The organism is Gemmatimonadota bacterium, from assembly GCA_016713785.1.
In the GTDB taxonomy this organism is placed as follows: Bacteria; Gemmatimonadota; Gemmatimonadetes; order Gemmatimonadales; family GWC2-71-9; genus JADJOM01.
Genome location: JADJOM010000003.1, coordinates 673572 through 787307, shown reverse-complemented (window position 1 = coordinate 787307; position 113736 = coordinate 673572). Strand labels below are relative to the sequence as shown.

The window sequence follows — 113736 nt, the reverse complement described above, 5'->3', positions numbered from 1 at the left end:
GTCCGCCGCGACCAGCCGCCCGGAGTCGGCGCTGGTGGCCGCCGCGGCGAGGTTGGCATGCCAGAGCGCCACCGGCCGCGGCGGGTCGAGGGGCGCGCTCTCGGTGGCCAGGGTGGTATCGCGCAGCGCCGTCATGCCGTAGGCGAGCTGGTCGAGGTGGCGCCGCACCCCAGGCTCAAGCGCCGCCTCGGGGTCCGGCCCCAGGAACGCCGGGATGATGTGGTGCCCGAGCAGGGAGGCGGCCGCGAGCACCGACCAGACGGCGGCCAGGAGGCGGTGATTGCCGCGGAGCGCCCACCAGAGCGAGAGGAGGGCCGCGCCACCGGCGATCCCGGCGAGCGCCAGCGCCGCCCCGGCGCGGAACTCGAAGAGGCCGCTGTGCACGGTCCCGATGATGCCGCCGATGAGCTCGTAGGGTTCGAGCAGGTACCCCCAGGCCAGCGCCAGGGCGAGCAGGACGGCGAGGCCGCCGAGATGCAGGCGGGCGGGCGGCTTCACGGTGAGGCGACGGTCTGCCCAGGTGATGGCCCGGATCAGGGTGTACAGCGTGGTGACCCCGAACAGGGCCAGCAGGGTCAGCAGCACGATGTAGCCATGCAGCTGGCGCCACAGCGGGAGCCGGGTGAGGTAGAACCCGATGTCCCGGGCCAGCAGCGGGTCGCTCTCGCCGTAGTGAAGTCCGCTCCACCCGACCAGAAGGGTCGGTGCCCAGCCCCCGGCGCCCCGCCCCGCCACGAAGCCCAGGATGAGGCCACAGGCGATCCCGAGGGCGCCGATGGCGCGGAGGTTCACGGCCTCGGAGATCTCGAGGTTGCCCAGGCGGCTGCGGACGCGGACAGCCCCGATGGCCTTGTGGACGAGGAGGAGGTGCAGCACGAACCAGAGGCAGGCGATCGCGACGCCCGCGGCCTCGAGCCCGGAAGCCAGGAGCGTCCAGCGGGTGATGAAGCCGGCCGCGCCAGCGGAGAGTTGTGCCGCCCACCACCGCTCGGTGACGAGGACGGCGGCCCACCGCCCCGCGAAGAGCAGGGCGACCACGGCCAGGAGAATGACCGCCAGCCGCTGGGCGCGGGGGGACATGTGCGTGAAGCTAACCGGCGGCGAGGGGCGGACAAGCGGGCGGCGGCCGCCGCCGCGGCGTCAGCCCCGCCCCGCCGCGGCGAGCCAGCCCTCGACCTCGGCGCGATAGGCATCGAGGGCCGCCTGGTCGGTGGCCTCGAAGCGGAGCACGAGGATCGGCTGGGTATTGGAGGCCCGGACCAGTCCCCATCCCTTGGGAAAGGTCATCCGGACCCCATCGATGGTATTCACCGGATAGCGGGCGGCGAAGTGCTTCGCGGCGCGAGCCACCAGGCCGAACTTGGCCTCCTCCGGGCAGTCCACGCGGATCTCCGGCGTGGCGAAGGTGACCGGGAGGTCAGCCAGGAGCGGCGCCAGGCCGCCCCGTCCCGCCGCGACGATCTCGAGCAGGCGCGCGGCCGCGAAGAGCGCGTCATCGAAACCGAACCAGTCCCCCCCGAAGAACATGTGCCCGCTCATCTCGCCCGCCAGCGGCGCGTGCAGCTCCTTCATCCGCACCTTGATGAGCGAGTGGCCGGTCTTCCACATCTCCGGCCGGGCCCCCGCGGCGGCCAGCGCCTGGGGCAGCACCTCGGAACACTTCACGTCGAAGATCACCGGCGCCCCGGGCCCGAAGCGGCGCACGGCATCGCGGCCATAGAGCACCAGGAGCTGGTCGCCGTAGATCACCCCGCCGGTCTCGTCCACCGCCCCGATCCGGTCGGCATCGCCGTCGAAGGCGATCCCCAGCTCGGCGCCGGTCCGGCGCACGACCGACTGCAGGTCGCGCAGGTTTTCGAGGACGGTCGGATCGGGGTGGTGGTTGGGAAAGCTGCCGTCGGAGTCACAGAAGAGCGGGATGACCTCCGCGCCGAGCGCCTCGAGGGTGCTCACGGCGATGAGGCTGCCGACGCCATTGCCGCAGTCCACCACCACCCGGACCGGCCGGGCCAGGTGGTGGCGCTCGACGATGGCCTGCCGGTAACGGCCGAGGATGGAGCCGTCGGCGCCCTGCGCGCCGACGCCCTCGCGCCAGCCCTCCAGGCTGATGATCTCGTGCAGGCGGAGGATGTCCTCGCCGTGCAGCGGGTCGCCCGCGAGGACCATCTTGAAGCCGTTGAACTCGGGGGGATTGTGCGAGCCGGTGACCTGGAGCCCGCCGTCGGTCCCGAGCGCGTGCACGGCGAAGTAGAGCGCGGGGGTGGGCAGCTGGCCCACGTCGATGGCGGTACCGCCGGTGGCGGCGATGCCCTCGCGCACGGCCGCGGCCAGGGCGTCACCGGAGGGCCGGTTGTCGCGCCCGACGGCCAGCCGCGGCGCGCGACCGAGGCGCTCCCAGCCGAGCGTCGCGTAGGCCTGCCCCAGCGCCCGGGCGAACGCGGGGGTCAGCTCGGCGCCGACCACCCCGCGGACATCGTACTGTCGAAAGACGGACCGCGGGACGTTCAACGGCCGGCCACCAGCTGGCCGGCGGTCACGATGAGCGACTCGGCGGCCGCGTTGGCCAGCTGCAGGACCGGCGTGGGGTAGATCCCGAACGCCAGGACCGCGATCACCCCGATGGCCACGGCCAGCCGTGCCGTCCCGGCCAGGCCGCGGTCGAAGTAGACCAGCGGGGCCCGCGCGGGCCGCATGTACATGGCCATGATCACCGGCATGTAGTAGCCCGCGGACACGATGCTGGTGAGCACCAGGAGGACGGCGAGCACGGCGTGCTTGGTCGCCACGATCGAGGAGAGGATGTACCACTTCCCGATGAAGCCCACGGTGCCGGGGAACCCCAGCAGCGACAGCATGCACACCGCGAGGGCGAAGGCCATCCACGGCCGGGTCTCGGCGAGCCCGCCGACCTCGGCCAGGGTCACGTCGCGTTCGCCGTCCCGGCCCAGGGCCCCGAGGAGCGCGAAGGCGGCGATCGAGGTCAGGCCGTACCCGACGAGGTAGAAGGTGAGGGCCGAGATGCCGAGGGGGCTGCCGGGCCACAGGGCCGCGAGCAGGTACCCGGCATGCGCCACGGAGCTGTAGGCCAGCATCCGCTTGAGCGACTTCTGGGCCAGCGCCACCAGGTTCCCGAGCACCATGGTGGCCACGGCGAGCCCGAAGAGGATGGGCTGCCACACGAGGAGCGAAGCCTGGAACGAGGTATACAGCACCCGTGCCAGCGCGATGAACCCGGCGGTCTTCACGGCGGTGGCCATGAACCCGGCGACCGGCGTCGGGGCGCCATCATAGACGTCGGGCGCCCACATGTGGAACGGGACGGCGGCCACCTTGAACCCGAAGCCGATCACCAGCAGGCCCAGGCCGAGCTTGCCCATGAGGCTCAGGTTGCCCTGCCCGAACTGCGCGCCCACCTGCACGATGTTGGTGGTGCCGGCCGCGCCGTAGACCAGGGCGATCCCGTAGAGCAGGAAGCCGGAGGCGAAGGCCCCGATGAGGAAGTACTTGAGGGCCGCCTCGGCGGAAAAGGCGCTGCCGCGGTTGTAGCCGGCGAGGACATACACGGCCACCGACATCGTCTCCAGGCCGAGGAAGAGCACGATGAGGTCCTGCGCGTTGACCATGAACAGCAGGCCCACCACGGCCAGGAGCAGCAGCACGTAGTACTCCGGCGCCACCAGTCGCTCCCGCTCGAGGTAGCCGAGCGAGGAGAGCACCGACCCGGCCGACACCAGCAGGAGCAGGGCGGAGCCGACGTACCGGAAGCCATCGAGGGCCACCATGCTGCCCAGGCCGGGCTCCTCGGGCGTGTTGGCCGCGAGCCAGGCGAGGGCCGCGGCGGCGAGCAGCAGGCTGCCGAGGGCCAGCCAGCCCGCGCGCCGGCTGTCGGCGGGACCGTCGTGGCGCCAGGCCACGACGAGGAGGACGGCCATGGCGGCCACGCTGAGCACCACTTCGGGCAGGAGGGCCAGCCCCATCCCCGCGGGGGTGGTCGGATCGATCGGCATGTTCACGGGCGCTCCGCGGTGGAGCGGTTGAGGGCAGTCGCGGGGCCGCGCTCGAGGCCCGGCTGGACCAGCTGCACGTAACGGCGGGCGGCGGCATCCATCCGGTCGAGGACCGGCCGCGGGTAGAGCCCCATCCACACCATCCCGATGATGAGCGGGAGGATCACGACCAGTTCCCGCAGGCTCAGGTCCTGAAGGTGGGCGTTCTCCGCCTTGTCGAGCCGGTTGAAGAGGATCCGCTGCAGCGCCCAGAGCAGGTAGGCGGCGGCGAAGATCACGCCGGTGGTGGCGATCCCGGTGGCCCAGGGGAAGCGGCCGAAGCTGCCCAGGAGGACCAGAAATTCCCCCACGAAGCCGTTGAGGCCCGGCAGGCCGATGGAGGCCAGGGAAGTCACCACCAGGAGCAGCGAGAAGACCGGGATGACCCGGGCCAGCCCCCCGAAGGCGGCGATCTCCCGGGTATGGCGGCGCTCGTAGAGCATGCCGATCAGGAGGAACAGCGCCCCGGTGGACAGGCCGTGGCCGATCATGATCATCAGGGCGCCCTGCACCGACTGCAGGGTGGCGGCCCAGATGCCGAGCATCACGAAGCCGAGGTGACTCACCGACGAGTACGCCACCAGCTTCTTCACGTCGGGCTGCACCAGGGCCACCAGCGCGCCGTAGACGATGCCGATCACGGCGCAGGTGACGACGATGGAGGTCACCACCGGGGAGAGGGCCACGTCGGGGAAGAACGGCACCGCGAACCGGAGGAAGCCGTAGGTCCCCATCTTGAGCAGGACGCTGGCCAGGATGACCGAGCCGGCGGTGGGGGCCTCGACGTGCGCATCCGGCAGCCAGGTGTGGAACGGGAACATGGGCACCTTGATGGCGAACGCCACCGCGAACGCGGCGAACAGCCATGGCGCGAGGGTGCCCATCGCCGGCGCCGCCTGCAGGAAGGCGTCGTAGGCGAAGCTCGGCATGCCGGTCTGGTCGTAGACCTGGAACATCATCACGATGATGGCGACCAGCATGAGCAGCGAGCCCGCCATGGTGTACACGAAGAACTTGATGGCGGCGTAGAGCCGGTTCCGGCCGCCCCAGATCCCGATGATGAAGTACATCGGGATGAGCATCACTTCCCAGAAGACGTAGAACAGGAACATGTCGAGCGCCAGGAACACGCCGAGCATGCCGGTCAGCAGCACCAGCAGCAGGCCGTAGTACAGCGGCTCGCGCGTCTGGATGTAGTTGAAGCTGGCCAGCACCGCGAGGGGCATGATGACGGTGGTGAGCAGCACCATGAAGAGGGACAGCCCGTCGAGGCCCACCGCGTAGCGGATGCCCCAGTGGGGCAGCCAGGGGCCGCCGACGGCGAACTGCATCACCGGCGTGGAGGGATCGAAGGCCCACCAGAGCCCGAGCGAGAGCACCAGCTCGACGACGGTGACCCCGAGCGCGATCTGCCGGGCCCGGGCCGCCGGCGCCAGCGCGATCGGCAGCACCCCCGCGAGCGGCAGCAGGATGAGCGCGTTGAGGATCCAGTGCTCGTAGTTGATGAGGGCAAGGAAGTCGGTCATCGCCAGGCCACCATTCCGAGCACGTAGAGCGCGCCCACCAGGAAGAGCACCACGTAGACGCTGACCTGGCCGGACTGGAGGCGTCCGCCCAGCCACCCCAGCGCGCGGGACAGCCCGGCGGCGCCGTTCACCCCCGCCCCGTCGATCAGGCCCTGGTCCACCTTCTTCCAGAGCAGCACGCGGGAGATCACCTCGATCGGGCGCACCACGAAGGCATCGTACAGTTCATCCACGTAGTACTTGTGGTAAAGCACCTTCCACACGCCGGTCTCGGCGGGGGCGTCGTGCGCCGGCACGGTGGCGGCCTTCCGGGTGAGGGTCCAGCCCAGCCCGAGCCCCACCACGGCGATCAGCACCGCCCCGGCCACCAGCATGGTCTCCGCCGAGCCCTCCGGCAGCACCGGGGCCGTGCCGAGTCCCTCGGCCACGCTGTTGCCCACGGACAGCACCGGCTCGAGCCAGTGATGCAGGGCCCCGTGCGAGGCGCCGATGGCCGGGAAGAACTCCGGCAGGTTGAGCCAGCCGCCGAAGACGCTGAGCAGGCCCAGGACCAGCAGCGGCCCCGTCATGATCCACGGCGCCTCGTGCAGGTGGGTCCGCTCGGCCTCGCCGGTCCGGTTGGCGCCGAAGAAGGTCAGGGCCACCAGGCGCGCCATGTAGAACGCGGTGAGCAGCGCCGCCACCGCGCCCATCGCCCAGAAGAGCCGGAAAATCGGCTGGTGCTCGCCGCGCCCGAAGGCGAAGGCCAGGATCTCGTCCTTGGAGAAGAAGCCGGCAAAGGGCGGGATGCCGGCGATGGCCAGGGTCGCCAGGATCATCAGGCCGGCGGTGACGGGCATGTACTTCGCGAGCCCGCCCATGTTGCGCATGTCCTGCGCGTCCTCGTGGCTGTGGGTGGCGTGATACGCGTGGTGCATGGCGTGGATCACGCTGCCCGAGCCGAGGAACAGCAGGGCCTTGAAGAAGGCGTGGGTCACCAGGTGGAAGACCCCGGCGGTGATCGCCCCGGTGCCGACGCCCAGGAACATGTACCCGAGCTGCGAGACCGTGGAGTAGGCCAGGACCTTCTTGATGTCATACTGGCGGAGGCCGATCGTCGCGGCGAAGAGCGCGGTGAGCGCGCCGACGCCCGCGACGACCGTCTGCGCGGCGGGCGCCAGCGCGAACAGCACGTTGGCCCGCGCCACGAGGTAGACGCCGGCGGTCACCATCGTGGCCGCGTGGATGAGGGCCGAGACCGGGGTCGGGCCCGCCATGGCGTCCGGCAGCCACGTGTAGAGCGGGATCTGCGCCGACTTGCCGGTGCAGCCCAGGAAGAGGAACAGGGTGATCGCCGTGATCATCGGGGCGCCGGCCGCCATGACCTGGGGCGCGCGCTCGAAGACCTCGGCATAGCTCAGCGAGCCGGTGGCCTGCCAGATCAGGAACATCGCCACCAGGAAGCCGAAGTCGCCGATGCGGTTGACGATGAAGGCCTTCTTGCCGGCGTCGGCGTTGGCCTTCTCGGTGAACCAGAAGCCGATCAGCAGGTAGGAGCAGAGGCCCACGCCCTCCCAGCCGATGAACATCATCGGGAAGGAGGCCCCGAGCACCAGCACCAGCATGAACATCACGAACAGGTTGAGGTACGCGAAGTAGCGGGCGTAGCCGTCGTCCGCCTTCATGTACCCCACGCTGAAGAGGTGGATCAGGCTTCCCACCCCGGTGATGACCAGCAGCATGACCATGGACAACTGGTCGAGCTGGAAGGCGAAGGCCAGGTGGAGGTCCCCGACGGGGATCCACTGCCACAGCGTGGCGACCTGGGTGGCGTGCGGGTCCGCGTGCCAGACGTGGGAGTACTCGTTGTAGAGGCTGAGGGCGACGCCGAAGGCCCCGAGCAGCACGCCGGGCCCCACCAGCGAGACCGCGGTCTTGGCGGCGGGCCGCCAGAGCGCGAGGGCCCCGTTGAGCAGGAACCCGAGCAGCGGCAGCCCGAGCACCAGCGCGATGGGCAGGACCGGCCCCGAGGCCTCGGGCGCCCCGCCCGCGGCCAGCGCGGGGAGGAACGCAAGCGGGAAGTGCATCAGCCCCTGAGCAGGTTGATGTTCTGGAGGTCCACCGACTTGTGGTGCCGGTAGATCGCGAGGATGATGGCGAGGCCCACGGCCGCCTCGGCCGCCGCCACCGTCATCACGAAGAAGACGAACACCTGCCCCGAGAGCCCGTGGGCGGTGGACAGCGCGACGAACGACAGGTTCACGGCGTTGAGCATCAGCTCCACGCACATGAAGATCACGATCGCGTTGCGGCGGAGCAGCACGCCCGCCACCCCGATGGTGAAGAGCAGGGCCGAGACGGCCAGCGAGGGTCCGAGCAGCATCAGATCCTCCGCTTGGCCAGCACCACCGCCCCGACGATGGCCGTCAGGAGCAGGATGCTGGTGAGCTCGAAGGGTACGAGGTACTGCTCGAACAGCGGCTTGGCGATGTCGCCCGGCACGCCGCGCTCCAGGGTGGCCTGGGCCGCGCCCAGGCTGCTGTCGAAGACCATCCGCGGATCGGCCAGCACGGTGGAGCGAGTGTACTCGAGGGCCAGCCGCTCGGCGCTGTACCCCACCAGCGAGGGCACCAGCTGGCTGGCGAGCACCCCGGCCAGCAGCACCGCCACGAACCAGGTCGGGGTGCGCTGCAGCGCGGCGTCCTGGCGGCCCAGGTTGAGCAGCATGATCACGAACAGGAAGAGGACCATGACGGCGCCGGCGTACACCAGCACCTGGATGACCCCGATGAACTGGGCCTGCAGCAGGAAGAAGATCCCCGCCAGGCAGAGCATGGTGCAGATGAGCCAGAACGCCGAGGCGATCGGGTTCCGCATTACCACCACCAGCAGCGCCGAGATCACCGCCACGGCGGCGAAGAACCAGAAGACCTGCTCGACCATCATTCGCCTTTCGGGTCAGTGGGGTCCCACAGCGTCGAGACCGGGTGGGTCTGCGACGACAGCCGCTCCAGGTCGTAGACGAACCGGTCCCGGCTGTACTCGGCGTTCTCGTAGTGGACGCCGACGTGGATCGCCTCTTCGGGGCACACTTCCTGGCAGTAGCCGCAGAACACGCAGCGGAACTCGTCGATCTCGTAGATCAGCGGGTACCGGTGGCCGTTCTCGTCCTCGCCGGGCACCAGCTTGATGCAGTTGGCCGGGCAGATCTGGGGACAGAGGCCGCAGGCCACGCACTTGGAGCGGCCCTGCTCGTCGGTGAGCATCCGGTGGGTGCCGCGCCACCGGGGCGCAATGGTCCACGCGCCGCGCTCCGCCTCCGGGGCGCTCTTCTCCTCGGGGTACTGCATGGTCACCTTCGGCTCCAGCATCTTCTTGAAGGTGATCGCCATGCCCTTGAGCGTGGCCCGGACGTAGGAGACGTCCTTCTCGGGCCGCTTCATGACCTTCACGCCGATTGCCATAAGCTCCTCAGGCCGCCCGGCGGTCGAGGCCGCCCGAGGCCGCGCCGCGCTTGCGGGAGCCGCTGATCAGCAGGCCCCGGTCGAGCACGATGAACACGATGTACCCCAGCCCCACGTTGATCAGGGTGAGCACCAGCAGCCGGATGCCCGGGCTGGTCACGCCCGCCACGGTCTCGATCAGGTAGATCGCCGTGGCGATCAGCATCACGTAGGCAAGCGCGATCGGCATCAGCACCTTCCACCCGAGCGCCATCAGCTGGTCGTAGCGGAACCGCGGCAGGGTCCACCGGATCCACATGAAGAAGAACAGCCAGAAGAACACCTTGAGGAACATCATCCCGCCGGTGGCGATGGTCTGCAGCACCCCGGGAGTCTCGTCCCAGTGGGTGAACGGGATGTCCCAGCCGCCGAGGAAGAGCGTGGTGACCATCGCCGACACCGTGACCATGTTGGCGTACTCGGCGATGAAGAACATCGAGAACTTCATCGAGGAGTACTCGGTGTGGTACCCGGCGATCAGCTCCGACTCCGCCTCCGGCATGTCGAACGGCAGCCGGTTGGTCTCCGCGAACCCCGCCACCAGGAAGTTGTGGAAGGCCAGGAACAGCGGCAGGATGAACCAGCCGAACAGCCCCGCCTGCTGGGCCTTGATGATCTCGCCGAAGGCCACGTTGCCGGTCAGCAGCAGCACCGGGACCACCGACAGCCCCATGGCCACTTCGTAGGAGATCATCTGCGCGCTGGCCCGGAGCCCGCCGAGCAGGGCGTACTTGCTGTTGGAGGACCAGCCCGCCAGCGCGATGCCGTACACGCCCATGGAGCTCACGGCGAGGACGAACAGGAACCCGACCGGCAGGTCGGCCACCGCCATGGGCATCAGCGCGTCGTAGTGGAACCGGCCCAGCAGGGGCAGCGCGAAGTCGAACTGCACCGGCAGCGGCGCCGCCCAGTGGATCACCGAGGCCAGGGTCATCGCCGGGATGAACGACAGCGCCGGGGCCAGGGTGAAGAGCACCCGGTTGGCCATCCCCGGGAAGGTCTCTTCCTTGATGATGTTCTTGATGCCGTCGGCGGCCGGCTGCCCCAGGCCCCAGAAGCCCACGCGATTGGGGCCCAGCCGGTACTGCATCCAGGCCGAGACCTTCCGCTCCATCAGGGTGAGCAGCGCCACGCCGACCATGGTCACCGTGAAGACCACCAGCAGCTTCACGATGGTGACCAGCAGGAAGCCCTTCATCTCCGGTGTCATGCGGGCACCCCGTCGGCTCGACGGCCCGGCGACTGGACGGCACGCCCGTTCAGTCCCAGATCCGCATAAGTGACGCCCCCGAGCGCGGGCACCGTGGCGGCCGCCGCGGCAAAGGCCTCGGCCGCCGACCCGAGGTCGGCCCCGGCGGCGCCCGCCGCCACCCACCAGGCCGGCCGCGCCATGCCGGGCGCGGTGCGGGCCTGCTGGAAGCGCTGCACCCGCAGGTCGCGGTTCACGAAGGTCCCGCTCTCCTCGGCCACGGTGGTCACGGGGAGCACCAGCTCCGCGACGGGCAGCACCTGCGCCAGCGTGGTCCCGAGCACCACCACCGCGGCCGCACCGCCCACCAGCGCGGCTTCGGCGTCGGTGAGGGTCACGTCCAGCAGCAGCACCAGGTCGGCGCCGGCGGCCGCCCGCACGGCCCCGGCCCAGTCGGTCCCGTAGCCGACCAGCCGGGCGCCATCCGCGTTGGGGGCCCGCTCCTTTCGGAGCGCGAGGCCGGAAACCCCCTGCAGCGGCTCCTCCTGCTCGGCCAGGGGCACCTGCACCGCCGCGGTGACCCGTCCCTGCCCCGCAAGCGCCCGCAGCTGGGTCAGGGCCTCGACCGAGGCGCCCGCCGAGGCGAGGAGCACCACCGACCCGCCCTTGCGGGCCAGTCCGCCGAGACGGGCCAGCGCCGGTTCCCAGTCGGTGGCCACGTGGTGGCCACCCTCGCGCGCCAGCGGCGCCTCGATGCGGTCGCCGCGGTTCATCCAGCGGTAGTTCATCCGGCCGGTGTCGCAGATGAAGTGCCGGTTGACCTCGAGGTTGGCGCGGGGCCGGATGCGGACCACGAGGTTGTCCCGGGTGTCGAGCGTGACGTTGCACCCCTGCGAGCATCCGGTGCAGACGCTGGCGGTCTTGTCGAGGTCCCAGGCCCGGGCCTTGTGCAGGAAGTCGCGGGAGATGAGCGAGCCGACCGGGCAGAGGTCCACGACGTTTCCGGCCCACGGGTGGTCGAGCAGCTGACCCTCGTCGATGCCGATGTGGGCCCGGTCGCCCCGCTCCGAGACGTTGAGCACCGGCGCCCCGGCCACGTCATCCATGAAGCGCACGCACCGGGTGCAGAGGATGCAGCGATTGGCCACGTAGAGGACGTCGGGCCCGAACTCCTCGACCGGGTTGTAGCGCTTGGCGTAGTCGCCGTAGCGGGTCCCGGCCTGGCCCTCCTGGAACACGTAGTCCTGCAGCTCGCACTCGCCGGCCTGGTCACAGATGGGACAGTCGAGCGGGTGGTTGATGAGCAGGAACTCGAGCACCCCGGTGCGCGCCTTGCGGGCCTGCGCGCTGTCGGTGTGCACCACCTGGCCCTCGGCCACGGTGGTGACGCACGCGGGCATGAGCTTGGGGGCCTTCTCGACCTCCACCAGGCACATGCGGCAGACCGCCGGCGAGGGCAGCGAGGGATGGTAGCAGTAGTGGGGCACCAGCACCCCCGCCTGCTTGGCGGCCTCGATGATGCTGGTGCCCTTGGGCACCTGCACCTGCAGGCCGTCGATCGTGACCGTCACCAGATCCTGGGTCATATCAGACCGTCACCATGACCGGCTGCTTCTGCCGGCTGATATAGGCGTCGAATTCCGCGGGAAACTTCCGGATGGCGCTCACCACCGGCGCGGCGCAGGAGTCGCTGAGCACGCAGATGGTCTTGCCGGTCATGTTGTCGGCGAGGTCGAGCAGCAGGTCGAGGTCCTCGCGCCGGCCCTGCCCCGCCAGGATCCGCTCCAGGATCTTGGTGGTCCACGCGGTGCCCTCGCGGCACTGGGTGCACTGGGCACACGACTCGTGGGCGTAGAACCGGGCGAGGCGCATGACCTGGTAGACGATGTCGGTGGAGTCGTCCATGACGATCATCCCGCCCGACCCGAGCATCGAGCCCTTGGCCACGATGCCCTCGTAGTCCATGGCGCAGCCCTCGATCTCCGCCGCGGTCATGATCGGCACGGAGGAGCCGCCCGGGATGACCGCCTTGAGGGTGCGGCCGGGCCGCATCCCGCCGCACATGTCGAAGATGAGGTCGCGCATGGGGGTGCCCATGACGACCTCGTAGTTGCCCGGCTTCTGCACGTGGCCGCAGACGGAGAAGAGCTTGGTGCCGGTGCTCTTCGGGTTGCCCACGCAGAACGCCTTGTACCACTCGGCGCCGTGGGTGATGATGTGGCCGGCGGCGCTCAGGGTCTCGACGTTGTTGATGGTCGTCGGCGACGCCCACAGCCCCGCCACCGCCGGGAAGGGGGGCTTGATGCGGGGGTTCCCGCGCCGACCCTCGATGGAGTTCATCATCGCGGTCTCTTCGCCGCAGATGTATGCCCCGGCCCCGCGGTGCACCACCAGGTCGATCCGTCGGCCGCTGCCGAAGGCGCTCGGGCCGAGGGCCCCGCCCTTGTAGGCCTCCTCGACGGCCGCCACCAGGATCTTGTGCTCCTGGGTGAACTCGCCCCGGATATAGACGTAGATCCGCTCCGCGCCGATGGCGTGGGCCCCGATGGCGCAGCCCTCGATCAGCTGGTGCGGGGTCCAGCGGATGATCTCGCGGTCCTTGAAGGTGCCCGGCTCGGACTCGTCGGCGTTGCAGACCAGGTAGTGCGGCTTGGTGACTTCCTTGGGCATGAACGACCACTTCATGCCGGTGGGAAACCCCGCGCCGCCCCGGCCACGGAGGCCGGAGGCCTTGATCTCGTCGATCACCTGGTCGCGCGTCATGCCGAGGGCCTTCTTGAGGCCCGCGTAGCCGCCGCGCTTCACCCAGCCGTCGAAGGTCCGCGCCCCGGCGTCCCCGAAGTGCTTGCTGAGGACCGGCTGCTCCTTCGGATGGCTCGGATGGGGATAGCCCATTACTTGTACCCCTGCAGGATGCCCGGCACGCGCTCCGGGGTGACGGACTCGATGAAGTCGTCATCGATCAGCACCGGCGTCGCGAAGCCGCAGGCGCCGAGGCACTCCACCTCGATCACCGTGAAGCGGCCGTCGGCGCTGGTGGCGCCGAGTTCGTGGCAGCCGGTGTGCTTGAGGAACGCCCGGGTCACGTCCTCCGCGCCGCAGATGTTGCAGGGCGAGGTGGTGCAGACCTGGATGAAGTGCCGCCCCACCGGGTGGGTGTGGTACATGGTGTAAAACGTCACCACGCCCTTCACGTACGCCGGGGTCACCCCCAACTCGGCGGCGACCTCGTGGATGGCGCCGTCGGAGATCCAGCCGCGGGCCTCCTGCACCAGCCAGAGCGCCGGCAGCAGGCAGGCCTGCCGGGTGGGGTACTTCGGGAACAGCGCCTCGAGTTTCGCCCGGGTGGGGCCGACGAACACCGGCTCGTGGCTCTCGCCGGCGGCGTGCGCCGTGCTCATCGGTCAATCTCTCCCATGACGATGTCGATCGAGGCGTTGATGGCGATGACGTCCGACAGGAGCACGCCTTCGCACAGCTTGGGGAGGCAGGCCAGGTTGATGAAGCTGGGGGGCCGGACCCGCCAGCGCACCGGCTTCGCGGTGCCGTCGGAGACGAAGTAGTAGCCCAGCTCGCCCTTGGGGTTCTCCACCCCGAGGTAGGCCTCCCCCACCGGCGCCTTGACGCCTTCCATCACCTGCTTGAAGTGGAAGATCATCGCTTCCATGTCACTCATCGTCCGGTGCTTGGGCGGGAGGATGAGGCGCGGGTCGTCGATGTTGATCGGGGCACCGCGGAGCCGCTCCAGCCGGTCGAGCGCCTGCTCGAGGATCCGGACGGACTGGTGCATCTCCTCGAGCCGCACCCGGTAGCGATCGTAGATGTCGCCGTGCTCGCCGATCGGGACGTCGAAGTCGTAGGTCTCGTAGCCCAGGTAGGGCCGGTCCTTGCGGACGTCGTAGTCCACCCCGCTGGCGCGCAGCATGGGGCCCGAGAGCGAATAATTGATCGCGTCCGGCCCGTCGATGACCCCCACGCCCTGGGTGCGCCCGCACCAGATGGCGTTGCGGGTGAACATCGCGTCGACCTCCGCCAGGGTCCGCGGGAAGGTGCGGCAGAAGTCACGCAGCCCCGCCTCGAAGCCGTCGGGGATGTCGGCCATGAGGCCGCCCACCCGGGTCATGCTGGTGGTCAGCCGCGCCCCGGTCCACGCCTCCTGCAGGTTGTACAGCCGCTCCCGCTGGTAGAAGCACCAGAGGAAGGGGGTGAACGCCCCGAGGTCGATGCCGGTGGTGCCGAGCCACACCAGGTGGGAGATGATGCGGCTGATCTCGCAGGCCACCACCCGCAGCACCTGGCAGCGCTCGGTGATGGTGATCCCCATCAGCTTCTCGGCCGCGAGCGCGAGGCAGACGTTGTTCGCCATCGGGCTCAGGTAATCGGTGCGGTCGGTCAGCGGGATGATCTGGTTGTAGTGCCGGTACTCGGCCAGCTTCTCGAACCCGGAATGGAGGTAGCCGATGTGCGGCACCACCCGGATCACGGTTTCGCCGTCGAGCTCGATCACCAGCCGCAGCACCCCGTGGGTGGCCGGGTGCTGGGGACCGATGTTGATGAGCATGTGCTCGCTGCCGAGGTCGTCCGTGCCGGCCTCGTACGCCGGGAGCGCCACGCCGAGGGGCGTGGTGGTGGGTGCGCCGCGCGGGTCGAGCGAGGGCGTGGCGAGGGAGACTTCGACGGTGCGGGTGCTCACTTGACCGACCCCCGATCGCCGCGCGCCAGGCGCTCCTGCATGTCCACCGGCAGGTCACCGTAGGCCGCCGCGATCGACAGCTCCTCGAGCGAGTAGTGCGCCTCGGGGTTGGCGGTGAGCGCCTGCCGGGTCTGCTCGGCCCGGCTGAAGTGGCCGCGGAGCGGGAAGTCCTTCCGCAGGGGATAGCCCTCCGCGTAGGTCTCCCACATGAGGATCCGCCGCAGGTCGGGGTGGCCCTCGAAAGTGACGCCGAACATGTCGAATACCTCGCGCTCCAGCCAGTCGGCGCCCTTCCACAGGTCGAGGACCGAGGCCACCGCGAGCGGCTGGCGCTTGTCGAGCTCCGTCTTGACCCGCAGGTCGGCCTTGCGCGCCAGGGAGCGGAGCTGCCACACCACCTCGAGCGGGCGCTCCTGATCGCGGTAGTCGACCGCGGTCACGTCGGTGAGGTAGTCGAACCGCTGGTCCGGGTCGTCCTTGAGCCAGGCCAGCACCTCGTGGACCGCGCCGGGGGCGATGTAGACGATCGTGTCGCCGCACGACACGGCGTGCCGCAGCACCCGGCCGCCGAACCGGGCGCGCAACGCCGCCACGGAGGGGGAGACCGCGCTCACGCGGACCTCGTCTGGTGCACGCTGTTGCCGAAGGGCTCGCTCACCTCGTCGATGCGCTCGGCCGGCAGGAACAGGCCATCGGGCCGCAGCAGCTGCTCGGTGCGCAGGTCAGCGTCGAGGAAACTCTCGCCCTTGATCTTCTTCTGGAGCAGCTGGATGCCGTAGATCAGCCCCTCGGGGCGCGGCGGGCAGCCGGGCACGTAGACATCGACCGGGATGATGGTGTCGATGCCCTGCACCATGGTGTAGGTGTCGAAGATGCCGCCCGAGGAGGCGCAGGCCCCCATCGAGATGGCCCACTTGGGCTGCGGCATCTGGTCCCAGATCTTGCGGATGACCGGCGCCAGCTTGAACGGGAGCCGGCCGGCACAGATGAGGACGTCGGCCTGCCGGGGCGAGAAGCTCATCCGTTCCATGCCGAACCGGGCCAGGTCGAACCGGCTGGCCGCGCTGGCCATGAACTCGATGGCGCAGCAGGCCGTCCCGAACGGCATCGGCCACAGGCTGTTGGCCCGGCCCCAGTTGCTGATGACGTCCAGCCGGGTGGTCACCCAGTTGGGCGAGAGGGTGGAAACCTCCGTCCCGGCCCCGCCCTCGGGCAGCGTCAATCCCATTGGAGGGCCCCGCGCTTCCAGATATAGAGGTAGCCCACCGCGAGGATCGCCACGAAGACGAACATCTCGGCGAGCAGCAGGCCCCGGAGCTCCACGAACTGGTGGAAGGCGGCCGCCCACGGGAGCATGAACACGGTCTCGATGTCGAAGATGATGAAGAGCATCGCCACCAGGTAGAACTTGACGCTGAACCGCTCGCGGGCATCCCCCAGGACCGGCATGCCGGATTCGTAGGGGGAGAGCTTGACCGGTGTAAGGCGATAGGACGAGAGGACGTGGGACAGCCCGAGGATGAGGATGGCGTTGGCGCTCACGAACGCCAAGACCAGCAACACCGGGATGTAGGCCTGCAGCATGGAGGGGGCCTCGCTGGTGAATTCCTTCACTCTGGGGCGCCACGATAGTAATGACTGGCGCGAGGTTATGGTACCCCTCACGCGCCGCGACCGGGACTTCAGACAGCCGGCCTGTCCCGGCCGGTGGACGGTCCCGCCCCTCGCCCACCGGCGCGGCGGGCGTATATTGCTCCCCCGATCACGCGGTCGCCGACCGCGCCCGACCACACGCCACCCCCTTCCGCAAAGCCCATGACCATCAAGTCCGACCGCTGGATCCGCCGCATGGCGAAGGAAACCGGGATGATCGAGCCGTTCACCGAGGCCCAGGTCCGCCAGGCCGACGCGGCGGGCCGGCGGGTCATCTCCTACGGCCTCTCGTCCTACGGCTACGACATGCGGGTGGCCCCCGAGTTCAAGATCTTTACCAACGCCCTCTCGGCGATCGTGGACCCCAAGGAATTCGACAGCAAGAGCTTCGTGGAGTTCGAGGGCGACATCTGCATCGTGCCCCCGAACAGCTTCGCCCTGGCCCGCTCGGTCGAGTACTTCCGGATCCCGCGTAACGTGCTGACCATCTGTGTGGGAAAGTCCACCTACGCCCGCTGCGGGATCATCACCAACGTGACCCCCTTCGAGCCGGAGTGGGAAGGTCATGTGACACTGGAGATCAGCAACACAACTCCCCTGCCGGCCAAGATTTACGCCAACGAGGGGATCTGTCAGGTGCTGTTCTTCGAGGCCGCCCCGGACGATATCTGCGAGACCAGCTACAAGGACAAGGCGGGCAAGTACCAGCGCCAGACCGGCGTGACCCTGCCGCGACTATAATTGTGATGTGGACGACTTCCCCCAGAACGACACCGGGGCCCGGCCAACGCCGTGCCCCGCTGTCTTCCACCCCACCCGCGACTCGCCCTACTCCCCGGGGTCCTCGATGCGGGCCAGGCCGACCGCCGTGGTCCGCCGCCGGTGGTCCTGCCCGTCCCGCGCCCGGGTCCGCGCCAGCCGCCATTCGTAGATGGCGAGCACCGGGCCGTAGAACACCAGGTCGGCCGCCAGCTTGCCCACGAGGCCGCCCAGGTTGCCGCCGATCATCTGGAGCCCGAGGGCCATGCACGCCGGGCGCACCAGGAGCAGGTCCAGGCTCTCCGCCGCCCCGAACTCGAGCAGGAGGCTCCGCGCCACCGGGAGCAGGTCAGCCGACCCGAACGGACGGCCCCGGATCCCCGCCTGGTGCGCCTCGCGGACGCTCTCCCGCAGGAACATGACCCCATAGAACACGACGGTCTCCGTCAGGGCGCCGGCGTAGGCCGCCGCGGCGAGACTGCCGGTGAACTCCTGTACCCCGACCGCCGCCCCGACCGACGCCACGGTGCCGAGCACCTCGGAGGGGCCGTACCGCCGCAGCCACTGGGCCACCCGGCCGGCGCCACCCGGCGGCGCCGCGCCCGCCACCGGGGCGCTGGCGAGGGCCACCTGGTAGCGGATCTCGCCGATCTGGATCTCATCCCCGGGGGTGAGGGGACGGGGGGCCACGATCCGCTCGCCGTTGACCAGGGTGCCGAGCCGGCTCTGGTCCACCACGAAGGCGCCCTCCGCGGCGGGGACGATCCAGGCATGCAGCCGGGAAACCTGCTCTCCCGGGATCACGATATCGGACTCCGGGGCGCGACCGATGGCGAGCGGCCGGCGCACCAGCGGCCAGCGCTTGGGCCCCCGCACCAGCTCGAGCGGCCGTTCGGCCACGCGCGGCCCGAAGGCCCCGGAGAGACGTTCCATGATCCCCATGGCGACAAGGTAGCCCCGGAATGGACAGGGGGACACCACCGAATCCCCCGCACCGCGTGACCCGTAGGCCGGTTAGATTTCGCCATCCGGCGGGAAGGGTTCCCGCCTCCACCGGCTCTCAGGATGACGCATGCGTTCGCTTTTCTTCTCAGTGCTCGTTGCCCTCCCGCTCGCCGCCCAGAACCCGCCGCCCCCCCCGACCCCTGCCGCGCCCGGCGGCCCCCGCCCCGCCGCCCCCGCCCAACGGGAGCTCCGGGCCGCCGTGGCCGACACCGGCATGTTCAGCCCGCTGGTGCTCCCCGAGGCGAACGACCTGCGCCGCGCGAGCGGGGCCCCGGGCCGCGCCTACTGGCAGCAGCGAGCGGACTACGTCATCAAGGCGACCCTGGACACTGCGGCGCGGCGGCTCAGCGGCCACGTCACCATCCGGTACGCCAACAACTCCCCGGACACGCTCACCCGGGTGTGGATGCAGCTGGACCAGAACCTGTTCCGGAAGCAGAGCGTCGGGTCGTACTTGAACGCGCAGGAGGGCCGCTTCGGCGGGGCCAACTTCGATGGCGGTTTCGAGATCACCGGCATGACGGCGGCCCTCGAGTCCGCGCCGCGGCCTGGCCGCGCCCGGTCCGTCGCCCGCCGGCTGCCGGTGAAGACCCGGGTGGACGACACCATGATGGAGGTGCTGCTCCCCGCGCCGCTCGCCCCTGGCGCGGTGACGGTCCTTGACCTGGGCTACGCCTTCAACATCCCCGACCACGGCGCCGACCGCATGGGCCGCGACGGCACCCTGTACGAGCTGGCGCAGTGGTACCCGCGGATGTGCGTCTACGATGACGTGCACGGCTGGAACACGCTCCAGTACCTGGGCCAGGGTGAGTTCTACCTCGAATACGGCACCTTCGAGTACGACGTGACGCTGCCGGCCGGCTACATCGTCGCCGGCACCGGGGTGCTCCAGAACCCCCTCGAGGTCCTGACCGCCGCCCAGCGCGCCCGGCTCGCCGCCGCGGTGAAGAGCGACACGATCACGCGCATCATCACCGAGGCGGAGCTGGCCTCGGGCGCGGCCCGCCCGAAGAAGGACGGGATGCTCACCTGGCGCTTCAAGGCCGAGAACGTGCGCGACGTGGCCTGGGCCGCGAGCCCGGAGTACCTGTGGGACGCCAGCGGCTGGGAGGGGATCCTGGCGCAGGCGTACTACCGCCCGGCCGCGAAGGCCACGTGGCAGGACGCGGCCGACATGAGCCGCTATTCCATCCAGGAGTACAGCACCCGCTGGTTCCGCTATCCCTACCCGCAGATCTCGGCGGTGGAGGGACCGGTGTCCGGCATGGAGTACCCCATGGTGGCCATGGAAGCCAACGACGACAGCAAGGAGGGGCTCTACGCCGTCGTGACCCACGAGATCGGGCACATGTGGTACCCGATGATCGTCGGCTCGGATGAGCGGCGCTACGCGTGGATGGATGAGGGGTTCAATACCTTCATCAACATCTTCTCCGAGGAAGGCTACTTCAAGCGCGACGACACCCGGCGCCGCCAGGGCGAGGGGATGTTCGTCCTGATGAACGACCAGGCCCCCACCGCCCAGCCGGTCATGACCTACGCCAACCGCTACCGCACCGAGGGCAACCTCGGCGCGCTGGCGTACATCAAGCCGGCCATGGGGCTCTACGTGCTGCGCAACAAGGTGCTCGGGGCGGACGTGTTCGACGCCGCGCTCCGGGAGTACACCCGCCGCTGGGCCTTCAAGCACCCGCAGCCGGCCGACTTCTTCCGCACCATCGAGGACGTCACCGGCCGCGACCTCGACTGGTTCTGGCGCGGCTGGTTCTTCACCACCGCCGCGCTCGACCAGTCAGTCGAATCGGTCACGCCCCGGGGCGGCCAGGTACAGGTGGTGCTGCGGAACGTCGGTCAGCAGGTGATGCCGGTAGAGCTCACCCTCACCTTCGGCGACGGGACCACCCAGGTCTTCAAGTACCCGGTGGAGATCTGGTACAAGGGCGACCGGTACACGGCGGTGATCCCGACCGACAAGCCGGTTACCGCGGCCCAGGTGAATGCCGACGGCCAGTTCCCCGACGTGAACCCGCGGAACAACGGCTGGAAGGCGCCGAGCTGATCCTCAGCGCAGCAGGCTGACCGCCGCCAGCATCGCCTGGCGGAACGCCCGCCCCGACTCCCCGGGGCGGGCGTCGTTTGTGGTGTTGACGCAGCCGATCACGCCCAGCCGCGTCACCGGATTGAAGTACAGGAAGGAGCGAAACCCCGCCTGTTCGCCGGTGTGCCCCACCAGCGTGACCGCTCCCTGCCGCCGCAGGAAGAAGCCCAGGCCCATCGATTCCTCGGCCCCGCCCCCGACCGGGACCACCGGCCGCCACATCTCCTCCAGGGTGGTCCGGCCGAGCACCGTGTCGAAGCGGCGCCGGAGCGCGGTGTCGGCCCCCGCCGCGCCGCTCAGGAAGGCCATCCACCGCGCCAGGTCGGTCACCGGCGCGTTCCAGCCCCCATTCGGGATAGTGATCCCGGGGTCGAACTCGGGGCCATTGTCCACCACCCGCTCCACCCCGGCGCTGTCCCGGACCAGGGTGTAGTTGCTGGAGCGGGCCTCGCGCAGGTGCCACGGCGTCGCCCCGAAGGAGCTCTCGGTGAGACCCAGCGGATTCCACAGGTTCTTGTAGATGTACGACTGGTAGGGATCGCCGGTCACCGCCTCGATGACCCGGGCCAGGTAGATGTAGGCGGGGTTGCTGTAGCCGTACTGGGAACCGGGCGGGAACAGGATCTCCTGGTAGGGCATCAGGCTCACGAGCTGCTCCCACCGGGTGGGCTCGAAGGGCTCCCACGCCACGTAGCGGCGGTACGGCCAGGTGGGGTTCTGGAGACCGGAGGAGTGCGAGAGCAGCATCCGCAGGGTGATGGCGTCCATCGCGCCATGGGGATTGTGCACCTGGCGCAACTCGGGGACCCAGCGGGTGATCGGATCGTCGAGGGAGAGCAGGCCGCGGTCGCGGAGGCCGAGGATGGCCACGGCGGTGAGGGTCTTGGTGATCGATCCCCAGTGGAGGATGGCCCCAGGCCCCATGGGTCGCCGCGCCGCCCGGTCCTGCAACCCGGCGTCGTGCCGCCGTATGATGCGGCCGTCCCGCACCAGGGCGAGGCTCCCGCCCACGATGCTGTCGACCTGGAGCAGCCGGTCGAACACCGCCGTGGCGGCCCCCCAGGCGCTGTCCGGGACGGTCTGGGCGGTCAGGGGCTGGACGGGCAAGCACAGCAGGGCGAACGGCAACGCAAGGCAGGCCGGACGGGGCACGACGACTCCCGGAGAGGGGGGCAGAGCGAATCTCCGCCCGCCGGGCCCCCCGGTCAACCGATGAGGCGGGCGTCGATCCAGACCGGTCCGGAGGTCGGCAGGATCACCGAGCCCCGGACCACCTCCCCGGCCACGATGCGCCGGACCACGCGGTCGAAGGGCCCGTCCCGGTTCGGATGCACCTTGTACTGGAAGCTGATGGCGCGGGGGAGCTGGGATTTGAACTCGTAGGACCACGCATACAGCTCGCGCTCCCCTTCCTGGGTGATCCGGGCGCGCCGCACCCGCACCAGGATCCCGGCGGTGCTGGGCACCGGATACCAGGGGCCCCACGGGCCCCCATTGTTCTCCTCTGGGACGTTCTCGCCCCGTCGGGCGAGGATGATATCACTCCAGCGGCTCACCTGCCCTCCTTGGGCGCGGATGGGGGGGGCGTTGACGGTGCCCAAGATGCGCAGCGGGCGTCAGTCCGCCGTCAATTCCAAGCCAGCGCCCCCAGGATCGCGCCACGCTGAGACATTCGGGGCGGCCGGAGGGCTCCCCTGACGCAAAACCGGCAACGCTTTCACGGGAAAAAGGGGACGACCGCGAAGGCCGCCCCCCTGCCGATGCCCCCCCCCGCCCCCCCGGATTCAGGGCAGGCCGAGTTGCCAGAGCCCCGAGATCATGTCGCTGGCATACAGGGACCCGCCGTACAGCATCACGCCCCAGACGTAGGTGTTCCCGCTCCCCCCGGGACGCACCTGGGCCACGATGCGATTGGACAGGTTGCCCGCCAGCACGCCAGAGATGTCGAGGGCGACCACCCCGCCGTTGTAGTAGGCCGCATAGAGCCGCTGATCGGGCTCGTCCACCCAGAAGTTGTGGGTCCCTGCCCCGGCGAGCCGGAACGACGCCACCTCCACCGGGTGGGCGAAGTCCGAGACGTCCACGACGTGGATATCCCCGCTGGAGGAACTCCCGACGGCGCCGGGTCCCTCCTCGCCGATGAAGAGGTACTTCTGCTCGCCGCTGACCGGGTTGTGGAACCACCAGCCGTTGTGGGTCTCCCCGCCGAACTTGAGGTTGGAGGGGCTGCCGGTCTTGCTGATTTCCACCGGGTTGGCCGGGGAGCCGCCGTGGGACCCGTTCCCTACGTCGTAGATGTACAGCCCCTCGTCCCAGGCGAACACGAACGCGTAGCCGTCGCGCACGAAGGTATCGTGGATACAGTAGTTGTCAGGGATGGTGGTGCTGCTCGCCACGGAAATGGTGCCGCTCGCCGCGGCCGAAAGGTCGTAGATCTTGAGGGCGCACCCCGGCGGGTCCTGGGCGGCGAAGGCGTACAGGGTCCCGCCGATCACCGCCAACGTCCCGGTGTGCAGGCCGTTGGTGTTCCCGAGGGCCGCCCGGCTCACCGCCACCCCCGGGCTGGTGAGTTCATAGGCGTGGATGCCGCGATTGGTGCCGCCCTCGCTGGTGAAGACCAGCCACTGCCCGTCGGGCGAGACCTCCAGGTCGCTGACCGTGGAGATGCCCGGGGTAATGATCGAGTCGGTGAGCACGGGGGCCCCGCCCGGATCGAGCTGCCAGATCTTCACCGCGTTGCCGAAGGCGCCGCGGAAGCCCCAGGTGCCGGTGTAGGCATAGCCGTCGGCCACCCAGAGATCGGAGGTGTACCGATCGCTGACGTTGTTGCCGCCGCCGTCGACACTGAACGCCGCCACGCCGAGCGCGGCAAACGTGACCGTGGTGTCCCCGGGGAGCGTGGCGGCCAGCAGGTTGGTGCCCGGGGTGGCGCCGAGGGTCCAGGCGATGGCGGCGGCGCCGCTCGGGCCGCTGACACTGGTCGGCGCGCCCACGCTGCCGCCGCCGGCCTGCACCGCCCAGCCGATGGTCACCCCTCCCACCCCGTTGCCGTACGCGTCGGTCACCAGCACCGTGGGTGGGATCAGCACCGCCTGGGCGCGTGAGGTGGTCTGGTTGTCGCCGTTGAGCTTGGTGAGGCCCGCGGGCGGCCCGGCGGTCCCGGTGCTCGCGAACCCGACCGGCGAACCGCTGTACCCCTGGATCGAGGCCTGGACGGCCTGCGCCCCGGCAAGGGTGCCGAGGGTGCTGGTGATCTCGGCGATGCCGGAGGCGTCGGTCTGGCTGCTCCCGGCCGCCAGGACGCCGCCTCCGCTTTTTAGGCTCCAGCTCACCTTGGCGTCCGCGCGGGGCTGGCCCTGCGGATCGGTCACCAGCACCCGATACGGCTGCAGGGTGGTCCCCACCGTGGCGGTCTGGGCATCGCCGGAGAGGGGGGCGATGGTCCCGGTCTCGCGTGGCCCACCGGTATCGCCCCCGCCGCAGGCCAGGCCCGCGATCGTGGCCAATCCCAGGACCAGCCGCCGCCCTGCGAGACGCACCCGCGGGCGCACCGACGCGTCAATGCCCATGTCCCGCCTCCATTGGGTGACTGGTGGATGGTTCCAGCAGCCCGCCATAGCGCCCCATCCGGTGACCTTCGAGACCCCAGCTCAGCCGGAGCCCCGCGGTCACTGCGCGGACGCGGCTCGTGCCGTACAGGATCTCGGGGGTCAGCACGCCCCCCATGGTCGGCTGCGCCCGGCCGAAGGTCGCTTCCACGAAGGGCTGGAGCGCGAGCTGCCCCAGGCCGGCGCGGCGCTCGAACCCGTAGCCCAGCGTGTGCAGGGTAAACCTGGTGGTGCCGAGGATGGCGTTCTCCAGGTGCGGCCGGACCGACCGGAACAGGTCGAGCTCGCGCAGGTCCTCGGGCCGGTCGCTCCGCTCGAAGCGGTAGTAGGGCCGGTGCGGGCCCCTCCGCCACTCCGCCTCCGCCAGCACCGTGCGGAACACGAAGAACCCGTCCGCCTCCTCGGTGCGGGCCCACTCCGCCAGCGCATACAGACGGCCCCCGCCGGCTTCCCGGCTGACACGGGCGGCGGCATGCCACTTCCATGCGTCGGTACCGGCGCCCGGCCGGTGCTCCGGCGAGTGCACCTTGGCCCGCGAGGCGGACAGCTCCAGCCACGGCGTGGCGAGCAGCGTGAGCCGCGCCGACCAGGAATCCCCGAACCGGTCCCACTTGGGCCACTGTCCCGGGCGTTCCGGTTCGTCGCCGTTGAAGAGTGCGCCCTCCAGGAGGACGGGCCCGGCCCGGACCCCGGCGATGGCCACGGCCCGCTCCAGCACCTGCGCCAGGTGATGATTGACCGGGTACCGCAGGGTGGGGCGGCTCATCGGGTCATCGGAGCCGAAGGGGGCGAACCCCTTCCCCACGCTCACGGAGAGCCGCGCCGCCCCGTCGTGCCGCCCCAGAATGTCGACGGCGGAGACCATCAGCTCGTGGGCGTAGGTGTGCGGATGGCGCCGGTCGTTGAAGCCCTCGCCCCAGCCGCCGGGCGTCAGCTCGCCGCCGGGCATGGTCCAGCCCTCGAGATCGAGGGTGCCAAGGGCCCGCAGCCGGCCACCCAGCAGTGTGGCATGAGCCATGAGCAGCGGCTGCACCAGGCGGCCCTCGGTGAGGCGGCCGCCGCCGGGCACCGGGTCCACCCGGGTCACGCTGGCGATCCCGAGTCCCATCAGGTGCACACCGGTCGCGGACTGGCCCGCGAGGGGCGCCAGGGCACCCGTCCACAGCACTGCGGCAAGCCCGGCCGGCACGGCACGTTGCATCAGGGTGTCGGGGGATGAGGGGGAGAGCGGCGCGGCCCGGCGTCAGGGGTGACGACCGGGCCGCGCGGCATCACACAGCGTGACGGCGTCAGAGGGCGGCGGAGGCGGTGGATTCCTCGCGCTGCAGCACCGTGGCGGTGATATAGTCGCGATAGAGCCGGGTGATCCAGTCCACCGAGATCCCCTTGGGGCAGGCCTCCTGGCACTCGCCGTGCCAGGTGCACCCGCCGAAGCCCTCCGCCTCCATCTGGGCCTCCATGCTGAGCGCGCGCCGGTGGCGCTCCGGCTGGCCCTGGGGGAGCATGCGGAGGTGCCCCACCTTGGCGGCGGTGAAGAGCATCGCGGAGGCGTTGGGGCACGCGGCGACGCAGGCGCCGCACCCGATGCAGGCGGCGGCATCCATCGCCATGTCCGCGTCGGCCTTGGGCACCGGGATGGCATTGCCGTCGGGCGCGGAGCCGGTCGAGACGCCGACGAAGCCGCCCGCCGCGACGATCCGGTCGAAGGCGCTCCGGTCCACCACCAGGTCCTTGAGGACCGGGAACGCCCGCGCCCGCCAGGGCTCGACGTAGATGGTGTCCCCGTCCTTGAAGCTCCGCATGTGGAGCTGGCAGGTGGCGGTGCCCTTCATGGGCCCATGGGCCACGCCGTTGATCATCAGCCCGCAGGATCCGCAGATCCCCTCGCGGCAGTCGTGGTCGAAGGCGATGGGCTGCTCGCCCTTCCCGGTCAGGCGCTCGTTGACCACGTCGAGCATCTCGAGGAACGACATGTCCGGACTTACGTCGGGCGCCTCGTAGCGCACCAGCTGCCCCGCGGCCGTGCCCGACGCCTGCCGCCACACGAAGAGTGTCAGGTTCATGGTCACTTGTAGCTGCGCGTGGAGAGGTGGACGTTCTCGAACTCGAGCATCTCCTTGTGGAGCACCGGGGCCCGGCCCGCCCCCTGGTACTCCCAGGCGCCGACGTAGCAGAAGGCGTCGTCGTCGCGGCGCGCCTCACCGTCGGGGGTCTGGTGCTCGGAGCGGAAGTGGCCCCCGCACGACTCCTCCCGATGGAGGGCGTCGAGACACATGAGCTCGGCGAACTCGAGGAAGTCCGCCACCCGCCCGGCCTTCTCCAGCGACTGGTTGAGCTCCGCGCCGCTGCCCGGGACATTCACGTTCTCCCAGAACTCGGCCCGGAGCGCCGGGATGCGCTCCAGGTTCCGGCGCAGCCCCGCGGCGTCCCGGGCCATGCCGCAGTTCTCCCACATGAGCTTGCCCAGCTCACGATGGAACGAGTCCACGCTGCGCGCGCCACGGATCTCCAGCAGGCGCCGCGTGGTGGCGGTGACCTCCGCCTCGGCCGCGCGGAAGGCCGCGTGGCTGGTGTCCAGTCGGGGCAGCGGCGTGGAGGCCAGGTAGTCCCCGATGGTGTAGGGGATGACGAAGTACCCGTCGGCGAGGCCCTGCATCAGCGCGCTCGCGCCGAGCCGGTTGGCGCCGTGGTCCGAGAAGTTGGCCTCCCCGAGCACGTGCAGCCCCGGGATGGTGCTCATCAGGTTGTAGTCGACCCACAAGCCGCCCATGGTGTAGTGGACGGCGGGGAAGATGCGCATCGGGACCTGGTAGGGGTCCTCGTCGGTGATCCGCTGGTACATCTCGAACAGGTTGCCGTACCGCTCGCGGATCTTCTGCTCCCCCACCCGCCCGATGGCGGCGGCGAAGTCGAGGTAGACGCCGAGCCCGTTGGGGCCCACGCCGCGGCCCTCGTCGCACACTTCCTTGGCCGCCCGGCTGGCGATGTCCCGCGGGCACAGGTTGCCGTAGCTCGGGTACTTCCGCTCCAGGTAGTAATCGCGCTCCGCCTCCGGGATCTGGCCCGGGGCGCGGCTGTCGCCCCGGGCCTTCGGCACCCACACCCGGCCGTCGTTGCGGAGCGACTCGCTCATCAGGGTGAGCTTGGACTGGTAGTCGCCGCTCACCGGGATGCAGGTGGGGTGGATCTGGGTGTAGCAGGGGTTCCCGAAGGCGGCCCCGCGCTTGTAGGCGCGGTAGCTCGCGGTGACGTTGGAGCCCTTGGCGTTGGTGCTCAGGTAGAAGACATTGCCGTAGCCGCCGGTGGCCAGCAGCACCGCGTCGGCCGCGTGCGAGCTGATGGCGCCCGTCACCATGTCGCGGACCACGATGCCCCGCGCCACGCCGTCGACCAGGACCAGGTCGAGCATCTCGGTCCGCGGGAACATGGTGACCGTGCCGGCGGCCACCTGCCGCTCGAGCGCCTGGTAGCAGCCCAGCAGCAGCTGCTGCCCGGTCTGGCCGCGGGCGTAGAAGGTGCGGCTCACCTGCGCGCCGCCGAAGGAGCGGTTGGCGAGGGTGCCGCCGTACTCCCGCGCGAAGGGGACGCCCTGCGCCACGCACTGGTCGATGATGTTCACGCTGATCTGCGCCAGCCGGTACACGTTGGCCTCGCGGGCCCGGAAGTCCCCGCCCTTGACCGTGTCGTAGAACAGGCGCCAGATGGAGTCGCCGTCGTTCTGGTAGTTCTTGGCCGCGTTGATGCCGCCCTGGGCCGCGATCGAGTGGGCGCGCCGGGGCGAGTCCTGGAAGCAGAAGCACTGGACGTTGTACCCGAGCTCGCCAAGTGTCGCCGCCGCCGCCCCGCCCGCCAGGCCGGACCCCACCACGATCACGGAGTATTTCCGCTTGTTGGCGGGGTTCACCAGCTTCATCTCGAACTTGTGCCGGTCCCACTTCTCCTGCAGCGGCCCGCCGGGGATCTTCGAACGGAGTTCCACGGTCACCCCCTACTGGTGCAGGTAGCCGAGGAGCACGGCCACCGGGATGGAGGTGAACCCGAGCCACACCAGCAGCGCGACGATCTGCGGCAGCGGCTGGTGCTTGGGGGCGTAGGGCGGTTCGAGGCCGAGGGTGCGCGGGCTGGCCCACAACCCGTGGTACAGGTGGAGCGCCAGGCAGATCATGGCCACGAGGTAGATGGCGCTCACCCACCAGACCCGGAAGCCGCGCACCACGTTGCCGAACACGTCCATCGGCAGGTGGGTCTCGGGCAGGATCGTGCCGGTGGTCAGGTGCAGGATGTGGAACACGATGAAGAAGAGCAGGAAGGCGCCGCTGAACCGGATGGTCCGCCCCGCGAGGGTCGAGGCCTGCGGCACCTGCCGCGCGTAGGGAACGGGGCGTGCGGCGCGGCTGCGCAGGATGAGCTGCAGCGCGGTGACGATGTGCAGCAGCACCGAGACGAGGAGCACGATGCGCGCCGGCCACAGGATGCCCGGCTTGTCCTTGAGGAACAGCGCATACCGGTTGAGGTTGATCGAGCTCTGGTAGATGAGCAGGTTGCCCAGGACATGCTGGACGGCGAAGAGCGCCAGGATCGTGCCGGTGATCCCCATGATGGCCTTCCGGCCCACCGTGGAGCGGAAGTAGACCCTGAAGCGATCCATCAGCTCGCCCCGCCCACGGTCTTCATCGTGTCCGCCACCGCGGCGGCGCTCTGGTGGAGCGCGCTCCGCTCCTCCGCCGTGAGGGTCACCTCGATGATGGCCTCCAGCCCGTTCCGCCCGAGCTTGCAGGGCACCCCGCAGAAGACGTCGCGCAGGCCGTACTCCCCGGTGAGCCACGCCGCGCAGGGCAGGATGCGCTTCTTGTCCAGCACGATCGCTTCCGCCATCTGCACCGCCGCGGCGCTCGGCGCGTAGTAGGCGGAGCCGGTCTTGAGGAAGTTCACGATCTCGGCGCCGCCATTCCGGGTGCGCTGCACGATCGCCTCGAGCTTGTCCTTGGCCAGCAGCTGCGTCACGGGGATGCCCGAGACCGTGGTGTAGGAGACCAGGGGGACCATGGTGTCGCCGTGGCCGCCGAGGACCATGGCCTGGATGTCCTCCACCGACACGTCCATCGCCTCCGCCAGGAAGGCGCGGTACCGCGCGGTGTCCAGCACGCCCGCCATGCCGATCACCCGCTCGCGCGGGAAGCCGCTGGCCTGCATGGCGACGTAGCACATGACGTCGAGCGGGTTGGACACCACGATGATGATGCTCCGGGGCGCCACCCGCGCGATCTCCCGGGCCACCGACGACACGATGCCGGCGTTGGTCTTGACCAGGTCGTCCCGGCTCATGCCCGGCTTCCGGGCGATGCCCGCGGTGACGATGAACAGCTCCGAGCCGGCCGCGGCGTCGTAGCCGCTGCTGCCGATGACCCGGCTGTCAAAGCCCTCGATCGGCGCCGACTGCCACTGGTCGAGGCCCTTCCCCTGCGGCACTCCCTCGACCACGTCGACCATCACGACGGTGCGCGCCAGGTGCTTCTCCGCCACGCGCTGCGCGGCGGTCGCGCCCACGTTGCCGGCGCCCACGACGGTAATCTTGCTGAACATAGGTTCGGTTTCGGGAGGAAGTGAGGCCCCGGGGTGGGCCCGGCGGGACGCCGGCCCGGCGAGGCGCGTAAAGTTACTGCAACCGCCATGGCCGGGCAAAGGCCGGCGGGCTCATCGCCCGCCGCCCTTCGGCGGTCTGCCGCGCCCGCCGCGCCCCCGCCGCCGGCCCTTGCCGGCCCCGGCCCCCGCCCCGGCCCGACCACCCGCGGGCGGCCCGCCCGCCGGGCGGGGCGGCCGCGGGCCCCGCCCCGGGGCGTGCCCGGTGGCGCGCCCGGGGCGCAACATCGCGTTCTCGTTGCTCGCCGGCTGCGGCAGGTCATCGTCCTCGAACTCGTCGTCGCCCGACGGCGCGGGTGGTGGCGGGGGCGGACCCTCGCCCAGCCCGAGCTGACGCATCGCCTCGTACAGCACCACGCTCACCGCGTTCGACAGGTTGAGGTTCCGCCCCCCGCCCGGCATCGGGATCCGGAAGCAGCGCTCCGGGTGCTTCTCGATGATCTTGTCGGGCATGCCCTCCGCCTCGTTCCCGAAGACCAGCACGCTGTTGGCCTGGAACGGCGCCTCGGTGTAGTCGCGGTCCGCCTTGGCCGAGAAGTACAGGCAGCGGTCACGACTGATCGCGTCCCGGAAGCGGAACCAGTTGGGGTGCAGCCACAGGTCCACCCGGTCCCAGTAGTCGAGGCCGGCCCGCTGCACCTCGCGCGCGTCGAGGCTGAAGCCCAGCGGCTCGATGAGGTGGAGGGGCGTGTCGGTCGCGGCGCACAGCCGCGCGATGTTGCCGGTGTTGGGCGGAATGCGCGGTTCGATCAGGGCGATGTGCAGGGCCATGGGTCCCGGTCGGTGAGGGCGGCGGGCGTTCAGCCGCCGCGGGTGTGCATTTCCTTGCGCGGATCGGCGCGGAGCGTCTGCAGCTGGTAGAGCGCGCCACGGTCGGGGAGGGCGGCGCGGCGCTCCGCGCCCCGGTCCTCCCGCGCCGTCCAGGCCTGGCGCAGCAGGGTGCGGAGTTCCTCGTCCGTGGCGCCCTCCCGGAGCGGCGCCAGGAGGTTCACGCCGTGCTCGGCGTAGAGACACAGGAGAAAGTGGCCGTCGGCGGTCAGCCGCCCCCGGTCGCAGGTGCGGCAGAACGGCTCGGTGGTCGAGGCGATGATGCCGAACACCGTCCCGTCGGGCAGCTGGAACCGGTCGGCCGGCGCCCAGCCCGCCTCCGACCCGGGCCGCGGCACGATCGGGCCGTAGCGGCGCCCCAGCCGATCGAGCATCTCCCGGCGGGAGACGACACTGTCCTGCCGCCACCCGTTGGCCCCACCGACGTCCATGTACTCGATGAAGCGCACCTCGCACCGCTCCGCCCGGCCGAACTCGATCAGGTCGGCGAGTTCGTCATCGTTGAAGCCCCGGATGACCACCGTATTCAGCTTGGTGCCGGTGAAGCCGGCGGCCCCGGCGGCGCGGATCCCGGCCAGGATCTCGCCGTGCTGCCGCGACCGCGCCAGCGCCTCGAGCCGCGCCGGCACCAGGGTATCGAGGCTCACCGTCACCCGGCCCAGCCCTGCGGCCCGGAGCCCAGCCGCCGACTCCGCCAGCAGGGTCCCGTTGGTGGTGAGCGAGAGGTCGGTCACCCCGGGGGTCCGCGACAGCAGGGCGACCAGTGTCGGGAGGTCCTGGCGGAGCAACGGCTCCCCACCCGTCAGCCGCAGGCGGGTCACCCCCTGCTCCACGAACAACGCCGCCAGCCGGTTCACCTCCTCGAAGGTGAGGATCGAACCACGCGGCAGCCAGACGTATTCCGGCTCGGGCATGCAGTAGTTGCACCGCATGTTGCACCGGTCGGTCACCGAGATCCGCAGGCTGCGGAGCGGCCGACCGAAGCGATCGGTGGGCAGGGAGGCCATCACGCGTCCGCCCCCTGCGGGGCCGGCGCCGCCGTCGGATCCACCCACACCACGCTGCCGTCGGCGTAGAACTCCTGCTTCCACACCGGGACGCGGCGCTTGAGCTCCTCGATCACGTAGCGGCAGGCCTCGAAGGCCGGCGCCCGGTGCGCGCTGGCGGCCACCACCGCCACCGCCACCTCGCCGATCGCCAGGGCCCCCACCCGGTGCTGCACCGCGACCCGTGCCGGCCAGTGCGCCTCTGCCTCGGCGACGATGCGCGCGGTCTCGGCCTCCACCATCGGCCCGTAGGCGGAGTACTCCAGCCGAAGCACCGGCCGCCCATCCTGATGATTGCGCACCAGGCCGAGGAAGCTGGCGATCCCGCCCCGGTCATCTGCCGCGACGGCACGGATCAGGGGCTCGAGCGTGATCGCGGCCTCGGTCAGGACGGTACTCACGGGCTAGCCACCGGCCAGGGGCGGCAGCACCGCCACTTCGTCCCCGGCGCGCACCGGCGTGTGGAGCCGGGCGTGCACCTGGTTGACGGCCACCAGGGGGCGCGGAGGAAGTGCCCGGGCCTGCGGAAGGGCGCTGCGCAGCTGTTCGAGGACGGCGCCGACCGTGCTCGGCGCCTCGAGCGGCAGCTCGACGACATCGGTCCCGGCAAGGTCGCGGTAGGCCGCAAACAGGAGCACCCGGATGGTCATGCCCACAAAGATAGTGCTGCGAGGGGGTTAGACGCGTTGGGGCGGGTCAACGACCCGCCCCATGGAACGACCGGCCCGTCGCCCGACCATGGCTCAATCGAGATCGTCGCTGTCATCCCCGGCGTCGGCGGGCAGCGGTTCGTCCGCCACCAGCGCGCGCAACTCCTTGCTGGGCTTGAAGACAGGGACCGGCCGGGCCGCCACTTCCACCGGATCGCCGGTGCGGGGATTCCGGGCCATGCGGGTCTTGCGGCGCCGAATCTTGAAGGTGCCGAAGCCGCGTACCTCGATGTTGTGCTGGTTCTTAAGCGCTTCCTTGACCGCGTCAAGGAACGCATCCACCACCCGCGCACAGTCCTTCTTCGAGATCATCGGACCAGCAGTGCGGGCAATCGACTCAGTCACCCGTTCGACAAGATCAGCCTTGGTCATCTTTCCCCCGGGGGTCTTCGCGCCCGGCGCCCCCGAAGGACGCGCCGGAATGCTTGAGACTCTAGGGCCTTACCCGTTGACTGTCAAGGGCTTGGCCCACGTCGAGGGGTTCAGCGGCCCACCAGGCGGAGGAATTCCTGGAAGTGGGGGTAGGCGTCGTGGGGTCCCGGAGAGGCTTCCGGGTGGTATTGCACCGCAAAGACCGGAAGTTCTTTGTGGCGAATGCCTTCCACCGTCTGGTCGTTCAGATTGATGTGGGTCACCTCGAGTCCGGGGGCCCCCGGAACGCCGCGGTCCTCCCCCTCGACCGCGAATCCGTGGTTCTGCGAGGTGATAAGTACTTGCCCGGTCTTGAGATCGCGGACCGGGTGATTGCCGCCGCGGTGGCCATAGGGGAGTTTGACCGTGCGGCCACCGAAGGCGAGCCCCAGCAGCTGGTGCCCCAGACAGATCCCGAACGTCGGGATCCCGGCCTGGGTCAGCTCCTGGATGTTCTTGATGGCGTACCCGACCGCGGCCGGGTCGCCCGGGCCATTGGAGAGGAAGAGCCCGTCCGGCTGCAGCTCGCGGACCGCCGCCGCAGGGGTGGTCGCGGGGACCACGGTCACCCGGCACCCCTGCGCCACCAGCATGCGGACGATGTTCCGCTTCATACCGTAGTCATAGGCCACGATGTGGGGTCCGGACTTCCCGTCGGACCAGCGCCCCTCGGTGGTGGCGCGCGTGGCGAGGTCGAGCCCCTCCATCGAGGGCGACTCCATCAGGCTCAACGTGAGCTGGGGCGAGGGCTCCCGCCCCTCCGCGATCACGCCCCGCATCGCGCCGCGCTCGCGGATGTGCCGGGTGAGCCGCCGGGTATCGATGTTCTCGAGCACCGGAATCCGGGCGGTGGCCAGCCAGTCGTCGAGGGAGGAGGTGGCCCGCCAGTTGGACATGCGGCGCGCCATCTCGCGGACCACCACGCCGGCCACCTTGGGGCCGGCCGATTCCATGTCCTCGAGGTTCACCCCGTAGTTCCCGATCATCGGGGCCGTCATCACCACGATCTGCCCGAGGTAGCTGGGGTCGGTGAAGACCTCCTGGTACCCGCTCAGGTTGGTGGTGAAGACCACCTCGCCGTAGGCCGCCTCGAGCGGGCGGCTCGAGGTCCCGGGGTACCAGGTGCCATCCTCGAGCAACACAAACGCGGGGCGATCGGTCATACCGATCCCCCGCGTTGGGCCTGCCGCGTCCGCATCGTCACTGGGCGGGCGCCGGCGCCTTCGCCGCACCCGAGTCGGCCGCGGGGGCCGGGGCGGTCTCGATGGGAAGCGGGGCCGGCGCGGCCGCGGGCTGCTCCTGCCGCAGGCGCTCCAGCACCTCGCTGCTCGAACCCTGGCTCGGGGCCACGAGGGAGATGATCAGGGCCAGCGTCAGGAAGATCCCGCCGCAGATCCAGCTCAGCTTGGTCAGGAGGGTGGCCGCCTGGCGGCCCCCCACCACGAGATCCGTCGTTCCGCCGCCCATCGAGGCCAAGCCACCGCCCTGCCCCGCCTGGAGCAGCACGACCGCGGCGAGCAGGAGGCCATCGAGAATGAGCAGCGTCAGCAGGAAGTAGTACATGTCCGGTCCGGTGAAAGCCGGACAAGTTTAACTGGCGGCGGCGTCATTTGGAAGCGGAGGAGTCAGCGGCGGCCCACGATCGTGGCCCACCCCTCGGGATCGAGGCTTGCCCCGCCGACCAGGACCCCATCGACCTCCTCCTGACCCAGCAGCGCGGCGGCATTGCCCTGGTTCACGCTCCCGCCGTACAGCACAGGCACCCGGCCCGGGGCGCCGAGGCGCGCGAGCTCGACCCGCAGCGCCCGGTGCACCTGGGCGGCATCCTCCGGGGTGGCGTTCCGGCCGGTGCCGATGGCCCAGACCGGTTCATACGCGATGACGACGCGACCCCACTCGGCGGCCCCGACCCCGACGAGCCCGGCCCGGAGCTGTCGCAGACAGACGGCCTCGGTCTCGCCGGCCTCGCGCTCCGCCAGCTTCTCCCCCACGCAGAGCATGACCCGGAGACCCGCTCCAAGCACCGCCTGCACCTTCCGGCCGGTCTCGGCGTCGGTCTCCCCGAAGACGTGCCGGCGCTCCGAGTGCCCCACCAGCGCCCCGGCGGCCCCGGCTCCGCGGGCCAGCGGCACCGAGATGGCCCCGGTGAACGCCCCCTTGGGCTCCCAGTGCACGTCCTGCGCGCCCACGGCGATGTCCGGCCGCCCCGCGAACCCCTGCGCGGCGGCTTCCAGCGAGACCGCGGCGGGGAAGAACCAGAGCGAGCGGCCCTCGGCCGGCGCGGTCAGGGTGCAGAACCGCTCGGCGAAGGCGCGGGCCTCCGCCGGGGCCAGGTGCATCTTCCAGTTGGCTGCGAACAGCAGGGGGCGCGGCGCCATTCAGACCTCATCCAGGGCGGCCACGCCGGGGAGGACCTTCCCCTCGAGGAACTCGAGCGAGGCCCCGCCACCGGTGCTGACGTGGCTCATGGCGGTGTCGAGCCCCGCCTGTGCCACTGCGGCCGCCGAATCGCCCCCGCCGACGACGGAGATGGTGCCCCCCTTGGTGGCCTCCGCGAGGGCGTGAGCCACGGCCAGGGTCCCGTGGTCGAACGGGGGCGTCTCGAACACGCCCATGGGCCCGTTCCACACCACCGTCCCGGCACCCCGGATGCGCGCCGCGAAGTCGCGCTCGCTGTCGGCACAGATGTCGAACATCGCCCAGCCGGCGGGAATCGCGGTCCGCGCCACCGAGCGGGTCGGGACCCCTGCCTCGAGCCTCTGGGCGATCACGGCGCCCTGCGGCAGCACGAGCTTCCCGCCCGCCTTGGCCATCAGCGCCCTGGCCATTTCCACCCGGTCCGCCTCCACGAGGGAAGTGCCGGTCTCGAGCCCCATGGCGCGGAAGAAGGTGCAGGCCATCGCGCCGCCTACCAGGATCTGGTCCACGCGGGGCAGCAGGTGCTCGATGAGGTCGATCTTGCCCGAGACCTTGGCGCCACCGAGCACCGCCACGAACGGCCGCCTGGGCTGGTCGAGCGCGCCGCCGAGGTACTCGAGCTCCTTTTCCATCAGGAACCCCGAGACCGCCGGCTTGAGCAGCGTGGCCACCGCCTCGGTGCTGGCATGTGCGCGGTGCGCGGAACCGAACGCGTCGTTGACGTAGAGGTCGCCCAGGGCGGCGAAGGCGGCGGCCAGCGCGGGGTCGTTCTTCTCCTCCCCCGGATGGAAGCGGGTGTTCTCCACCACGGCCACCCCGCCCCGCGGGATCCGCTTGCTCTCCGCGGCCGCGCCGGGCGCCAGCGGGTCAGCGAGAAAGGCCACGGGGGCCCCGAGCAGCCGCTCCAGCTCCGCCGCGCAGGGCTTGAGGCTCTGCGAGGCATCCGGCCCCTTGGGCCGGCCCAGGTGCGAGAGGAGGACCACCCGGGCCCCCTTCTCACGCAGGTAGGCGATGGTCGGGAGCGAGGCCCGGATGCGGGTGGCGTCGGTGACGACGCCGTTCTTCACGGGACAGTTGAAGTCCACGCGGACCAGGGCGCGCCGGCCGTCGAGGGCCGCGGCGTCCAGCGAACGAAGCGAGCGTTTCATGGGGAGTCCTTGGGGCCGGATCCCCGCCCCCGGCGCGCGGCCGGGGCGGGGCCGGGTGTACGATCAGGCCTTCGAGCCGATGTAGCGGATGAGGTCCACGCAGCGGGCGGAGTAGCCCATCTCGTTGTCGTACCACGAGGAGACGTGGATGAGCTTGCCGTCGATGACGTTGGTGAGCGCCAGGTCGACGGTGCTGGAGTTGAGGTTGCCGATGTAGTCCACCGAGACCAGCGGCTCGTCCGAGACGCCGAGCACGCCCTTGAGGGCCCCGCCGGCCGCGGCGCGGAAGGCGGCGTTGATCGCCTCGATGGAGGTGCTCTTCTCGACCGTGCAGGTGAGGTCCACCACCGAGACGTCGGCCGTGGGCACCCGGAGCGCCACGCCGTCGATCTTCCCCTTCACCTCCGGGATCACCAGGCTGGTGGCCTTGGCGGCGCCAGTGGTGGTCGGGATGATGGAGAGCGCGGCCGCCCGGGCCCGCCGCAGGTCCTTGTGCGGCAGGTCGAGGATCTGCTGGTCATTGGTGTAGGAGTGCACGGTGGTCATGAAGCCGTTGACGAAGCCGAAGTTCTCCAGGATCACCTTGACCACCGGCACCAGGCAGTTGGTGGTGCAGCTGGCGTTGGAGATGACGTGGTGCGCCGCGGGATCGTACTTGGCGTGGTTGACGCCATAGACGATCGTGATGTCTTCCTTCTTGGCCGGGGCGGAGATGACCACCTTCCGGGCCCCCGCCTCCAGGTGCTTGGCGGCCTTGTCCCGGTCGGTGAAGATGCCGGTCGACTCGAGCACGATGTCCACCCCGAGGTCCTTCCAGGGGAGCAGCGCCGGGTCCTTCTGCGCGAACACCTTGATGCTGTCGCCGTCGACCACGATCGCGTCGTCCTTGGCCTCCACGGTCCCGCCGAAGCGGCCGTGCACCGAGTCGTACTTGAGCAGGTGTGCGAGGGTCCTGGTGTCCGTCAGGTCGTTGACGGCGACGAAGTCGAGTTCCGTGGCGCCCAGCGTCTTGGCGGCGCGGAGGACGTTGCGACCGATGCGACCGAACCCGTTGATGGCGACTTTGATCGGCATGACATCTCCAATGAGAAGCGAAACACTCGTCTATCCCAGCGGTGGTTTGGCTCGCGCAAAGGTAACCGCTTCCACGGTGCCGGCTCCAGCCTCCAGCAGGGTGACGGCGAGTTCGGCGAGGGTGGCGCCGGTGGTAAACACGTCATCGACCAGCACGACTCGTGCCCCCGCCGCCACCGCCCCGGCGTCGAACGCCCCCGCGATGTTGGCGCGTCGCGCCTCGGGGGTCAGGGCGGTCTGGCTCCCGGTCTCCCGCACCCGCCGGACCCAGTCGGTCCGGACCGGGCGGCCGGTGCGCGCCCCGAGGGCCCGGGCCAGGGCCTCCGCCTGGTTGTAGCCCCGCTGGCGCGCCCGGGCGGCCCCGAGCGGCACGGGGATGAGGACACCTTCCCCCGACCCGAGGGGCGCCACCATCCGCTGGGCCATGGGCTCCGCCACGCGGGCCCAGCCGTCGTACTTGAGCGCATGCACCGCCTTCCGCGACGGCTCGTCAAGCCAGACCGCGCTGCGGGCCCGGGAGAGGCCATCCGGCCACGAGGGACAGATGCGACACCCGGGGGCGAGCACCGCGGCGGGCTGGCCACAGCGGCGGCACTGCGGCTGGGGGAGGGAGTGCCAGCGGGACTGGCAGAGCCCGCAGATCAGCGGGTCGTCGGGGCCGGCCGGGCCGTCGCAGAGCAGGCAGGCGCCGGGCAGCAACCAGCGTTCGGCCAGCCGGCAGGCCTCACCGAGACTCGCGGAGCGCGTCATTGACCGCGGCCCGCATCACCTCGATCGGCGGGTCCTCGTCGGGGAACCAGCGGCGGAACGCGGCCGCGCCCTGCGCCACCAGCATCACGCGGCCATCGGCGGCCCGCAGGCCCTCCTGGCGCATGAGGCGGACCCAGGGGGTCTCACCCCGACCGTAGACCATGTCGAAGGCCACCTGGGCGCGGGGAGCATCATCGTGCGCCAGCGGGAGGTGATCCCCGGGCTTGAGCCCGAGCGGCGTCGCGTTGACCAGGACCTCGCACGCCTCGGCCGGGACGAGCGGGGCGCCCTGCCCCTGGCACCACGCCTCGAACGCCTGGCGCCGGCCGGCGTCGCGCGACCGGATGGCCACGCCCGCCCCGCGGGCCACGGCGGCGGCCACCGCGGCGCGCGCGCCTCCCCCCGTACCGGCGATCAGCCACCCGGTGGCGGGGGCCTCCAGGTCGGCCAGCGCCTCGAGCACCCCGTCCACGTCTGTATTGTCACCGTGAATGGCCGCGCCCTCGCCCCAGAAGGTGTTGCAGGCCCCGAGGCGCTGGACCCGCACCGTCGCCTGCTCCACCGCCGCCGCGGCGGCTTCCTTGTGCGGCACGGTCACGTTGCCGCCCCCGCCGGCCCGGGCGAGCGCGTGCAGCAGCACCGGCACCTCCGCCGCGGCGGCGCGGAGCGGCACGTACACCGCCTCCAGGCCGAGGGCGTGGAAGGCCGCGTTGTGCATGGCGGGGGAAAGGGAGTGCGCCACCGGGTCGCCGAGGATGGCGAAGACCCGGCTCCGGCCGCTGATCACCGGGGAGATTCCTTGGCCAGGCGGTTCACCGCCTCGGTGACGAGCGCCTCCAGCTCCTGGTACGTCTGCCGGTACCCGTCGAGGTCCCCGCCGAAGGGGTCGCGGACCTCCGCGTCCTCCCCCTGGCGCCCGGCAAACTCCCCCAGCAGGTGCGCCCGGGTCCCGCCCCCGAGCTGTTCCACCCGGGCGCGGTGGTGCCGCGCCATGGTGAGGATCACGTCGGCGAGGCCGACGGTCTCCTTGGTGAGCAGCCGCGCCCGGTGGGCCGAGAGGTCGAGGCCGTGCTCCAGGGCCACCAGGTAGGCGCCCTCGCTGGCCGGGGCACCGTCCCAGGCCCCGGTCCCGGCCGAGCTGACCATCAGCCCGGCGAGCCCCTTCTCCTCGAGTTTCTGGCGCAGCAGTGCCTCGGCGAGGGGGCTGCGGCAGGTGTTCCCGGTGCAGACGAACAGGATGTGCTTCACAGCAGGCGCTCCGCGATCCGCAGATCGTCCTCGGTCGTGATCTTGAAGTTGCGGGCCGATCCCGGCACCACCCGCACCGGCACCCCGGCCTGCTCCACCAGCAGCGCGTCGTCGGTGGCGCCCCCGCCCTCGCGTGGGGCGCGGGCGTGGGCCTCCTGCAGCACCCGGCGCGGGAAGCCCTGCGGCGTCTGGGCCCGGAACAGCCCGTCGCGCGGGACGGTGCGCAGGATGCGACCGCCCTCGCCCGCGGCGACCTGCTTGAGCGTGTCGCCCACGGGAATGGCGGGAACGGCGCCCTCCCCGGTCCGCGCCACCGCCGCGACGGCCGAGATGATGGCCTGGTCCACGAACGGTCGCGCCGCATCGTGCACCAGGACCACCGCACAGGCGGCCGGCAGGGCGGCGAGCCCGCAGGCCACCGAGTCGCGCCGCTCCGCACCGCCCGCGGTGACCGAGAGAGTATCACCGAGCACCTCCGCGAGCCATGCCGGAGGGTGGGCGGCGTCGGCGGCCGGCAGCACCACCACGGTGTGGGCCACCTCGGGATGGCTGGTGAAGGGCCGCAGCGCCCGCAGCAGCATCGGCACCCCGCCGAGGGGGAGATACTGCTTGGGCACCCCGGCGCCGAGCCGGGTGCCCTGGCCGGCAGCCACGATCACCACGCCCACGTCACGCGGCAAGCGCCGCCACCAGCTGGTCGATGTGGTCGAGCCCCACGAGCGTCAGGCCCTGGATCTTGCCGGCAGTCCGTCCGGAGGCGAACACCCGGCGGAAGCCCAGGCGGGTGGCCTCGACCAGGCGCCGCTCCAGCCCGCCGATGGGCCGCACCTCCCCGCCCAGGCCCAGCTCCCCGAGGAAGATGGCGTCGGCCGGGGCGGCCCGGTTGAGCACGCTCGAGACCAGCGCGGCGGCCACCGCCAGGTCGGAGGCGGGCTCGGTCAGGCGGACCCCGGCCGTGACCTGCACGAAGACGTCGAGATCGGCGAAGGAGGTCCCGCCGCGACGCTCCAGCACCGCCAGCAGCACCGCGAGCCGCTTCTGGTCCAGGCCGGTGGCCACCCGCTGCGGCGTGCCGAACCCGCTCCGGGCGGCCAGCGCCTGCACCTCGACCAGCACGGGGCGGGTGCCCTCCATCAGGGCCGTCACCGCGCTGCCGGTGCTGCCGGTGTCGCGGGCCGCCAGGAACAGCGCCGAGGGATTGGGGACCGGCACCAGCCCATGGCCGGTCATGGTGAAGACGCCGATCTCGTCGACGGACCCGAAGCGGTTCTTGGTGGCGCGCAGCAGCCGGTGATCCAGCGTGGCCTCGCCCTCGAAATAGAGCACCGTGTCGACGATGTGCTCCAGCGTCTTGGGCCCGGCGATGCCGCCGCCCTTGGTCACGTGCCCCACGACGATCACCGCCGACCCGCTCTCCTTGGCATAGCGCATGAGCCGCGCGGCGCACTCCCGCACCTGGCCCACGTTGCCGGGGGCGCCCTCCAGCAGTTCGGTGTAGACGGTCTGGATCGAGTCCAGGATCAGCAGGTCGGCCTTGATGGCGGTGGCCGCGTCGAGGATGGCCTCGAGCCGGGTCTCTCCCAGCACGTGCACCGGCCCGGCGTCTTCCTCGAGCCGGCCGGCCCGCAGGCGCACCTGCTCGGGCGATTCCTCGCCGCTGGCGTACAGCACCGTGCGGCCCGCGCCCTCGAGGCGCGCCGCGGCCTGCAGTAGCAGCGTGGACTTGCCGATGCCCGGCTCCCCCCCGACCAGGGTCATGGAGCCCGGCACCAGCCCGGAGCCGAGCACGAAGTCGAGCTCGGGCAGCCCGGTGCTCCACCGCACCAGCCGGGACTCCTCGATGTCGCGCAGCCGCGCCGGGATCGCCCCGCCCCCCGATCCGGCGCGGCCCCGGGCGCCCCCGGTGGCGCGGTGCGGCGCCGCGAGGGTGACCGGCTCCTCCGCCACGCTGTTCCAGGCGGCGCAGGCCTCGCACCGCCCCACCCACTTGGGATGGTCGTGGCCGCACTCGGTGCAGCGATAGACCGACCGGGCCTTAGCCACGCGCCCCCGCCTCCACCGCCACGCTAGACATACTCCGGCTCCTCCCGGTCGCTCATGCTGGCGAACCGGGTGAACTGCTTGTGGAAGTAGAGGTCCACCGTGCCGGTGGGCCCGTTGCGGTGCTTGGCCACGATCAGCTCCGCCTTGCCCTCGTTGCTGTTGCCGTCGCGGTCCATCTGGTCGTACATCTCGGGCCGGTGGATGAACAGCACGATGTCGGCATCCTGCTCGATGGCGCCGGAGTCGCGCAGGTCCGAGAGGATGGGCTTCCGCTCCCCGCCCCGCTGCTCCGAGGCGCGTGAGAGCTGGGACAGCGCGATCACCGGCACCTCGAGTTCGCGGGCCAGCGCCTTGAGCGAGCGGGAGATGTCGGAGATCTCCTGCACCCGGTTCTCGGCGTACATCGGGCTCCGCATCAGCTGCAGGTAGTCCACCACGATCAGGCCGACGTCGTTCTCCATCCGCAGGCGCCGCGCCTTGGAGCGCATCTCGAGCAGGGTCAGCGCCGGGGTGTCATCGATCCAGATGGGGCAGCTGGCCAGCACGCCCGCCGCGCGCGCGAGCATGGTGAAGTCGGCATCGGACAGGGTGCCGCGCCGCACCCGCTGGCTGTCCACCCGGGCCTCGGCGCACAGCATCCGCTGCACCAGCGACTCCTTGGACATCTCGAGCGAGAACAGCGCCACGCCCTTGCCGCTCTCCGCCGCGTGCGCGGCGATGTTGAGGCAGAAGGCGGTCTTGCCCATGGACGGCCGGGCCGCCACGATGACCAGGTCCGAAGGCTGGAAGCCGGTGGTCATCTCGTCCAAATCTTTGAAGCCGCTGGGGACGCCGCTAATCTCTTTGCCCTGCGCATGGAGCTTTTCGATGCGCTCCATCGTGGGCCAGAGCATCTCCTTGATCCGGGTGAAGCTGAGCCCTGCGGTCTTCACGTGCTGGCTGATCTGGAAGATCCGCGCCTCGGCGTCATCCAGCAGGTCGGCCGCGGGCACCTCCGCCTGGTGCGCCCGGGACACCACCGCGGTGGCCGCCTCGATCAGCTGGCGCAGGATGGCCTTGTCGCGGATGATCGCGGCGTGGGCCTCGAAGTTCGCCGCCGTGACCGCCGCGTCGAGCAGCTCCGCGAGGTAGACCTCCCCGCCGGCCGGCTCCAGCTCCCCCTTCCGCTCCAGTTCGTCCCGCAGGGTGATGTGATCGATCACCACCCGCCGTTCGATCAGCCGCCGCATGGCGCGGTACAGCCGCCGGTGGCCCTCGCGGTAGAACAGCGAGTCGTCGAGCAGCTCCACGGCGCGCAGCGCGGCGTCCTGGTCGAGCAGCATGGCGCCGAGCACCGCCTGCTCGGCCTCGTTGCTCCACGGGGCGGCGCGCAGCGGCGCGGCCGTGTCGGTGCCGCCCGCGCTGGCGGGGCTCGAATCGTAGGGAGGATTGGTCATCGGAAGACGGACCACCGGAACGGGGACGGGGGCGCTGACGGTCCAATCCTATGCGGGCCACCCGTCACGTGCAACGCGCCGCTCGGGCGTCCACATCATCCACATCGCGTCCACGCGACATCCACAGGCTTTTCCACGCGGCGGCGGCCCCCGGCCTAGCGATCGAGCAGCTGGCGCGCCACCCGCACGTCGTCCCAGGTGGGCTTCTTCCAGTTGGGATTCCGCAGCAGCGCTGCGGGATGGTAGGTCACCACCAGCGGGATGCCGGCGTACCGGTGCACCTGGTTGCGGAGGTCGCCCAGGCTGCGCTTGACCCCGAGCAGCCACTCCGCCGCCGTGCCACCCATGGCGAGCAGCACCGTGGGCCGCACCAGCGCGATCTGCCGGTGCAGGTACGGCAGGCACATCGTGGCCTCGTCGGGCAGCGGCTTGCGGTTCTGCGGCGGGCGGCACTTCACGATATTGGCGATGAACACCGATTCCCGCGGGCAGTCGATCGCACCGAGGATCTGGTCCAGCAGCTGGCCCGCCGCCCCCACGAACGGGCGGCCCGTCTCGTCCTCGGTGGCGCCTGGTCCTTCCCCGATGCACATGAGGCGGGCCGTCGGGTTCCCCTCCCCCGGCACCGTCTGCTTCCGCCCCTGGCACAGTCGGCACTTCTCGCAGCCGCGGATGAGGCTGGCCACGGCCTCCAGCGACTCCGCACGCGTGATCTCGTCGCCGAGCAGCGTGACCGTCGGTGGCTCCACCACCAGCCCGGGCCCCGGGATCGGGGGCGCGTCCTTCCTCCACTTCTGCATCGACGGGTCGGCCATGCGGGGGCTCGGCGCGGGGGGCGGTGGGACGACGGGAGCGGCACTCGGGGGCGGCGTGGACGGCCCGGCGGGCGCGACCGCCGGCGCGGCGCCCGGACTCGGCGCCGCGGCGGAGGCACGTGGTGCAGGCACGGGGCGGCGCCCCGCGGTGGCGCGGAGTTCCCGCGCCGCCTCCGCGGAGGAGAGGACGATCTCCGGGTCGCCCAGCTCCGCCTGCTGTCGCAGGTAGCGGGCGGCCCTATCGTCCAAGCTGCCGCTCCACGCGGTCGAGGATGGCGTCGGCCACGACGCGCTTGGATCCGAGGGGGACCCCGAGTTCGCCGCCGTCACGGTCGAGGATGGTCACCCGGTTGGTGTCCACCTCGAACGCGGCCCCGGCCTCCAGGGCGTCGTTCACCACGATGAGGTCCAGCTGCTTGCGCGCCAGCTTGGCGCGGCCACTGGCCACCGCGTCGCCCGTCTCGAGTGCAAAGCCGACGATGAGGCTCCCCGGCTTCCGCGCCTCGGTGGTGGCCTGCAGGATGTCCGGCGTCGGTTCCATCTCGATCACCACCGCCCCGCCCTGACGCGGGCGCTTGGTGGCGGCCGGGGCCGCGGGCCGGTAGTCGGCCGGCGCGGCCGCCATGATCAGCACGTCGGTGGTGGGCAGCAACCGCCGCACGGCCTGCTCCATCTGGACGGTGGTGTCCACCCGGACCAGGTCCACGCCCACCGGGGCCGCCAGCCCCACCGGTCCGCTCACCAGGGTGACCGTGGCCCCACGCTCCCAGGCGGCCTCCGCCAGGCGGTAACCCATCTTGCCGCTGGAGCGGTTGGTCACCACCCGGACCGGGTCGATGGCCTCGCGGGTGGGGCCGGCGGTGACGAGTACGCGGCGGCCCGCCAGCCGGGAGCGCTCGTGCAGCAGCCGCGCCGCGTGGGCCAGGATCACCTCGGGCTCGCTCATCCGCCCCGGCCGGTCGGAGGGCCCCTCCGCGAGCGACCCGACCTCCGGACCCACGCACGCGAAACCCCGCGTGGCCAGGGTGGCGAGGTTGGCCTGGGTCGCGGGGTTGGCGTACATCTCATCATTCATCGCCGGGGCCAGCAGCACCGGCGCGGTGCGGGCCAGCAGCAGCGTGGTGAGCAGGTCGTCGCCCAGCCCCTGGGCCACCCGGGCAATCAGGTGTGCGGTGGCCGGGGCCACGATCAGGAGGTCGGCGGCCTGGGCCAGGCGCACATGCTGCAGCGCGGCGTCGCGGGTCCACAGCGAAGTCAGGACCGGCCGGCCGGAGAGCGCCTCAAAGGTGAGGGGCCGCACGAACTCCGCGGCCCCCTCGGTCAGGATGACGTCCACCCGCGCGCCCGCCTCGGCGAGGCGCCGGACGAGGATGCAGCTCTTGTAGCTGGCGATCCCCCCCGACACCCCTACGACGACATGCCGGCCCTCCCACACGGTCACGCCTCGGAACGGCGCCGGCGGGAGATCTTGTACTCGAGGTCGCCGGTGCAGAGCTTTTCGAGCGCCTGGGTGGTCATCTTGGTCTGCTTCTCGATCAGGCGCTCCTTCGGCAGCTCGTTGATGTGGCGGGCGAACTTGGCCGCCACGAGCACGCCGAGGTACTTGTTGCCCGCCTGCCGGGCCGCTTCGGTCGGGGTGTAGATCTTCATCGTGCCTGCTCCTGTGGGTTACAGCTGCGTCGCGGCTTCCGCGATCTCGCGCCGGAGCCGCTCGGTCCGGATATCCAGGTCGTCCTGCCGTGCCACGCGGCGCCCCTCGGCGTCGAGGATGCCGAGCACGTCGTGCACCGCCTGCTCCAGGTCGGCGTTGACCACCACGTAGTCGTACTCGCCCACCGCGGCCAGCTCCCCCGCCGCGATCGCGAGCCGCCCGTCGAGCGCCGCCCGGTCCTCGGTGCGCCGCGCGGCCAGCCGCTCCACCAGCGCCCGGCCCGTCGGCGGCACCACGAACACCAGCACCGCGCCGGCCAGCTGGCGCCGCACCTGCCGCGCGCCGTTCACTTCGATGTCGAGCACCACGTGGCGGCCGGCGGCGAAGTGCCGCTCCACCTCGCTGCGCAGGGTGCCGTAGCGCCGCCCGTTGTAGCTGGCGTGCTCCAGGAACTCCCCGCCCATCACCCGGGCCTCGAACTCCTCGGGGGTCAGGAACCAGTAATCCTTGCCGTGCACCTCGCCGGGCCGCATGGCGCGGGTGGTGGCGGAGATGGAGTACCCCACCGCGGGCCGGGCGGCCAGGACCCGCCGCGCGATGGTGGTCTTGCCCCCGCCCGAGGGGGAGGAGAGCACCAGGAGGAACGGCGTCACTCCAGGTTCTCCAGCTGCTCGCGGAACTTCTCGAGCTCGCCCTTCATGGCCACCACCTGCTGCACGATCTCGGCATCGTTGGCCTTGGCGCCCATCGTGTTCACCTCGCGCCCCAGCTCCTGCGCCAGGAAGCCCAGCTGCTTGCCCACCGGCTGGTCCTTGCCCAGTGCCTCGCGGCACGCGGCCACGTGGGCGGCGAACCGCACCAGCTCCTCGGTGATGTCCAGCTTGTCGGCCAGGAACGCGAGCTCCTGCGCCAGCCGCTGCTCGTCCACCGTCCGGCCATCGAGCAGCTGGGTCACGGCGGCGCGCAGCCGGTCCCGCTCCCGCGCCACCCGCTCCGGGGCCCGCCGTGCCACCACGGCTGCGGCGGCCTCCATCAGCTCGAGCCGGTGCCGCAGCTCCGCGGCCAGCACCCCGCCCTCGCGACGCCGCATCGCCTTGCAGTTGCCGATGGCTTCCGCCACGAGCGGCTCCAGATCGACCCACTCGACCGCCGGGGTCTCTTCCCGCCCGGTGGTGATGACCTCGGGCTGCCGGACGATCATCGACAGGTCCACCTGGCCCGGCACCCCGAGGGCGCGCTGCAGGTCGCCGAGCGCCAGCGCCACGGCGCGGGCGCGCTCCAGGTTCACCGTGAAGCCGGCGGTGTGGCGCTCCGGCGCTTCGGCCCAGTGCACGCCCACGCTCACGTGCCCGCGATCGAAGTCCTTCCGCAGCCGCTCCCGCAGGTCTGCTTCCAGCGCCGAGAGTTCGTGGCTCAGCTTGAGCGACGGGTTGAAGTGACGGTGGTTGACCGTCCGGATCTCCACTCGGATGCGACCGCCGGCCACCGGGCCCTCGGCTGCTCCGAACCCCGTCATGCTGTAAGGCACAAGCGTCTCCGCGCGCAGTCCTGGAAAGCGGGGAAGTATAACTGGGATCGTGGGTTACGGCTAGGGACCGGGGCGGCGCGACTTGCCTCCAGCCCCGGATGGCGGATCTTCCCCAGCACTCATGCCGCAAACATCTCACGGCGCGAACCGTGCCCGCAGCATTGCCCGCTGGGGCGGGCCCCTGGCGGGCCTCGCGGCCTTCCTGCTCGCGCCGGCGTCCCTCCCCCCGGAGGCGCAGCGGACCCTGGGCGCGGCCGCCTGGATGGTCGTCTGGTGGATCACCGAGTGCGTGCCGATCCTGGCCACCTCCCTCCTGCCGCTGGCGCTGTTCCCGGTGCTCGGGATCGCCACCAGCGCCCAGGCCGCCGCGCCGTATGCCAACGAACTGGTGTTCCTCTTCCTTGCCGGATTCCTGCTCGCCGCCGGGCTGGAGCAGTGGTCCTGCCACGTCCGGATCGCCTACCGGCTGCTGGCGCTGGTCGGGCTCACCAGCCGCCGGGCGGTGCTCGCCGTGATGCTGGCCACGGGCTGCATCTCGATGTGGATCTCCAATACCGCCACCGCCGCCATGATGTACCCGATCGCGCTGGCCATCGCGGCGCTCTTCCCCCCGGACGAGGCCGGGGGCGAGGTGCGGGCCGCGCTGATGCTCGGGGTGGCGTACGCCGCCTCCATCGGCGGCATGGGCACGATGATCGGGACCCCGCCCAACCTCGTGGTGGCGGGCGCGCTCCGCGAGCTCGCCGGGCGCCCGGTCAGCTTCGTCGAGTTCATGGCGCTCGGCATGCCGATGGTGCTGCTGCTGCTGCCGCTGTGCTGGGTGATCCTGGTCTTCGTGTGCTTCCGGCGCTCCAGCCACCTGGGCGCCGGCGGCCAGGCCCTGGTCCGGGAGCGGCTGCAGGCGCTGGGCCCGGTGCGGGGCGGCGAGGCGAAGATGTTCCTCGTCTTCGGCGCCACCGCCCTCGCCTGGATCCTCCGCGAACCCAAGGATCTCGGCGGGGTGTTCGTGCCGGGCCTCACCCAGCTGCTCCCGGCCCTCTCGGACGCCGCCATCGGCGTGCTCGCCGCGGTGCTGCTGTTCCTGGTCCCCGGCCGCACCGCGGAGGGCGAGCATCGGCCGCTGCTCACCTGGGCCGAGGCACGGCAGATCCCGTGGGACGTGCTGTTCTTCTTCGGGGGCGGCCTCTCGCTCGCGGCGGTGCTGGAGCGCCACGGGCTGACCACCTGGCTGGGCCAGGGGCTCGCGGCCCTCGAGGGGCTCCCGCCATGGGTCATCTACCTGGGGTTGGCGGGCGCGGTGGTCGTGCTCTCCGAGCTGGCCTCCAACCTGGCGGTGGCCACCATGATGATGCCGATCGCCGCGGCGCTGGGCCGTTCGCTGGGCCAGCCCCCCGCCCTGCTCATGCTGGTGGCGGGCTTCGCGGCGTCGGCCGGCTTTGCGCTGCCGATCGCCACCCCGCCGAACGCGATCGTCTTCGGGTCGGGGGCGGTCACGGTGCGGCAGATGGGGCGGGCGGGGGTGCTGCTCGACGTGGTGGCGATCGTGGTGATCGGGGTGGTCATCGCGCTGCTGGGGCCGCTGGTGCTCGGGTCGGGCTAGGCCGGACGCCCTAGTTGGCGAACTCCCACTTCACCCCGAAGGTCGAGACGAAGTTCCCGATGGGGAACCGCGGCACGTAGGTCTTCTGGCTCGCCTGCATGTTGTAGCGCTCCCAGTAGAGCAGGAAGCTGTCCAGGCGCAGCTCGATCTCGGTGCGCCAGAACGAGGCGCCGTCGAGGGCGATGGGCGCCCCGAGCGCATCCCGGCCGATGACCCCGTCGCCCCACGACTCGAACGCCAGCTGCGCCTTGAGGTCGAAGATGCCGCTCTTGAAGCGGCGCAGGAACTTCGACCGGATCGTGGCGGTGGTGAGCGAATGGGTGGGCGGCACCCCGTCGGGTCCGGCGCTGGAAACCGGGTCGGAGTACCACCCTTCGAGCGTCAGCCACTTCCGCGGGGCCAGGCGCCACCCGACGGTGAGCCACTCGGTCCGCGGGGCGGCGGCCACGCCGGGAATCCCCGGCGTGAAGGGCCGGAAGGCCAGCGGGCGGAAGGCATCGGTCTGCCCATAGCCCACCTCCAGGCCGGCCCAGGGCCGTTGCCACCGCAGGGTGCCCTGCCAGTCGGTGAGGGACTGGGCCTGGTCGGTGAGGACCGTGGGCGTGGCCACGATCGATCCGGTCCGGACAGTGGCCTGCGCCTCGAAGCCGAGCGGCAGGGCCAGCGCGCCGCGCACGGACACCCACCGGCTGGTGCGGTCGAGGTCGTGGGTCTGGTACCCCACCTCGGCCGCGGCGCTGGCATGGGCCAGGGGCGTCCATCCCGCCTCGCCGCGCACCTCCCACGGGGTCCAGCGCGAGCGGTTGAAGAGCCGCCCCGCGACCCCGAAGGTCGGGGTCCGCCACGCCACCACCGCCCCGCCCTGCCGGACCGCGTCCGTGACGCCGCCCCCCCGCCAGCCGGTACGCGTCACGAACCCGTCCACCCGCAGGCCCAGGTCGTCGTCGCGCGAGCGCCAGAAGGCGCGGAGCTGGGCGTCGTTCCGCTCCCCCGTCAGGCGGAGCTCGAGGGTATCCGGGCTCTCGACGAACGGCTTGCGGTCGGGGCTGGAGCGGATGAGCTGGGCCTGGAACCCAAGCCGCGCACTCGGCAGGTAGTTGGCCTGCAGCCACATGTTGGTGATATCGAAGTTGCTGCTGGTACCCGTCGCGGTGGGCGCCACCATCCGCTCCCCCGCGGCGGCCACGCCCAGCCCGTTGCCGAAGCGGTACTCGAGCGCGCCGGCGTAGCGGGCGATCGACCGGTCCCCCGAGCTGATCCCCACCCGCGAGTAGGGCGCCTTGGAGCCGTGGCGGTCGGTGAAGAGGTGCACCCGGAGCCCGGCCGGCCACCGCTCGATCTCCACCCGGTCGTACATGCTGAGGGAGAAGAACGACGGGTCCACGCCCAGTGAGTCCGGGCCGATCGGCAGGTAGGCCACACCGTCCACGAAGTACTCGACACTGGCCGGCCCCCGGCCCCGATAGTCGGGATACTCGGTACGGCCCACCCACCCGCCACGCCACAGGTAGACGCCGGGCACCCGCTGCAGCAGGTCGCCCAGGGTCTCCGCCATGGCCCAGTCGATCGAGTCGCGGGAAAGCACGATCCGGCTCATCGGCGTGGACGGCGTGCCCACCCCCACGAGCGGCAGCACGGGCAGCCGCACCTGCAGCGCCTTCTGCGCCTCGAGGTACCGTTCGGTGGTGTTGACGGTGTCGCGCCGGAGCAGCGAATCCGGGGGGATGGAGTCGAACGGGATCTGGCCGGCCACCGGGTGGGCGGCGACCGCGCCCAGGAGCAGCAGCGCCAGCGCCCAACGGGCGAACGGGAAACGGTGCCCGCGGCCCCGCTTCCCGTTCCCTGGCTGCTGCTCCCCGGCCGCCCGGAGGCTGCTCACCCCGCCCGCCCGAGCACGAACTCCGCAAACAGCCGCATGCACACGCCTGTCGGCCCCTTCACCCGGGTGCCATCCTCACGGTCGCTGTAGGCGGTGCCGGCGATGTCGATGTGGGCCCACGGGAAGCCGCTGACGAACTCCCGCAGGAACCACCCGGCGGTGATGCTCCCCGCGGGACGGCCCCCGGTGTTCTTCATGTCGGCGATGTCGGACTTGATCTGCTCGCGGTACTCGTCCCACAGCGGCAGCGGCCACACCCGCTCCCCGGCCCGCTCGCCGGCCCCGCGCAGCTCCTCGACCAGGGCGTCGTCGGTGCCCATGAGCCCCGAGGCGGCGTGCCCCAGCGCGATGACCACGGCGCCGGTGAGGGTGGCGGCATCGACCACGCAGGCCGGCTCGTAGCGCCGCGCGAACGACAGCGCGTCGCACAGGATGAGCCGCCCCTCCGCGTCGGTGTTGATCACCTCGATCGTCTTGCCCAGGTGGCTCGTGATCACGTCGCCCGGCCTGACCGCCGTCCCGCTCGGCATGTTGTCGCAGGTGGGGATGAGCCCGACCACCCGGACCCTGGGCTTGAGCCGCCCCAGCATCTCGAACACCCCGAAGACGGCCGCCGCGCCGGACATGTCGTACTTCATGTCTTCCATCTTGTCGGCCGGCTTGATGGAGATGCCCCCGGTGTCGAAGGTGATCCCCTTCCCCACCAGCACGACGGGCGGGCCCGCGGCCCCCTCGTACTCGAGCACGATGAACTTGGGCTCCTCGGCGCTCCCCTGCGCCACGGCGAGCAAGCCGCCCATCTTCTCGCGCGTGATGGCGGGGAGATCGAGCACGTTCCCCTTGAGGCCATGGCGCCGCACCAGGTCGCCGGCCTGCCGGGCCAGGTAGCCCGGCGTACACACGTTGCCGGGAAGCACCTGCAGGTTCCGGGTGAACGCCTGGCCGGCCGCGATGGCCGAGCCCACCAGGTGGCCGGCGGTGTATTCGGCGGTGTCGGTGGGGGCCAGCAGTTCGCCGCGCGCCAGCAGCGGCTTCGGCTCCTCCGGCGGCTGCTTCATGTCGAGGAAGTGCCACTGCCCGTAGGGCAGGCCTTCCGCGATGACCTGCCCCGCCTCGCGTGGCGTCAGCGCACCGAGCGACTCGGGCGCCACGAAGAAGGCCAGGCTTGGCAGCCCGATCGTCCGCGCCCGCTTGGCCGCCTGGGCCGCCGCGCGCCGCAACGCCCCCCGGCTCACCTCGGCCGCCTTGCCGAGGCCCACGAGGAAGATCCGCTGCGCCGCGCCGGCAGGATGCAGGAGGGCCGTCTCGTCCTTCTTGCCGGCAAAGTCTCCGGAGGCCAGCAGCCGCCCGATCGCCCCGCCGGTCTGGGCATCGAGCGCGGCGAGCGATGCGGGCAGCGGCCCCGCGGACACCGCCACGCCGAGGAAGGGGGTGGCATACCCGGCGGGCGCGGCAGGCTGGACGGTGGTGGCGAAGGACATGGGGCTCGGGAGGAGGATGAAGGTGGCCGCGGGCGGCGGCGCTTACCGCCGCTTCCGCAACGGCTTGTAGGCCAGGTCGACCGGCCCAATATACTCCGCCCGGGGGCGGAGCAGCTTGTCATCGCCGTACTGCTCGAGCACGTGCGCCACCCAGCCGGGCATGCGGCTGATGGCAAAGACGGCGGTGAAGAGATCCACCGGGATCCCCAGCGCCCGGTAGAGCGGCGCCAGGTAGAAGTCCACGATGGGGAATTGCCCCGTCTCGCGCAGCATCACCACCTCGAGCTCCCGGGCGGTCCGGTACAGCGGCCACGCGCCGGCCCGCTGGCATTCGGCCTCAGCCAGGCTCCGCAGCAGCCCGGTGCGGGGATCCTCGCCCCGGTAGACCACGTGCCCGAACCCGGGCACCTTCCGCTGCCGCGCCAGCCGCTCGCGCACCCACCCGTCCACCGCCTCGGGGGCGCCGATCTCCTCCAGCGCCAGCATCACGTGGCGGGTGTGCCAGCCGTGGCGCGGCCCCGCCAGCGCCGACATCCCGGCCAGGACCGCCCCGAAGACGTCCGCGCCGGTGGCGGCGGTGACCCGGGCCGCGAAGGTGGAGGGGTTGAGTTCGTTGTCGGCCCGCAGCACCAGGGCCGTGTCGAACGCCCGGGCGCTCTCCGCGCCCGGCGGCGTGCCGGTGAGCATGGCGAGGAAGTTGGCGGCGTGGCTCAGGCTCTTCCGGGGCAGCACCGGCTTCTGGCCCAGCCGCAGCCGGTGGTACGCGGCGACGACCGTGGGTGTCAGGCCGATCAGCCGGAGCCCCTGGGCCAGCGCGTCCTCGTGCCCCGGCGGCACCGCCACCGGGTGCTCCAGCGCGGCCACCGCCAGGACCACCCGGAGCGCGCTCATGGCGTCGGCGCCCTCGGGCAGCGCCTTGAGCGCGCGGAGGCAGGCCGGCGAGAGCTTCTGCCGGTCCCGGATCTCCCCGCCCCATCGGCGCAGCTCGGGGGCGGTGGGCAGGGCGCCCGCGATCAGGAGGTAGGCGGTCTCCTCGGCGGTGGACAGCTCACCGAGCTCGCGCACGTCATAGCCCCGATAGGCCAGCCGGCCGTCGGCGGCGGAGAGCCGGCAGACGGCGGAGGAGAGGGCGATGACGTTGTCGAGACCGCGGACAGGTTCTGGTGTGGTTCCGGCGCTCATGCGGGTGCGGTGGAGGTTGGCGGAAGGTTATCGCCGTCCCCCATGGTGGGCAACGCCCCGACCGCGGCACCGGGTCCCGCCGGCGGTCGGACCGATCCCGAGCCCAGACCCGCATACGCGGGGACACGCCGGGTCATCGCGCCACCTTGCGTGCGCTCCCCTGACGGCTCGCCGCCACCTGCTTCCGGTGTACGGTGGCGAGGCTGGTCTGGTCCAGGATCCGGGCCGTGGCGTCCCGCACTTCCTTCATGGCCAGCCGTACCCCGCAGGTGGCCTCGTCGGCGCAGTCCGCACAGGGCACGTACGCCGTCTGGCTGGCGCACGGGACCGGCGCCAGCGGCCCGTCGAACAGCCGCACCACCTGTCCGAGCATCACCTGCTCCGGAGCCTTCGCCAGCAGGTACCCGCCACCCTTTCCCTTCCGGCTCTGCACGATCCCCACGTTGCGGAGATCCAGCAGGATCAGCTCCAGGAACTTCTGCGGCAGCGACTCCTGCCGGGCCAGGTCCGCGATCCGCATCGGCTCGGCGTTGCCATGCTCAGCCAGCGCCAGGAGGGCCTTGATCGCGTACTTGGATTTCTTGGAAAGCATGCAGGACTCGTTCCAAACAGCAGACTAAACGGCAGGAGGCGCCGCCGGGGGATACTCCTCCCGGTACATCCGGCTCAGCTCGAAGAAGTACGACAGGGCCAGCGGGCCGATCAGGATCCCGAGCAGGCCGAAATAGCTCACCCCCCCGATAGCGCCGACCAGCGTCACCAGGGGGTGAATCTGGGCAAAGCGCCGGAACACCGCCGGCCGGATCACCACGTCGACATTTCCGACCAGGAGCACGCCGATCAGGATGAGGGTCACCCCGGCCCCGATCCGGTCCTCCAGCAGGAGCGTGAGCGCCCCCGGACCCCAGACCAGCCCCGAGCCCACCACCGGCAGCACCGCGAACACGACGGTCACCACCCCCCAGAAGAAGGCGTTCGAGAGGCCGGTCAGCCAGAAGGCGAGGGCCACGATCGTCCCCTGGATCACCGCGACGAGCCCCGTCCCCACCACCGTGGAGATCGTGACGTCGCGAAAGCGGTCGCGCAGCAGGTCGGCGTTGGCGGGGGAGAACGGCAGGTACGGCCGCACGGTCTGCCAGGTCTCCCCCGCCCCGAGCAGCAGGTAGTAGAGCAGGAAGAGCGAAATCGTCAGGTTGAGTCCGATCCGCGTGGCGGTGCCCAGCAGGCCGAAGGCGCTCGTGCCGAGCCAGGCCACCAGCGTCTCGCCGAGCCCGGCCAGCCGGGGGCCGATGGGCATGCCCGCCACCTCGAGCCCGGCCAGGCGGTCCAGCAGCGGCCCCCGGATCACCCCGCTCGCCACCTCCTGCGCCTGGTCCAGCACCAGGCCCGTGAAGGTGACCGTGGGCACCACCAGCATCACCAGCGCCACCAGCACCAGGAGCCCCGCGGACACCCCGGGCCGGACCCGCCGCGCCAGCCGCGTGTGCACCGGCGCGAAGATGACGTACAGCACCAGCCCGCCGATCAGGCCGCTCAGGTACGGGGCGAGCGCGACCAGGAGCCCCAGCCCGAGGAGCAGGATGACGAGGGACGCCCGTTGCTGATTGGTGGCGAAGAGGGGCATGGCTGCCGAAGTATGCCGGAGCCATGCCCCCCGCGAAAGAGCGAGGCCACCGCCCGCAAGCGGTGGCCCCGTTTCCGGCGGCGGCTGGCCCCGTGTTACAGCCGGAACTGCAGCCCGGCCATGAAGACCGGGGTGAACTTGGGTTGGGCCACGGCCGCATCGGCGTCGGAGTAGGAGAATCCGGCCCGGGGATTCTCCTGCCCGCTGCCGCTCGGCGTGTAGGCCGTGTCGTGGCCGTACATCCGGCTGCCGAAGAAGTAGTCCGCGCCCGCGGTGAGGCTGATGCTCACCGAACGGCTCACCGGATACGAGGTCTCCAGCCCGGCCCCGAAGCCCCAAGGGGAGCTCTTCACGTCGAAGTCCTCATTGGCCCCGACCAGTCGGTAATTGCCGGTGAACCAGGCCCTCCGCAGGCCAAGGTAAGCCTGGGTGTTGTGGCCGGCCAGAAGGCCCACCGGATAGAGCAGGTCGAGCTTGAGGCCCCAGGTGTGGCTCTTGTCCTGCGGGGTGCCATTGGTGTTGTCGTTGATGAAGGCGTGGCGGGCCCCCTGGGCGTTTCCGCCGTTCCCGGCGTTGTACCGCAGCGAGAGCCGGGGCCGCAGCGGGAAGCTCTTGAAGAGATTGACCGCCGTCACGGAGAGGTCCGCCCCGCGCCCGGCGTTGTAGCCGAGGGCCATCCCGCCGAGCAAGTGGGTGGAGCCAGCCGGACGCTGGGCCGCCGCGGGCGCAGCCGCCGGCGCGGGGGTGGAGGCGGGTCGCCGGGTCTGGGCGACGAGCGGGCCGGCGCCGCAGGCGGCGGCAAGCACGATGAGGGATACGCGGGTCATGAAAGTCTCCGAGGTTTCGCGTAGTCTACGCGGCACCGGAGCACATGGCCGTGAGGCGAATCACGACGCGCCAGCCTTCGCGTGCCGTTCATCGGAGGTTCATGAATGACGCAATGCCGAGTCAGGCGTTCGCGCTTTGGTGCGAGGCCCGGCCGCGGCAGGCCGCCCGACGGTGCCTAACGCACACTGGCTGCGGGTGTACAAGCTGCGCCACAACAGCGCCACGCTGGGCATTGAGGCCGGGGAGGGCCTCAAGACGGTGAGCGAGCGGCTGGGTCACTCCACCATCACCCTCACCGCTAATGTCTACAGCCACGTGGGCGACGGCACCAAGCGCAAGGCGGCCGTGGCGCGCGAAGCGCTGCTGTTCGGCCCCGCCGCTGCGGTCCGGTAACACACCCGCCCCGGGCCAGGCTGCCCCGGGGCGGTGTCACATCCACTCCGGACGCTTACGAGCGTCCGACATCACGGTGCGCTAGCAGGGCGGCTTGTTACCGTTGGCGACGGTCGCGATGAGCTGCCCGTTGTAATAGAGCCGGAGCGTGCGCTTCTCAATAGTGGTGATGAATACGCTTCCCGGCTCCCCACCTTGCGATTTCGCTGGCACCGTCACGGAGCCGGTTTCGGAGCCGTTGACCACATTCCACGTCAGCGGCACCGCCACCGTGTTGAGATTCCGCACCTTGAACTTGTTGCCGCAGACGTAGCTCAGGTTGATCAGTGCCGTATTCACCGGCGGCGGGCTGATACTGATGATGTAGTCGGCATTCGCCTTGAGGAGCCAGTAGGCGTTGTCGTTGACCGACCCGCCGGTGGTGTGGTTGGTGGCGAGGTCGGCGTTGAACTGGGTGAGGTTGGCCGGCTGGGCCATAAGGTAGCTGTGGAGCGTGTTGCAAAGGGAAGCGCTGGTAACCCAGGTCAGCGAGCAAGCGTCACTGCGAAGGCTATCCAAGCGGGTGGTGAGTGAGGCAGCCGTGTATCCCGGCGGCAGTGGGTCGACTCCCACCGCCTTGATCTGCACGGAGTTGAACACCAGTGGGTCACCAGACGGCAACGTGTCCTCCTCAACAACAGGTAGCGCGAATCCTGAGACGTGCGCATCCGCAATCCCGAGCACGCCCGAGGCCTTGAAGGAAACCGTCTGTGCCGGAAAGCCAGGTCTCAGAATGCTATCTCCCAGAACCCCCCACCGGACAACAGGCCTCCCCCCGTACTGGCTCGCCAGGTGCCAGCTACTGCCGGGCAAGGGGGCAATGATCTGGATCGGAGGCGAGGGCGCTTCGAGAGTCAGAGCTAGCAGCCGCTCCGCACTTGCTCCTTGATTGAACACGCTGTAGGACACCACGACCGTGTCTTGGCTTCGAGCGACCCCGCTCACCGAGACGTCCACAGTGAGGTTGGTCCCCGGCGCACCTTGGGCGGAGAGACCGCTGACTCCATAGAAAAGCGAAACGGTCAGGCCGATCTTCGACACGCGCGCTCCCTGACCAACTAGTGGTAGTAAAGGTGAAAGTGATCTCCCTCCACCCCGACACGATGCTGAGTCAGTTCCTGCCAGACAGTGACGACAAGCGTGCTCTCAGCCGAGGTGAAGTCGCGGACGAAGGTCGTGCCATTGAAGACCTTCGTTCTCAGATCAATGTCTTTGCCGGCTCGGTGGACCTGGTGACACCCTGGCGGAATTGGCACGACAGTGCCATTCCCTCGCGTGAACACGCACCCCGGGTCGTCATTCCACCACTGTCGCCGGAGGTCGAACTTCCCACCCAGCGGGAGGGACGCATCGTTGTACTCCAACTTGCGACCGAACCGTGCCTGAAAGGAATCGGCGAGGGCCCCAAGCGCTGGAATCATCTCAGGAACAACCGCGATATTGAGCGGGTGGATCGTAAGGGACCCGATTGTATCGAAGTTGGTGCCAGGCGCAAGAATCGTGAGTCCGGGCACCCCCACAGCGAACGTGACCGCATTGGGAATGACTGGCGAGCTACTCTGTGCCCTGATGGTGATCGGGCCGCTCAAGCCGCTTGCCCGGTACGAAATGACAGCGATTCCGCCCGGTCCGGTATTGACGGTTGCCTGGGACAATGTGCCGGTGGACTTGGCGAAGCCGCTGGCCCCGGTATGCATGTGCCCGTAGGGCGCGTCCGTACCCGTCCCTGAGCTGTCCGCTACTTCGAGCGTCAGAGTCACCGTGCGGTTGGGCAAGTGCCCACCCTCGCCCCCGGAGTCCACGGCAACCCAGACCACAACCGTATCGGGCCACGGGCCGCCGTTCGGGTGATTTGGGGCCCCGCCGGAGCGCCCGAGGTCTGTCGGGCAAATCAGCGCCTGCTCCACATAGATGGCCACTCCTGCTGTGTCGCCGCCTCCGTTCGAGCTGCCGAAGATGGTGGACGGGCACCCGCACCCCGAGCCGGCACCCAGAGGGCAGCACCGGGGGTCTATCACCTGCCCAGTGGGCCCGTCAAACCGGCGCACACCGGGCGCCAGCACCTCGCTGCAGCCCCAAACGACGGCCACGCCAACAGCCACCCCGAGGAGCCTTGCCAGCGGAAATCGCATCATGCCCCAACCCTGAGCAACTAAAGTTGCGCCGGAGGTACCGCGTGACCGTCAACGGAACGTCAACCGAGGGTCAAACTCTGGTCCCACGGCGCCAAGGTAGCCGATTCCGCGCCACGGCCCGGTGACTCGGGTCACGCGCTCCCCCGCCCCGACCGCGTCAGCACGCCGCCGCGGTGGCCGTCCCCCAACTCGGGCCCACCCCGGGTCCACCGACGCCCCGAAACGCCAACGGCCGCCCCGAGTGGAGCGGCCGTCAGTCGTAGAATCCCCTACCCTGCAACAGCTTATCAACAGTGCCCGAGGTGGGAGTCGAACCCACATGAGATCGCTCTCGGCGGATTTTGAGTCCGCTGCGTCTGCCATTTCGCCACTCGGGCCCGGCGGGAGTATCACGCCCGCCCCGCCGATATGCAAGGAACCCCGGGAGGGTGCTACTTTTCTCCCATGCCACCAAAATCCTCCGGCCGCGGCCTCCACCCGTGGCACGACATCGCGACCGGGCCCGAACCGCCCGCCGTCGTGAACGCCATCATCGAGATCCCCACCAACACCCGCAACAAGTACGAGCTGGACAAGGACTACGGGATCTTCCGCCTGGACCGGGTGCTCGCCTCGGCGGTGCACTACCCCGGCGACTACGGCTTCTTCCCCCGCACCCTCGGTGACGACGGCGACCCGCTCGACGTCCTGGTCATCACCACGATCCCGGTCTTCACCGGGTGCCTGGTGGAGTGCCGCCCGATCGGGCTCTTTCACCTGATCGACCGCGGCAAGGCCGACGAGAAGGTGCTGGCCGTGCCGGTCAGCGACCCGTATTCGGAGGGGATCAACGAGCTGGCCGACATCCCCCAGCACATGCTCAAGGAGATCGAGCACTTCTTCCAGGTCTACAAGGACCTGGAAGGGGTCACCACGCGGACGCGGGGATTCGAGGGCGCGCAGGAGGCCCGCGAGGCGATCACCTACGCCATGGGGCTATACAAGAAGAAGTTCGGGCGCCGCCGCTAGACCGCGTCCGCGGTACTACTCCAGGGCCTTGGGCGGGCCCAGGATCTCGCGCCAGATGAAGGCCTGGCGCAGGTTGGCCGGCGCAAACCGCGGCCCGGCGAGGGCACGATCCGCCGGGGCGCGGACCTCCGCATCGAACTTGGCGTGATCGCGGGCGCTGTGCGGCTGGTTGCGCGCCTCCGCCTCCCGGATCCGGCGCTGGACGATCGCCTCCGCCTCGTCGTCCTGGTCGACCTCCACACGCGACCGCTTCCGCTCCAGCGCCGCGATGGCCTCGCTCTCCGACCGCACCACCTCCGGCACCATCCCATCATCAAAGCTGGCCCGCTCCTCCACCTCTTCATGGCTGCGGAGGCCGGGGCCGGCGTGTCGGCCCAGCGGTCCCCGCTCGGGGTCGGTGGCCGGGTGGGAGCGCCGCGGCGCCTGACCGGTCCCGGCGGACGACCGTCGGGGCGGCGCCTGGCGTTTCGGCGCGGTCGGCGCCGGCCGCGATGCCGGTGTCTCCGGCCGGCGCTGGGTCTTCACCTTCTCGATTTCCCGCAGGATGCTCTCGAGGCTCAAGGCCTCCTGCTGGGTCCCGCTGGGCTCCGCCTCCACCGGAGAGGGCGGCGCGCTCGGCCGCGAACGCGCCGCCTTCTGCCCCGCCTTCTGCAGCAGGTTCAGGACAAAGTAGATGACGCCGAGGACAATCAGCCCCTCGATGCCGGCGGCTTCCCGCAGGGGCAGCGGCACTAGGTGCCCGACCCCTGCCCGCCGGTCTCGGTCTGGCCCGCGATCGAGGCGCGCATGCTGGTGTCGGCCTGCATGTTCCGGTAGCGCTGGAAGTCCATGACTCCGAGGTTGCCGCTGCGGAACGCGTCGGCAATGGCCAGCGGCACCTGGGCCTCCGCCGCGATCACCTGCGCCCGCTGCTTCTGGCTCTCCGCCTTGAACTCCTGCTCCATCGCCACCGCGAGCGCCCGCCGCTCCTCGGCCTTGGCCTGGGCGATGCGCTTGTCGGCCTCGGCCTGGTCGGTCTGCAGCTCGGCACCGATGTTCTTGCCCACGTCCACGTCGGCGATGTCGATCGAGAGGATCTCGAACGCCGTCCCGGCGTCGAGGCCCTTGGCGAGCACCGTCTTGGAGATCATGTCCGGGTTCTCGAGCACCGCCTTGTGGGTCTCGGCGGAGCCGATGGCCGACACGATGCCCTCACCGACCCGGGCCAGGATGGTCTCCTCACCGGCGCCGCCCACCAGGCGGTTGATGTTGGCCCGGACGGTCACCCGCGCGATCGCCAGCAGCTGGATGCCGTTCTTGGCCATCGCCGCCACCTTGGGGGTGGTGATGACCTTCGGGTTGACGCTGACCTGCACCGCCTCGAAGACGTCGCGGCCGGCCAGGTCGATCGCCGCCGCCTGCTTGAAGGGCAGCGGGATGCCCGCCTTGTCGGCCGAGATGAGCGCGTTGACCACCCGGCTCACGTTGCCGCCGGAGAGGAAGTGCGACTCGAGCTCGTTCAGCGTCACCTGCTCGAGCCCCGCCTTGTGGGCGTTGATCAGCGGCAGGACGATGTCGGAGGGGTTCACCTTCCGGAACCGCATCCCGAACAGGGTCAGGAACGACACCCGGACCCCCGAGGTGATGGCCTGCACCCACAGGCCCACCGGGATGAACCGGAAAATGATGACCAGGCCGATGAAGCCGATGAAGAACAGGGCGATCAGGAGCCCTGGGGCGAGCGAGCCGATCTCTTCCACGTGTCTGTCTCCGGGTTAGTCCTGCACCTGCCGCACGACATGCCGGTATCCCTCGGCGCGCATCACCTCGATGCGCGCCCCGGCCTTGATGTACTCACCTTCGGTAACCACGTCCACCTTCTCACCCGCCACGGTGGCCACGCCGGCGGGCCGCAGGTCCGTCACCGCCACCCCGGGCCTGCCCACCAGCTCCGGGCGCGGCAGCGCGGAGATGTACCCTTCGGCGGCTTGTGCGCGGCCCTGGTGGATCAGCCCGGTGAACCGCCCGCTGTTGGGCAGGTGCCGCAGCCAGGCGTAAGCGACCGCCAGGGTGATGAACACGCTCGCGGAAAGCACGGCGAGCGCCTGCATCACGTCACCTCCGGAGGGGAAGTTGCCAAGCATGGCCAGGACCACCGCCGCGCCGATCAGCAGCGCGCCGAGCACCCCCGCGACACCGAACCCGGGGAGCAGGAAGACCTCCACCGCCACCGCGATGACGCCCAGGCCGAGCAGGATGACCTCCTCGAGCCCCGCCAGGCCGAGCACCAGGCTCGAGCCGAAGAACAGGCCGAGGGAGACGAACCCGACCAGCAGGCCGATGCCGTGGGCCCCCGCCTTGATCTCCGCCAGCAAGGCCAGCACGCCCAGGGACAGCAGCAGCGGCGATACCACCGGGTTGGTCAGGAAGCGCACCACCAACTCGGCCCAGTTGAGCTCCACCAGCTGCACGGTCGCCCCGGCCAGGCCGGCGGCGGCCAGGGCTTCGGCCTCGGTGTTCACCTCGGCCTTGGCGTACCCGACCCGGAGCGCCTCACTGGTGCTCAGGGTGACCAGCTGCCCCGGCTCGGCGAGGCCGGGAGCGCCCAAGCTCTCGTCTACCATCGCCTCGGCGATGCGCGGGTCGAGCCCCTGCTCCTCGGCCAGGGCGCGGAACTCGGCCCGCATGGCGCTGACGTACTTCTCCGGCGCCTTGGTGCCCTGACCGTCGACCGGCGTGGCGGCGCCGAGGACGGCCCCGGCGCGCATGTAGATGCCGTCGGTGCTGAGCGCGATCAGGGCCCCGGCGCTGTAGGCGCGGGGATTGACGAAGGCATAGACCGGAATACGGGAGGCACGGACCGCGTCGGCGATCCGTTCGGCGGCGTCGACCCGGCCGCCCGGCGTATCGAGGTCAAGGAGGATGGCGGCGGCGCCGGCCGCGTTGGCCTCGCGGACCCCCCTGGCCAGATAGGGGGCCAGGCCGTTCTCGATGGTCCCGTGGACGTCGAGCCGGTAGACCACGGCGGGCCGCTCCTGGGCCGCCAGGGGCGTCACGAGGGTCAGGCCGAGTGACAGTCTGAACAGTGTGGCAGCGATCCGCATCTCCCACTCCTCACCCGAAACTGGGCCTGAAGGTAGTGGATGAGCGGATACGGGGGAATGGCACCCGGAGTTCCACCCTCCGGGGCCGGAGTCTAAGGTTGGCGCAACCGCCGCCGGAACGGGGGCCCTGCCGTGTCGGCCCGCGCCTCCTGCGCCTGCTGGATGCGGTCGAGCAGCCGTTCCCGCATGATCAGGAACTGGGCCCGCTGCACCGGATCCAGGAAGGCGGAGAGCTCGCGCACCTCGTCCTTGTAGCTCTGGACGTAGCGGATCTTGAGGTCGAGCAGCTGGTCGGTGAGCCGGCCGACGTTGTCCCGGTCGGCGGCCACCCCGGGGCGCAGCTCTCCCGCGAGCCCCTGCCGCAGGCGGCGTTCCTCCTGTTCCATGACCCGCCGCTTCACGAAGTAGGCGCCCACGACCTCCGTCATCCGGGAGGCCTGCTGGTCGGTGAGCCCCAGTTCCTCGCGCACCCGGGCGGTGAAGCGCTCCTCGATCAGGCGGCGCAGTTCCCCGGCCCGGGTGCCGGGATCGATGGCGCCCGGGTCCTGCGCCGCGAGCGGCGCCACCACCAGCCCCAGCAGGACGATCAGGCATCGAACGGTTCGCATTACCCCTCCAGGGAGCGCAGCACGCGCTCCAGTTGAGCGTCATCCAGGTCCCCGAGGGCCGGCGGGGCCACGGCTCCCCCCTCCGTGAGCGGCGCCTCGAGGCCATCCAGCACCGCCTCGAGCTGGCCCTCGTCGAGTGATTCCAGTTCGGCGAGCGGCACGTAGAGCCCCGCCGTCGCGATCCCGGGCCGTTCCCCGCCCGGGTCCGGCGCGGGCCCCGACGTCCGCACCATCAGCACCAGGGCCGCGGCGGCGGCCAACCCGGTGAGCGCCCCGCCGCGGATCCACCGGGTCCGCTGGCGCCCGGCCCGGAGTTCCCTGAGCACCGCGCCACTGACCCGCGCCGGATCGACCCGGCGGGCCGACCCGTCGCCCAGACGCCCGGCGGCCTGCACCAGGCGCCATTCGAGGGCGCAGTCAGGGCAACCGGTCAGGTGGGCCTGCGCCTCGGCCGTGAAGGCACCGGCGCCGTGCGCCACGGCGACCATCCGTTCAGTGACCTGCTCGCAGGGCGTCATGCGATGAGCTCCTTCAGCCGCTTGACCGCGTGGTGGTAGTGCACCCGGGCCGACCCCGGGGTGGTCTCCAGCGCCTGCGCGATCGCCTCGTATTCCATCCCCTGCTGCGCCCGCAGCAGGAACACCTCGCGCTGCAGCCGGGGCAGCGTCCTGAGCCCGTCGGCGAGCTGCCGTTCCGCCTCGCGGGCGTCGAGGGTGGCCGCGGGATCATCGGCGGCGGCGAGGTCGCTGTCGTCGAGCGAGAGGACCGTGCGACCCTTCCGGCGCCGGAACTGGTCCTTGAGCAGGTTGCTCGCGATGCTCAGCAGCCAGCTGCGGAAGGCCGACTCGCCCCGCCAGCTGTCCAGGGCCCGGAACGCCTTGATGAACGTCTCCTGCACCAGGTCGTCCACCTCGCCGTGGTCGGCGCCGGCGGCGGCGAGGAAGCGCGCCAAGCCCCGGGCGTGCCGCGCGACCAGCTCGGTCGCGGCGGCCTCGCGCCCGTCCCGGAAGGCCCGGACGAGGTCGGCGTCCGGGGTACTCGCTGATTGCAGGGCGGCCGGCACTGGCATCGTCAACGGGGAGACGCCCTTCCACGGCGGGTGTTAAGTTCTCCGCAGGCTGGAGGATGGGACGGTGCCCGTCCCCGCCGCAAGCGCGGCCCCGTAAATTGCGGTCACCCCGTTCCTGGATCCACCGTGTCCGACGCCTTCATTTCCCACGCCCTCCGCACCCCGATCGGCCGAGCCGGTGGCTCCCTGGCCGATGTCCGTCCCGACGACCTCGCGGCCGTGGCCATCCGCGCCCTCGTGGAACGGAGCGCCATCCCCGCCGACCTGATCGAGGACGTGATCTTCGGCTGCAGCAACCAGGCGGGGGAGGACAACCGGAACGTGGCCCGCATGGCCGCCCTGCTCGCGGGGCTGCCGGTGTCGGTGCCAGGCCAGACGGTCAACCGGCTCTGCGGCTCGGGGCTGCAGGCGGCCGCCAGCGCGGCCCAGGCGGTCCGGGCCGGCGAGGGCGACGTGTTCATCGCCGGGGGCGTCGAGAGCATGACCCGGGCGCCGTACGTGATGCTGAAGAGCGGGTCGGCCTGGAATCGGACGCCGCCCCCCATGGCCGACACGACCGTCGGGTGGCGCTTCACCAACCCGCGGATGGCCAGGGACTGGACCATCGCGCTCGGCGAAACGGCGGAGCGGGTGGCGGCGCAGTACGGCATCAGCCGCGCCGAGCAGGATGCCTTCGCCGTCGAGAGCCAGGCCCGCGCCCAGGCCGCGATCGCGGCCGGGATCTTTGCGGATGAACTCGTCCCTGTTCCCCTCGCCGACGGCAAGGGCGGCACCGCGAACGTCACGGCCGATGAGCATCCGCGCCCCGGCGTAACCCTCGAGGCGCTGGCCAAGATGAAGCCGGCGTTCCTCAAGGACGGTACGGTGACCGCCGGCAGCGCGAGCGGCATCAATGACGGCGCCGCCGCGCTGACGGTGCTGAGCACGGCCGGCCTGGCACGCACGGGCGCCCGCCCGCTCGCCCGGATCGTGGCGAGCGCGGTGGCCGGGGTAGACCCGAGCGTGATGGGGATCGGGCCCGTGCCCGCGGTCCGGAAGGTCCTCGCCCGCGCCGGCCTCCGGACGGCGCAGCTCGACCTGATCGAACTGAATGAGGCCTTCTCCGCCCAGTCCATCGCCTGCATCCGCGACCTGGCCCTCGATCCCGCCCGGGTGAACGTCTACGGCGGGGCGATCGCCCTGGGGCACCCGCTGGGCGCCAGCGGCGCCCGGATCCTGGCCACGCTGGTCCACGGGCTCCGCCGCACCGGCGGCCGGTACGGGCTGGCGGCGATGTGCATCGGCGTGGGCCAGGGCATCGCCCTCGTGGTGGAACGGGTGGACTGACCCCATGCCCGCCCTCGCAATCGCCCATCGCGGCGCCTCGGGCCACGCCCACGAAAACTCCCCCACCGCCTTCCGCCGGGCCGTGGCGCTGGGCGCCGACGGCGTCGAACTCGACATCCACGCCACCAGCGATGGCGAGCTGCTGGTGCACCACGACCCCCACGTGGCGGGGGTCGGCGCCATCGGCGCGCTGCCGGCCTCGGCCTTCGGCGCGTACCGCCTGCCCAACGGCGAGCCGATCCCGACGCTGGCGGAGGCCCTCGGCCTGCTGGCGGGACTCGACGTGTGGGTCGAGGTGAAGACGCTGCCGCCGGTGTTCGATAAGTCGCTGTTCGAGGTGCTCGACGCGGGCCCGACGCCGGAGCGGTACGCCGTGCACGCCTTCGACCACCGCATCATCGCCCGGCTGGGGGAGCGGCGGCCGGAGTTGCCGCGCGGCATCCTGCTCGCCTCGTATCTCCTGGACACGTTGGCGGTGCTGCGCGGATCCGGAGCCGACACGCTGTGGATGGAGACGCACCTGATCGATGCGCCGCTGGTCGACGACCTCCACGCCGCGGGCTTCCAGCTGGTGGCCTGGACCGCCAACGACCCCGCGGAGATCGCGCGCCTCGCCGCGCTCGGCGTCGACGGGATCTGCGGCAACTACCCGGAACGGATCGTGGCCTCCCGGGGCTGACCCGGCAGTCGCGGCACGGCACCCGGGCGGCTACCTTCTTCCCTCCCCTCCGGCCGCGCCGGAGCCGCCGTACACCCCCGACCGGTCGTCAACTCCGCGTGCCAGCCTCTGCCCCGACTCCCCGACGTTTCGTCCTGCGCCTGGCCGCCTGGTGCGGTGGCGCGCTGCTGATCACGGCCCCGCCGCTCCACGGACAGGCCGTCGGCCCCCTCACCTACGAGCAGTTTGCGCTGCCCAACGGGCTCGAGGTGGTCCTCGCGCCTGACCACAGCTCCCAGGTGGTGGGCATCAGCGTCTGGTACGACGCCGGCTCCCGCAACGAACCGGCTGCCAAGGCGGGGCTGGCGCGGCTGTTCGAGCGCCTGCTCTTCGCCGGCACGGCGCACGTGCCGCCGGGAGGCCACGCCACCGTCGCCACCGACCTGGGCGGACGGGTGAGCGCCTCGGTCGATGAAGAGGTGGGCCGGTTCACCACGGTGCTTCCCTCGAGCCGACTGGCGCTCGGACTGTGGCTGGAAGCGGAGCGGATGGGGTCGCTGGCGGTGAACGACACGACCGTGGCCGAGGCCAGGCTGGGGCTGCTGGATGAGCTGCGCGGGCAGCTGCAGAACGAGCCCTATGCCGAGGCCATCTCCCGCGGCATCGGCTCCCTGTACGATTCCACCAGCTGCGCCGGCTACACCCATTCGCCGGCGGGCACCCTGCTGACCATCTCGGCCCTGGCCACCGCGGACGCGGCGCAGTACCGGAGCGAGCGATACGCCCCCAACCGCGCCCGCCTGGTGGTGGCCGGCGACCTCGATCCGGTGGCGACCCGGCGCCTGGTGACGGAGTACTTCAGCGGCATCCCGCGCGGCCCGGACGCCCCGGCCGCGACCTGCACGCCCAGCTACCGTCCCGGGCCGCGGGAGCTGCGTGCCACGGACCCGAACGCCACCAGCATCGGCGCCGGGCTGGTCTACCGGATCCCGTCCCACGAACACCCAGACACCCCGGCGCTCGAACTGCTGGAGATCATCCTGAGCCAGGGGAGCGCCGGCCGGCTCACCTCGGAGCTGATGCGCTCCGCGCGCGCGGCCTACGGGACCCAGGGCGGCATCCTCGGCGAGCGACGGGGGCCCGGGGCGTTCGCGCTCTTCGCCATCGCGTCGCCCGGGGTGAGCGCCGATTCGCTGCTCGGGCTCCTGGCCCGGCAGAGCGCCTGGGCGGCGGGCCCCGAGATCACGGAGACGGACCTGGCACGGGCGAGGACGATCTACCTCGCCGGCGCGGTGAGCGGCCGGGAGCGTCCCGGTGATATCGCCGGGGTCCTGCAGCACGCCGCCACGTTCCATGGCTCGGCCGCGGCGGCCAACACCGAGGTGGCCCAGGCGCAGGCCGTCACCCTGGCCGACCTGCGCCGGGTGGCGGCCGCCTGGCTGGTGCCCGCGAACGCGCTCACCCTCGTCGTGACCCCGGAGGCCGCGCGATGACCGCCGCCCGCCTGTTCCCCCTCGCGCTGCTCACGCTCCCGTTCGGGCTGCGCGCCCAGCAGCCCGCTGCGGAGCCCCCCGCCGCCGCCCCGGTCACGGCGGCCGCCCTGCCCCGCGCCCAGGAGGCGCTGCTGCCGAACGGGCTGCGGCTGGTGCTGCTGGAGCAGCACCGGCAGCCGGTGGTCTCGGTGGCCCTCACCGTGGCGGCGGGCAGCGCATTCGATGCCGAGGGCCGCGAGGGCACCGCAGACCTGCTGGCCGCGCTGCTGACCCGTGGTGGTGGCGCGCGCGGCGCGGCCGAGGTGGCCCGCGCCGTGGAGGAGGTCGGTGGCTCGCTCTCCGCGATCGCGGACCCCGACCAGCTCACCCTGCAGGCCGATGTGATCTCACCGCAGGCGGCGCTCGCCTTCGAGCTCATGGCCGACGCCCTGCTCCGCCCCACGCTCGACTCGGCCGAATTTGCCGGCCAGCGCGACCGGACCGCCGCCTCGCTTTCCCAGGGCCTGGGGGATCCCGGCACGCTGGGTGCCCGCGTCTTCCTGATCGGGACCTATCGGGAGAGCCCGTACGCCCGCCGGCCGACGCCCCAGAGCGTGGCGGCCATCACCCGCCAGGACCTGCTGGCCTTTCACCGCGCCCGGGTTCGGCCCGCCGGCGCGCTGCTGGTGGTGGCCGGCGACATCACGCTGGTGGAGGCACGCCGCCTGGCGCTGCGCTGGTTCGGCGGGTGGAAGGGGCTCCGGCCCGCCGCCCTCCCGGCACCGCGCCTGAGCCCCGTACCCAAGGGCATCCTCCTGGTGCACGCCGGCGGCGCGCGCGAGGCGAACATCGTGCTCGGCAGCACCACCTTTGCCGGCACCGACACGGCCTATTACGCCGCCGCCGTGCTCAACCGGATCCTGGGTGACCCGCGCGCCGGACGCCTGGCGCGCGTCCTGGTGAGCCAGGCCGGCTGGACGCAGGCCGCCGGCTCGTCGTTCCTGCGCACCGCCAGGCTGGGCCTGGTCCAGGCCACGACCACCGTGCCCGCGGAGGTGGCGGATTCAGCCGTGCGGGTGATGTACGCCGAGGCCACCCGGCTGCGCGCCGACCTGGTCCCGGCGCGGGAACTGGAGCGGGCCCGCGAAGCCGTGGCGGGAGCCTTCGCGCTCCAGCTGCAGACCGCCAGCCAGCTCGCCGCCACGGTCAGCGAGGCGCGGGCCCTGGGCCTGCCAACCACCTACCTCGCGGGGTACCGGCCGCGGGTCCTCGCGGTCACCGCGGCCCAGGTGCGCGCCGTGGCGCGACGGATGCTGCCCGAGGCGGGCGTGGTGACCGTGGTGGTGGGCGACGCCTCCAAGCTGTATGACCGGCTCTCCGCGATCGCGCCGGTCCGGATCTTCGCCGCGGATGGTCGCCCGCTCTCCCCGGAGCAGGTCCAGCCCACGGCGGCGGCCTGGCAGCTCGACACCGCGCCGGTGGCGCCGCGGATCGACTCCCTGGTGATCGTGGCGCAGGGTCAGACGGTGGGGCTGCAGGTGGCGCGCATTGCCCGGGCGGGCGATTCGCTCGTCTACGTGGAGCAGACGGCGCTCGGCACCGTGCTCTCGCAGACCACCACGCTGGTGTTCGAGCCGGCGGGGCGGATGCGGTCGCTCGACCAGCACGGCACCGTGCGGGGGCAGGACACCCGGATCCAGCTCCGGTACGCCACCGACCGGGTGCGGGGCACCGCCGACCTGGCCACCGCCGCCGGGCCGCGCCACGTGGACGTGGACACCCCGGTCCCCCCCGGCGTCGTGGACGACAACGCAGTCCAGGCCGTCCTCCCGCTCCTGCCGTGGGCGCTCAACCGGCGCTGGAGCTTCCCGGTCTTCGCCTCGGGTGAGAACCTGATCCGGACGCTCACCCTCACCGCCGCGGACATCACGCAGGTGAGCGTGCCCGCCGGCACCTTCGAATGCTACCGGGCCGACCTCGAGGGGGGCCCCCAGCGGGTCTCGTTCTTCGTCACCACCGCCGCACCGCACCGGGTGGTGCGGGTGGAGCTCGCCAACTCGCCGATCGTGTTCCTGGCCGTCAACAAGTAGCCTCACCCCGAAAGGGCCGACGCATGCGCACCCTGTACGCCGGGCCGCTGCTGCTGCTCCCCCTGCTCGGCTGCGCCGCCGCGGCGCAGTCTCCCGCCGCCGGCGCGCCGCCCGCCTCAGCCACGGCGGCCGACGCCAGCTGGAGCCGGCCGCAGTACCCCTCGACCTACCAGCGACATCCCGAGGCGCCGGTCGTCATCCGGAACGCCACCATCCTGACCGCGGCCGGCCCGGAGCTGACCGGCGCGTCGATCGTGCTGGCCGACGGGAAGATCGTGGCGATCGGTACCGACGTACCGGTGCCCGCCGGCGCCCGGGTGGTGGATGGCACGGGCAAGGTCGTGACCCCGGGGTTGATCGACACCCACAGCCACCTCGGGGTGTACGCCGCGCCGGGTACCTTCGGCGAGAGTGACGGCAACGAGGCGACCAGCCCGGTGACCTCACAGGTCTGGGCCGAGCACAGCTTCTGGCCCCAGGACCCGCAGATCCCGCTCGCCATCGCCGGGGGGGTCACGATCATCCAGGCACTGCCCGGGTCGGCGAACCTGATCGGGGGACGCTCGGCCACGCTCCGGCTGGTGCCCGCGCGCACCGTGCAGGAGATGAAGCTGCCGGGCGCGCCGTACGGCCTCAAGATGGCCTGCGGCGAGAACCCGAAGCGGGTCTACCAGAACCGCGGGCCCTCCACCCGCATGGGCAACATGGCCGGGTACCGGGAGGCGTTCATCCGGGCGGAGCGCTACCGGCACCAGTGGGATGCCTGGCGCAAGACCCCGAACGGCACGCCGCCTGACCGCGACCTCCAGCTCGAGACGCTCGCCGAGGTGCTGCGCGGGAACATCCTGGTCCATAACCACTGCTACCGTGGCGACGAAATGGCGCAGATGCTCGACCTGGCCCACGAGTTCGGGTTCCGCATCCGCTCGTTCCACCACGTGGTGGAGGGCTACAAGGTGGCCGACCTGCTGGCCCGCGAGGGCACGGCGGCCTCCGTGTGGGCCGACTGGTGGGGGTTCAAGATGGAAGCCTTCGACGGCATCCCCGAGAACGCCGCGCTGCTCCAGGCGGGCGGGGCCCGGACCATCATCCATTCCGACAGCCCCGAGGGCATCCAGCGCCTCAACCAGGAAGCGGCCAAGGCCCTGTACGCCGGCGTCCGGGCAGGCATCCCCGTGACCCGGGAGCAGGCCATCCGCTGGATCACGGCGAACCCGGCCTGGGCGCTCGGCATCGAGGAACGCACCGGCACCCTCGAGCCCGGCAAGGCGGCCGACGTGGTGCTGTGGTCCGGCGACCCGTTCTCGGTCTACAGCAAGGCGGAGCAGGTCTACAACGAGGGGTGGCTGGTGTACGACCGGAACGATCCGCGTCGGCAGCCGCGCACCGACTTTCACCTGGGCCAGACCGCCCCGGGGGTGGGACGATGAGCCGGCGGCGCGGTACCCATGCGGCGCTGGCCGCCCTGTTCGCCGCCACGGCACCGGCCGCCGGTCAGGCGGTGGCCATCACCGACGCGACGGTCTACCCGGTGACCGGGCCCAGGATCGAGCATGGCACCCTGGTGATCCGCGACGGGCGCATCGTCGCCGTCGGCGCCGGGGTTCCGGTGCCCGCCGACGCCCGGCGCATCGACGGCCGCGGCAAGGTGGTGACCCCGGGCTTCTTCCATGCGCAGGGGGCGATCGGCCTCGGCGTGGGCCGGGCGCTGGCGGAGGAGAAGGACGAGGAGTATGCCGCCATCGGGGGGACCACCGACGCCGAGCACACCGGTGACGTCAGCGCGAGCTTCAACGTCCTCGCGGCTGTCGACGCCGACGCGGTGGCCATCCCCGTGGCCCGCATGGGCGGGGTCACGGGCGTGGTGGTGATGCCCACGGATGGGCTCGTCGCGGGCCAGGCGGTGATCCTCCGCCTCCGCGGCGCCGCTGCCGGCGAGATGCTGATCCGCTCCCCCGCCGCGATGGTGGCCGACCTGAGCGACCAGAGCCGCGGGGCGGGTGGTGGCAGCCGCGCCGGAGCGCTGGCCCGGCTCCGCAGCCTCCTGACCGATGCCGCGGAGCTGCGGCGCCGGCCGGCCGACTGGAGCCAGAACAGGATCCGGCCGCTCGCCGCCCCGGCCGCGGACCTCGAGGCGCTCTACCCCGTGCTCGACGGCACGCTCCCCCTGTACGTGCGGGCGCGGCGCCAGGGCGACATCGAGAACGCGGTGCGGCTGGCGCAGGAATTCCGCCTCCGGCTGGTCATCCGGGAAGGGACGGAGGCCTGGCGGGTGGCTCCGCTGCTGGCCGCCGCCCGGGTGCCGGTGGTCCTCGACTCCCGCGACAACATCCCCTCCTTCGACGGCCTGCGGGCCCGCTCGGACAACGCGGCGCTGCTCCGCGCCGCCGGGGTCAGCGTGATCCTCTCGGGCCAGGATGCCGGTGGCCAGATGAACCTGCGGTTCGAGGCGGGGCATGCGGTACGGAACGGCATGGCGTGGGACGACGCACTGGCGGCGGTAACCCTGGCGCCGGCGCAGGCGTTCGGGCTGGAGGACCACTACGGGTCGCTGGCCGCGGGGAAGGTGGCCGACGTGGTGGTGTGGAGCGGGGATCCCTTCGAGTTCAGCACGGGGGTCGAGCTGGTCCTGATCCAGGGCGCCGAGATGCCGCTCACCAGCCGCATGACCGAGCTGCGGGACCGCTACCGGACCCTGCCGCCGAGCTACTGACGGGACCCGCGGGGCAACGCACGACGGGCGGGCCTTGCGGGCCCGCCCGTTGTCATTTGAGGATCTCGGCCTCGCCGGTCTGGGCCGTGGACGGCGGGGGGGTCTCGCTCACCGAGACGGACTCGCCCCGGGTGGCGGCCATTTCGCGCTCGACCCGCGCGATCGCCACATCGTGGCCGTCGATCCGCTGCAGCCAGGCATCCAGCTCCAGCTGGTCGACGCTCATGCCGCGCTCGCGGCGGTGGATCAGGTAGCCGAGCCGCCGGGCGGCCTCATCGCGCTCGCGCAGGAGCCGGAAGCGCTCCAGCTGCAGCTTGCCGCCATCCAGCGCCTGCTGGGCCTTCTTCCCGAAGCTCTCAAGTTCCTGGTTCAGCCGATCGAAGATCCCTGCCATGCGGTCCCCCGGCGTGTGGTTCGGCCCACCTGACGCGGTGGGGCGAGGCTCGGTTTCAGGATGCACAAAGGGGTCAGGTCCGGGAGGACCCGACCCCTGGGGCAACCGCGGCAGGGACTCAGCTGGCGGCGGACGCGGCGGCCGGATAGACCGAGATCTTCATCCGCTTCTTGTCCTTGTGCTCGAACTTGACGATGCCATCGACCAGGGCAAAGAGCGTGTGGTCGTTGCCGAGCCCCACGTTCTTGCCGGGATGGAACCGGGTCCCGCGCTGGGTCACGATGATGTTGCCCGCGACCACCCGCTCGCCGCCGTAGTGCTTGACGCCGAGGTACTGCGGATTGGAATCGCGGCCGTTGCGGCTGGAGCCGACACCCTTCTTGTGAGCCATGGGATCCTCACCCGACCTTGACGTCGGTGATGCGGACGGCCGTGTACTTCTGCCGGTGGCCGGTCTTGCGGCGGTAGTTCTTCCGGCGCTTGAACTTGAAGACGTAGATCTTGGGACCCTTGGCGAGCCCGATGATCTCGGCGGTGACCTTGGCGCCCTTGACGAGCGGGGCCCCTGCCTTGACCGTCGTGCCGTCGGAGGCGAGGAGCACCTCGTCGAAGGTCACGGTGGCCCCGGGCTCCGCGTCGTCCATCAGCGGGAGCTCGAGGGTCATTCCTTTTTCGGCCCGGAATTGCTTCCCGGCGGCGCGGAAAATCGCGTACATGGCGGACTCGTGCTGAAGACCGGTTACAAGAGCCCGGAAGTATAGGCGTGGGTTGGGGTTTGGGCAAGGGGCGCTCCCCGGGAGCGTGCCCTAGGCCACCGCGTAGATGTCGGTGACGTCCCGGCCGGCCGGGCGGCTCATCAGGCGGAACTCGTCCACCCGCATCATGGGGTCATCCCGGAGCTCCAGCTCGAGCCCGGTCAGCTTGCCCAGGGTGTGGATGAGCCGCGGCTCCTCCTCGAGGAGGTAGAGCGCTACCTCCGGGTGCAGCCGGATGGCCATCTGGCGCTCGCGGCGCTCCCGGCCGGCCCGCTTGAGCGACCGTTCCAGGCGCCGGGCCACCACCTCGGGGGTGAAGACGCGCCCGGTGCCGCCGCAGTCCGGGCACTCGGAGGTCATCGAGTGCCACAGCGAGGGCCGGACCCGCTGGCGGGTCATCTCGATCAGGCCGAGTTCGGAGACCGCGAAGGCCTTGGTGCGGGCGCGATCGCGGCCCAGGTGCGCCCGCAGCTCCTGCAGCACCCGTTCCCGGTTGGCCCGGGTCTCCATGTCGATGAAGTCGCAGACGATGATGCCGCCGATGTCGCGCAGGCGGATCTGCCGGGCGATCTCGCGGGACGCCTCGAGATTGGTCTTGAGGATGGTCTTTTCCGGGTCCCGCTTGCCGGTGTAGCGCCCGGTATTGACGTCGATCGAGACCAGCGCCTCGGTGGGCTGGATGATGATGTACCCGCCGGTCGGGAGGTCGCAGCGCGCCTTGAAGAGGTCCCGGATCTCGTTCTCGATGTCGAACTTGTCGAACAGCGGCACGGTCTCGGCGTAGAGGTTCACCCGGCTCATGAGCTCGGGGTCCACCCCCTTCAGGTAGTTCTCGATCTCGTTGAAGAGCTCCTTGGAGTCGACGTGCAGGGCGTCGACCTTGGCGCTGAAGAGGTCGCGGATGATGCCCCGGGTCAGCGAGGTCTCCCGCTGCACCAGGGCCGGGGCGCGCACGAAGGTCTTCTTCTTGTTGATCTTGCGCCAGATGTTGAGGAGGCTCTCGACCTCGCGGCGGAAGGAGTCCTCGGTGACATCCTCCGCCACGGTCCGCACGATCATGCCGCCGGCGTCCTCGGAGAGCATGCTGGAGACCATCTCGCGCAACCGGGCGCGGAGCTCCTTGCTCTCGATCTTGCGGCTCACGCCCACCTTGGAGGCATAGGGCATGTAGACGAGGAAGCGCCCGGCCAGGGAGATCTGCGCGGTGACCCGGCAGCCCTTGGTGCTGATGGGCTCCTTGGTGACCTGGACGAGGAGGGTCTGGCCCTTCTTCAGCAGGTCGGAGATGTCGGGGAGCTGGCGCCGGGAGCGGACCTCCCGCTGCCGCGGCTCATTGCCCCCCCCGTCGCCGTTGCGGCGGCCACGGCGCCCGCGGCGGCCGTCCTCTTCCCCGCCCTCGGCCGCCTCGCCGTTCGCGGCGGCCTCGGCCTCCTCGAACGCATCATCCCCCTCCTCCGAACCGGGCTCCTCGTCCTCCTCGGGTTCGAGGAGGTCGGAGGCGTGGAGGAAGGCGGATTTTTCCAGCCCGATGTCAACGAAGGCGGCCTGGATCCCAGGCAGGACGGCTTCCACCCGGCCAAGATAGATGTCGCCGACGATGCGGCGATGATCCGGGCGGTCCACCAGCAGTTCGACCAGTCGGTCGTCCTCGAGGATTGCCACGCGGGTTTCCCGCTGGCTTCCATTGATCAGGATTTCGCGCTTCACGCGTTCGAGCCTCGACCGGGCGGGACGGGAGCAGCGGCGGCAGCTGCGCGCGCCCCGGCCCCCCGGCTGTCGTTGATGTGCGGCGGCCCCGGCGGCCGGCGAACCGGTCCGTCGGGAGGCACCGCCCCGTGGCCGGCACTCCGACCAGGCGGGAGGTAGATGGAGATGAGGGGGAACTGGCGGGACGGACCGAGACGGGCCGCCGGCGCGTCGCAGGCGCCTCCGGCTCGAAGGACCGTACCGCGGTATGGACCTGCTGCGGGACATCCCCTGCCGGGGCCTGCCCCGCAAGTTGCCGCCGGGCCGTGCGCCACCCCCTGCCCGAGGAGAGCAGGAGGGTGGTCGCGAAGCACACCAAGCCCAGCCATGTCGATGGCATGGGCTAAAGATAAGAATGGCCTTGGGTTAGAGCAACTGGGTCCGGAAAACCGACCGCCCGGCGCGGGAGTCCCGGCCGGGCGGAGGGAGCGCTCCCGAACCCCGTCCCTACCGGACGATATCTCCCAGGATGTGCCGGGCAATGACGATCCGCTGGATCTCGCTGGTCCCCTCCCCGATCTCGCAGACCTTTGCGTCCCGCATCATCCGCTCCACTGGATACTCGGTGGTGTAGCCGTACCCGCCGAAGACCTGGACGGCCTTGGTGGTGACCCGCATGGCCAGCTCCGAGCAGAAGAGCTTGGCCATGGCAGCCTCCTTCTTGAACGGCTTGCCGTTCTGCTTGAGCCACGCGGCGTGGTACAGCAGGTGGGTGCCGGCCTCGATCTCCAGGGCCATGTCCGCCAGCTGAAAATGCACCCCCTGGAAGCTCCCGATGGCCTGCCCGAACTGTTTCCGCACGCCGGCGTAGCGCAGCGCCTCCTCGTAGGCCCCCTCGGCGATGCCGAGGGACAGCGCGGCGATGCCGATGCGGCCGGCATCGAGGGTCTTGAGGAAGTTGATGAAGCCCTGTCCCGGGGTCCCGAGGATGTTCTCCTTGGGGACGATGGCGTCCTCGAACACCAGCTCGCGGGTGTCGCTGGCGCGCCAGCCCATCTTGTCTTCCTTCTTGCCGGCGCGGAAGCCGCGGACGCGCGGCAGGTCCGGCGCATGCCCGACGCCGAGGGCCCGGCACTGCTCCAGGTCGCAGGTTTCCTTGGTCAGGATGAAGCTGGTGATGCCCTTGTTCCCCTTGCCCGGCTCGGTGCGCGCGGTGGCGACGAAGATCTCGCCCACGCCGGCGTGGGTGATGAACACCTTGGCGCCGTTGAGGAGGTAGTGGTCGCCCTTGTCCACCGCGGTGGTGGCGGTGCCTCCGGCATCGCTGCCGGCGCCCGGCTCGGTCAGCCCGAAGCCGCCCAGGACGGTGCCGGAGGCGAGCAACGGCACGTACCGCCGCTTCTGCTCCGCCGTGCCGAAGTCGACGATCGGGGAGGTCCCCAGGTTGGTATGCGCGGAAATCGTCAGGGCGTGGCTGGCATCGACCTTGGCCAGTTCATGGATCGTGATATAGTAGGAGAGCTGGTCCATGCCCGCCCCGCCCAGCTCCTCCGACCAGGGCACCCCGAGGAGGCCGAGCTCCCCCATCCGCTTGATGTTCTCCCACGGAAAGGTGGAGGTCCGGTCGAGCTCACGCGCGACGGGCGCGACGTGGGTCCGGCCGAAATCGCGGACCATGTCGCGCACCTGGTGGTGCTGCTCGGAGAAGTACAGGGAGAGATCCATGACCTGGCTCGGCTGGGGGGGCAAGGGAAACCGGCGACAATATAATCCGGCCCACCCGGATGGCTCACCTCTTATCTTTATGCACCTCCTGCCCCCGGGTCCATCATGCGACACCTCCTCCGGATCGGCGCCGTGGGCGCTGCGCTGGCCCTGGCCGCCTGCGGTGATTCCACCAGCCCCGCCGGGGGCCCCGCCGGCCTCACCCTGGTACCGGTGGACAGCGGCTTCGACTTCTCACTCTTCCTGACCGCCCCCCCGGGCGACCCGTCCCGGATGATGATCGTGGAGCGGGGGGGCCGGGTGCTGCTCCGGAAGGACGGGGTGCGACAGGACTCGGCCTTCCTCAACCTGACCAGCCTGGTCGCTCCCGCCAGCGGCGAGTACGGGCTCTACAGCATCGCCTTCCACCCGGACTACCCGCAGAACCGCCGCTTCTACGTCTACCACACCGACCTCAACGGTGACAGCCAGCTGGCTGAGTACCTCGCCGACGCCAGCTTTGACCATGCGGACCCCGCCAGCCGCCGCGTGATCCTTTCGCAGGCGCAGGACACCGCCACCGTGTATTACGGCGGCACGATCGCCTTTGGTCCCGATGGGATGCTGTATGTCGGGCTCGGTGACGGGGCGCCACTGGAAACGATCCCGGTGACGCCGCAGGACAGCGGCTCGCTGCTGGGCAAGATGCTGCGGCTCGACGTTGATGGCGGGGACCCGTACGCCGTCCCGGCGGACAATCCCTACGTGGGCCGGGCGGGGTGGCGGGAGGAGATCTGGCAGCTCGGGCTGCGGAATCCCTGGCGCTGGAGCTTTGACCGACGGACCGGCGACCTGTGGATCGGCGACGTGGGCGAGGACTACTGGGAGGAGATCGACTACCTGCCCGGGCCGGTTGTCGGAGGCAACAACTTCGGGTGGGAGTTCCTGGAGGGGACGCATTGCTTCCAGCCGGCGGTCGGGTGCCCAACGGCGGGCCTGGTGCCGCCGATCCTCGACTACGCCCACGGACCCGCCTGCTCGGTGACCGGTGGCTATGTCTACCGCGGCAGGAAGTACCCGGCCCTTCGCGGCACCTACTTCTACGGCGACTACTGCACCGGCGTCATCCGGCCGCTCCGGCTGCTCAACGGCGTCGTCACCACCGAGTACGCCCCGCTCAGCCCGCCCGTGATCAACGACAACGTGGTGTCGTTCGGCGAGGATGCCGACGGCGAGGTGTACGTGGTGATGGCCAGCGGCCGGGTGTACCGGATCGCCCTGGCGGGCTGAGGCCTCACCGCCCGATGCCGTACTTCTGCAGCACGGCGCGGAGGCGGTCCAGGGGGAGCGGGTCCACGGCGCCGCCCCGACTCTCCACCCGGGTGGCCATGGTCAGGGAGTTGTAGATCGCCTCCTCGGTGGCCTCGACCACCGCCTGGAAGAGGGGGGAGAGTTCATCGTTCTGCAGCTCCGCCGTCGCGGGCCGGCGGTCGCGGAAGGGCCGGCGCATCCCGGGGTGGGTGGAGAAGGCGATGACGTAGTCGCCCGAGCCGTTGGCCGCGCTCGAGCCGGTCCGAGCCAGCCCCATGATGGCGCGGGCGGCGAGACGCTCCAGGCTCTGGGCCAGCACCGGCGCATCGGTGGCCACGACGATCATGATCGAGCCATCCCCCGCCGAGTCCTCCACCTGCCCCCGGAAGGCGTACCGGCCAAGCTCCTTCCCGACCGGGGCACCCAGCACCTGCAGCACCCCGCCGAAGTTGGTCTGCACCAGCACCCCGACCTTCCATCCGCCGAGCGAAGCCGGCAGGGCCCGGGACGCGGTGCCGATCCCACCCTTCCAGCCGAACGCGACCGTGCCCCGTCCCGCCCCGACGCTCCCCTCGAGGACGGGCCCGGTGCCGGCGGCCTCCAGGGCGGCACGCACCTGCGCCGAGGTGACGGGCCGGCTCCGGATGGCGTTGAGGCCGCCGTCGTTGGTCTCGCCGACGACCGCGTTGAGCGACTGCACCGACGCCATCCCGGGCTGTTCCAGCATCCACCCCACCATGGCATCCGCAGCGCGCCAGACGCAGAGGGTGCAGGTGAGCAGGATGGGCGACTCGAGTTCGCCGAGTTCGCGCACCTGCGTCATGCCCAGCAGCTTGCCGAAGCCGTTGCCGACGTGGATGGCCGCCGGCACCCGCGCGAGGTAGGGATTTCCCTCGTGCGGGAAGATGGCCGTGAGGCCGGTGCGGACCGAGTCGCCGTCATCGATCGTGACCTGGCCCACGCGCACGCCGGGCACGTCGGTGATGGCGTTCAGGGGCCCCGGCGCGAAGATCCCGGGCGCGATGCCGAGAGCCCGGGCACGCACCTGGGCGGCCGACGGGAGTACGCCTGCGAGGGACAGCAGGAGCAGGAGGGCCGTGGGGCCCAGGCGCGCGATGGGAGGCATGCGTCAGAATACACGCAGCAACCGCCGGATGCCACGCGGCGAGGCGCGGGTGCAGACGTCACAGGTGCCGCAGCCCGTGCACACCTCACCGAAGTACCCCAGGAGCAGCACCCGTCGGCACAGCGGCCGCGTGGCGTAGGCTTCCATCACCCGCAGCCGCTCAGCCGCGGCGGCCCTGCGGCGCGCCACCCTGACCCAGCCGGCATCCCCGGCGGCGCCGCCCAGCTCTGCCCGCAGGCGATCCGCCGCGGCCACCACGGCCTTCGGGTGACGGGGTCGGCTGGCGGGATCCGCCCAGAGCTGTTCCAGCACCTTGCGTGGAGGGAAGGTGACATCGAGCTGGCGCCTGTGGATCTCGGGGTCTGCCGAATGATGCAGCAGGATGCAGCGGGCCTCCTGGCCATCCCGGCCGGCGCGGCCGGCCTCCTGGTAGTACGACTCCGGAGTCGGCGGCATCCCCCAGTGCACCACCAGCCGCACCCGTGGGGCATCGATGCCCATCCCGAAGGCCGAGGTGGCCACGACCACGTCGAGCTGTTCGGCGACGAACCGCTCCAGGACCTCCGCGCGACGCTCCCGGGTGAGCCCGGCGTGGTAGGGCGCGGCCCGATGCCCGGCGAACCAGAGCGCCTGGGCCACGGCGTCGGCGCTGTTGCGCGTGGGCACGTAGACAATGCTCAGTCCGGGGCGATCGGCCAGCAGGGCGCGGGTGCGTGGCAGGCGTTCGGAGGGACTGCGCAGCAGCTCCACCCGAAAGCGGAGGTTGGGCCGGTCGAAGGAGCCGAGGTGGATGTCGGGGCGTGTGAGCGCCAGCGAGGTGACGATGTCGTCGCGCACGGGGGCGGTGGCGCTGCCGGTGAGGGCCACGACGGCGGGCCGTCCCAGCTCCTCCCGGACCTGCGCCAGGCACCTGAAGGCGGGCCGGAAGTCGTGCCCCCACTCCGTGATGCAGTGGGCCTCGTCGATGGCGAGCAGCCGCGCCCGCAGCCCGCGCCGGAGCAGGTCGAGCGCCAGGGTGGGAGCGCGCTCGGGAGAGACATACAGCAACCGCAGGTCACCGCCGGCCAGCCGGGCCAGGATGGCGGCCTGCTCCTCGGCGGGGAGGAGGGAGTTGAGGGTGGCGGCGCCGATGCCTCGGCGCACCAGGGCACCGACCTGGTCCTGCATCAGCGCCACCAGCGGCGAGATCACCACGGTGAGCCCGCCGAGCACCAGCGCCGGCACCTGGAAGCAGATGGACTTGCCGCCGCCCGTGGGCAGCACCGCGAGGGTATCGCGACCGGCGAGCACCGACTGGACCACCCGTCGCTGCAGCGGCCGGAAGTCCTGGAAGCCGTAGTGTCCGTGCAGGAGGCGGCGCGCCTCCGCGATGCGTTCGGCGAGCGGGGTCATGCCGCCACGATAGCGGCGGGTGCCTGCCGGCCAGGGCACCGGCGAACGCGGAGGGGCGCGGGGAAACCCCGCCGCGCTCAGCCTCCGCGGCGGCGGAGGTAGAGCCGGAGGGCCAGTGCCCCGGCCAGGACCGCCATGGCTGCCCAGACCAGGTAGCGGTTGTCGAGCGCCACGCCGGCCCCGGCCAGGAGGAAGCCGAGCACCGCGAAGAACAGCCGCACGGCGGCGGGGGTCAGCCGGAGGTTCACTTCTGGAGGAACCGCTCGATCGCGGCGGCGAAATCGGGGTGCATGCGCGCCAGGGCGTTGATGCGCGCGCCGAGGGCAATGCCATCACGGAAGGAGGGGCCGTCGAGCTGGTAGAGCAGTCGCTTGGTGAGGGCCAGCGCCGAGGCGCTGGCCGAGGCGAGCTGCTGCAACAGGGCGCCCGCCTCCGCGTCGAGCCGGTCCGCCGGGACCACCCGGGAGACCAGCCCCGCCAGCCGGGCCTCCTCGGCGCCGAGCAGGCGGCCGGTGCTCACGAGGTCGAACGCCACCTTTTCTCCCACCTGGCGCCGCAGCATCGTCATGACCATCGCCGGCACGAAGCCGCGCTGGATCTCGGGGTAGCCCAGCTGCGCGGTGTCGGCGGCCAGCACCAGGTCGCAGGCGGTCGCCAGCCCCGCGCCGCCGGCCAGGGCCCGGCCGTGCACCACCGCCACGACCGGCTTCTCGAGCTCCCGGATGGCCAGGAACACCTCGCCCAGGCGGCGGGCGTTGCGCTCGTTCTCGTCCGGTGGCAGGTGCGCGGAAGCCAGCAGCTCCTCGAGGTCGGCGCCGGCGCAGAAGTCCTTCCCCGCCCCGCGCAGCACCACCACCCGCGCCGTGGGGTCGAGGCTGGCGTGGGCCAGCGCGGCGCGCAGCGCGTCGACCGTGGACAGGTCGACCGCGTTGCGCTTCTCCGGACGATTGAGCGTCAGGGTCAGGACGCCTGCCTCGACCGTGGTCAGGAGCGACGACACGGGGGCCCCCGGCTCAGCCGGCACGGGTGCGCTTGAGCTGGCGGGCCACCGCAGGCGGCACGTCGATCTCCAGGCGCAGGAGCGCGGTGGAGTAGACCTTGCCCTGGGCATCGGTCTTGAGCGAGATGGTGCCGCCGCCGTCGAGCGCGCCGTGGAGCAGGAAGTTGAGCGCCGAGAGGTTGGGCAGCTCGAAGCGATCCACGCCCTTGACCATGCCCTTGAAGTGCCGGGCCACGCGCGCGCGGGTGACTTCCTTGACCAGCAGCGGGTACCACGCCGGGTCGAGCGCGATCAGGCCGACGTTGGCGGTGTCGCCCTTGTCGCCCGAGCGGGCGTGGGCGAGCCAGCGGAGCTGGACCTTAGGCATCGAGCACCTCCACCCGCACGTGCGGTTCGATCTCGGTCCGGTCGATGAGCGCGGGCCAGTACGCCACCACCTCCTGCACCTCCGGCCGGCCGCCCGCGAACCCGGTGACGCTCGGCGGGCCGGTGAGCACCAGCGGCGCGATCTCGCGGGTGAACCGCTCCACCGCCGCCTTGTCGGGCCCGCGGACCCCGACGCGCAGCTGCACCTCCGGGGCCTCGGGATCGGGCGGCCCCGAGAGCGGGCCGTGGGTGGCGTCGACGCCGACATACTCGGTGAGCACCTGCTCGAAGCGGAGGCCCAGGTCGTCCAGGCGCCGGCGCAGGATGCGATCGGCGGCCCGGGCCTTGTCGTAGGCCTCGGGCCAGCTGTACACCAGGGTCCCGACCGCCTTGTACCCGTAGAAGTAGGCGATGGACACCTTGAGCATGTCGGTGCGCGGCCGGCCGCGGATCCCGCTCACCCGCACCCGGTCGCGGCCCGCGGCCTTGAGCTGGATGGAGGTGAAGTCGGCGATCCCGTCGGGGGTGATGTAGGTGTGCGGATCGCCCATCTCGTAGACCAGCTGCTCGGTGACGCTCGCCAGGTTGACCACGCCGCCGGTGCCCGGGTGCTTGGTGACCGTGAAGCTGCCGTCGGCGCGGGCCTCGACGATCGGGAAGCCCGGGTTGGCGAGGCCCTTCACCTTGCGCCAGTCGCGCAGCAGGTTGCCGCCGCTCGACTGGGCGCCGCACTCGATGATGTGCCCCGCCACGGTGCCGGCGGCCACCTTGTCCCAGTCCTGGGGGTCCCAGCCGAACTCGTGGAACAGCGGCCCCAGCGTCAGGCCGGTGTCGGTGACCCGGCCGGTGATCACCACCTGCGCGCCCCGCCGGAGCGCCTCGACCATCGGCGCCATGCCGAGGTAGGCGTTGGCGGAGAGGACCTTGTCGCGGATGTCGGTGAGCGGGCGGCCGGTGTCGAGGTCGCGCAGGGCGTGGCCCTTGGCCAGCAGCTCGTCGAGCCGCGGCAGGATGTCATCGCCGCTCACCAGCGCGATCCTCACCCGCTCCGAGAGCCCGAGCGTCCGGGCGGCCTCGCGCACCGCCTCGGCGCAGGCCCGCGGGTTCACGCCCCCCGCGTTGCTGGTGACCTTGATCCCCTTCGCGGCGATGTCGGGGAGGATCCGCTCCATCAGGGGGACGAAGTCACGGGCGTAGCCGTAGCGCGGGTCGCGCGACTTCTGCTTCTGCATGATGGACATGGTCACCTCGGCGAGGTAGTCCATCATCAGGTAGTCGATCGGGCCGCCCTGGACCTGGCGGACGGGGGCCTCCAGCCAGTCCCCCCAGAAGCCCTGTCCCGCGGCGACGCGGACGATGCGGTCGGTCATGGGTGAAGCGGCGCCTCCGGCGCCGGGAGCGGGACCTCGAGGGTCCAGGTGCGTTCGTCCTCGGGGACAACGACGATGCCGAGGGGGACGAATCCGGGGCCGGGGACGAATCCCGGCTCCTTCATGGGAATGGTCAGGGTGGCGCCGCCGTGCGCCGGCACGGTGAGCGGCTCACCGGACAGGCGGCTCACGTGCGCCGAATCGGCGTACAGCCGGATGGAGACCCGCGCCGACCAGGGCCGGCTGCCGGCCGGGTCGGCCAGCCCGGGGAAGAGGGCGACCTCCGCCGCGCCATCCGCCGCCCCGACGCGGGCGGCGGGAAGATCGACGTGCAGCCGCCCGAAGGCGTAGTTGAGCGGCGCCTTGCCCAGCTGCCGCCCGTCCTCCCCGAGCAGGGTCACGCCGAAGTCGGTGAACTGGGGCCACGCCGCGCGATCCATCTCGACGTCCACCGCCGCGTGCACCGCCCAGCCCGGGATCGGGAAGCGCACCCGCTCCACCGCCGCGCCCCGGGATTCCACCCGGGCGTGACGCTCGGCGCCCACCAGCACCACGAAGGGGTCCGTGGTCACGGCATCGGGGGTGAGGTTCCCGAGCGCGATGCCGATGCCCCGGGCGTCGCGCGCGGCGGCGATCGTGACCGGGCTCTGCTGCACGATCAGGTCGGCCGCAGCGCCGTCGAGGGGCGGCGCCACCACGGCGGCCTCGTAGAACCCCGGCACGACATCGCGGGCATCGACCACGTACACCCCCGCCGCCTCGCCGGATCCCGCGCCGATGCCGCTCTCCTCGCGGTAGGGCTGCCCGCCGGGCTCGTGCAGGTAGGCCAGCACCTGCTCCCCGGGATCGCGGGTGGAGACCGCGACGGCGAAGGGCCGCTGCGGCATCGCCTCGAAGAAGGCACGCGCCGTGGCCCCCGCCGCGAGCCGACCGAGGTCGGCCACGATGGTGGCGCCGGTGTCGGCAACGACGACGGTGGTCACCAGCCGGAACAGCGGGCCCGCCGCGGTGTCGGTGGTCCAGCCGGTCACCACGCCGGTGCGGACCCCGGGCTCCGCGAAGGCCGATGGCCCCGCGCGGAGCGTGATGCTGGTGCTCCCGGGCGCGAGGGTGACGCGCGCCGGCGCGGCGAGCCAGTCGGCCCCCGAGCGCAGCGTGACTTCCACCGGGGCGGCGCCCGCAGCCAGGGCCACCACGAACCCGAACGCGGTGTCGGGCGCCGCGCCCAGCCGGGTGATGCGATACGCGGCGCTGCCGCGCCCGTCGGTGGTGCGCACCGCCACCTCCGGCAGGGCGCGCCCCTGGGCCAGCCAGCGCCACGCGCGCCCCACATCGGGTTGACCGGTGCCATCGTCGAGATAGCTCCCCGCGGCCAGCGGCCGGGCGGTGACCATGAGGGCCTGACGCACCTGCCGCGCATCCGGCGGCCGGCCGGCCTGCGCCTGGGCGGAGTAGAGCAGCGCCACGAGCCCCGCGACGTGCGGAGCCGCCATGCTGGTGCCCGCCTTCCGCTCGTCCCCGGTGTCCCACCGGGGCACGCTGGAATAGGCCAGGCCGGGCGCCACGATGTCCGGCTTGGCGAGTTCCCCGCCGCGGGAGCTGAAGTAGGCGATCGGATCGCCCGAGCGTCCGCTGGCGCCGAGGAACACCACCGGGAAGGTGGCGCCGACGGTGATCGAGCGGCTGGCGGAGCCGGGGTAGCCGAGGGTGGAGAGCCCCGGCCCATCGTTGCCGGCGCTCAGCGTGAAGGCCACCTCGGGGTGCAGCGCCAGCACGGAGTCCAGCATCTGGTCGATGCGGGCCGCGCCCTCCGCCTCGTTCCCGACCCCGAAGCTCATGTTGATGACCAGCGGGAGCCGGCGGCCCTGCGCAAACCGGATGGCGTACTCCACCGCCCGGATCATGCTGCCGGTGGTCGAGATGCCACCCTGCGCGTTGTTGGCGATCTTGAGTCCGAGCAGGTAGGCGCCCGGGGCCACGCCCTCGAAGCCGGTGACGCCGTAGAGCCGGTGGGCGGCGGCGATGCCGCCCACGTGCGAGCCGTGGGCGCTGGTGTCGAAGTAGAGGTCGAGCTGCGGGCCTCCATCGGCGCCGGTGGCGAAGTTGGCCGCGATGGTCACCTGGGCCGCCCGGGACCCGGTGCGCCAGGCAAAGGTCTCACGGCCGGCAAGGAAGTCCCGGACCGGGCGCTCATCCTCGAGCGTGCCGTCGCCGTCGGTATCGGCCAGGAGCACCCAGCCGTCGCTGGCGCGGCCCACCACCACGGCGAGCGTGTCGGCGTCATCGCGGTCGCCGTTCAGGTCCGCGGCGGGCAGCTTGCCCAGCGCCAGTTCGGCGATGGTGCCGGCGTAGTAGCGATCGGCCATGGCCACCGCGCGGAGCCGCCCGGCGCCGCGGAGGCGGCGGCTCCCCACCACGAACTCGTCGCCCACCGGCGCCACCGGCGCCAGGGCGATCCGTCCCTCGCCCGAGAAGTCGCGGAGGTCGAGGATCTTCCGTTCCCCGGTGGTGGTGCTGTCGAGCCCGGGGATGGCGGGGTCGAGCCCGCTGTCGAGGATGGCGATCAGGACACCGCGGCCATCGTAGGTCGGGTGGGCCTTGAGGAACTCGGGGATGCCGGTCGGGGCCAGGGGCATCCAGCCGCGGAGGTAGGCCTCGAGCGGCGGCAGGATGGGCTGCGGTTCGGGCTCCGCGGGCCGGCTCGGGGCGGGCGGCGCCACGGGAGCGGTCCGCGCCGGATCCACGCTGGGGCGCACCGCCGGCCCGCCGCCGCAGCCCAGCAACGTGAGGAGCCCGGCGGCTCCCAGGACGGTCCGCTGCCCGCTCATGCGAGGGGCGGCAGGACGAAGGGCCCGATGTGCGGGCCGGGGTTGGCGCGCGTGACCCGCAGCAGGAACGCCAGCATGTCCCGGGTCTCCTCCGCGCCGATGATCGCGTCGACGTAGCCCCGCGCGGCGGCGTACTTGGCGTCGAGCTGGTGCTCGTAGTCGGCGCGCATGGCGGCGGCGGCGGCGGCCACCTCCGGCGCCGGCGTGCGCTTCTCGGCACGCGCCTTGGCCAGCTCCACGCCGTGCACCGCCTCGACGGCGGCCTCGCCCTCCATCACCGCCATCCGCCCGGTGGGCCAGCTCACGATGAAATCGGGGTCGAACCCCTGCCCCGCCATGGCGTAGTAGCCCGCCCCCGAGGCGTGGTTGAGGGTGAGCACGATCTTCGGCACCACGGCGGTGGACATCGCCTCGACGAAGCGGGCCCCGGCGCGGATGATCCCCGACTGTTCGGCGTCGGGGCCCACCATGAACCCGCTCACGTCCTGCACGAACAGGAGCGGGATCCTCTGCCGGCTGGCGGTCTCGATGAAGAACGCTGCCTTCTCCGCGCTCTCGGTGTAGATGATGCCGCCGATCCGTGGCATCTGGCCCGGCTTGCCCTTGATCACGGTGCGCGCGTTGGCCAGCACCGCCACCGGATGGCCCTCGATGGTGCCGTGGCCGCAGAGCAGTTCCTTGCCGAGGTCGGGCTGGAACTCCTCCAGCCGGCCGCCGTCGAGCAGGCAGCCGAGCACCGCGTGCATGTCGTACGACATGCGGTGGTCTGCGGGGAGGATGTCGTAGAGGTCGGTGATGGGGCGGCTGGGCGGCGCGTACTCGGCCGGAGCCGGCAGCGCGGCGCGGGGCAGCCGGGCCACGTACCCGCGCACCATCCGGAGGCACTCCGCATCGGTGGCGGCGCGGTAGTGGGCCACCGCCGACACCGAGGTGTGCATCGCGGCGCCGCCCAGGGTCTCGGCGTCCACCACCTGGCCGGTGGCACCCTTGACCAGGTTGGGGCCGCCGAGGCCCATGAAGCTGGTGCCCTCGACCATGAAGATGACGTCGGAGAGCGCGGGCAGGTACGCCCCGCCGGCGATACAGCTCCCCATCACGGCGCTGATCTGCGGCACGTTGAGGTAGCGCCGCATGAGCGAGTTGTAGTAGAAGATCCGCGCGGCGCCGTACTGTCCCGGGAAGACCCCGCCCTGGTACGGCAGGTTCACGCCGGCGGAGTCGACCAGGTAGATGATCGGGATGCGTTGCCGCATGGCCACTTCCTGGGCCCGCAGCATCTTGCGGATGGTTTCGGGCCACCACGAGCCGGCCTTCACGGTGGCGTCGTTGGCCACCACCACCACCTCGCGGCCTTCGACGACGCCCACGCCGGTGATTACCCCGGCGCCGGGCGCCTGGCCATCGTACTGGTCGTAGGCCATCAGCAGGCCGAGCTCGAACCACGGGGCGCCGGGGTCGAGCAGCGCCTCCACCCGCTCCCGGGGCGCGAGCTGCCCCTTCTCGTGCATCTTCGCCACGCGCTTGGACCCGCCGCCCTGGCGCAGCCGGGCGGCGAGTGCCTCGTACTCCTCGGCGAGCACCCGCAGCCGGGGGGGCCGCGTGGTGCCGGGGGTCTTGGCCACGACACTAGTCCTTGAGGTGATCGACGGCCCAGCCCTGGATGTAGGCGATGAGGTCGCCCGTGGGGGTGCCCGGCCCGAAGAGCCGCCCCACCCCCGCGCGTTCCAGCGCCTGCGCGTCGTCGTCGGGGATGATGCCGCCACCGGTGAGGAGGATGTCGGCGCGGCCGGCCTCGTTGAGCAGGACCCGGACCCGCGGGAAGAGGGTCATGTGGGCCCCGGAGAGAATCGAGAGCCCCACCACGTCCACGTCCTCCTGCACCGCGGCGGTGGCGATCATCTCGGGGGTCTGGTGCAGGCCGGTGTAGACGACCTCCATCCCGGCGTCGCGCAGGGCGGCCGCGACCACCTTGGCGCCGCGATCATGCCCGTCGAGTCCCGGCTTGGCCACCAGGACCCGGATCGGGCGGGAGAGCGGTTTCTTCTCGAGCTGAGCCACCATGTCAGTCCCCGGGTTGAACCTGTCCGTCAGCGTCCAGCAGCAGGTCGGCCACCGCGGCCACGCTGGGCGCGGTGCGCACGTCGCGCCCGGCATGCAGGCCGAGCGGGTCGAGCAGGATCACGTCGAGGCCGGCGCGCCGGGCCCCGACCACGTCCACTTCGTAGATGTCACCCACGTAGAGCGCGGCGGCCGGCGGCAGGCCCAGGCGCTCCAGCGCGATCGCGAAGATGCGCGGGTCCGGCTTCTCCACCCCGACCAGCTGCGAGTCGATCACCAGCTCGAAGGCGTCACGGATGCCGGCCACCGCGAGCGCCTCTTCCGCCCGGCCGTCGCTGTTGGAGACGACGGCCAGCCGGAGCCCCGCCCGACGGAGCCGCGCCAGCGCCGGGGCGGTGGCGGGGTCGATCGCTCCCCAGAGGTGCCGCTCCCGGTGCAGCCCGAGCAGGGTCTCGCGCACCACCTCGTTCCGTTCGAGCGGCACCCCGGCGAGCCGGAACAGCAGCTCGAGGTAGCGCGAGGCGCGCTCGCGGTCGGTGGTCTCCCCCTGCTCGAGCGCCAGCGCCGCCGGTCCCGCCTGCGCGGCCAGCCCGGCGGCGGTGAGGGGGACGCCCGTCGCCTGACCCACCGCGGCGGCGAGCCGCGGGTAGTCGAGCGAGACGAGCGTATTGCCGGCGTCGAACAGGACCGCGCGCAGGCTCACCGGAACCGGAGCAGCCCGGCGAGGCTCGCCACGGCCTGGCGGGCCTCGTCGTCGTACACCACCTCGACCTCGACCCGCTGGCGGAGCGCCTCCTCGATGGCCTCGTCCACGATGTCGAGGACCGGCACCACGTCGCCGTCGGCCCGCAGCTCCCGCTCCTGGAGCGCCAGGCGCCCGGTGCGGCTGGAGCGGAACCCGGGACCCTGCGCGTCGGCATCGACCAGCAGGGTGCGCACCTGCCCGCGGCCCAGGGCCCGGAGGGTCCCCTCGAAGCCATCCACCGCCCAGCCCTGGCCCAGCGCGTCCTCGAGGCCGTGCGCGATGTGGCGCTCGGCCTCGCGCTCGAACTCGGCCCGGGCGGCCAGGGTGGCCTCGTAGACCACCGCGGTCTTGGCGTCCTTGGGGTTGAGACTGACCACCCCCATGAGGCGTTCGGCCAGGTAGGGGTGCAGGAAGGCCGCCACGGCGCCGGCTTCCTTGCCGGGCCCGGCCAGCACGATGCCGTGTACCGGCCGCTTCCGGTGGTGGGCAAAGAGCCGCTCGGCGATCGCGGCGTAGTGCCGCTGCTTCTCCTCGCGGATGCGGTTGTTGAACTGTGCCTCACCCTGCCCCGGCGAGCCCTGCCGGTCGCTGTGGAAGCGGCCGCCCCGGGTGCTGTCGGCCTTGATGCCCTCGAGCTCCTCGGCGCCGAAGGCCGTGACCTCGAACAGGCGGGCGCTGGTCCGGTCGAGGACCACCGTGAGCAGGCTGCCGATCTCGTCCTCGACCGAGGCGAGCTCGCGCACCAGCGGCGTGCGGTCCACCGCGAGCCGGGAGCGGTGCACGCTGGGGAGGCCCACCAGCTCGAACAGCTTGAGCGGCCCGCAGGCGAAGACCGCGACGCCCTGCGAGGCGGGGAGGCGCGCCGGCTCCCGCAACTGGTCGAGGATCCGCTTGAGGTCGGCCTGCACCTCCTCGCGCACGCCGCGTGGGAGGTCGAGGCCGGCCAGCGCCTGCTCCACCTCGCGGATGCGGTTCTTGAGCTTGATGACGTACTTGCCGCGCGCCCGGTCCCGGGGCTCGACCTTGAGGTAACAGGTGACGATCCGGTGCTCGTCGGTCCGCAGGCGGGTCAGCCGGGTCAGGAGCTTCTTGATGTCTGGGTTCGTCATGGGTCCACGTCAGGGCGATGGCGGCGCCAGCCGGCCCCGGACGCGTGGTCCGGGCCCGCCCTCGGGGCGCCGCCGGTTCAGAAGAACACGGGTTCCCGATAGGTCCCGTAGACCCCCTCGAGCACGTGCCGGATCTCGAAGAGGGTCGCGTATGCCCGGGCGCAATCGAGCATGAGGGGGATGACGTTCCGCCCGTCCACCGCCGCGGAACGGAGCGCCTCGAGGGCGGCGTCCACCCGGGCCTGGTCCCGGCTTTCGCGGAGCGCCGCCATGCGCGCGCGCTGCTGCCGCTCCGCGTCCCCGCCGATCTTGAGGATCGCCACCGGCGGCTCTTCCTCCTCGGCGAACTGGTTGAGCCCCACCACCACCCGCCGGCCCTGCTCCACCTCCTGCTGGAACCGCGAGGCCGACTGCGCGATCTGGCGCTGGAACCAGCCGCCCTCGATGGCCCGCACCACGCCGCCCTGCGCCTCGATCTCGGCAAACAGCCCCGCCGCCTCCCGCTCCAGCCCGTCGGTCAGGGCTTCCACGTAGTAGGAGCCCCCCAGCGGATCGGCCACGTTGGGGACGCCGGTCTCGTAGGCCAGGATCTGCTGGGTGCGCAGCGCGATCCGCACCGACTCCTCGGTGGGCAGGGCCAGGGTCTCGTCCAGCGCGTTGGTGTGGAGCGACTGGGTGCCCCCCAGCACCGCGGCGAGGCCCTGGTACGCCACTCGCACGATGTTGTTGTGCGGCTGCTGCGCGGTGAGCGACACCCCGGCCGTCTGGCAGTGGAACCGCATCTGCCAGGAGCGCGGGTTCCGGGCCCCGTACTTCTGGCGCATGGTCCGGGCCCAGATGCGGCGGGCGGCGCGCAGCTTGGCGATTTCCTCGAAGAAGTCGTTGTGGACATCCCAGAAGAACGACAGCCGGGGCGCGAAGGCGTCGACGTCGAGCCCGCGCTCGAGGCCGTGCTCCACGTAGCAGAAGCCGTTGGCGAGCGTGAACGCCAGCTCCTGCGCGGCCGTGGCGCCCGCCTCGCGGATGTGGTAGCCCGAGATGGAGATGGTGTTCCACTTCGGGGTGTGGGCCGAGGCCCACTCGAACATGTCGACGATGACCTTGAGCGCCGGCTCCACCGGGAAGATCCAGGCATGCTGGGCCATGTACTCCTTCAGCATGTCGTTCTGGATCGTGCCCTGCAGGCGGGCGATGTCCACCCCCTGGCGCTCGGCCGCGGCCACGTAGAAGCAGAACAGCATGGCCGCGGGGCCGTTGATGGTCATCGACGTCGACACCTGGTCGAGCGGGATCCCGTCGAAGAGGTCCTCCATGTCGCGGGCGCTGGAGATGGCCACGCCGCACTTGCCGACTTCGCCCTCCGACCGGGGATGGTCGGAGTCGTAGCCCATCAGGGTGGGAAAGTCGAAGGCCACCGAGAGCCCGGTCTGGCCCCGCGCCAGCAGGAACTTGTAGCGCTCATTGGTGTCCTGGGCCGTGCCGAAGCCGGCGAACTGGCGCATCGTCCACAGCTTGCCGCGATACCCGGTGGGATGGATGCCCCGCAGGTAGGGGAACTCGCCGGGCAGCCCCCCCTTCTGGGTGCGCAGGAGGTCGAGCACGGTGTATACCGGCTCCACGCTCCGGCCCGACCAGCTGCTGAAGTCGGTGTCGGCGCGCACGGCCTGGCTCGCCATGGCGGCGCGCCACGCGGCCACCTCCAGGCGCAGTGCCTCGAGCTCGCGTTCCTGCGCCTCGATGCGCTGGGCGAGGTCCTGCGTTTCGTCCGGCCGCGAAATGGTCATAGGCGGGATCCCTGCTTGAGTCCGTCCAGCACCAGGGCGGCCACCTCGTACGGACTGGTGCGCCCCTCGACCACCGCGTCCAGCTGCTCCTGGATCAGCTGCTCCGCCCCGCTCTCCTGCCAGATCCACTGCCGGGCGGCCCGTTCGACCACTTCGCGGGTCCGGTCGTGCAACCGGCGCCGACGCCGGGCCTCCAGGGCCCCCGTGCTCCCGAGATGCCCGCGGTGCCGCTCCAGGGCATCCACCAGGGCCTCGGTCCCCTCGCCCTTGGCGGCGATGGTGCCGAGCACCGGCGGCATCCACTCCGGCGGGGCGGGCTCGGCCGCCGCCTCGCTCACCGGCCGGGTCACCGCGGCCCCATGATGCGCCTTCACGTGACGGAAGGCGTTGCCGTGGCGGATGCCGAGGGTCACCTCGATCTCCTGCCGCAGCCGGTCGGCGCCGGGGCGGTCGGCCTTGTTGACCACGAACAGGTCGCCGATCTCCATGATGCCCGACTTGAGGGTCTGGATGCCGTCGCCGGATTCAGGGACCAGCACCAGCACCGTGGAGTCCGCGGTGCGCGCCACGTCGAGCTCCGACTGGCCCACCCCCACCGTCTCGACCAGGATCCGATCAAAGCCCCCCGCGTCCAGCACGTCGCACACCTCGCGGGTGGTGGTGGCCAGCCCGCCGAGGGAGCCGCGGGTGGCCATGGAGCGGATGAACACCCCCGGGTCGAGGGCGATCGACTCCATGCGGATGCGGTCGCCGAGGAGGGCGCCCCCCGTGAACGGACTGGTGGGGTCCACCGCCACGACGGCAACGGTGAGGCCCTGGGCCCGGTACGCCTGCACCAGGCGCTCGGTCAGGGTGGACTTCCCGGCGCCCGGCGGGCCGGTGATGCCGATGCGCCAGGCGCGACCCAGCGCGGGATGGATGGACGACAGCAACTCCTCGAAGCCCGGCCGCGCATTCTCCACCATCGAGATGGCACGGGCGATCGCCGGGGTCTTGCGGGCCCGGAGGTCGGCCACGAGGGGAGCCGGAGGCATGGATGTAACTTCGCTAGACTGAATCACCTACGCAACTTTCGGGGATCCCCCCAAGAGGGCGGCGGTCCGGGGCGTTCCCGCCGGGTCGGGCGCGCCCGCCTCGCCCGTCGCTCCGGATCGGGGCCTCCCCCGGCGATGGCGCGGGCACGGCCGCGCGGGTCGCTTGACGCGCCCATGATTCGGGCGTACTCTCGCCGGTGAGAGGCCTTTCCCCACCGACAAGCCGCTTCACCCCTTCGGAGGTCCGGATGCAACGATCCGTGGTCCGCCTGCTCGGCCTGTGCGCCGGGTTCTTGCTGCTGCTCCTCGCCGCGCCAGCCCCCCTCGCGGCCCAGTCGGGCAGCGTGCAGGGCAAGGTCATGGACAGTACCGGTGCCGCGATCGCCGGCGCCACCGTGTCGGTGGACGGGACCACCCTGCGCGCCACCACCGCCGCCACCGGCCGCTACACCCTGCGCGGCCTGCCCACCGGGACCCGGACGCTGCGGGTGCGGGCCATCGGCTACACGCCGCTGCAGACCAACCTCGAGATCGCCGCCGGCGACATGGCCCAGCGCGACTTCACGCTGGCCCGCTCGGCGGTCGAACTGGCGCCGATCGACGTGGTCATCGGCTCCCGCGGGCGCCACACGGCGGCGGAGGAGCTGGCGGTGCCGGTGGACGTCTTCACCGCCGAGGAGATCGCCCAGCAGGGTACCACGGAGACCAGCCAGATCCTGCAGGCGCTGGCGCCCTCGGTGAACTTCCCGCGGCAGAGCGTCACCGACGCCAATGACATCATGCGGCCCTTCACCCTGCGGGGGCTCTCGCCGGACCACACGCTGGTCCTGGTGAACGGATGGCGGCGGCACCAGATGGCGGTGGTGAACACCTTTGCCTACGGCATGGGCGCCGGCAGTTCCGGGGTGGACATGAACGCCATCCCCGGCGGCGCCGTGGAGCGGATCGAGGTGCTGCGCGACGGCGCGGCGGCGCAGTACGGGTCCGACGCCATCGCCGGCGTGGTCAACGTGGTGCTCAAGGAGGGGCGCTTCTCGCCGTTCCTGACGGCCAACGCCGGGCAGTACGTCACCGGCAAGGGCTACAAGAACGACGGCTCCACCGTGGACCTCAACGGCGGCCTGGGGATCGGGCTGGGCCGGGGCTCACTGGCGATCTTCGGCGAGTTCCAGCGGCGCGAACCCACCAACCGCGCCTGGGCCGACCCGTACCTCGTGGACGCCGCCGGCAATGCCGACTCGATCAACAAGAACGGCGAGGTCGTGGTCAAGCGGAACAGCCTCCCCCAGCCCAACCTCCACTGGGGCGACGGGTTCGAGAAGGACGCGATGACCTTCGCCAACTTCCGCATGCCCCTGGGCGCGGCCGGCAGCACCGAGCTGTACGCCTTCGGCGGCTACAGCCACCGCATCGGCACGGGCAACGGCTACTGGCGCTACTTCGACGGCAACCGCAACTGGCAGGAGATCTACCCGCAGGGGTTCCTGCCGGAGTTCCATCCCACGGTGGAGGACTTCTCCGCCGCCGCGGGGCTGCGCACCAGCGCCGCCGGCTGGGCCATCGACTTCGGCGGCACCTACGGCGTCAACCGGTTCGACTACAACCTCCGCAACACGCTGAACGCGTCGCTGGGCCCCTGCCTGGTCACCGCCTGCGCCCCGGGGGCCGACAGCACCCTGGGGACCAGCGATGACCCGGGGATCCCCAACCAGACCTCGTTCTTTGCCGGGCGCCTGCTGCGCCGCGAGACGATCGGGGCGGTGAACTTCGCCAAGGCGCTCTCGCTCGGGCTGCCGGCCGCGGTCAATGTGGCCATCGGCGGCGCGGTGCGGCGGGAACAGTTCAAGATCGAGCAGGGCGAGTTCGCCTCGTGGGTGAACGGCAATCACCTCGACCAGGACTCGGCCGGCCCGGCGCCGGGCGGCTCGTCGGTCTTCGGCGGCTTCTCGCCCAGCGACGCCAGCGACCACTCCCGCACCAACGCCGGCGCATACCTCGACCTCGAGACCAACCTGACGCCGAAGGTGCTGGCCAACGTCGCCAGCCGGTTCGAGAACTACTCCGACTTCGGGTCCAACCTCTCCGGCAAGCTGGCGCTGCGCTTCCAGCCCACCCCGCGCCTGGTGTTCCGCGGCGCGGCGAGCACCGGGTTCCGCGCCCCGGGGCTCAGCCAGAACTACTTCAGCCACCTGACCACGAGCTACATCGCGGGCCAGCTGGTGGAGGTGGGCAACTACCCGACCGACAACCCGGTCTCGCAGCTGCTGGGCGCCAAGGCGCTCAAGGAAGAGAAGTCCCTCAACCTGAGCGCCGGCCTGGCGGTGACCCCGCGCGACAACCTGACGATCACGCTCGACGTCTACCACATCAAGATCACCGACCGCATCCTGCTCGGGGCCACCTTCGATGACGACACCACGCTCGCCATCCTGGCCCGCAACGGGTACACCGGCGTGGGCGGCGTGCAGTACTTCACCAACGGGCTCGACACCAAGACCCAGGGCATCGACCTCTTGGCCAGCCTGCGGGTGCCCGCCGGGCTCACCGGCACGCTGACCTTCGACGCCGGGATCAACTACACCAAGAACAGCATCACCCACATCGACCCGCTCCCCGCGGCCCTCGCCAACTCCACCGAGCCCGGGCTGATCGACACGGTGACCTACATCGGCATCACCGAGGAGCGGCCCGACTGGCGCGGCACCCTGACCACCACCTACGACCGGGGCCGCTTCCACGCCCTGACCCGCGCGTCGTACTACGGGAAGTTCTCCTCGGCCCAGCCGGGCTACTGCGACCTGTGCCGCGAGAACTACGGCGCCAAGACGCTGTTCGACGCCGAGATCAGCTACACCTTCAACCAGGTCAAGCTCGCCATCGGCGCGCGCAACCTCTTCAACACCTACCCCGACCAGCCGTCGTCCAACACCCCGACCGACCCGGGCGACCCGAATTCGGACCCGGCCAAGCTGTTCAACAACAACTACGGCACCTTCCCCTGGGCCGCCGCGAGCCCCTTCGGCTACAACGGGCGGTTCCTCTACAGCCGGGTGGAGGTGCAGCTGGGATGGTAGGGCGGTAAGGCGGCAAGGCGGTACGGCGGTAGGGCGGTAGGGCGGCAGGGGCGCGTGAGCGCTCCTGCCGCCATTCCGTTACACCTGGAGCAGCCAGCCCGCGAGGCCGAACAGGAGGGAGTAGCCGCAGACGTCGGTGAAGGTAGTCACGAAGATCGAGCTCGCGACGGCCGGGTCGATGCCCATCCGGTTGAGCACCAGCGGGATGAAGGCCCCCGCAAAGCCGGCCACGAGCAGGTTGCAGGTCATGGCCAGGAAGACCACCAGGCCCAGGGCGGCACCGTGCCCCAGCGTCACCGCCACCAGGGCCGCCGCCGCCCCGTTGACCGCGCCGTTCACCATGCCCGCCAGCACTTCCTTGCCCACGATGCTGGTGGCCCGCCCCACCGGGATGAGCCCGAGCGCCACGCGGCGCACGGTCACGGCCAGGGCCTGGGTGCCGCCGTTGCCGCCCATGCCGGCGATGACCGGCATCCAGAAGATGAGCGCGCGCACCGCCGAGACCCGGTCGGCGAAGAACGAGGCGACCGCGCCGGCCGCAAAGGCGGTCACCAGGTTCACCAGCAGCCAGGGGAGCCGGCTGCGCACGGCGCCGGTCCACGGCGCGGCGAGCTCTTCGTCGGCGGAGGTGCCGCCGAACTTGAGGAGGTCCTCGGTCTGTTCCGCCTCGACGACGTCGATCACGTCATCGAAGGTCACCTGCCCGAGCAGTCTGCCGCCCCCATCCACCACCGGGACGGCGGGGACGTTGTAGCGGCTCATGATCCGGGCCACGTCCTCCTGGTCCATCTCGGGGGCCACCCGGATCTCCGTGTCCTCCATGATCTCCCGCACCGGCCGACCGGCCGGGCTGGTCACCAGGCCCTTGATCGGCAGCACCCCGAGCAGGTGCCCGGTCTCGTCCACGACGTAGACCTGGGTGAAGTCCTCGATCTCCTCGGCCTGCCGTCGCAGCGACTCGATCGCCTCCCCCGCGGTGGTGTCGTCCCGGACCGCCACCACCTGGGCGGTCATGAGGCCGCCCGCGGTCTCCGGGTCGTAGCGGAGCAGGTCCTCGATGTCCGCCCGGTCCTCCACCTCCGCCAGGATCCGCTCCTGGTCCTCGGGGTCGAGGTTGCCGACGAGGTCGGCCGCCTCGTCGTCCGGCAGCTCCTCCACGATCTCGCCGGCGGTGGCGGGCGCCTCCTCGGCCAGGCTTTCCATCGTCTCTTCGGCCTGGGTCTCGTCGGTCATCTCGACGAGTGCCGCGCCGGAGAGCCGCGCGGGCAGCGCCTTCACCACCTCGAGGCGTTCCTCATCGTTCAGGGAGGAGAGCACGTCGCCGAGGTCGGCGGGCTCCGCCTTCTCCGCCAGCGCCAGGAAGCCGCGCAGGTTGCCCCGGCGGATGAGCTCCAGCATCGAGCGGACGATGGTCGCGGTGCGGCTCACGCGAGGCCTCCTCCGGCCACGGGCGGGGACAGCACGATGGGCGGCGCGGCCCCGCGACGGATCAGCACCCGGTCCACCCGGGTAGGCGAGGCCTGCATCACCTCGAACTCGAGCCCGCGCACCATGAACCGTTCACCGGCCTGCGGGATCCGGCCGGCCAGCTCGGCCAGCAGGCCACCGGCGGTGCTCACCCGCACCTCGGGCAGCCGGAGCTCGAAGCGCTCCTCGATGGCGCTCACCGGCGTGCCGCCGTCCGTCTCGAACAGCAGCGGGCCGGCGGCCTCGGCCTCCGGCGCGGGGTCGTGCTCGTCGAAGATCTCGCCCACCAGCTCCTCCAGCAGGTCCTCGAGGGTCACGATCCCCTGGGTGCCGCCGAACTCGTCGAGCACCACGGCGAGGTGGCGGCGCTCCCGCTGCATGTCGAGCAGCAGGTCGCCGCAAGTCCGGGTGGCCGGCGCGTTGGCCACCGGGCGGATGGGAAGCTGGTCGCCGGGGCGCAGGCGGAAGAGGTCGAAGGCGTGCAGCATCCCCACGATCTCGTCGAGGGTCCCCCGGTACACGGGGAGGCGGCTGTAGCCGCTCTGCGCGAAGACCGCGGCGATGTCCTCGAGGGCGTCGTGCTCCGCCACCGCCACCAGCTCGGTGCGGGGGGTCATGACCTCGCGGGCCGGGCGTTCGGTGAACGTCATCACCCCGCCGACCATCAGCAGCTCGTCGTCCTTGGCGAGCCCGATGGCCGCCCCCTCCCGCCACACCGCCCGCAGCTCGCTCGCGCCGGGCCGGGCCCGGGCCGGCAGCACCAGCCGCACCAGGGAGGCGAGCAGCCGGAGCAGCGGCACCACCAGGCTGCGCAGCCGCTCGGCCCGGGGCCGCACCAGCCAGCGGGGGATGAAGTAGCCCGCCAGCAGCACCCCGGGGACCACCACCAGCACCAGCACCAGCGCGAGGGCCGCGAGGGTGTAGCCGGTGAAGAAGGCGGGCAGCGCGGCGCCGACGATGATCATGCCCAGCGCGGTGAGGATCCCGGTAACGCCGAGGTACTCCTCCATCTGCGCCAGCCAGTCGAGCGAGCCGGCGTTGCCCTTGAGCTGGCCGGCCACCGCGCGGGTGAGCTCCAGCCGGCTCAGGGAGACGAGCGCGGTGCCGGCCATGGCGCCGAAGATGGCGAGCCCGAGGCCCACGGCGAGGACGGCCCAGATCATCCGGCGCCCTCCCCCGGCTCCGCCTCGAGGGGCGCAGGCCGGGTGATCAGCACCCGCCGCACCCGCCGGCGCGCCACCTGCTCCGCCACCAGTTCGTAGCCGTCCACCTCGGTGCGCTCGCCGCTGCGGGGCACCCGCCCGAACAGGTCGAGCGCGAGACCGCCCACGGTGGCCAGGTCCTCCCGCTGGAAGTGGTGCCCGAGCAGCGCCTCCAGCTCGGCCAGCGGCACGCCGCCCTCGATGGACAGGCGCCCCTCGGCGTCTTCCACGATCGGCGGCGCCTCGTCGGTGTCGTGCTCGTCCTGGATCTCGCCCACCACCTCCTCCAGGATGTCCTCGAGCGTGATCAGGCCCGCGGTGCCGCCGAACTCGTCGACCACCACCGCGAGGTGGCTCGGCCCGCGCTGGAAGTCGCGCAGCTGGCGGTCGAGGGTCTTCCCTTCCGGCACGAAGGCCGCGGGCCGGATGAAGGCCTGCCACTCCCCCGCCTCGGCACCGGTGGCGAGGCTGGCGACCATGTCCTTGGCGTAGAGCACGCCGACCACGGCGTCGGGGTGCCCGTCCAGGACCAGGATGCGCGCGTGCTCGGACCGGCGGAGGGTGGCGACCACCTCCTCGCCGGTCGCGGCGGTGTCCACCGCGATGATGTCGATCCGCGGCGTCATCACCTCCGCCACCGTCATGTCGGCCAGGGAAAAGAGCCCGAGCAGCATGTCGCGCCGGGCCGGTCCGCTTTCGCGATTGAGGGCGGGGCTTGGCGCCCGGATGCGGTTGTCGGCCCGGGCCACAAGGGCCAGGAGCGGCGCGAACACCCGCAGGCTCCGGAGTGCGGCGGGGCGCACCAGCGGCGGCAGGTCGGGCGCCACCGCGGCGAGCAGGCGCGGCAGGAGGCTCGCCACCACCCACACCAGCACCACGGCCAGCAGCAGGCGCAGCGTGGCGCCGAGCGGCGCCCACTCCCACCAGGTCTCCGCGATTCCGCCCGCGGCGCCCGCGAGCACCAGCAGGAAGAGGTGGCCGGCGTAGAGCGCGCGCGCGGGGGGCAGCCGTCCCCCCACGCCGACCTGCTGATCGGCGAGGATCCGCGGGACCTCGGTGTCCGCCTCGGCGGCAAACGAAAGCCACGCGGCCCAGAGCGCAAAGCAGAAGGTCGCGAACGGCGTCAGCAGGTGGTGCAGGGTTTCGATCATGCGAGCCTGGAGACGAGGCGTTCCTGCGCCCGCCACATCGCGGACCGGGTGCGGGCCTCCCCCTCGGGGTGGTCGAGGCCGAGCACGTGCAGCGCCCCGTGCACCACGAGGCGGATGGCCTCCTCGCGGGGTGGGACCCCGAACTCCCGGGCCTGCTGCCGGGCCACGGCGGGGCAGATGTACACGTCGCCCGTGATCGTACCGTCGGGGGCCACCAGCGCAAAGGAGAGCACGTCGGTGGGCCGGTCCTGGCCCTTCCACGTCCGGTGCAGCCGCTGCATGGCCGGCCGCGTCAGCCAGGTGACCTGCAGCGTCACCACGGGCCGCCGCGCGGTGGCCAGCGTGGCGCGCGCCACCCGCGCGACGGTGGCCGCCGGGAGCGGCGAGCGTCCCGCCACCACGACCGTGACCCGCTTACGCCGGTCGGTGGCCGGACGCACGGCGGGTCCCTCCGGCCCGGCGGGCCCTGCGGGCGGCGCAGCTCACCCGTGCTGGTCCGCGGCGTAGGCGCGGATGATCTCCCGGACCAGGCGGTGGCGGACGACGTCATTCTCGTCGAGGTAGCAGAAGGCGATGCCGTCCACGCCGGGGAGGATCCGCTCGATCTGCACCAGGCCGGAGTCCTCGCGCCGCGGGAGGTCGATCTGGGTCTTGTCGCCGGTCACCACGACCTTGCTGTTCACGCCGAGGCGGGTGAGGAACATCTTCATCTGCGCGCCGGTCGCGTTCTGGGCCTCGTCGAGGATGATGAAGGCGTCCTGCAGGGTCCGGCCGCGCATGTAGGCCAGCGGGGCGATCTCGATGACCCGCTGCTCGAGCGCCTTCTGCACCCGGTCATGCGGCATCATGTCCTCAAGCGCATCGTAGAGCGGGCGCAGGTAGGGATCGACCTTGGCCTGCAGGTCGCCGGGCAGGAAGCCGAGCGACTCGCCCGCCTCCACCGCCGGCCGCGCCAGCACGATGCGCCGCACCCGCTTGCGGGCGAGCGCCTCCACCGCCTTGGCCACCGCCAGGTAGGTCTTGCCCGTGCCGGCGGGGCCGATACCCACCACGATGTCGTGGGTGGCCACGGCCTGCAGGTAGTCGCGCTGGCCCTGGGTCTTGGCGGCGATCACCCGGCGCAGCCCGGGCAGGATGATCTTGTGGTCGAGCGTCCCCGGCCCCTCGGTGAGCGGGCCCGCGGCCACCAGCCGGGCCACGTCCTCGGGGGTGACGGTCTCGCCCATGCGCGCAAGCTCCAGCATCCCCTGCACCACCGGCGTGGCCCGTTCCACCTGCTCGAGCGTCCCGCCGAGGGTGAGCGTGTCGCCGCGGAGGGCGGCGCGGACGCCGGTGGCGCGCGCGAGCTCGAGGAGGTTGGCCTCGTTGACGCCCGCCAGGAGGAGCGGGTCGGCGCCTTCGGTGGAGAGCCGGTGCTGGACGTCGTCGGCCAAGGGTGATCCTCCCGTCAGTCGTGGGTCCGCGGTGCCCGAACGGCCGGGCCTACTCGATCGCCCGCACGTGCAGGGCCCGGAGGTCGTCGTTGCTCACCGGCGTGGGCGCCCCCTCGAAGAGGGCCCGCGCCGCCGTGGTCTTGGGGAACGCGATCACATCCCGCAGGCTGGTAGCGCCGGAGAGCAGCATGGCCACCCGGTCGAACCCGATCGCGAAGCCCCCGTGCGGCGGCGCCCCGGTGGCCAGGGCATCGAGGAGGAACCCGAACCGGCGGCGCTGGTCCTCGGGCCCGATCCCCAGCTTCTGGAAGACCGCCGACTGCATCGCGGGATCCGTGATCCGGATGGATCCCGAGCCCAGCTCGTTGCCGTTGTACACCGCGTCGTAGTGCAGCGCCCGGCAGCGGCCCGGGTCGCTCGCGAAGTAGGCGGCATCGTCCGGGTGCGGCGCGGTGAAGGGGTGGTGGGTGAAGATCCACTCGCCGCTGGCCTCGTCCTGCTCGAACAGGGGGAAGTCCACCACCCAGCAGAAGGCATGGGCCGTGCGGGGCGCCGGGTTGAGCTTCCGGATGACCTCGGTGCGCACCGCGTGGAGCGCCGGGCTGGTGATGGCGTCGGGGCCCACCACCGCGAGCAGCAGGTCGCCGGCGCTGCCGCCGAGGGCGGCGAGCGTCGCGGCGCCGATGGCCTTGACCCCCTGCCCTTCCCAGCCCTGCGCGCCCAGGCGCGCCCAGATGAGCCCGCCCGCCCGGGCCGCCTTGGCCACCTGGGTGAGCCCGTCGAGGTCCTTGCGGCTCAGCCCGGCGCCCGGCACCACCAGCCCGCGCACCCGGCCACCGGCGGCGATCGCGCTGGCCACGAACTCCGCCGCGTCGGACGCCACCTGGCCGGTGAGGTCGGTGAGCTCGAACCCGTACCGGAGGTCCGGCTTGTCGATCCCCCAGCGCTCCATCGCCTCGCGGTAGGGGAGCCGGCGGAAGGGCTGGGCGATCGGATGCCCCGCCTCGTCCCACAACGCCACCAGCACCGCCTCGATGAACGCCATGATGTCGTCCTGCCGGACGAACGAGGCCTCGAGGTCGATCTGGGTGAACTCCGGCTGCCGGTCGGCGCGCAGGTCCTCGTCGCGGAAGCAGCGCGCGATCTGGAAGTAGCGGTCGTAGCCGGCCACCATCAGCAGCTGCTTGTAGATCTGGGGCGACTGGGGCAGCGCGTAGAACTCCCCCGGGTGCACCCGGCTCGGCACCAGGTAGTCGCGCGCCCCCTCGGGCGTCGGCTTGGTGAGGATCGGGGTCTCGATCTCGAGGAAGCCCTCCGCCGCCAGCGTGGCGCGGGCCCGCTGCAGCAGCCGGTGCCGCAGCTGGAGGCTCCGCTGCAGCTCCGGGCGGCGCAGGTCGAGCACGCGGTGCTTGAGCCGGAGTTCCTCCGCCGGCAGCTCCTCGCCTTCCTTGCGGGCCACCGGGATGGCCGGCACCAGCGCCGGGCCCACCACCTGGAAGACGCGCACCTGCACCTCGACCTCGCGTGAGGCGATCGACGCGTCCCGCGCCGACTCGGGCCGCAGCGCGACCTCGCCCTCGACCAGCACCACCGACTCGGTGCCCACCGCCCCGGCCCGCCGCAGCACCTCGGGGGGCGTGAACCGGGGGTCGAAGGAGAGCTGCACCAGGCCGTCGCGGTCGCGCAAATCCATGAACACCACGCCGCCGAGGTCGCGGGTGCGGTGGACCCAGCCGCCCAGCCGGACGGTCTGGCCGACATGCTCGCGGCGCAGGCTGCCGGCGCGGTGGGTCCGCAGGGACGTGGCGGCGCTCATCGTTCTTCGGCCTCGATCAGGATCTGGTGGAAGGCGGCCGCGTCCGGCGCGGCCAGCAGGGCCTCGCGCACGCTCTCCCGCCGCACCAGCCGGGCGATCCGGGACAGCGCCTTGACGTGCAGCCCGGCCGCGCTGTCGGGGCCGATGAGCAGGAAGAAGAGCCGCACCGGTTCCCCGTCGAGGGCCTCGAAGGGCACCCCGGCCGGGGAACTCCCCGAGACCAGCATCAGCTCCTGCACCAGCGGCGACTTGGCGTGGGGAATGGCGATACCGTGCCCGATGCCGGTGGAGAGGACGGCCTCGCGCTCCAGCACGGCCGCGAGCAGCGGGTCCAGGGGGGCGCCGGCGCGGTCGGCCAGCAGCAGGGTCAGTTCCCGCAGCACGCCCGCCTTGTCGGCGGCCGCGAGGGGCACCTTGATACGCTCGGGCGTCAGCAGGTCGGTCAGCAGCAATCCGGGATTCTGGCTAGGGACCCGGGGAAGCTAACGGCCCCGCTGGGGCCCGGCAACCGATTCAGGGATGGTGAGTTAGCGCGTCGACGGGGCGGAAAAAACCAGCCGCCGGACCCCAAGGGGGTCCGGCGGCCGGGAGCGTGCGCCAGGCGACCTTACGGAACGGTGATCGTCTGGGTGCTGCTGTTGGTCGCCCCGCCGTTGTCCGTGACCGTGAGGGTCAGGGCAAAGGTGCGCGCCGACGGGAAGGTCCGGGAGAAGCTCGCGGCGGTCGAGACCGTGTTGCCGGCGGCCAGCTTCCACGCGTAGCTGGCGATGGTGCCGTCCGGATCGGTCGAGGTCGAGGTGAAGGTGCAGGCATGCGCGGCGGTGCAGCTGTAGGTGAAGCTGGACACCGGCGGCACGTTGCTGCCGCCACCCGTGACCGTGATGGTCTGGGTGGTGCTGTTGGTGGCGCCCTGGTTGTCGGTGACGGTCAGCGTGAGCGTGAACGTCCGGGCCGACGGGAAGGTGCGCGAGAACGACGACGCGGTGGAGACCGAGGTGCCCGCGGCGATGGTCCAGTTGTACGAGGCGATGGTGCCATCCGGGTCGCTGGAGCCGGCGCCGTTGAAGGTGCACGACAGGCCGGTGCACGACCAGGTGAAGCTGGCGACCGGGGGCTGGTTGACCGGCCCGCCGCCACCGATGAACTGGATGTTCAGGTTCTTGTTCGGCGAGTTGGCCGGGAACGCGCCGCCGCCGACGCCGCCGATGATGCCGTTGGTGGCGTTGTTGATGATCGCGGCGTTGACCTGCGCCACCGTGGAGCCCGGGTTAGCGGCCAGGTAGAGCAGCGCGGCGCCGGCCACGTGCGGGGCCGACATCGAGGTGCCGCTGATGGTGCTGGTCGCGGTCGGGCTGCCGATCCAGCCGGCGGTGATGTTGACGCCCGGCGCGCCCAGGTCGGTGCAGGTGCCGATGTTGGAGAAGTTGGCCAGCCGGTCGGTGATGTCGAACGCCATCACGGTCAGGCCCGCGGTGACGCGCGCCGGGGACTGGGTGCAGGCGTCGGCGCCGAAGCTGTTGCCGGCCGACAGGGAGTACACCACGCCCGCCGCGATCGAGGCGTTCACGGCCGCGTCGGTGGCCGGATCCGCGCCGCCGCCGAGGCTCATGTTGGCCACCGAGTTCTGGCCGGGGTGGGCCTGGTGGTCGCCGGTGACCCAGTTGATGCCCGCCACGACCTGGGCGAAGGTGCCCGAGCCGCTGCAGTTGAGCACCCGGACCGGGTGCACGGTGGCCGTCTTGGCGACGCCGTACGTGGTGCCCGCCGCGGTGGTCGCGGTGTGAGTGCCGTGCCCGTTGCAGTCATTGGCGGTGCCGCCGACGGTGATCGCGTCAAAGCCGGTGCTCAGGCGCCCGGCGATGTCCACGTGCGGCGTGGTGCCAGTGCCGTTGATGCCACCGAGAATGCCGGTGTCGATGCCGTAGAAGTGCGTGCCGGCGCCGGTGTTCGGGTAGGTGTAGCTGTTGTTGAGCGGCAGGTTCGCCTGGTCGATGCGGTCCAGGCCCCACGACGGGGTCGGCGCCTGGGTGGCGTCGAGGGTGACGATGCCGTCCTGCTCGATCAGCGCGACGTTCGGGTTCCGCCGCAGCCGCTCGATCGCCGCGTCCGACAGGTCGGCCGCGAAGCCGTGGGCCGCCTTGTCATACACGAAGAGCATCCGCCCGCTTTCGCCGGACACGATCCGGCGCGCCTCCGCCCCCACATCCGCGAACTTGCCCTGCTTGAACAGCACGATGTACCGGCCCGGGACCAGCTGGGCGCCCGGCGTGCGGTACACGTTGAGCAGCGGTTCCTGCGTGGTGCCCGTCGGACCGTCCGAACAGGCCGCGACCAGCAGGGCGGAACACGCCAACGCGAGCAGCTTCTTCTGCATGAACCCTCCAACAGGGTTGAATGAACCGGCCGGGGGCGATCCCAGGGGGGAGGGAGGCCGTACCAGCCAGGCGGAACTGCCAGATGTCGTCGAGTGCGATCGGGGTGGCGCGCACCACCCCTGAGGAAGGACGCCCCAAAATGACAGGGTCGGTCCCGATGGTCAATCGGTCACGTACGCCACACACCCTGTCGGATCGCCGCCACGGTCCTGTGGCGTCGTGACCGCGTCCGACCGTCGGCGATTATCTTCCCGGCATGCCCGAGAGACGCAGCGATCCCGCCGGAATTCTCGATCGCCCGCCCGCCGCCGCCGCCGAGGTCCTGGCCGCGTGGTGCGCGGCGCAGGGCCTGCCCGCCTTCCGGGCCCGCCAGCTGCAGCCCTACCTCTGGCAGCGGCCCCTTCCCGGCTGGCAGGAGGCCACCGACCTCCCCCGCCCCCTCCGGGAGGCCCTCGACCGCGACTGGCCGCTGGGCCGCCTCGAGCTCGCCACGGAGCAGCGCTCGGTGGACGGCACCCGCAAGTTCCTGTGGCGCCTCCCCGACGGGGAGGCGATCGAGTCCGTGCTGATCCCCACCGGGGAACGCCGGACCCTCTGTATCTCCTCGCAGGCCGGGTGTGCCCTCGGGTGCATCTTCTGCGCCACCGGCCGGATGGGGTTCCGCCGCAACCTGACCCCCTTCGAGATCGCCGGCCAGGCCCGCGAAGTCGCGCTCCGGTACCCGGCCGAGACACCCACCAACATCGTGTTCATGGGCATGGGGGAGCCGCTGCTCAACTGGCCGGCGGTGGACGTGGCGCTCACCATCCTCAACCATCCGGACGGCCTGGGCATCGGCGCCCGTCACATCACCGTCTCCACGGTGGGCATCGTACCGGGGATGGCCGCGCTCGCCGCCCGGCCCGAGCAGTTCCGGCTGGCCATCTCCCTGCACGCCGCCGATCCGGAGCGGCGCCGGCCCTTGATGCCCATCGAAAAGAAGTACCCGCTCGCCGCCGTGCTCGAGGCCGCCCGCGCCTTCACCAAGCGGATCACCTTCGAGTACGTCATGATCGCGGAACAGAACGACACCGACCGTGACGCCGATCACCTGGGCCGCCTGGCGCGGAAGATGGGCGCACTGGTCAACCTGCTGCCGCTGCACCCGGGCGGCGCGCCGGGCCTCACGCCGGCCCCGCCCGCGCGGATCCGCGCGTTCGCCGACCGCCTCAAGCACCAGGGGGTGGAGGTGGTGGTGCGCCGGAGCCGTGGGCTCGACATCAGCGCCGCCTGCGGCCAGCTCCGGGTGGAGACCGAATCCCGGCGGCCGCGCGCGCGTGCCCCCGGCACGGTGGCCGGCTAGCTCACGACGCGACGGCCCCGGCGCGCGCGCGCCGGGGCCGTCCCCTGTCCCACCCGAGCCCGCCGTCCCGGGGCTCAGCCCGTGGCGCCGAAGCCGCTCGAGATGCAGTTGATCGACAGCAGCAGCGCCGACAGGTAGGCCTCCCGCTCCGCCTCGCCGGCCGCGCGGTACCGGCGCAGCAGCTCCACCTGCTGCACGCTCGCCTGGTTGATCGTGGGCAGCCGGCGCACCAGGCGCCGCCGGAAGCGGGGAAACCGCTCCGCCAGCTCGGCCCCGCCCGTCACCTGCAGCACCGCCCGCACCGTCCGGCGGTACTCCGCCTCCACCATCGCGAAGATCTCGTCCCGGGTGGTGACCTCGGGGACCAGGCCGGCATACATCCGGGCGATGTCGAGGTCCACGTAGCTCAGGGTCTTCTCCACCTCGTCGAGCACCAGGCGGAAGAGCCGCGAGTCCTCGTACATGCGGGCCAGCAGGCGGTGGCCCCGGTCGCCGCGGATCTGCAGGAAGTTGTCGAGCCCGCTCCCCAGGCCGTACCAGCCGGTGATGAAGTGCCGGTTCTGCGACCACGCGAACACCCAGGGGATGGCCCGGAGGTCGGCCAGCGAGCGGGCGCCGGTGCGCCGGGCGGGGCGGGAGCCGATGTTGAGCCGGGTGAGCTCCTCGAGCGGGCTCGCCGCGCTGAAGTAGGCCAGCATGTCGGGCCGCTCCACGAACCGCCGGTACGCCGCCTGCGCCCCGCCGGCCAGCGCCTCGAACGCCTCATCGTACTCGGTGGTGGGCTTGAGCGCTGCCTCATGTTCGGACCGGAGCGAATGCTCGATCACGCTCGCGGCCAGCAGCTCCACCTGGTACTGCGCGGTGCCGCGGTTGGCATACTTGAGCGAGACCACCTCGCCCTGCTCGGTGATCCGCATCCGGCCGCGCACCGAGCCGGCCGGCTGCGCGGCGATGGCGCGGCCGAGCGGGGCCCCGCCCCGGCTCACCGAGCCGCCGCGGCCGTGGAAGAAGCTGATCGGGACGCCCGCCTCCTCCCCCACCCGGGTGAGCCGCGCCTGCGCCTTGCACAGCTCCCAGTTGGAGGTGAGGTAGCCGCCGTCCTTGTTGCTGTCGGAGTAGCCGATCATCACCTCCTGCGTGCCCCCGAGCGCGCGCACCGAGCGCCGCACCACCGGGATGCCGAGCAGCTCGCGCATCATCGCGGGGGCGCGGTGCAGGTCCTCGATGGTCTCGAACAGGGGGACGATCGGCAGGGTGCAGCTCTCGATGCCCGCCTCGTCGGCGAACAGCCCCCCCTCCTTGGCCAGCAGGTAGGCGCCGAGCACGTCGGCCACCTCGCGGGTCATGCTGAGCACGAAGCTGCCGAACGCCTCACGATCCAGCTCGGCCCGCATCTCGCGCACCACCCGGAACATCCCGAGCGTCTCGCGCACCTCCTCGGGCACCGTCTCGAGCGGGCGGTCGCCGCGGCGGGGCCGCGCGAGCTCCGCCAGCAGCCAGGCCTTCCACTCCTCCGAACTCACCGCCGGCGGCTCGTCGGCGCGCCCGGTGCTCACCCGCCACAGCGCCACCAGCGCCTGGGTGAGCCGGGTGGTGTTCTCCCGGAGGTCGAGCCGCACGGTGCTGAAGCGGAAGGTCTCGATCTCGCGCCGCACCGGCCGCACCAGCTGGTCGGCGAGCCCCCCGCTGCCGCCCTCCCGCAGCGCGGTCTCCAGCAGGCGGATGTCGGCCAGCAGCTCGTCGGCCGAGGCGTACCCCTCCGCGGTGGGCGCGGTGCGGCCGTCCTCGGCGTGCCGGATGGCGCCCTCCAGCCGTCGCACCATGCAGGCCAGGAACTGGCGGAACACCTCGCCTGGGTTGCGGCTCACGATGCCGGCGCCGTCGCTCACCTGCGCCAGGGCGCGGTCGAGGGCGGCGCGGAACCCCGGCCCCACCTCCAGCGCCCGCTCGGTGATGCTCAGGGTCTTGAGCAGCTCCGCCAGCCGCTGGCGGTAGCGCAGCAGGCTCGCCACCCGGTTCTCCGCGAGGGTGCGCCGGGTGACCGCATTGGTGACGAAGGGATTGCCGTCGCGGTCACCGCCGATCCAGCTGCCGAACTGGAAGAAGGGCGGGATGTCGAACCGCTCGCCGGGCCAGGTCTGGGCCAGGACCCGGTCGAGCTTCTCCAGCATCTCGCTGGTGGCCTCGAACAGGGTCTCGCTGAAGAAGTGGAGCCCCCAGTAGACCTCCTGCGGCACGGTGGGCTTCTCCAGCCGGAGCTCCCCCGTCATCCACAGCAGCTCGATGTCGGTCCGGAGCCCCTCGACCAGCTGGCTCCGCTCCCGGGGGGTCCACCGGGGCGACTCGAGGTCCACCAGCTTGCGGTAGATCCGGCGGTGCCGCTCCAGCACCGTCACCCGCTTGGCCTCGGTGGGGTGGGCCGTGATGGTGGGCCGCACCCGCAGCTCGCGCAGCAGGCGCCGCGCATCGTCGGGCTGCGCGATCCCCTGCGCCGCCAGCTCATGGAAGACCTGCGGCAGGGTACCGCGCACCTGCTCGGCGCCGCGCTCGGTCTCGGTCTGCCGCCGCCGCCGCATGCCCGCGTTCTGCTCCGCGATCGACAGCAGCTGGAACCAGATCCCCTGGGCCCGCAGGCACGCCTCGAGCTGCTCCGGCGTCCACGCCGGGTCGATCGGCCCGCCCTCGAGCACCCGCTCCAGGTAGGGATGCCGCACCCGCACCACCTCCACCAGCTGCCCGAACAGCAGCTCAGCCACCTCCGACGCGTACTGCGCGGCGCTGGCGGCGAGCGGGTCGGCGGAGGGCGGCAGCGCCACCGCCTCGTAGGGCGTCGGGTGGTCCAGGGTCACACCACGCGGTCGCGGACCGGCTGGCCTGCGAAGAAGAGCGAGAGGTTCTCGAGCGCGCGCATGCCCATGGCGGTGCGGGTCTCGAGGGTGGCGCTGCCGAGGTGCGGCAGCAGCACCACGTTCTCCATCGTCAGCAGCTCGGGCGTGACGCTCGGCTCGCCCTCGAACACGTCGAGCCCGGCGCCGGCGATCACGCCCTCGCGGAGGGCGGTCACCAGGGCGGCCTCGTCCACCACGTCGCCGCGGGCGCTGTTGATGAGGAAGGCGTGCCGCTGCATCTGGCCCAGCCGGGTGGCGTTCATGAGGTGCCGGGTCTCGGGGGTGGCCGGACAGTGCAGCGAGACGAAGTCCGCCTCGGCGAGCACCGCCTCGATGGAGTTCCGCGGCTCCGCGCCCAGCGCGGCGGCCTCCTCCGGCTTCGGGGGGAACGGATCCGCGAAGAGGATGCGCATCCCGAACCCATGGTGCGCCCGCCGGGCCATCGCCTTGGCAATGCGCCCGAAGCCGATCATGCCGAGGGTCTTCCCCGACACCCGGGCGCCGAGCATGTGGGTGGGCCGCCAGCCGGTCCATTCGAGGTGCCGGACGTGGCGCTCCCCCTCCCCCGCGCGCCGCGCCACCATGAGCATGAGCGTCATGGCGATGTCGGCGGTCTCGTCGGTGAGCACGTCGGGGGTATTGGTCACCGTCAGGCCGAGCGCCTTGGCCGCGGCGATGTCGATGTTGTTGAAGCCGACGCCGAAGTTGGACACGATCCGGGCCCGGCGCCCCGCCACCCCGAGCACCTCGGCGGTGACCTTGTCGGTCACGGTCGGGAGCAGGCCGTCGGCGGTGCGCAGCGCGTCCCTGAGCTGCTCCGCCGTGAGCGGCGTGTCCCCGGGATTGAGGACGGCATCGAACCGCCGGGCCGCCTCCGCCTCGCAGGCCTCGGGGATCTTCCGGGTGATGACGACCCGCGGGCGGGCGCTCATCGGGTCACCGTCTTCTTCTTCGCGGGGCGATTGGCCAGCGCCTCGGCCACCGCCTCGCCCAGGTGCGCCGGGCTCTTCGCCACCGTCAGCCCCAGGGAGCGCATGATCTCGGCCTTCTCGGCCGCGGTGTCCCCGAAGGCGGAGATGATGGCGCCGGCGTGGCCCATGCGGCGTCCCTTGGGGGCGGTGAGGCCGGCCACGTAGCCGATCACCGGCTTGGTCATGTGCTGCTTGACCCACATCGCCGCCTCGGCCTCCTGCGGGCCGCCGATCTCGCCGATCATCATGACGGCCTCGGTCTCCGGGTCGTGCTCGAAGAGCGCGAGGATGTCGAGGAAGCTCGACCCGTTGATCGGGTCGCCGCCGATGCCGATGCTGCTCGAGACGCCGATGCCCAGGTCCTTCATCTGGCTCGCCGCCTCGTACCCCAGGGTGCCGGAACGGGTGACCAGGCCCACCTTCCCCGCCATGTAGATGTGGCCGGGCATGATGCCCAGCATCGACTTGCCGGGCGAGATCAGGCCGGCGCAGTTGGGGCCCACCAGGGTGGTGCGCTTCTCCTTCGGGTACCGCCGCAGGTAGCGCTTGACCATCATCATGTCCTGCGCCGGGATCCCGTCGGTGATGCAGCAGACCAGCTTGATGCCGGCGTCGGCCGCCTCCATGATGGCGTCGGCGCAGAACGCCGCCGGCACGAAGATGAGGCTGGCGTCGGGGTAGACCGCGTCCACCGCCTCCTTCACCGTGTTGAAGACCGGCAGGCCGATGTGGCTCTGCCCGCCCTTCCCGGGGGTCACGCCGCCCACCACCTTCGACCCGTACTCGATCATCTTCTGGGCGTGGAAGGTGGCCTTGTCGCCGGTGAAGCCCTGGATGATGATGCGGGTGAGCTCGTTGATCAGGATGGCCATGGTCAGTTCCCCTTCGCGTGCTTCCAGGCCGCCACGACCTTCTCGGCCGCGTCGGCGAGCGAGTCGGCGGTGATGATCGGCAGGCCCGACTCCGTGATGATCGCGCGGCCCTCCTCCACGTTGGTGCCCGCCAGCCGCACCACCAGCGGCACGTTCACCCCCACGTCCTTCACCGCCTGCACCACGCCCCGGGCCACCCAGTCACAGCGGTTGATGCCGGCGAAGATGTTCACCAGCATGGCGCCCACCTTGCGGTCCTGCAGCACCAGCTTGAAGGCCATCGCCACCCGCTCCGGGGAGGCGCCGCCGCCCACGTCCAGGAAGTTGGCCGGGTTGCCGCCGGCGTGCTTGATCATGTCCATCGTGGCCATGGCCAGGCCGGCGCCGTTGATGATGCAGCCGATCTCGCCGTCGAGCGCCACGTAGTTGAGGCCGTGCTCCGAGGCCTGCGCCTCGCGCGGGTCCTCCTCGGCGTGGTCGCGCAGCTCGCTCACGTTGGGGCGGCGGAAGAGCGCGTTGTCGTCGAAGCCCATCTTGGCGTCGAGCGCCAGCAGCTGGCCGTCCCGGGTGAGCACCAGCGGGTTGATCTCCACCATGGTGGCGTCGAGGTCGCGGAAGGCGCGGTAGCAGCCGAGCAGCACCGTCACCGCGCGGTTGATGCTCTGGGCGGGGAGCCCGAGCCCGAAGGCCACCTCCCGGGCCTGGAACGCCCGCATGCCCACCGCCGGCTCCATGGTCTGCCGCAGGATGGTCTCCGGCTCGCTCTTGACGATCTCCTCGATCTCCATGCCGCCGTGCGGGTGCGCCACCAGCATGATCCGCTCGCTCTTGCGGTCGAGCACGAAGCCGAGGTAGAGCTCGCGCTCGATCGGCACCGCGGCCTCGACGTACAGGCGGTGCACCACCTTGCCGTCCGGCCCGGTCTGGTGCGTCACCAACCGCTTCCCCAGCAGCTCGGTGGCCGCCTTCCGGACCTCGTCCTCGGTGGTGCAGAGCTTGATGCCGCCGGCCTTGCCGCGGGCGCCGGAGTGGATCTGCGCCTTCACCGCCCAGCGCGCGCCCCCGATCTCGGCGGCGCGGTAGACGGCCTGCTCGGCGCTGTAGGCGACCCCGCCCCGGGGGACGGCGACGCCGAAGTTGGCCAGCAGCTCCTTGGCCTGGTATTCGTGAATATCCAAGACTGCCTCCTCTGGCCGCGCCTCACCGGGCGGGCGGTCGAGTGGGGGCGCACCGGGCGTGCGCACCCGCGGGACGGGTCGGGGCTAGCGCTTGCCGGCGATCGCCTGGGCCATCTCCACCACCACGTTGGCCATCCGGGCGCTGGCGGCGTCGATCATCCGGCCGTCGAGCTGCGCCGCCCCCTTCCCCTCCCGGGCAGCCTGTTCCAGCGCCTCCAGGATCCGGCGGGCGCGCTGCACCTCCGCCTCGGGCGGCGAGAAGACCTCGTTGGCCAGCGCGATCTGCGAGGGATGGATCGCCCACTTCCCCTCGATCCCCAGCGCGGCGCCCCGGCGGGCGGCCAGCAGGTACCCCTCGGGGTCCTTGAAGTCGCCGAAGGGTCCGTCGACCGGGCGCAGGCCGTAGGCGCGGCAGGCCACGATCATGCGGGTGAGCGAGGCGTGCCACTGGTCGCCGGGGTAGTCGGGGTTGAGCCCGCCGATGTTCACGGTGCGGGCCCGCATGCTGGCGGCGTAGTCGGCCACCCCGAAGTGCATCGTCTCCAGCCGCTTCGAACTCTGCGCGATGGCCTCGACGTTGGCCATCCCGAGCGCGGTCTCGATCAGCACGTCGATCCCGATCCGGTGCGGGATGCCCTTCGCGACCTCGATCTGGGTGAGCAGCGCGTCGGTGAGGTACACGTCCGCGGGCACCCCCACCTTCGGGACCAGCACCACGTCGAGCCGGTGGCCGGCCTGCTCGATGACATCCACCATGTCACGATAGTAATAGTGGGTGTCGATGCCGTTGACCCGGACGCAGATGGTCTTGCCGTGCCCCCGCCAGTCGTACGTGAGCAGCGCCTCGATGACGTTGCGCCGGGCCTGCTCCTTGTCCGCCGGCGCCACCGCGTCCTCGAGGTCGAGGAAGACGTAGTCGGCGGCGCAGGTCAGCGCCTTCTCGAACATTGCCGGGTTGGACCCCGGCACGGCCAGCTCGCTCCGCTGCAGGCGAGGGTGCGCCGGCTCGTAGCGGGTGTGACTCACGCGACCCCCGCCGGCTTCTTGGCCGCGGCGGCCTCGGCCGGCGCCGCCCCCTTCCGGGCGGGCAGCGGCGCCTGGGTCTGCTGCCAGTACTCCTGCGCGGCCGCCACGCCGGTGCCGTAGGCCACCTTGATGCCGACGTCGCGCATGGCCATCTCGGCCCCGGCGATCCCGGCGAGCAGGGTGATCTCGTTGAGGTCCCCGAGGTGCCCGATGCGGAACAGCTTCCCCGCCACCTTGTTGAGCCCGGCGCCGAGGGCAAAGTTGTAGCGCCGGTACGCCACGT

Annotated in this window: 105 protein-coding genes, 1 tRNA gene and 1 pseudogene (2 of these 107 running past the window's edge); 14 read left to right on the top strand and 93 right to left on the bottom strand. The window is 71.5% G+C overall.

All coding sequences use genetic code 11. From position 1 onward, the window contains the following. The 16 genes from IPJ95_11445 to IPJ95_11370 form a co-directional block, all read right to left on the bottom strand. Nucleotides 1–1080: the start of a UPF0182 family protein gene (locus IPJ95_11445; protein MBK7924228.1), read on the bottom strand. Its footprint begins 1356 nt before the window's first position; the window shows 1080 of its 2436 coding nt (coding positions 1–1080); it begins with the start codon at nucleotides 1078–1080; its stop codon lies beyond the left edge, outside the window. A gap of 60 nt (nucleotides 1081–1140) precedes the next feature. Then, a complete protein-coding gene (locus tag IPJ95_11440) occupies nucleotides 1141–2508 on the bottom strand; it encodes a phosphomannomutase/phosphoglucomutase (protein MBK7924227.1) in 1368 nt (455 codons plus the stop codon). Further along, nucleotides 2505–4007 (bottom strand): NADH-quinone oxidoreductase subunit N, encoded by a 1503-nt coding sequence (locus IPJ95_11435; GenBank protein MBK7924226.1) that lies wholly within the window; start codon nucleotides 4005–4007, stop codon nucleotides 2505–2507. Before IPJ95_11435 ends, IPJ95_11440 begins: the two co-directional genes overlap by 4 nt. Nucleotides 4008–4009: 2 nt before the next feature. Next, on the bottom strand, nucleotides 4010–5572 hold the full coding sequence (locus tag IPJ95_11430; GenBank protein ID MBK7924225.1) for an NADH-quinone oxidoreductase subunit M: 1563 nt from the start codon (nucleotides 5570–5572) through the stop codon (nucleotides 4010–4012). Beyond that, nucleotides 5569–7638, bottom strand: a complete 2070-nt coding sequence (gene nuoL / locus IPJ95_11425; GenBank protein ID MBK7924224.1) for an NADH-quinone oxidoreductase subunit L — start codon at nucleotides 7636–7638, stop codon at nucleotides 5569–5571. The genes IPJ95_11430 and nuoL overlap by 4 nt, the downstream gene beginning before the upstream one ends. After that, nucleotides 7638–7934, bottom strand: coding sequence for an NADH-quinone oxidoreductase subunit NuoK (nuoK, locus tag IPJ95_11420; protein ID MBK7924223.1), 297 nt, complete (start codon nucleotides 7932–7934; stop codon nucleotides 7638–7640). Before nuoK ends, nuoL begins: the two co-directional genes overlap by 1 nt. Further along, nucleotides 7934–8497, bottom strand: coding sequence for an NADH-quinone oxidoreductase subunit J (locus IPJ95_11415; protein ID MBK7924222.1), 564 nt, complete (start codon nucleotides 8495–8497; stop codon nucleotides 7934–7936). Before IPJ95_11415 ends, nuoK begins: the two co-directional genes overlap by 1 nt. Continuing rightward, nucleotides 8494–8994: an NADH-quinone oxidoreductase subunit I gene (locus tag IPJ95_11410; GenBank protein ID MBK7924221.1), complete on the bottom strand. Its 501-nt coding sequence runs from the start codon at nucleotides 8992–8994 to the stop codon at nucleotides 8494–8496. Before IPJ95_11410 ends, IPJ95_11415 begins: the two co-directional genes overlap by 4 nt. A gap of 28 nt (nucleotides 8995–9022) precedes the next feature. After that, entirely contained in the window at nucleotides 9023–10252 is a 1230-nt protein-coding gene (gene nuoH / locus IPJ95_11405; GenBank protein ID MBK7924220.1) for an NADH-quinone oxidoreductase subunit NuoH, read from the bottom strand. 8 nt (nucleotides 10253–10260) lie between these two features. Beyond that, nucleotides 10261–11829 carry a (2Fe-2S)-binding protein gene (locus tag IPJ95_11400; protein ID MBK7924219.1) on the bottom strand — a complete coding sequence of 523 codons (1569 nt, stop codon included), beginning with the start codon at nucleotides 11827–11829 and terminating at the stop codon, nucleotides 10261–10263. A gap of 1 nt (nucleotide 11830) precedes the next feature. Then, nucleotides 11831–13138, bottom strand: a complete 1308-nt coding sequence (gene nuoF, locus IPJ95_11395; protein ID MBK7924218.1) for an NADH-quinone oxidoreductase subunit NuoF — start codon at nucleotides 13136–13138, stop codon at nucleotides 11831–11833. After that, on the bottom strand, nucleotides 13138–13644 hold the full coding sequence (locus IPJ95_11390) for an NAD(P)H-dependent oxidoreductase subunit E (protein ID MBK7924217.1): 507 nt from the start codon (nucleotides 13642–13644) through the stop codon (nucleotides 13138–13140). Before IPJ95_11390 ends, nuoF begins: the two co-directional genes overlap by 1 nt. After that, entirely contained in the window at nucleotides 13641–14804 is a 1164-nt protein-coding gene (gene nuoD / locus IPJ95_11385; GenBank protein MBK7924216.1) for an NADH dehydrogenase (quinone) subunit D, read from the bottom strand. Before nuoD ends, IPJ95_11390 begins: the two co-directional genes overlap by 4 nt. A gap of 128 nt (nucleotides 14805–14932) precedes the next feature. Further along, complete coding sequence (locus IPJ95_11380) at nucleotides 14933–15550, bottom strand: NADH-quinone oxidoreductase subunit C (GenBank protein ID MBK7924215.1); 618 nt, start codon at nucleotides 15548–15550, stop codon at nucleotides 14933–14935. After that, complete coding sequence (gene nuoB / locus IPJ95_11375; protein ID MBK7924214.1) at nucleotides 15547–16164, bottom strand: NADH-quinone oxidoreductase subunit NuoB; 618 nt, start codon at nucleotides 16162–16164, stop codon at nucleotides 15547–15549. Before nuoB ends, IPJ95_11380 begins: the two co-directional genes overlap by 4 nt. Further along, nucleotides 16155–16520 (bottom strand): NADH-quinone oxidoreductase subunit A, encoded by a 366-nt coding sequence (locus IPJ95_11370; GenBank protein MBK7924213.1) that lies wholly within the window; start codon nucleotides 16518–16520, stop codon nucleotides 16155–16157. Before IPJ95_11370 ends, nuoB begins: the two co-directional genes overlap by 10 nt. Nucleotides 16521–16751: 231 nt before the next feature. On the opposite strand from IPJ95_11370, the gene IPJ95_11365 reads away from it, so the two are divergent. Next, complete coding sequence (locus tag IPJ95_11365) at nucleotides 16752–17330, top strand: dCTP deaminase (protein MBK7924212.1); 579 nt, start codon at nucleotides 16752–16754, stop codon at nucleotides 17328–17330. Nucleotides 17331–17417: 87 nt separating this feature from the next. Here the strand turns inward: IPJ95_11365 and IPJ95_11360 are convergent, their stop codons facing one another. After that, entirely contained in the window at nucleotides 17418–18326 is a 909-nt protein-coding gene (locus IPJ95_11360) for an FHA domain-containing protein (protein ID MBK7924211.1), read from the bottom strand. 94 nt (nucleotides 18327–18420) lie between these two features. Here IPJ95_11360 and IPJ95_11355 point away from each other — a divergent pair, with 94 nt between their 5' ends. Next, nucleotides 18421–20415 (top strand): M1 family metallopeptidase, encoded by a 1995-nt coding sequence (locus IPJ95_11355; GenBank protein MBK7924210.1) that lies wholly within the window; start codon nucleotides 18421–18423, stop codon nucleotides 20413–20415. A gap of 3 nt (nucleotides 20416–20418) precedes the next feature. Here the strand turns inward: IPJ95_11355 and IPJ95_11350 are convergent, their stop codons facing one another. The 29 genes and pseudogenes from IPJ95_11350 to IPJ95_11210 all read right to left on the bottom strand — a co-directional run bounded on the left by IPJ95_11350 (nucleotide 20419) and on the right by IPJ95_11210 (nucleotide 46766). Next, nucleotides 20419–21606 carry a beta-lactamase family protein gene (locus IPJ95_11350; GenBank protein MBK7924209.1) on the bottom strand — a complete coding sequence of 396 codons (1188 nt, stop codon included), beginning with the start codon at nucleotides 21604–21606 and terminating at the stop codon, nucleotides 20419–20421. Between the two features lie 53 nt (nucleotides 21607–21659). After that, nucleotides 21660–22010 (bottom strand): hypothetical protein, encoded by a 351-nt coding sequence (locus IPJ95_11345; protein ID MBK7924208.1) that lies wholly within the window; start codon nucleotides 22008–22010, stop codon nucleotides 21660–21662. Between the two features lie 228 nt (nucleotides 22011–22238). Continuing rightward, the gene (locus IPJ95_11340; GenBank protein MBK7924207.1) at nucleotides 22239–24023 is read right to left on the bottom strand and encodes an Ig-like domain-containing protein; all 1785 of its coding nucleotides are present in this window, start codon (nucleotides 24021–24023) and stop codon (nucleotides 22239–22241) included. Beyond that, complete coding sequence (locus IPJ95_11335) at nucleotides 24013–25263, bottom strand: hypothetical protein (protein MBK7924206.1); 1251 nt, start codon at nucleotides 25261–25263, stop codon at nucleotides 24013–24015. The genes IPJ95_11340 and IPJ95_11335 overlap by 11 nt, the downstream gene beginning before the upstream one ends. 88 nt (nucleotides 25264–25351) lie before the next feature. Next, the gene (locus IPJ95_11330) at nucleotides 25352–26125 is read right to left on the bottom strand and encodes a succinate dehydrogenase/fumarate reductase iron-sulfur subunit (GenBank protein MBK7924205.1); all 774 of its coding nucleotides are present in this window, start codon (nucleotides 26123–26125) and stop codon (nucleotides 25352–25354) included. A gap of 2 nt (nucleotides 26126–26127) precedes the next feature. Beyond that, a complete protein-coding gene (locus IPJ95_11325; GenBank protein ID MBK7924204.1) occupies nucleotides 26128–28041 on the bottom strand; it encodes a fumarate reductase/succinate dehydrogenase flavoprotein subunit in 1914 nt (637 codons plus the stop codon). A 9-nt stretch (nucleotides 28042–28050) separates the two neighbouring features. Next, complete coding sequence (locus IPJ95_11320; protein ID MBK7924203.1) at nucleotides 28051–28710, bottom strand: succinate dehydrogenase cytochrome b subunit; 660 nt, start codon at nucleotides 28708–28710, stop codon at nucleotides 28051–28053. Next, nucleotides 28710–29645, bottom strand: a complete 936-nt coding sequence (gene mdh / locus IPJ95_11315; protein ID MBK7924202.1) for a malate dehydrogenase — start codon at nucleotides 29643–29645, stop codon at nucleotides 28710–28712. Before mdh ends, IPJ95_11320 begins: the two co-directional genes overlap by 1 nt. A 384-nt stretch (nucleotides 29646–30029) precedes the next feature. Further along, a pseudogene (locus tag IPJ95_11310) lies at nucleotides 30030–30467 on the bottom strand (tRNA (cytidine(34)-2'-O)-methyltransferase). Nucleotides 30468–30502: 35 nt separating this feature from the next. Beyond that, entirely contained in the window at nucleotides 30503–31537 is a 1035-nt protein-coding gene (gene moaA / locus IPJ95_11305; protein ID MBK7924201.1) for a GTP 3',8-cyclase MoaA, read from the bottom strand. After that, nucleotides 31537–31977, bottom strand: coding sequence for a molybdenum cofactor biosynthesis protein MoaE (locus IPJ95_11300; GenBank protein MBK7924200.1), 441 nt, complete (start codon nucleotides 31975–31977; stop codon nucleotides 31537–31539). Before IPJ95_11300 ends, moaA begins: the two co-directional genes overlap by 1 nt. Nucleotides 31978–31980: 3 nt before the next feature. After that, a complete protein-coding gene (locus IPJ95_11295) occupies nucleotides 31981–32226 on the bottom strand; it encodes a MoaD/ThiS family protein (protein ID MBK7924199.1) in 246 nt (81 codons plus the stop codon). Nucleotides 32227–32319: 93 nt separating this feature from the next. Beyond that, nucleotides 32320–32658: an integration host factor subunit beta gene (locus tag IPJ95_11290; GenBank protein ID MBK7924198.1), complete on the bottom strand. Its 339-nt coding sequence runs from the start codon at nucleotides 32656–32658 to the stop codon at nucleotides 32320–32322. A gap of 110 nt (nucleotides 32659–32768) precedes the next feature. Then, nucleotides 32769–33860: a glutamine-hydrolyzing carbamoyl-phosphate synthase small subunit gene (gene carA, locus IPJ95_11285; GenBank protein MBK7924197.1), complete on the bottom strand. Its 1092-nt coding sequence runs from the start codon at nucleotides 33858–33860 to the stop codon at nucleotides 32769–32771. 37 nt (nucleotides 33861–33897) lie between these two features. Then, nucleotides 33898–34260 (bottom strand): preprotein translocase subunit SecG, encoded by a 363-nt coding sequence (gene secG, locus IPJ95_11280; protein MBK7924196.1) that lies wholly within the window; start codon nucleotides 34258–34260, stop codon nucleotides 33898–33900. A 62-nt stretch (nucleotides 34261–34322) separates the two neighbouring features. Further along, entirely contained in the window at nucleotides 34323–35075 is a 753-nt protein-coding gene (locus IPJ95_11275) for a triose-phosphate isomerase (GenBank protein MBK7924195.1), read from the bottom strand. Then, nucleotides 35076–36263, bottom strand: a complete 1188-nt coding sequence (locus IPJ95_11270; protein ID MBK7924194.1) for a phosphoglycerate kinase — start codon at nucleotides 36261–36263, stop codon at nucleotides 35076–35078. 63 nt (nucleotides 36264–36326) lie between these two features. After that, nucleotides 36327–37337 carry a type I glyceraldehyde-3-phosphate dehydrogenase gene (gene gap / locus IPJ95_11265; GenBank protein MBK7924193.1) on the bottom strand — a complete coding sequence of 337 codons (1011 nt, stop codon included), beginning with the start codon at nucleotides 37335–37337 and terminating at the stop codon, nucleotides 36327–36329. A gap of 30 nt (nucleotides 37338–37367) precedes the next feature. Further along, nucleotides 37368–38087, bottom strand: a complete 720-nt coding sequence (locus IPJ95_11260) for a ComF family protein (protein MBK7924192.1) — start codon at nucleotides 38085–38087, stop codon at nucleotides 37368–37370. Beyond that, nucleotides 38062–38874, bottom strand: coding sequence for a shikimate dehydrogenase (locus IPJ95_11255; protein ID MBK7924191.1), 813 nt, complete (start codon nucleotides 38872–38874; stop codon nucleotides 38062–38064). The genes IPJ95_11260 and IPJ95_11255 overlap by 26 nt, the downstream gene beginning before the upstream one ends. Further along, nucleotides 38871–39335 (bottom strand): low molecular weight protein arginine phosphatase, encoded by a 465-nt coding sequence (locus IPJ95_11250; protein MBK7924190.1) that lies wholly within the window; start codon nucleotides 39333–39335, stop codon nucleotides 38871–38873. The genes IPJ95_11255 and IPJ95_11250 overlap by 4 nt, the downstream gene beginning before the upstream one ends. Continuing rightward, entirely contained in the window at nucleotides 39332–40015 is a 684-nt protein-coding gene (gene ispD, locus IPJ95_11245; GenBank protein MBK7924189.1) for a 2-C-methyl-D-erythritol 4-phosphate cytidylyltransferase, read from the bottom strand. Before ispD ends, IPJ95_11250 begins: the two co-directional genes overlap by 4 nt. Then, nucleotides 40005–41378 carry a DNA repair protein RadA gene (gene radA / locus IPJ95_11240; GenBank protein MBK7924188.1) on the bottom strand — a complete coding sequence of 458 codons (1374 nt, stop codon included), beginning with the start codon at nucleotides 41376–41378 and terminating at the stop codon, nucleotides 40005–40007. Before radA ends, ispD begins: the two co-directional genes overlap by 11 nt. A gap of 23 nt (nucleotides 41379–41401) precedes the next feature. Then, the gene (dnaB, locus tag IPJ95_11235; GenBank protein MBK7924187.1) at nucleotides 41402–42814 is read right to left on the bottom strand and encodes a replicative DNA helicase; all 1413 of its coding nucleotides are present in this window, start codon (nucleotides 42812–42814) and stop codon (nucleotides 41402–41404) included. 155 nt (nucleotides 42815–42969) lie between these two features. Next, nucleotides 42970–43878 carry a uracil-DNA glycosylase gene (locus IPJ95_11230; protein ID MBK7924186.1) on the bottom strand — a complete coding sequence of 303 codons (909 nt, stop codon included), beginning with the start codon at nucleotides 43876–43878 and terminating at the stop codon, nucleotides 42970–42972. Continuing rightward, nucleotides 43868–45070: a bifunctional phosphopantothenoylcysteine decarboxylase/phosphopantothenate--cysteine ligase CoaBC gene (gene coaBC / locus IPJ95_11225; protein ID MBK7924185.1), complete on the bottom strand. Its 1203-nt coding sequence runs from the start codon at nucleotides 45068–45070 to the stop codon at nucleotides 43868–43870. Before coaBC ends, IPJ95_11230 begins: the two co-directional genes overlap by 11 nt. Further along, on the bottom strand, nucleotides 45067–45279 hold the full coding sequence (locus IPJ95_11220; protein MBK7924184.1) for a hypothetical protein: 213 nt from the start codon (nucleotides 45277–45279) through the stop codon (nucleotides 45067–45069). The genes coaBC and IPJ95_11220 overlap by 4 nt, the downstream gene beginning before the upstream one ends. A gap of 18 nt (nucleotides 45280–45297) precedes the next feature. Next, on the bottom strand, nucleotides 45298–45933 hold the full coding sequence (gmk, locus tag IPJ95_11215; GenBank protein MBK7924183.1) for a guanylate kinase: 636 nt from the start codon (nucleotides 45931–45933) through the stop codon (nucleotides 45298–45300). After that, complete coding sequence (locus tag IPJ95_11210; protein MBK7924182.1) at nucleotides 45930–46766, bottom strand: YicC family protein; 837 nt, start codon at nucleotides 46764–46766, stop codon at nucleotides 45930–45932. The genes gmk and IPJ95_11210 overlap by 4 nt, the downstream gene beginning before the upstream one ends. 163 nt (nucleotides 46767–46929) lie before the next feature. On the opposite strand from IPJ95_11210, the gene IPJ95_11205 reads away from it, so the two are divergent. Then, nucleotides 46930–48408 (top strand): SLC13/DASS family transporter, encoded by a 1479-nt coding sequence (locus IPJ95_11205; protein ID MBK7924181.1) that lies wholly within the window; start codon nucleotides 46930–46932, stop codon nucleotides 48406–48408. A 10-nt stretch (nucleotides 48409–48418) separates the two neighbouring features. Here the strand turns inward: IPJ95_11205 and IPJ95_11200 are convergent, their stop codons facing one another. From IPJ95_11200 to IPJ95_11175, 6 genes are all read right to left on the bottom strand, one after another. Continuing rightward, the gene (locus IPJ95_11200) at nucleotides 48419–50287 is read right to left on the bottom strand and encodes a TonB-dependent receptor plug domain-containing protein (protein ID MBK7924180.1); all 1869 of its coding nucleotides are present in this window, start codon (nucleotides 50285–50287) and stop codon (nucleotides 48419–48421) included. Continuing rightward, a complete protein-coding gene (locus IPJ95_11195; GenBank protein ID MBK7924179.1) occupies nucleotides 50284–51768 on the bottom strand; it encodes a leucyl aminopeptidase in 1485 nt (494 codons plus the stop codon). Before IPJ95_11195 ends, IPJ95_11200 begins: the two co-directional genes overlap by 4 nt. Before the next feature lie 42 nt (nucleotides 51769–51810). Next, nucleotides 51811–52950 (bottom strand): citrate synthase, encoded by a 1140-nt coding sequence (locus IPJ95_11190; GenBank protein MBK7924178.1) that lies wholly within the window; start codon nucleotides 52948–52950, stop codon nucleotides 51811–51813. Nucleotides 52951–53083: 133 nt separating this feature from the next. After that, the gene (locus tag IPJ95_11185) at nucleotides 53084–53542 is read right to left on the bottom strand and encodes an Rrf2 family transcriptional regulator (GenBank protein ID MBK7924177.1); all 459 of its coding nucleotides are present in this window, start codon (nucleotides 53540–53542) and stop codon (nucleotides 53084–53086) included. Between the two features lie 24 nt (nucleotides 53543–53566). Continuing rightward, entirely contained in the window at nucleotides 53567–54574 is a 1008-nt protein-coding gene (locus IPJ95_11180; protein ID MBK7924176.1) for an AI-2E family transporter, read from the bottom strand. 95 nt (nucleotides 54575–54669) lie between these two features. Continuing rightward, entirely contained in the window at nucleotides 54670–55401 is a 732-nt protein-coding gene (locus tag IPJ95_11175) for a hypothetical protein (protein MBK7924175.1), read from the bottom strand. A gap of 172 nt (nucleotides 55402–55573) precedes the next feature. On the opposite strand from IPJ95_11175, the gene IPJ95_11170 reads away from it, so the two are divergent. Next, the gene (locus tag IPJ95_11170) at nucleotides 55574–55795 is read left to right on the top strand and encodes a hypothetical protein (protein MBK7924174.1); all 222 of its coding nucleotides are present in this window, start codon (nucleotides 55574–55576) and stop codon (nucleotides 55793–55795) included. 81 nt (nucleotides 55796–55876) lie between these two features. Here the strand turns inward: IPJ95_11170 and IPJ95_11165 are convergent, their stop codons facing one another. The 3 genes from IPJ95_11165 to IPJ95_11155 all read right to left on the bottom strand — a co-directional run bounded on the left by IPJ95_11165 (nucleotide 55877) and on the right by IPJ95_11155 (nucleotide 58346). Continuing rightward, nucleotides 55877–56875 (bottom strand): hypothetical protein, encoded by a 999-nt coding sequence (locus tag IPJ95_11165; protein ID MBK7924173.1) that lies wholly within the window; start codon nucleotides 56873–56875, stop codon nucleotides 55877–55879. 17 nt (nucleotides 56876–56892) lie between these two features. Further along, entirely contained in the window at nucleotides 56893–57741 is an 849-nt protein-coding gene (locus IPJ95_11160; protein ID MBK7924172.1) for a hypothetical protein, read from the bottom strand. A 522-nt stretch (nucleotides 57742–58263) separates the two neighbouring features. Further along, nucleotides 58264–58346: transfer RNA gene (locus tag IPJ95_11155), tRNA-Leu, on the bottom strand. Nucleotides 58347–58413: 67 nt separating this feature from the next. Between IPJ95_11155 and IPJ95_11150 the strand changes: the two genes are divergently transcribed. Further along, nucleotides 58414–58977, top strand: coding sequence for an inorganic diphosphatase (locus IPJ95_11150; protein ID MBK7924171.1), 564 nt, complete (start codon nucleotides 58414–58416; stop codon nucleotides 58975–58977). A gap of 15 nt (nucleotides 58978–58992) precedes the next feature. Here IPJ95_11150 and IPJ95_11145 read toward each other — a convergent pair whose 3' ends face one another. The 6 genes from IPJ95_11145 to IPJ95_11120 all read right to left on the bottom strand — a co-directional run bounded on the left by IPJ95_11145 (nucleotide 58993) and on the right by IPJ95_11120 (nucleotide 63737). After that, nucleotides 58993–59709, bottom strand: a complete 717-nt coding sequence (locus tag IPJ95_11145; GenBank protein ID MBK7924170.1) for a hypothetical protein — start codon at nucleotides 59707–59709, stop codon at nucleotides 58993–58995. Further along, nucleotides 59709–60707: a flotillin-like protein FloA gene (gene floA, locus IPJ95_11140; protein ID MBK7924169.1), complete on the bottom strand. Its 999-nt coding sequence runs from the start codon at nucleotides 60705–60707 to the stop codon at nucleotides 59709–59711. The genes IPJ95_11145 and floA overlap by 1 nt, the downstream gene beginning before the upstream one ends. Before the next feature lie 24 nt (nucleotides 60708–60731). Continuing rightward, entirely contained in the window at nucleotides 60732–62060 is a 1329-nt protein-coding gene (locus IPJ95_11135; protein ID MBK7924168.1) for a nodulation protein NfeD, read from the bottom strand. Nucleotides 62061–62152: 92 nt separating this feature from the next. After that, nucleotides 62153–62668 (bottom strand): Spy/CpxP family protein refolding chaperone, encoded by a 516-nt coding sequence (locus IPJ95_11130; GenBank protein ID MBK7924167.1) that lies wholly within the window; start codon nucleotides 62666–62668, stop codon nucleotides 62153–62155. Then, the gene (locus IPJ95_11125; protein MBK7924166.1) at nucleotides 62668–63186 is read right to left on the bottom strand and encodes a hypothetical protein; all 519 of its coding nucleotides are present in this window, start codon (nucleotides 63184–63186) and stop codon (nucleotides 62668–62670) included. The genes IPJ95_11130 and IPJ95_11125 overlap by 1 nt, the downstream gene beginning before the upstream one ends. Next, nucleotides 63183–63737, bottom strand: a complete 555-nt coding sequence (locus IPJ95_11120; protein ID MBK7924165.1) for a sigma-70 family RNA polymerase sigma factor — start codon at nucleotides 63735–63737, stop codon at nucleotides 63183–63185. The genes IPJ95_11125 and IPJ95_11120 overlap by 4 nt, the downstream gene beginning before the upstream one ends. Before the next feature lie 126 nt (nucleotides 63738–63863). Here IPJ95_11120 and IPJ95_11115 point away from each other — a divergent pair, with 126 nt between their 5' ends. From IPJ95_11115 to IPJ95_11090, 6 genes are all read left to right on the top strand, one after another. Next, nucleotides 63864–65063, top strand: a complete 1200-nt coding sequence (locus tag IPJ95_11115) for an acetyl-CoA C-acyltransferase (GenBank protein ID MBK7924164.1) — start codon at nucleotides 63864–63866, stop codon at nucleotides 65061–65063. 4 nt (nucleotides 65064–65067) lie between these two features. Continuing rightward, nucleotides 65068–65742 carry a glycerophosphodiester phosphodiesterase gene (locus IPJ95_11110; protein ID MBK7924163.1) on the top strand — a complete coding sequence of 225 codons (675 nt, stop codon included), beginning with the start codon at nucleotides 65068–65070 and terminating at the stop codon, nucleotides 65740–65742. A 98-nt stretch (nucleotides 65743–65840) separates the two neighbouring features. Further along, nucleotides 65841–67214 (top strand): insulinase family protein, encoded by a 1374-nt coding sequence (locus IPJ95_11105; GenBank protein MBK7924162.1) that lies wholly within the window; start codon nucleotides 65841–65843, stop codon nucleotides 67212–67214. Continuing rightward, nucleotides 67211–69283: an insulinase family protein gene (locus IPJ95_11100; GenBank protein ID MBK7924161.1), complete on the top strand. Its 2073-nt coding sequence runs from the start codon at nucleotides 67211–67213 to the stop codon at nucleotides 69281–69283. Before IPJ95_11105 ends, IPJ95_11100 begins: the two co-directional genes overlap by 4 nt. Before the next feature lie 23 nt (nucleotides 69284–69306). Continuing rightward, nucleotides 69307–70713 carry an amidohydrolase family protein gene (locus tag IPJ95_11095; GenBank protein ID MBK7924160.1) on the top strand — a complete coding sequence of 469 codons (1407 nt, stop codon included), beginning with the start codon at nucleotides 69307–69309 and terminating at the stop codon, nucleotides 70711–70713. Then, nucleotides 70710–71996, top strand: coding sequence for an amidohydrolase family protein (locus IPJ95_11090; protein MBK7924159.1), 1287 nt, complete (start codon nucleotides 70710–70712; stop codon nucleotides 71994–71996). The genes IPJ95_11095 and IPJ95_11090 overlap by 4 nt, the downstream gene beginning before the upstream one ends. Before the next feature lie 52 nt (nucleotides 71997–72048). Here IPJ95_11090 and IPJ95_11085 read toward each other — a convergent pair whose 3' ends face one another. The 5 genes from IPJ95_11085 to IPJ95_11065 all read right to left on the bottom strand — a co-directional run bounded on the left by IPJ95_11085 (nucleotide 72049) and on the right by IPJ95_11065 (nucleotide 76556). Next, nucleotides 72049–72390, bottom strand: a complete 342-nt coding sequence (locus IPJ95_11085) for a hypothetical protein (protein MBK7924158.1) — start codon at nucleotides 72388–72390, stop codon at nucleotides 72049–72051. Nucleotides 72391–72508: 118 nt separating this feature from the next. After that, nucleotides 72509–72781: a 50S ribosomal protein L27 gene (rpmA, locus tag IPJ95_11080; protein ID MBK7924157.1), complete on the bottom strand. Its 273-nt coding sequence runs from the start codon at nucleotides 72779–72781 to the stop codon at nucleotides 72509–72511. A gap of 7 nt (nucleotides 72782–72788) precedes the next feature. Then, complete coding sequence (rplU, locus tag IPJ95_11075) at nucleotides 72789–73106, bottom strand: 50S ribosomal protein L21 (protein ID MBK7924156.1); 318 nt, start codon at nucleotides 73104–73106, stop codon at nucleotides 72789–72791. 90 nt (nucleotides 73107–73196) lie between these two features. Continuing rightward, nucleotides 73197–74852 carry an Rne/Rng family ribonuclease gene (locus tag IPJ95_11070; protein ID MBK7924155.1) on the bottom strand — a complete coding sequence of 552 codons (1656 nt, stop codon included), beginning with the start codon at nucleotides 74850–74852 and terminating at the stop codon, nucleotides 73197–73199. Nucleotides 74853–75338: 486 nt separating this feature from the next. Next, nucleotides 75339–76556, bottom strand: a complete 1218-nt coding sequence (locus IPJ95_11065; protein ID MBK7924154.1) for an acyl-CoA dehydrogenase — start codon at nucleotides 76554–76556, stop codon at nucleotides 75339–75341. A 105-nt stretch (nucleotides 76557–76661) separates the two neighbouring features. On the opposite strand from IPJ95_11065, the gene IPJ95_11060 reads away from it, so the two are divergent. Next, on the top strand, nucleotides 76662–77825 hold the full coding sequence (locus IPJ95_11060) for a PQQ-dependent sugar dehydrogenase (GenBank protein MBK7924153.1): 1164 nt from the start codon (nucleotides 76662–76664) through the stop codon (nucleotides 77823–77825). 4 nt (nucleotides 77826–77829) lie between these two features. Here IPJ95_11060 and IPJ95_11055 read toward each other — a convergent pair whose 3' ends face one another. The 13 genes from IPJ95_11055 to meaB form a co-directional block, all read right to left on the bottom strand. Beyond that, nucleotides 77830–78972, bottom strand: a complete 1143-nt coding sequence (locus tag IPJ95_11055) for a P1 family peptidase (protein MBK7924152.1) — start codon at nucleotides 78970–78972, stop codon at nucleotides 77830–77832. 3 nt (nucleotides 78973–78975) lie between these two features. Continuing rightward, nucleotides 78976–80364, bottom strand: coding sequence for an ATP-dependent DNA helicase RecQ (locus IPJ95_11050; GenBank protein MBK7924151.1), 1389 nt, complete (start codon nucleotides 80362–80364; stop codon nucleotides 78976–78978). Nucleotides 80365–80441: 77 nt separating this feature from the next. Continuing rightward, nucleotides 80442–80612, bottom strand: a complete 171-nt coding sequence (locus IPJ95_11045; GenBank protein ID MBK7924150.1) for a hypothetical protein — start codon at nucleotides 80610–80612, stop codon at nucleotides 80442–80444. Beyond that, entirely contained in the window at nucleotides 80609–81364 is a 756-nt protein-coding gene (locus tag IPJ95_11040) for an enoyl-CoA hydratase/isomerase family protein (GenBank protein MBK7924149.1), read from the bottom strand. Before IPJ95_11040 ends, IPJ95_11045 begins: the two co-directional genes overlap by 4 nt. A gap of 13 nt (nucleotides 81365–81377) precedes the next feature. Next, a complete protein-coding gene (locus IPJ95_11035) occupies nucleotides 81378–81731 on the bottom strand; it encodes a hypothetical protein (GenBank protein ID MBK7924148.1) in 354 nt (117 codons plus the stop codon). Further along, nucleotides 81724–83100: a DUF1446 domain-containing protein gene (locus IPJ95_11030; protein ID MBK7924147.1), complete on the bottom strand. Its 1377-nt coding sequence runs from the start codon at nucleotides 83098–83100 to the stop codon at nucleotides 81724–81726. Before IPJ95_11030 ends, IPJ95_11035 begins: the two co-directional genes overlap by 8 nt. Continuing rightward, nucleotides 83097–85928: a S8 family serine peptidase gene (locus tag IPJ95_11025; GenBank protein MBK7924146.1), complete on the bottom strand. Its 2832-nt coding sequence runs from the start codon at nucleotides 85926–85928 to the stop codon at nucleotides 83097–83099. Before IPJ95_11025 ends, IPJ95_11030 begins: the two co-directional genes overlap by 4 nt. Continuing rightward, complete coding sequence (locus IPJ95_11020) at nucleotides 85925–87436, bottom strand: acyl-CoA carboxylase subunit beta (GenBank protein MBK7924145.1); 1512 nt, start codon at nucleotides 87434–87436, stop codon at nucleotides 85925–85927. The genes IPJ95_11025 and IPJ95_11020 overlap by 4 nt, the downstream gene beginning before the upstream one ends. 118 nt (nucleotides 87437–87554) lie before the next feature. After that, entirely contained in the window at nucleotides 87555–87989 is a 435-nt protein-coding gene (locus IPJ95_11015; GenBank protein ID MBK7924144.1) for a cobalamin B12-binding domain-containing protein, read from the bottom strand. Between the two features lies 1 nt (nucleotide 87990). Next, the gene (locus IPJ95_11010) at nucleotides 87991–88689 is read right to left on the bottom strand and encodes an HAD family hydrolase (protein MBK7924143.1); all 699 of its coding nucleotides are present in this window, start codon (nucleotides 88687–88689) and stop codon (nucleotides 87991–87993) included. Beyond that, nucleotides 88686–89840: a hypothetical protein gene (locus IPJ95_11005; GenBank protein ID MBK7924142.1), complete on the bottom strand. Its 1155-nt coding sequence runs from the start codon at nucleotides 89838–89840 to the stop codon at nucleotides 88686–88688. The genes IPJ95_11010 and IPJ95_11005 overlap by 4 nt, the downstream gene beginning before the upstream one ends. Before the next feature lie 77 nt (nucleotides 89841–89917). After that, nucleotides 89918–91516, bottom strand: coding sequence for a methylmalonyl-CoA mutase family protein (locus IPJ95_11000; protein ID MBK7924141.1), 1599 nt, complete (start codon nucleotides 91514–91516; stop codon nucleotides 89918–89920). A 104-nt stretch (nucleotides 91517–91620) separates the two neighbouring features. Further along, a complete protein-coding gene (gene meaB, locus IPJ95_10995; protein ID MBK7924140.1) occupies nucleotides 91621–92658 on the bottom strand; it encodes a methylmalonyl Co-A mutase-associated GTPase MeaB in 1038 nt (345 codons plus the stop codon). Between the two features lie 248 nt (nucleotides 92659–92906). Between meaB and IPJ95_10990 the strand changes: the two genes are divergently transcribed. Further along, nucleotides 92907–95732: a TonB-dependent receptor gene (locus IPJ95_10990; GenBank protein ID MBK7924139.1), complete on the top strand. Its 2826-nt coding sequence runs from the start codon at nucleotides 92907–92909 to the stop codon at nucleotides 95730–95732. A 78-nt stretch (nucleotides 95733–95810) separates the two neighbouring features. Here IPJ95_10990 and mgtE read toward each other — a convergent pair whose 3' ends face one another. From mgtE to IPJ95_10950, 8 genes are all read right to left on the bottom strand, one after another. Continuing rightward, nucleotides 95811–97160: a magnesium transporter gene (gene mgtE, locus IPJ95_10985; protein MBK7924138.1), complete on the bottom strand. Its 1350-nt coding sequence runs from the start codon at nucleotides 97158–97160 to the stop codon at nucleotides 95811–95813. Beyond that, on the bottom strand, nucleotides 97157–98362 hold the full coding sequence (locus IPJ95_10980) for an HlyC/CorC family transporter (GenBank protein MBK7924137.1): 1206 nt from the start codon (nucleotides 98360–98362) through the stop codon (nucleotides 97157–97159). Before IPJ95_10980 ends, mgtE begins: the two co-directional genes overlap by 4 nt. Further along, nucleotides 98359–99552, bottom strand: a complete 1194-nt coding sequence (locus tag IPJ95_10975) for an HlyC/CorC family transporter (protein MBK7924136.1) — start codon at nucleotides 99550–99552, stop codon at nucleotides 98359–98361. The genes IPJ95_10980 and IPJ95_10975 overlap by 4 nt, the downstream gene beginning before the upstream one ends. Then, entirely contained in the window at nucleotides 99549–99992 is a 444-nt protein-coding gene (gene ybeY / locus IPJ95_10970) for an rRNA maturation RNase YbeY (protein ID MBK7924135.1), read from the bottom strand. Before ybeY ends, IPJ95_10975 begins: the two co-directional genes overlap by 4 nt. A 42-nt stretch (nucleotides 99993–100034) precedes the next feature. Further along, complete coding sequence (locus IPJ95_10965; GenBank protein ID MBK7924134.1) at nucleotides 100035–100985, bottom strand: PhoH family protein; 951 nt, start codon at nucleotides 100983–100985, stop codon at nucleotides 100035–100037. Between the two features lie 49 nt (nucleotides 100986–101034). Further along, entirely contained in the window at nucleotides 101035–102801 is a 1767-nt protein-coding gene (gene aspS, locus IPJ95_10960; protein ID MBK7924133.1) for an aspartate--tRNA ligase, read from the bottom strand. Beyond that, nucleotides 102798–103253 (bottom strand): PTS sugar transporter subunit IIA, encoded by a 456-nt coding sequence (locus IPJ95_10955; protein MBK7924132.1) that lies wholly within the window; start codon nucleotides 103251–103253, stop codon nucleotides 102798–102800. Before IPJ95_10955 ends, aspS begins: the two co-directional genes overlap by 4 nt. 155 nt (nucleotides 103254–103408) lie before the next feature. Continuing rightward, complete coding sequence (locus IPJ95_10950; GenBank protein ID MBK7924131.1) at nucleotides 103409–105175, bottom strand: S8 family serine peptidase; 1767 nt, start codon at nucleotides 105173–105175, stop codon at nucleotides 103409–103411. Nucleotides 105176–105432: 257 nt separating this feature from the next. Here IPJ95_10950 and rlmN point away from each other — a divergent pair, with 257 nt between their 5' ends. Further along, nucleotides 105433–106518: a 23S rRNA (adenine(2503)-C(2))-methyltransferase RlmN gene (gene rlmN / locus IPJ95_10945; GenBank protein ID MBK7924130.1), complete on the top strand. Its 1086-nt coding sequence runs from the start codon at nucleotides 105433–105435 to the stop codon at nucleotides 106516–106518. A gap of 74 nt (nucleotides 106519–106592) precedes the next feature. On the opposite strand, the gene IPJ95_10940 is transcribed toward rlmN, so the two are convergent. From IPJ95_10940 to IPJ95_10915, 6 genes are all read right to left on the bottom strand, one after another. Further along, nucleotides 106593–109334 carry a phosphoenolpyruvate carboxylase gene (locus tag IPJ95_10940; GenBank protein ID MBK7924129.1) on the bottom strand — a complete coding sequence of 914 codons (2742 nt, stop codon included), beginning with the start codon at nucleotides 109332–109334 and terminating at the stop codon, nucleotides 106593–106595. Nucleotides 109335–109363: 29 nt separating this feature from the next. Then, on the bottom strand, nucleotides 109364–110338 hold the full coding sequence (locus tag IPJ95_10935; protein ID MBK7924128.1) for a D-glycerate dehydrogenase: 975 nt from the start codon (nucleotides 110336–110338) through the stop codon (nucleotides 109364–109366). Beyond that, a complete protein-coding gene (sucD, locus tag IPJ95_10930) occupies nucleotides 110335–111249 on the bottom strand; it encodes a succinate--CoA ligase subunit alpha (GenBank protein MBK7924127.1) in 915 nt (304 codons plus the stop codon). The genes IPJ95_10935 and sucD overlap by 4 nt, the downstream gene beginning before the upstream one ends. Before the next feature lie 2 nt (nucleotides 111250–111251). After that, on the bottom strand, nucleotides 111252–112427 hold the full coding sequence (locus IPJ95_10925) for a malate--CoA ligase subunit beta (protein ID MBK7924126.1): 1176 nt from the start codon (nucleotides 112425–112427) through the stop codon (nucleotides 111252–111254). An 84-nt stretch (nucleotides 112428–112511) separates the two neighbouring features. Continuing rightward, nucleotides 112512–113453, bottom strand: a complete 942-nt coding sequence (locus IPJ95_10920; protein MBK7924125.1) for a CoA ester lyase — start codon at nucleotides 113451–113453, stop codon at nucleotides 112512–112514. Further along, nucleotides 113450–113736, bottom strand: the 3' portion of a protein-coding gene (locus tag IPJ95_10915) for an aminotransferase class V-fold PLP-dependent enzyme (GenBank protein MBK7924124.1). It continues 952 nt past the right edge of the window; 287 of the gene's 1239 nt are visible here — the last part of the coding sequence; its start codon lies beyond the right edge, outside the window — the gene reads right to left on this strand; it ends in the stop codon at nucleotides 113450–113452. Before IPJ95_10915 ends, IPJ95_10920 begins: the two co-directional genes overlap by 4 nt.

Bases quoted from the DNA above. Each gene is read 5' to 3' on its own strand.
- IPJ95_11435 (MBK7924226.1), bottom strand. From the start codon at position 4,007: ATGCCGATCGATCCGACCACCCCCGCGGGGATGGGGCTGGCCCTCCTG.
- IPJ95_11430 (MBK7924225.1), bottom strand. From the start codon at position 5,572: ATGACCGACTTCCTTGCCCTCATCAACTACGAGCACTGGATCCTCAAC.
- nuoL (MBK7924224.1), bottom strand. From the start codon at position 7,638: ATGCACTTCCCGCTTGCGTTCCTCCCCGCGCTGGCCGCGGGCGGGGCG.
- nuoK (MBK7924223.1), bottom strand. From the start codon at position 7,934: ATGCTGCTCGGACCCTCGCTGGCCGTCTCGGCCCTGCTCTTCACCATC.
- IPJ95_11415 (MBK7924222.1), bottom strand. From the start codon at position 8,497: ATGATGGTCGAGCAGGTCTTCTGGTTCTTCGCCGCCGTGGCGGTGATC.
- IPJ95_11410 (MBK7924221.1), bottom strand. From the start codon at position 8,994: ATGAAGCGGCCCGAGAAGGACGTCTCCTACGTCCGGGCCACGCTCAAG.
- nuoH (MBK7924220.1), bottom strand. From the start codon at position 10,252: ATGAAGGGCTTCCTGCTGGTCACCATCGTGAAGCTGCTGGTGGTCTTC.
- IPJ95_11400 (MBK7924219.1), bottom strand. From the start codon at position 11,829: ATGACCCAGGATCTGGTGACGGTCACGATCGACGGCCTGCAGGTGCAG.
- nuoF (MBK7924218.1), bottom strand. From the start codon at position 13,138: ATGGGCTATCCCCATCCGAGCCATCCGAAGGAGCAGCCGGTCCTCAGC.
- IPJ95_11390 (MBK7924217.1), bottom strand. From the start codon at position 13,644: ATGAGCACGGCGCACGCCGCCGGCGAGAGCCACGAGCCGGTGTTCGTC.
- nuoD (MBK7924216.1), bottom strand. From the start codon at position 14,804: ATGCTCATCAACATCGGTCCCCAGCACCCGGCCACCCACGGGGTGCTG.
- nuoB (MBK7924214.1), bottom strand. From the start codon at position 16,164: ATGGGATTGACGCTGCCCGAGGGCGGGGCCGGGACGGAGGTTTCCACC.
- IPJ95_11370 (MBK7924213.1), bottom strand. From the start codon at position 16,520: ATGCTGCAGGCCTACATCCCGGTGTTGCTGGTCTTGGCGTTCGTGAGC.
- IPJ95_11365 (MBK7924212.1), top strand. From the start codon at position 16,752: ATGACCATCAAGTCCGACCGCTGGATCCGCCGCATGGCGAAGGAAACC.
- IPJ95_11355 (MBK7924210.1), top strand. From the start codon at position 18,421: ATGCGTTCGCTTTTCTTCTCAGTGCTCGTTGCCCTCCCGCTCGCCGCC.
- IPJ95_11340 (MBK7924207.1), bottom strand. From the start codon at position 24,023: ATGGGCATTGACGCGTCGGTGCGCCCGCGGGTGCGTCTCGCAGGGCGG.
- IPJ95_11335 (MBK7924206.1), bottom strand. From the start codon at position 25,263: ATGCAACGTGCCGTGCCGGCCGGGCTTGCCGCAGTGCTGTGGACGGGT.
- IPJ95_11330 (MBK7924205.1), bottom strand. From the start codon at position 26,125: ATGAACCTGACACTCTTCGTGTGGCGGCAGGCGTCGGGCACGGCCGCG.
- IPJ95_11320 (MBK7924203.1), bottom strand. From the start codon at position 28,710: ATGGATCGCTTCAGGGTCTACTTCCGCTCCACGGTGGGCCGGAAGGCC.
- mdh (MBK7924202.1), bottom strand. From the start codon at position 29,645: ATGTTCAGCAAGATTACCGTCGTGGGCGCCGGCAACGTGGGCGCGACC.
- moaA (MBK7924201.1), bottom strand. From the start codon at position 31,537: ATGGCCTCCCTGCCCACCGATCGCTTCGGTCGGCCGCTCCGCAGCCTG.
- IPJ95_11295 (MBK7924199.1), bottom strand. From the start codon at position 32,226: ATGACCATCCGGGTGCTCCTGTTTGCGGCCTACCGCGACCTTGCCGGG.
- IPJ95_11290 (MBK7924198.1), bottom strand. From the start codon at position 32,658: ATGACCAAGGCTGATCTTGTCGAACGGGTGACTGAGTCGATTGCCCGC.
- carA (MBK7924197.1), bottom strand. From the start codon at position 33,860: ATGACCGATCGCCCCGCGTTTGTGTTGCTCGAGGATGGCACCTGGTAC.
- secG (MBK7924196.1), bottom strand. From the start codon at position 34,260: ATGTACTACTTCCTGCTGACGCTGCTCATTCTCGATGGCCTCCTGCTC.
- IPJ95_11275 (MBK7924195.1), bottom strand. From the start codon at position 35,075: ATGGCGCCGCGCCCCCTGCTGTTCGCAGCCAACTGGAAGATGCACCTG.
- IPJ95_11270 (MBK7924194.1), bottom strand. From the start codon at position 36,263: ATGAAACGCTCGCTTCGTTCGCTGGACGCCGCGGCCCTCGACGGCCGG.
- gap (MBK7924193.1), bottom strand. From the start codon at position 37,337: ATGCCGATCAAAGTCGCCATCAACGGGTTCGGTCGCATCGGTCGCAAC.
- IPJ95_11260 (MBK7924192.1), bottom strand. From the start codon at position 38,087: ATGACGCGCTCCGCGAGTCTCGGTGAGGCCTGCCGGCTGGCCGAACGC.
- dnaB (MBK7924187.1), bottom strand. From the start codon at position 42,814: ATGACCAATCCTCCCTACGATTCGAGCCCCGCCAGCGCGGGCGGCACC.
- IPJ95_11220 (MBK7924184.1), bottom strand. From the start codon at position 45,279: ATGAAGATCTACACCCCGACCGAAGCGGCCCGGCAGGCGGGCAACAAG.
- IPJ95_11205 (MBK7924181.1), top strand. From the start codon at position 46,930: ATGCCGCAAACATCTCACGGCGCGAACCGTGCCCGCAGCATTGCCCGC.
- IPJ95_11195 (MBK7924179.1), bottom strand. From the start codon at position 51,768: ATGTCCTTCGCCACCACCGTCCAGCCTGCCGCGCCCGCCGGGTATGCC.
- IPJ95_11190 (MBK7924178.1), bottom strand. From the start codon at position 52,950: ATGAGCGCCGGAACCACACCAGAACCTGTCCGCGGTCTCGACAACGTC.
- IPJ95_11185 (MBK7924177.1), bottom strand. From the start codon at position 53,542: ATGCTTTCCAAGAAATCCAAGTACGCGATCAAGGCCCTCCTGGCGCTG.
- IPJ95_11180 (MBK7924176.1), bottom strand. From the start codon at position 54,574: ATGCCCCTCTTCGCCACCAATCAGCAACGGGCGTCCCTCGTCATCCTG.
- IPJ95_11175 (MBK7924175.1), bottom strand. From the start codon at position 55,401: ATGACCCGCGTATCCCTCATCGTGCTTGCCGCCGCCTGCGGCGCCGGC.
- IPJ95_11150 (MBK7924171.1), top strand. From the start codon at position 58,414: ATGCCACCAAAATCCTCCGGCCGCGGCCTCCACCCGTGGCACGACATC.
- IPJ95_11135 (MBK7924168.1), bottom strand. From the start codon at position 62,060: ATGCGGATCGCTGCCACACTGTTCAGACTGTCACTCGGCCTGACCCTC.
- IPJ95_11130 (MBK7924167.1), bottom strand. From the start codon at position 62,668: ATGCGAACCGTTCGATGCCTGATCGTCCTGCTGGGGCTGGTGGTGGCG.
- IPJ95_11125 (MBK7924166.1), bottom strand. From the start codon at position 63,186: ATGACGCCCTGCGAGCAGGTCACTGAACGGATGGTCGCCGTGGCGCAC.
- IPJ95_11120 (MBK7924165.1), bottom strand. From the start codon at position 63,737: ATGCCAGTGCCGGCCGCCCTGCAATCAGCGAGTACCCCGGACGCCGAC.
- IPJ95_11110 (MBK7924163.1), top strand. From the start codon at position 65,068: ATGCCCGCCCTCGCAATCGCCCATCGCGGCGCCTCGGGCCACGCCCAC.
- IPJ95_11100 (MBK7924161.1), top strand. From the start codon at position 67,211: ATGACCGCCGCCCGCCTGTTCCCCCTCGCGCTGCTCACGCTCCCGTTC.
- IPJ95_11095 (MBK7924160.1), top strand. From the start codon at position 69,307: ATGCGCACCCTGTACGCCGGGCCGCTGCTGCTGCTCCCCCTGCTCGGC.
- IPJ95_11090 (MBK7924159.1), top strand. From the start codon at position 70,710: ATGAGCCGGCGGCGCGGTACCCATGCGGCGCTGGCCGCCCTGTTCGCC.
- IPJ95_11085 (MBK7924158.1), bottom strand. From the start codon at position 72,390: ATGGCAGGGATCTTCGATCGGCTGAACCAGGAACTTGAGAGCTTCGGG.
- rpmA (MBK7924157.1), bottom strand. From the start codon at position 72,781: ATGGCTCACAAGAAGGGTGTCGGCTCCAGCCGCAACGGCCGCGATTCC.
- rplU (MBK7924156.1), bottom strand. From the start codon at position 73,106: ATGTACGCGATTTTCCGCGCCGCCGGGAAGCAATTCCGGGCCGAAAAA.
- IPJ95_11065 (MBK7924154.1), bottom strand. From the start codon at position 76,556: ATGGATCTCTCCCTGTACTTCTCCGAGCAGCACCACCAGGTGCGCGAC.
- IPJ95_11060 (MBK7924153.1), top strand. From the start codon at position 76,662: ATGCGACACCTCCTCCGGATCGGCGCCGTGGGCGCTGCGCTGGCCCTG.
- IPJ95_11055 (MBK7924152.1), bottom strand. From the start codon at position 78,972: ATGCCTCCCATCGCGCGCCTGGGCCCCACGGCCCTCCTGCTCCTGCTG.
- IPJ95_11050 (MBK7924151.1), bottom strand. From the start codon at position 80,364: ATGACCCCGCTCGCCGAACGCATCGCGGAGGCGCGCCGCCTCCTGCAC.
- IPJ95_11035 (MBK7924148.1), bottom strand. From the start codon at position 81,731: ATGCCTAAGGTCCAGCTCCGCTGGCTCGCCCACGCCCGCTCGGGCGAC.
- IPJ95_11030 (MBK7924147.1), bottom strand. From the start codon at position 83,100: ATGACCGACCGCATCGTCCGCGTCGCCGCGGGACAGGGCTTCTGGGGG.
- IPJ95_11025 (MBK7924146.1), bottom strand. From the start codon at position 85,928: ATGAGCGGGCAGCGGACCGTCCTGGGAGCCGCCGGGCTCCTCACGTTG.
- IPJ95_11020 (MBK7924145.1), bottom strand. From the start codon at position 87,436: ATGCACGAGAAGGGGCAGCTCGCGCCCCGGGAGCGGGTGGAGGCGCTG.
- IPJ95_11015 (MBK7924144.1), bottom strand. From the start codon at position 87,989: ATGGTGGCTCAGCTCGAGAAGAAACCGCTCTCCCGCCCGATCCGGGTC.
- IPJ95_11005 (MBK7924142.1), bottom strand. From the start codon at position 89,840: ATGACGAACCCAGACATCAAGAAGCTCCTGACCCGGCTGACCCGCCTG.
- IPJ95_11000 (MBK7924141.1), bottom strand. From the start codon at position 91,516: ATGGCGAGCCAGGCCGTGCGCGCCGACACCGACTTCAGCAGCTGGTCG.
- meaB (MBK7924140.1), bottom strand. From the start codon at position 92,658: ATGCCTCCGGCTCCCCTCGTGGCCGACCTCCGGGCCCGCAAGACCCCG.
- IPJ95_10990 (MBK7924139.1), top strand. From the start codon at position 92,907: ATGCAACGATCCGTGGTCCGCCTGCTCGGCCTGTGCGCCGGGTTCTTG.
- IPJ95_10980 (MBK7924137.1), bottom strand. From the start codon at position 98,362: ATGATCTGGGCCGTCCTCGCCGTGGGCCTCGGGCTCGCCATCTTCGGC.
- IPJ95_10975 (MBK7924136.1), bottom strand. From the start codon at position 99,552: ATGATCGAAACCCTGCACCACCTGCTGACGCCGTTCGCGACCTTCTGC.
- aspS (MBK7924133.1), bottom strand. From the start codon at position 102,801: ATGAGCGCCGCCACGTCCCTGCGGACCCACCGCGCCGGCAGCCTGCGC.
- IPJ95_10950 (MBK7924131.1), bottom strand. From the start codon at position 105,175: ATGCAGAAGAAGCTGCTCGCGTTGGCGTGTTCCGCCCTGCTGGTCGCG.
- rlmN (MBK7924130.1), top strand. From the start codon at position 105,433: ATGCCCGAGAGACGCAGCGATCCCGCCGGAATTCTCGATCGCCCGCCC.
- IPJ95_10935 (MBK7924128.1), bottom strand. From the start codon at position 110,338: ATGAGCGCCCGCCCGCGGGTCGTCATCACCCGGAAGATCCCCGAGGCC.
- sucD (MBK7924127.1), bottom strand. From the start codon at position 111,249: ATGGCCATCCTGATCAACGAGCTCACCCGCATCATCATCCAGGGCTTC.